The organism is Candidatus Accumulibacter sp. ACC007 (assembly GCF_907163205.1).
In the GTDB taxonomy this organism is placed as follows: domain Bacteria; phylum Pseudomonadota; class Gammaproteobacteria; order Burkholderiales; family Rhodocyclaceae; genus Accumulibacter; species Accumulibacter regalis.
On the sequence record NZ_CAJQUD010000001.1, the window covers coordinates 744,758 to 860,100 of the forward strand.

The 115,343-nt window shown below is 63.7% G+C and carries 88 protein-coding genes, 2 tRNA genes and 1 pseudogene (1 of these 91 cut by a window edge); 52 read left to right on the top strand and 39 right to left on the bottom strand.

Annotated elements, in window-relative coordinates:
• From bamB to QZ634_RS03190, 3 genes are all read left to right on the top strand, one after another.
• Window positions 1-562: the end of an outer membrane protein assembly factor BamB gene (gene bamB / locus QZ634_RS03180; protein ID WP_291985513.1), read on the top strand. It extends 578 nt beyond the left edge of the window; 562 of the gene's 1,140 nt are visible here — the last part of the coding sequence; the start codon falls outside the window, past its left edge; the stop codon is at window positions 560-562.
• Window positions 563-629: 67 nt separating this feature from the next.
• Entirely contained in the window at window positions 630-2,093 is a 1,464-nt protein-coding gene (gene der / locus QZ634_RS03185) for a ribosome biogenesis GTPase Der (protein WP_291985515.1), read from the top strand.
• Between the two features lie 311 nt (window positions 2,094-2,404).
• The gene (locus QZ634_RS03190) at window positions 2,405-2,935 is read left to right on the top strand and encodes a low molecular weight protein-tyrosine-phosphatase (protein WP_291985518.1); all 531 of its coding nucleotides are present in this window, start codon (window positions 2,405-2,407) and stop codon (window positions 2,933-2,935) included.
• A 59-nt stretch (window positions 2,936-2,994) separates the two neighbouring features.
• On the opposite strand, the gene QZ634_RS03195 is transcribed toward QZ634_RS03190, so the two are convergent.
• Complete coding sequence (locus QZ634_RS03195; protein ID WP_291985520.1) at window positions 2,995-3,816, bottom strand: formylglycine-generating enzyme family protein; 822 nt, start codon at window positions 3,814-3,816, stop codon at window positions 2,995-2,997.
• 476 nt (window positions 3,817-4,292) lie between these two features.
• Between QZ634_RS03195 and QZ634_RS03200 the strand changes: the two genes are divergently transcribed.
• The 6 genes from QZ634_RS03200 to QZ634_RS03225 all read left to right on the top strand — a co-directional run bounded on the left by QZ634_RS03200 (window position 4,293) and on the right by QZ634_RS03225 (window position 12,443).
• Entirely contained in the window at window positions 4,293-4,991 is a 699-nt protein-coding gene (locus QZ634_RS03200) for a response regulator transcription factor (protein WP_291985522.1), read from the top strand.
• Window positions 4,988-6,637 (top strand): FecR domain-containing protein, encoded by a 1,650-nt coding sequence (locus QZ634_RS03205; RefSeq protein WP_291985523.1) that lies wholly within the window; start codon window positions 4,988-4,990, stop codon window positions 6,635-6,637. Before QZ634_RS03200 ends, QZ634_RS03205 begins: the two co-directional genes overlap by 4 nt.
• Window positions 6,638-6,673: 36 nt before the next feature.
• On the top strand, window positions 6,674-8,644 hold the full coding sequence (locus tag QZ634_RS03210) for a CHASE2 and HATPase_c domain-containing protein (protein ID WP_291985525.1): 1,971 nt from the start codon (window positions 6,674-6,676) through the stop codon (window positions 8,642-8,644).
• 283 nt (window positions 8,645-8,927) lie between these two features.
• Window positions 8,928-9,776 (top strand): DMT family transporter, encoded by an 849-nt coding sequence (locus tag QZ634_RS03215; RefSeq protein WP_291987983.1) that lies wholly within the window; start codon window positions 8,928-8,930, stop codon window positions 9,774-9,776.
• A 191-nt stretch (window positions 9,777-9,967) separates the two neighbouring features.
• On the top strand, window positions 9,968-11,389 hold the full coding sequence (locus QZ634_RS03220; RefSeq protein WP_291985527.1) for a glutamate-cysteine ligase family protein: 1,422 nt from the start codon (window positions 9,968-9,970) through the stop codon (window positions 11,387-11,389).
• Window positions 11,390-11,399: 10 nt separating this feature from the next.
• Window positions 11,400-12,443: a M14 family metallopeptidase gene (locus tag QZ634_RS03225; protein ID WP_291985529.1), complete on the top strand. Its 1,044-nt coding sequence runs from the start codon at window positions 11,400-11,402 to the stop codon at window positions 12,441-12,443.
• A 138-nt stretch (window positions 12,444-12,581) separates the two neighbouring features.
• On the opposite strand, the gene QZ634_RS03230 is transcribed toward QZ634_RS03225, so the two are convergent.
• Window positions 12,582-13,040, bottom strand: coding sequence for a hemerythrin family protein (locus QZ634_RS03230; RefSeq protein WP_291985531.1), 459 nt, complete (start codon window positions 13,038-13,040; stop codon window positions 12,582-12,584).
• Window positions 13,041-13,279: 239 nt separating this feature from the next.
• Here QZ634_RS03230 and rpsF point away from each other — a divergent pair, with 239 nt between their 5' ends.
• From rpsF to dnaB, 5 genes are all read left to right on the top strand, one after another.
• Window positions 13,280-13,666: a 30S ribosomal protein S6 gene (gene rpsF, locus QZ634_RS03235; protein WP_291985533.1), complete on the top strand. Its 387-nt coding sequence runs from the start codon at window positions 13,280-13,282 to the stop codon at window positions 13,664-13,666.
• Between the two features lie 14 nt (window positions 13,667-13,680).
• Window positions 13,681-14,010, top strand: a complete 330-nt coding sequence (priB, locus tag QZ634_RS03240) for a primosomal replication protein N (RefSeq protein WP_291863977.1) — start codon at window positions 13,681-13,683, stop codon at window positions 14,008-14,010.
• Window positions 13,982-14,257, top strand: coding sequence for a 30S ribosomal protein S18 (gene rpsR, locus QZ634_RS03245; RefSeq protein ID WP_043568754.1), 276 nt, complete (start codon window positions 13,982-13,984; stop codon window positions 14,255-14,257). The genes priB and rpsR overlap by 29 nt, the downstream gene beginning before the upstream one ends.
• Before the next feature lie 14 nt (window positions 14,258-14,271).
• Window positions 14,272-14,730 (top strand): 50S ribosomal protein L9, encoded by a 459-nt coding sequence (rplI, locus tag QZ634_RS03250; protein ID WP_043568755.1) that lies wholly within the window; start codon window positions 14,272-14,274, stop codon window positions 14,728-14,730.
• A gap of 140 nt (window positions 14,731-14,870) precedes the next feature.
• A complete protein-coding gene (gene dnaB, locus QZ634_RS03255) occupies window positions 14,871-16,331 on the top strand; it encodes a replicative DNA helicase (protein WP_291985535.1) in 1,461 nt (486 codons plus the stop codon).
• A gap of 24 nt (window positions 16,332-16,355) precedes the next feature.
• Here dnaB and QZ634_RS03260 read toward each other — a convergent pair whose 3' ends face one another.
• From QZ634_RS03260 to QZ634_RS03270, 3 genes are all read right to left on the bottom strand, one after another.
• The gene (locus tag QZ634_RS03260) at window positions 16,356-17,576 is read right to left on the bottom strand and encodes a transglutaminase-like domain-containing protein (RefSeq protein ID WP_291985537.1); all 1,221 of its coding nucleotides are present in this window, start codon (window positions 17,574-17,576) and stop codon (window positions 16,356-16,358) included.
• 108 nt (window positions 17,577-17,684) lie between these two features.
• A complete protein-coding gene (locus tag QZ634_RS03265; RefSeq protein WP_043568953.1) occupies window positions 17,685-19,112 on the bottom strand; it encodes a PhoH family protein in 1,428 nt (475 codons plus the stop codon).
• Between the two features lie 43 nt (window positions 19,113-19,155).
• A complete protein-coding gene (locus tag QZ634_RS03270; RefSeq protein WP_291985540.1) occupies window positions 19,156-19,611 on the bottom strand; it encodes a peroxiredoxin in 456 nt (151 codons plus the stop codon).
• Between the two features lie 160 nt (window positions 19,612-19,771).
• Here QZ634_RS03270 and lexA point away from each other — a divergent pair, with 160 nt between their 5' ends.
• The 9 genes from lexA (at window position 19,772) to QZ634_RS03315 (ending at window position 31,033) form a co-directional block, all read left to right on the top strand.
• A complete protein-coding gene (gene lexA, locus QZ634_RS03275; protein WP_043568762.1) occupies window positions 19,772-20,383 on the top strand; it encodes a transcriptional repressor LexA in 612 nt (203 codons plus the stop codon).
• 36 nt (window positions 20,384-20,419) lie between these two features.
• Entirely contained in the window at window positions 20,420-21,127 is a 708-nt protein-coding gene (gene imuA, locus QZ634_RS03280; RefSeq protein ID WP_291985542.1) for a translesion DNA synthesis-associated protein ImuA, read from the top strand.
• On the top strand, window positions 21,030-22,544 hold the full coding sequence (locus tag QZ634_RS03285; RefSeq protein WP_291985544.1) for a DNA polymerase Y family protein: 1,515 nt from the start codon (window positions 21,030-21,032) through the stop codon (window positions 22,542-22,544). The genes imuA and QZ634_RS03285 overlap by 98 nt, the downstream gene beginning before the upstream one ends.
• A gap of 88 nt (window positions 22,545-22,632) precedes the next feature.
• Complete coding sequence (locus tag QZ634_RS03290; protein ID WP_291985546.1) at window positions 22,633-23,034, top strand: hemerythrin family protein; 402 nt, start codon at window positions 22,633-22,635, stop codon at window positions 23,032-23,034.
• A 363-nt stretch (window positions 23,035-23,397) separates the two neighbouring features.
• Complete coding sequence (pgi, locus tag QZ634_RS03295) at window positions 23,398-25,086, top strand: glucose-6-phosphate isomerase (protein ID WP_366145352.1); 1,689 nt, start codon at window positions 23,398-23,400, stop codon at window positions 25,084-25,086.
• A 1-nt stretch (window position 25,087) separates the two neighbouring features.
• Entirely contained in the window at window positions 25,088-26,731 is a 1,644-nt protein-coding gene (locus QZ634_RS03300; RefSeq protein WP_291985548.1) for an alpha-D-glucose phosphate-specific phosphoglucomutase, read from the top strand.
• Window positions 26,732-26,799: 68 nt separating this feature from the next.
• Window positions 26,800-28,074: a glucose-1-phosphate adenylyltransferase gene (gene glgC / locus QZ634_RS03305; protein WP_291985550.1), complete on the top strand. Its 1,275-nt coding sequence runs from the start codon at window positions 26,800-26,802 to the stop codon at window positions 28,072-28,074.
• Between the two features lie 20 nt (window positions 28,075-28,094).
• Entirely contained in the window at window positions 28,095-29,537 is a 1,443-nt protein-coding gene (gene glgA, locus QZ634_RS03310) for a glycogen synthase GlgA (RefSeq protein ID WP_291985552.1), read from the top strand.
• 251 nt (window positions 29,538-29,788) lie between these two features.
• A complete protein-coding gene (locus QZ634_RS03315; RefSeq protein ID WP_291985554.1) occupies window positions 29,789-31,033 on the top strand; it encodes a DUF1015 family protein in 1,245 nt (414 codons plus the stop codon).
• Window positions 31,034-31,187: 154 nt separating this feature from the next.
• On the opposite strand, the gene selD is transcribed toward QZ634_RS03315, so the two are convergent.
• From selD to hemN, 5 genes are all read right to left on the bottom strand, one after another.
• Complete coding sequence (selD, locus tag QZ634_RS03320; protein WP_291985555.1) at window positions 31,188-32,306, bottom strand: selenide, water dikinase SelD; 1,119 nt, start codon at window positions 32,304-32,306, stop codon at window positions 31,188-31,190.
• Between the two features lie 79 nt (window positions 32,307-32,385).
• Entirely contained in the window at window positions 32,386-32,646 is a 261-nt protein-coding gene (locus tag QZ634_RS03325; protein WP_291985557.1) for a heavy-metal-associated domain-containing protein, read from the bottom strand.
• A gap of 24 nt (window positions 32,647-32,670) precedes the next feature.
• Window positions 32,671-35,106 carry a heavy metal translocating P-type ATPase gene (locus tag QZ634_RS03330; RefSeq protein WP_291985560.1) on the bottom strand — a complete coding sequence of 812 codons (2,436 nt, stop codon included), beginning with the start codon at window positions 35,104-35,106 and terminating at the stop codon, window positions 32,671-32,673.
• 45 nt (window positions 35,107-35,151) lie between these two features.
• Entirely contained in the window at window positions 35,152-35,838 is a 687-nt protein-coding gene (locus tag QZ634_RS03335) for a sulfite exporter TauE/SafE family protein (RefSeq protein WP_291985562.1), read from the bottom strand.
• Window positions 35,839-35,930: 92 nt separating this feature from the next.
• Complete coding sequence (gene hemN / locus QZ634_RS03340) at window positions 35,931-37,328, bottom strand: oxygen-independent coproporphyrinogen III oxidase (protein ID WP_291985564.1); 1,398 nt, start codon at window positions 37,326-37,328, stop codon at window positions 35,931-35,933.
• A 96-nt stretch (window positions 37,329-37,424) separates the two neighbouring features.
• Here hemN and fnr point away from each other — a divergent pair, with 96 nt between their 5' ends.
• Window positions 37,425-38,168, top strand: a complete 744-nt coding sequence (fnr, locus tag QZ634_RS03345; protein ID WP_291985566.1) for a fumarate/nitrate reduction transcriptional regulator Fnr — start codon at window positions 37,425-37,427, stop codon at window positions 38,166-38,168.
• A 35-nt stretch (window positions 38,169-38,203) separates the two neighbouring features.
• Here the strand turns inward: fnr and QZ634_RS03350 are convergent, their stop codons facing one another.
• The 4 genes from QZ634_RS03350 to QZ634_RS03365 are packed head-to-tail and all read right to left on the bottom strand — an operon-like array spanning window position 38,204 to window position 40,609.
• Window positions 38,204-38,596: a SirB2 family protein gene (locus QZ634_RS03350; protein ID WP_291985568.1), complete on the bottom strand. Its 393-nt coding sequence runs from the start codon at window positions 38,594-38,596 to the stop codon at window positions 38,204-38,206.
• A complete protein-coding gene (locus tag QZ634_RS03355) occupies window positions 38,593-39,915 on the bottom strand; it encodes a hypothetical protein (RefSeq protein ID WP_291985570.1) in 1,323 nt (440 codons plus the stop codon). Before QZ634_RS03355 ends, QZ634_RS03350 begins: the two co-directional genes overlap by 4 nt.
• On the bottom strand, window positions 39,915-40,151 hold the full coding sequence (locus QZ634_RS03360) for a DUF2249 domain-containing protein (RefSeq protein WP_291985572.1): 237 nt from the start codon (window positions 40,149-40,151) through the stop codon (window positions 39,915-39,917). The genes QZ634_RS03355 and QZ634_RS03360 overlap by 1 nt, the downstream gene beginning before the upstream one ends.
• Window positions 40,148-40,609, bottom strand: coding sequence for a hemerythrin domain-containing protein (locus tag QZ634_RS03365; protein ID WP_291985574.1), 462 nt, complete (start codon window positions 40,607-40,609; stop codon window positions 40,148-40,150). Before QZ634_RS03365 ends, QZ634_RS03360 begins: the two co-directional genes overlap by 4 nt.
• A 382-nt stretch (window positions 40,610-40,991) precedes the next feature.
• Here QZ634_RS03365 and QZ634_RS03370 point away from each other — a divergent pair, with 382 nt between their 5' ends.
• The 4 genes from QZ634_RS03370 (at window position 40,992) to QZ634_RS03385 (ending at window position 43,176) form a co-directional block, all read left to right on the top strand.
• A complete protein-coding gene (locus QZ634_RS03370; protein ID WP_043568795.1) occupies window positions 40,992-41,435 on the top strand; it encodes a universal stress protein in 444 nt (147 codons plus the stop codon).
• A 150-nt stretch (window positions 41,436-41,585) separates the two neighbouring features.
• Window positions 41,586-42,254, top strand: coding sequence for a TIGR02281 family clan AA aspartic protease (locus QZ634_RS03375; RefSeq protein ID WP_291985576.1), 669 nt, complete (start codon window positions 41,586-41,588; stop codon window positions 42,252-42,254).
• Window positions 42,255-42,263: 9 nt separating this feature from the next.
• Window positions 42,264-42,548 (top strand): hypothetical protein, encoded by a 285-nt coding sequence (locus QZ634_RS03380; RefSeq protein WP_291985578.1) that lies wholly within the window; start codon window positions 42,264-42,266, stop codon window positions 42,546-42,548.
• Window positions 42,535-43,176: a CoA pyrophosphatase gene (locus tag QZ634_RS03385; protein WP_291985580.1), complete on the top strand. Its 642-nt coding sequence runs from the start codon at window positions 42,535-42,537 to the stop codon at window positions 43,174-43,176. The genes QZ634_RS03380 and QZ634_RS03385 overlap by 14 nt, the downstream gene beginning before the upstream one ends.
• Here QZ634_RS03385 and QZ634_RS03390 read toward each other — a convergent pair.
• Window positions 43,173-43,637, bottom strand: a complete 465-nt coding sequence (locus tag QZ634_RS03390; RefSeq protein WP_291985582.1) for a hypothetical protein — start codon at window positions 43,635-43,637, stop codon at window positions 43,173-43,175. The genes QZ634_RS03385 and QZ634_RS03390 overlap by 4 nt on opposite strands.
• An 826-nt stretch (window positions 43,638-44,463) precedes the next feature.
• Between QZ634_RS03390 and QZ634_RS03395 the strand changes: the two genes are divergently transcribed.
• Window positions 44,464-45,717, top strand: a complete 1,254-nt coding sequence (locus QZ634_RS03395; RefSeq protein WP_291987985.1) for an ISL3 family transposase — start codon at window positions 44,464-44,466, stop codon at window positions 45,715-45,717.
• Between the two features lie 393 nt (window positions 45,718-46,110).
• A complete protein-coding gene (locus tag QZ634_RS03400) occupies window positions 46,111-47,292 on the top strand; it encodes an acetyl-CoA C-acyltransferase family protein (RefSeq protein ID WP_291985584.1) in 1,182 nt (393 codons plus the stop codon).
• A gap of 92 nt (window positions 47,293-47,384) precedes the next feature.
• On the opposite strand, the gene bioD is transcribed toward QZ634_RS03400, so the two are convergent.
• The 10 genes from bioD to queA form a co-directional block, all read right to left on the bottom strand.
• Window positions 47,385-48,071, bottom strand: a complete 687-nt coding sequence (bioD, locus tag QZ634_RS03405; protein WP_291985587.1) for a dethiobiotin synthase — start codon at window positions 48,069-48,071, stop codon at window positions 47,385-47,387.
• An 8-nt stretch (window positions 48,072-48,079) separates the two neighbouring features.
• On the bottom strand, window positions 48,080-48,850 hold the full coding sequence (gene bioC, locus QZ634_RS03410; protein WP_291985589.1) for a malonyl-ACP O-methyltransferase BioC: 771 nt from the start codon (window positions 48,848-48,850) through the stop codon (window positions 48,080-48,082).
• Window positions 48,831-49,613, bottom strand: coding sequence for an alpha/beta fold hydrolase (locus QZ634_RS03415; protein ID WP_291985590.1), 783 nt, complete (start codon window positions 49,611-49,613; stop codon window positions 48,831-48,833). Before QZ634_RS03415 ends, bioC begins: the two co-directional genes overlap by 20 nt.
• Window positions 49,610-50,764 carry an 8-amino-7-oxononanoate synthase gene (gene bioF, locus QZ634_RS03420; protein WP_291985592.1) on the bottom strand — a complete coding sequence of 385 codons (1,155 nt, stop codon included), beginning with the start codon at window positions 50,762-50,764 and terminating at the stop codon, window positions 49,610-49,612. Before bioF ends, QZ634_RS03415 begins: the two co-directional genes overlap by 4 nt.
• Window positions 50,761-52,089: an adenosylmethionine--8-amino-7-oxononanoate transaminase gene (locus QZ634_RS03425; RefSeq protein WP_291985594.1), complete on the bottom strand. Its 1,329-nt coding sequence runs from the start codon at window positions 52,087-52,089 to the stop codon at window positions 50,761-50,763. The genes bioF and QZ634_RS03425 overlap by 4 nt, the downstream gene beginning before the upstream one ends.
• 60 nt (window positions 52,090-52,149) lie before the next feature.
• Window positions 52,150-53,325: a DUF2863 family protein gene (locus tag QZ634_RS03430; protein ID WP_291985596.1), complete on the bottom strand. Its 1,176-nt coding sequence runs from the start codon at window positions 53,323-53,325 to the stop codon at window positions 52,150-52,152.
• Between the two features lie 184 nt (window positions 53,326-53,509).
• The gene (locus QZ634_RS03435; protein WP_291985598.1) at window positions 53,510-53,983 is read right to left on the bottom strand and encodes a carbohydrate-binding protein; all 474 of its coding nucleotides are present in this window, start codon (window positions 53,981-53,983) and stop codon (window positions 53,510-53,512) included.
• Window positions 53,984-54,048: 65 nt separating this feature from the next.
• A complete protein-coding gene (locus QZ634_RS03440) occupies window positions 54,049-54,426 on the bottom strand; it encodes a DUF2934 domain-containing protein (RefSeq protein WP_291985600.1) in 378 nt (125 codons plus the stop codon).
• Between the two features lie 184 nt (window positions 54,427-54,610).
• Window positions 54,611-58,813 (bottom strand): DEAD/DEAH box helicase, encoded by a 4,203-nt coding sequence (locus QZ634_RS03445; protein ID WP_291985602.1) that lies wholly within the window; start codon window positions 58,811-58,813, stop codon window positions 54,611-54,613.
• Between the two features lie 46 nt (window positions 58,814-58,859).
• Entirely contained in the window at window positions 58,860-59,921 is a 1,062-nt protein-coding gene (gene queA, locus QZ634_RS03450; RefSeq protein ID WP_291985604.1) for a tRNA preQ1(34) S-adenosylmethionine ribosyltransferase-isomerase QueA, read from the bottom strand.
• 148 nt (window positions 59,922-60,069) lie between these two features.
• Between queA and QZ634_RS03455 the strand changes: the two genes are divergently transcribed.
• Window positions 60,070-60,156, top strand: a tRNA-Leu gene (locus QZ634_RS03455).
• A 154-nt stretch (window positions 60,157-60,310) separates the two neighbouring features.
• Window positions 60,311-61,213, top strand: a complete 903-nt coding sequence (locus QZ634_RS03460; protein WP_291985606.1) for a 1,4-dihydroxy-2-naphthoate polyprenyltransferase — start codon at window positions 60,311-60,313, stop codon at window positions 61,211-61,213.
• A gap of 13 nt (window positions 61,214-61,226) precedes the next feature.
• Here the strand turns inward: QZ634_RS03460 and cobA are convergent, their stop codons facing one another.
• A complete protein-coding gene (cobA, locus tag QZ634_RS03465) occupies window positions 61,227-62,009 on the bottom strand; it encodes a uroporphyrinogen-III C-methyltransferase (protein ID WP_366145353.1) in 783 nt (260 codons plus the stop codon).
• A 207-nt stretch (window positions 62,010-62,216) separates the two neighbouring features.
• Here cobA and QZ634_RS03470 point away from each other — a divergent pair, with 207 nt between their 5' ends.
• Both QZ634_RS03470 and QZ634_RS03475 read left to right on the top strand, forming a co-directional pair.
• Entirely contained in the window at window positions 62,217-63,887 is a 1,671-nt protein-coding gene (locus QZ634_RS03470; protein WP_291985608.1) for a nitrite reductase, read from the top strand.
• Window positions 63,888-63,993: 106 nt separating this feature from the next.
• A complete protein-coding gene (locus QZ634_RS03475) occupies window positions 63,994-64,326 on the top strand; it encodes a c-type cytochrome (RefSeq protein ID WP_291985610.1) in 333 nt (110 codons plus the stop codon).
• A gap of 28 nt (window positions 64,327-64,354) precedes the next feature.
• On the opposite strand, the gene QZ634_RS03480 is transcribed toward QZ634_RS03475, so the two are convergent.
• Both QZ634_RS03480 and QZ634_RS03485 read right to left on the bottom strand, forming a co-directional pair.
• Window positions 64,355-65,176 (bottom strand): pyruvate, water dikinase regulatory protein, encoded by an 822-nt coding sequence (locus QZ634_RS03480; protein ID WP_291985612.1) that lies wholly within the window; start codon window positions 65,174-65,176, stop codon window positions 64,355-64,357.
• Between the two features lie 37 nt (window positions 65,177-65,213).
• Window positions 65,214-65,966: an SDR family NAD(P)-dependent oxidoreductase gene (locus QZ634_RS03485; protein ID WP_291902496.1), complete on the bottom strand. Its 753-nt coding sequence runs from the start codon at window positions 65,964-65,966 to the stop codon at window positions 65,214-65,216.
• A 259-nt stretch (window positions 65,967-66,225) separates the two neighbouring features.
• Here QZ634_RS03485 and QZ634_RS03490 point away from each other — a divergent pair, with 259 nt between their 5' ends.
• The 6 genes from QZ634_RS03490 (at window position 66,226) to QZ634_RS03515 (ending at window position 86,100) form a co-directional block, all read left to right on the top strand.
• On the top strand, window positions 66,226-66,561 hold the full coding sequence (locus tag QZ634_RS03490; RefSeq protein WP_291987987.1) for a cytochrome c: 336 nt from the start codon (window positions 66,226-66,228) through the stop codon (window positions 66,559-66,561).
• 690 nt (window positions 66,562-67,251) lie between these two features.
• Window positions 67,252-79,698, top strand: a complete 12,447-nt coding sequence (locus QZ634_RS03495) for an Ig-like domain-containing protein (RefSeq protein ID WP_291985614.1) — start codon at window positions 67,252-67,254, stop codon at window positions 79,696-79,698.
• A gap of 26 nt (window positions 79,699-79,724) precedes the next feature.
• Complete coding sequence (locus QZ634_RS03500) at window positions 79,725-81,632, top strand: TolC family protein (protein WP_291985616.1); 1,908 nt, start codon at window positions 79,725-79,727, stop codon at window positions 81,630-81,632.
• A gap of 4 nt (window positions 81,633-81,636) precedes the next feature.
• A complete protein-coding gene (locus tag QZ634_RS03505) occupies window positions 81,637-82,473 on the top strand; it encodes an efflux RND transporter periplasmic adaptor subunit (protein ID WP_291985618.1) in 837 nt (278 codons plus the stop codon).
• Window positions 82,470-83,882, top strand: a complete 1,413-nt coding sequence (locus QZ634_RS03510; protein ID WP_291985620.1) for an HlyD family efflux transporter periplasmic adaptor subunit — start codon at window positions 82,470-82,472, stop codon at window positions 83,880-83,882. Before QZ634_RS03505 ends, QZ634_RS03510 begins: the two co-directional genes overlap by 4 nt.
• Before the next feature lie 37 nt (window positions 83,883-83,919).
• Complete coding sequence (locus QZ634_RS03515; protein ID WP_291985621.1) at window positions 83,920-86,100, top strand: HlyD family efflux transporter periplasmic adaptor subunit; 2,181 nt, start codon at window positions 83,920-83,922, stop codon at window positions 86,098-86,100.
• A 114-nt stretch (window positions 86,101-86,214) separates the two neighbouring features.
• On the opposite strand, the gene QZ634_RS03520 is transcribed toward QZ634_RS03515, so the two are convergent.
• From QZ634_RS03520 to QZ634_RS03540, 5 genes are all read right to left on the bottom strand, one after another.
• A complete protein-coding gene (locus QZ634_RS03520) occupies window positions 86,215-87,015 on the bottom strand; it encodes a sulfite exporter TauE/SafE family protein (RefSeq protein WP_291985623.1) in 801 nt (266 codons plus the stop codon).
• Between the two features lie 69 nt (window positions 87,016-87,084).
• Window positions 87,085-88,824, bottom strand: coding sequence for a PAS domain-containing protein (locus QZ634_RS03525; RefSeq protein ID WP_291985625.1), 1,740 nt, complete (start codon window positions 88,822-88,824; stop codon window positions 87,085-87,087).
• 193 nt (window positions 88,825-89,017) lie between these two features.
• Window positions 89,018-89,257, bottom strand: coding sequence for an oxidoreductase-like domain-containing protein (locus QZ634_RS03530; protein ID WP_291985627.1), 240 nt, complete (start codon window positions 89,255-89,257; stop codon window positions 89,018-89,020).
• Between the two features lie 281 nt (window positions 89,258-89,538).
• Entirely contained in the window at window positions 89,539-90,477 is a 939-nt protein-coding gene (locus QZ634_RS03535) for a carbon-nitrogen hydrolase family protein (protein WP_291985630.1), read from the bottom strand.
• 43 nt (window positions 90,478-90,520) lie between these two features.
• Window positions 90,521-90,955 (bottom strand): GFA family protein, encoded by a 435-nt coding sequence (locus QZ634_RS03540; protein ID WP_291985631.1) that lies wholly within the window; start codon window positions 90,953-90,955, stop codon window positions 90,521-90,523.
• Window positions 90,956-91,137: 182 nt separating this feature from the next.
• Here QZ634_RS03540 and QZ634_RS03545 point away from each other — a divergent pair, with 182 nt between their 5' ends.
• The 4 genes from QZ634_RS03545 (at window position 91,138) to msrA (ending at window position 95,840) form a co-directional block, all read left to right on the top strand.
• Window positions 91,138-94,317 carry a BTAD domain-containing putative transcriptional regulator gene (locus QZ634_RS03545; protein WP_291987989.1) on the top strand — a complete coding sequence of 1,060 codons (3,180 nt, stop codon included), beginning with the start codon at window positions 91,138-91,140 and terminating at the stop codon, window positions 94,315-94,317.
• Window positions 94,318-94,331: 14 nt separating this feature from the next.
• On the top strand, window positions 94,332-94,583 hold the full coding sequence (locus tag QZ634_RS03550) for a DUF4242 domain-containing protein (RefSeq protein WP_291985633.1): 252 nt from the start codon (window positions 94,332-94,334) through the stop codon (window positions 94,581-94,583).
• A gap of 304 nt (window positions 94,584-94,887) precedes the next feature.
• Window positions 94,888-95,334, top strand: coding sequence for a peptide-methionine (R)-S-oxide reductase MsrB (msrB, locus tag QZ634_RS03555; RefSeq protein ID WP_291985635.1), 447 nt, complete (start codon window positions 94,888-94,890; stop codon window positions 95,332-95,334).
• Window positions 95,334-95,840, top strand: a complete 507-nt coding sequence (msrA, locus tag QZ634_RS03560) for a peptide-methionine (S)-S-oxide reductase MsrA (protein ID WP_291985637.1) — start codon at window positions 95,334-95,336, stop codon at window positions 95,838-95,840. Before msrB ends, msrA begins: the two co-directional genes overlap by 1 nt.
• Before the next feature lie 272 nt (window positions 95,841-96,112).
• On the opposite strand, the gene QZ634_RS03565 is transcribed toward msrA, so the two are convergent.
• The 3 genes from QZ634_RS03565 to QZ634_RS03575 all read right to left on the bottom strand — a co-directional run bounded on the left by QZ634_RS03565 (window position 96,113) and on the right by QZ634_RS03575 (window position 99,034).
• Window positions 96,113-97,159, bottom strand: coding sequence for an NADP-dependent oxidoreductase (locus QZ634_RS03565; protein ID WP_291985639.1), 1,047 nt, complete (start codon window positions 97,157-97,159; stop codon window positions 96,113-96,115).
• Window positions 97,160-98,317 carry an iron-containing alcohol dehydrogenase gene (locus QZ634_RS03570; RefSeq protein ID WP_291985641.1) on the bottom strand — a complete coding sequence of 386 codons (1,158 nt, stop codon included), beginning with the start codon at window positions 98,315-98,317 and terminating at the stop codon, window positions 97,160-97,162.
• A 123-nt stretch (window positions 98,318-98,440) separates the two neighbouring features.
• On the bottom strand, window positions 98,441-99,034 hold the full coding sequence (locus QZ634_RS03575; protein WP_291985643.1) for a TetR/AcrR family transcriptional regulator: 594 nt from the start codon (window positions 99,032-99,034) through the stop codon (window positions 98,441-98,443).
• A gap of 245 nt (window positions 99,035-99,279) precedes the next feature.
• Between QZ634_RS03575 and QZ634_RS03580 the strand changes: the two are divergent.
• Together QZ634_RS03580 and QZ634_RS03585 are read left to right on the top strand one after the other, a co-directional pair.
• Window positions 99,280-100,614: pseudogene (locus tag QZ634_RS03580) on the top strand (IS4 family transposase); the annotation flags it as partial.
• A gap of 401 nt (window positions 100,615-101,015) precedes the next feature.
• Window positions 101,016-102,119 (top strand): alkene reductase, encoded by a 1,104-nt coding sequence (locus QZ634_RS03585; RefSeq protein WP_291985645.1) that lies wholly within the window; start codon window positions 101,016-101,018, stop codon window positions 102,117-102,119.
• A gap of 129 nt (window positions 102,120-102,248) precedes the next feature.
• On the opposite strand, the gene QZ634_RS03590 is transcribed toward QZ634_RS03585, so the two are convergent.
• On the bottom strand, window positions 102,249-103,502 hold the full coding sequence (locus QZ634_RS03590; RefSeq protein ID WP_291985647.1) for an ISL3 family transposase: 1,254 nt from the start codon (window positions 103,500-103,502) through the stop codon (window positions 102,249-102,251).
• Window positions 103,503-103,697: 195 nt separating this feature from the next.
• On the opposite strand from QZ634_RS03590, the gene QZ634_RS03595 reads away from it, so the two are divergent.
• On the top strand, window positions 103,698-103,913 hold the full coding sequence (locus QZ634_RS03595) for a hexameric tyrosine-coordinated heme protein (RefSeq protein WP_291987991.1): 216 nt from the start codon (window positions 103,698-103,700) through the stop codon (window positions 103,911-103,913).
• A gap of 148 nt (window positions 103,914-104,061) precedes the next feature.
• Complete coding sequence (locus tag QZ634_RS03600) at window positions 104,062-104,424, top strand: hypothetical protein (RefSeq protein WP_291985649.1); 363 nt, start codon at window positions 104,062-104,064, stop codon at window positions 104,422-104,424.
• Window positions 104,425-104,936: 512 nt separating this feature from the next.
• Here the strand turns inward: QZ634_RS03600 and uvrB are convergent.
• Complete coding sequence (uvrB, locus tag QZ634_RS03605; protein WP_291985651.1) at window positions 104,937-107,015, bottom strand: excinuclease ABC subunit UvrB; 2,079 nt, start codon at window positions 107,013-107,015, stop codon at window positions 104,937-104,939.
• A gap of 184 nt (window positions 107,016-107,199) precedes the next feature.
• Between uvrB and QZ634_RS03610 the strand changes: the two genes are divergently transcribed.
• Window positions 107,200-108,402, top strand: coding sequence for an amino acid aminotransferase (locus tag QZ634_RS03610; RefSeq protein WP_291985653.1), 1,203 nt, complete (start codon window positions 107,200-107,202; stop codon window positions 108,400-108,402).
• 917 nt (window positions 108,403-109,319) lie between these two features.
• Here the strand turns inward: QZ634_RS03610 and QZ634_RS03615 are convergent.
• Window positions 109,320-111,257, bottom strand: coding sequence for a hypothetical protein (locus QZ634_RS03615; protein WP_291985655.1), 1,938 nt, complete (start codon window positions 111,255-111,257; stop codon window positions 109,320-109,322).
• A 311-nt stretch (window positions 111,258-111,568) separates the two neighbouring features.
• Between QZ634_RS03615 and QZ634_RS03620 the strand changes: the two genes are divergently transcribed.
• The 3 genes from QZ634_RS03620 to mauJ all read left to right on the top strand — a co-directional run bounded on the left by QZ634_RS03620 (window position 111,569) and on the right by mauJ (window position 115,257).
• A tRNA-Asn gene (locus QZ634_RS03620) sits at window positions 111,569-111,644 on the top strand.
• 423 nt (window positions 111,645-112,067) lie between these two features.
• Window positions 112,068-113,456 carry a hypothetical protein gene (locus QZ634_RS03625; protein WP_291985657.1) on the top strand — a complete coding sequence of 463 codons (1,389 nt, stop codon included), beginning with the start codon at window positions 112,068-112,070 and terminating at the stop codon, window positions 113,454-113,456.
• 556 nt (window positions 113,457-114,012) lie between these two features.
• Complete coding sequence (gene mauJ / locus QZ634_RS03630; protein ID WP_291985660.1) at window positions 114,013-115,257, top strand: methylamine utilization protein MauJ; 1,245 nt, start codon at window positions 114,013-114,015, stop codon at window positions 115,255-115,257.
• Window positions 115,258-115,343 lie beyond the last annotated feature (86 nt).

Consider the following 115,343-nt stretch of genomic DNA (forward strand, 5'->3'; position numbering starts at 1 on the left):
CTTCGTTGGTTTCCCCGGCGGCAAACTCATTGCCGTCAATGCCGACAACGGCGCACCCTTGTGGGAGGGGACGGTAGCCTTGCCCAAGGGTGCTACCGAGCTTGACCGCATTGCCGATGTCAGCAGCCTGCCGGTCATCGATGGAAGAATGATCTGCGCGGTCGCTTTTCAGGGCCGCATCTCCTGTTTCGACCTCGGTTCCGGGAATCTGATCTGGGCGCGCGATATTTCGAGCTCGGCGGGTTTGTCGATCGATAGCCGCTACGTTTACGTTGCCGATGACCAGGGCGCCGTGCACGCTCTCGATAAGGCGACCGGGTCGAGCATCTGGAAGCAGGATCAGCTCTTCCTGCGCCAGTTGACGGCGCCGCTGGCCATTGGCGCTCTGGTCGCCGTTGCTGACGTGCAGGGAGTGGTGCACCTGCTGAGTCGTGACGACGGTTCTTTCGCTGCCCGTCTGAACACCGACGGCAGCCCGGTACGGGCACCCCTGCAGAAACTCGGTAACGAGCTGCTCTTGCAGACCCGCGCCGGCGGCGTCTACGCGATTGACGCCCAGTGATCGAGAACCTGCCAGCACAGTGCATCCTGCCTCGTGTTGCACCGCTTGACGACCAGTGCCGACGTCGATGAAGCCGAGCATCGTTCTCGTCGGGCGTCCGAATGTCGGTAAGTCCACGCTCTTCAACCGGCTGACCAGGACGCGTGACGCGCTGGTTGCCGACATTCCGGGTCTGACCAGGGATCGCCACTACGGTCACGGAAGACTGGGTAGCAAACCGTATCTGGTAATCGATACCGGCGGCTTCGAACCGCTTGCCAAGGACGGCATCATGCTGCAGATGGCGCGCCAGACCGAGCAGGCGATCGACGAGGCCGATGTGGTGATGCTGGTCGTCGACGGTCGCACCGGCGTCACGCCACTGGACAAGGAAATCTCCAGGCGGCTGCGCCAGTCTGGGCGTCCTGTTTTCGTGGCGGTCAATAAGTCCGAAGGAATGCAGCACGGTCTGGTGATCGCCGACTTCCATGAACTGGGCCTTGGCGAGCCGGTTGCCATCTCGGCGACGCATGGCGAAGGTGTACGGGCGCTGGTTGACCTGGCGCTGCTACCTTTTCCCGAGCCAGCGGACGACGTGGCCGATAGTGATACGGTGCGGGTGGCCATCGTTGGCCGGCCAAACGTTGGCAAGAGCACGATGATCAACGCCTTGCTCGGCGAAGACCGGGTCATTGCTTTCGACCAGCCGGGAACCACGCGCGATGCCATTCACGTCGATTTCGAGCGTGCCGGCAAAAAGTATACGCTGATCGACACTGCCGGGCTGCGGCGACGCGGCAATGTTTTCGAGACCATCGAGAAATTCTCGGTGATCAAGACGCTGCAGGCCATTGAAGACGCACAGGTCGTCATTCTGGTTCTCGACGCGCGCCAGGAGATCGGTGACCAGGATGCGCACATTGCCGGTTTCATCCGCGAAGCGGGTCGCGCGCTGGTGGTTGCCGTGAACAAGTGGGATGGCTTGGACTCCTACGTTCGCGACCAGATCAAGGGGGCTCTGGAAAGCCAGCTGGCGTTCATTGATTTCGCTCGCTTCCACTACGTTTCCGCGCTGCAGGGGCAAGGTCTAGAACCCCTTTTCCGCTCGGTCGATGCGGCCTACAAGGCGGCCATGGCAGACCTGCCGACGCCGCAACTGACCCGTGCGCTGATCGACGCGGTGGCCAGACAGGCGCCGCCACGCAACGGGCTGTTCCGGCCGAAGCTCCGCTACGCGCATCAGGGTGGCCGCAATCCGCCGCTGATCGTTATCCATGGCAATGCCCTGGACAAGCTTCCGGAATCGTATCGTCGCTATCTCGAACACCTCTTTCGAGAGGTCTTCAAGTTGCAGGGGACGCCGTTGCGCATCCAGTTCAATGTCTCCAGCAATCCCTTTGCCGAGAAGAAGGGGACTGACGAGGGTCGTAGGCACGTCAAGGCCAAGCTTGTTGCCAAGCCAAGAGTTGCCGCGAGAAATTCGGCCCGGCCCGGGGCAACACTCAAGGTGGGCGTCGCTCCGAAGCCGAAGAGGCGACCCGTGGGGCGCTGAGTGCCGCGCGCCGCGCGCCGCGGGAAAGCCGATGGCCGTCGGCGAAGTGGCGTCTGCCCGTAGCCGCGCCTTGGCGACTTTTTGTCGCCGAACCCGTACAATCACTGCAGTCTGGTTGCGCTGGCCGCCTTTTCGACCGATGATGAAGGCCGGGCGCGTCTCGCGTGCAAGCGGGCCGCAGGCGAATCAAAAAACGACTCTTGGCACTCCGCTGCTGTGGCGAGGCGGGGAGAATCGGTGTGACACGCCTTTTCGGCGCCCGCTCTGGGCTCGAACTTGGCCGTGAAACGAACGTATCTGGAAGATGCAAGGTGATCAAGGTTCTATTTGTTTGCATGGGGAATATCTGCCGTTCGCCAACGGCCGAGGGCGTTGTTCGCCAGCTGCTGCGCCGCAAGGAACTGGACGGCCGGGTCGAGGTGGATTCGGCCGGAACGCACGGCTATCACGTTGGTGAGGCGCCGGATCAGCGCACACAACGTGCCGCTGCGAGTCGCAACTATGACCTTTCCGACATGCGGGCGCGCAAGGTGGCGGCCCAGGATCTCGACTACTTTGATCTGATTCTGGCGATGGACCACAACAACCTTTCCGTTCTGCAACGCATTTGCCCGCCCGAAAAGCACGATCGCCTCGGGCTGTTCATGAGTTATTCCAAGAACTTCGACGACGACGAAGTGCCGGATCCCTACTACGGCCTGGGCCACGGCTTCGATCTGGTTCTCGATATGGTCGAAGATGCTGCCGATGGGCTGATCGAGAGCATCGAGCAGCGTTTGCTTGACGAGGTCGGCGCGAGCAGCGAACACCCCAGGCGGAACCACCACGACAGTACCAACTGACGGGTTGTGTTCGGCGTGCTGATGGGGCGTGTGGGATCGCGGCGCTGTCCGTCCTCTGTTCACGGCTGCGACAGAGCGATCCGGAAACCGCTGCTGCGCGGTCGGTAGGCGGGTTCGATGCGGCTACGATTGGCCGAACGCGCATAGCGGCCGGGGTCGCTCCAGGTGCCTCCACGCAAAACCCGCTGCTTGCCGTACGGCGGGCCGACTGGGTCCGCCTGGCGCTCGCCGGGGTATTCGGCGTACCAGTCGGCACACCACTCCCAGACGTTGCCGTGCATCTCGTACAGGCCCCAGGGGTTTGCCGGCAGAGAGGCGGCGGGGACCGTTTTTTCCCGATAGGGCCCCTGCTGGCCGCCGGCGTACGGATAGCCGCCGTGGTAGTTGGCCTGCGCAGGTGTGATTTGCTGTCCGCAGGCGAATGGCGTCGCCGTGCCGGCACGGCAGGCGTATTCCCATTCGGCCTCGGTTGGCAGGCGGGCGTGCACGCCTGGCAATCTCCGGTTCAGCTCGGCGATGAAACCTTGCGCGTCGTGCCAGCTGATGTTCTCGACCGGATTGTCGGCGTGCTCCTGAAAGTGGCTCGGGTTGACCGGCCACACCGCCAGCCAGAAGGCTTGCGTGCAGGCGGTGTCGGCGAGCCAGAAGCCGCGGCTCAGGCCTACTTCATGAAGCGTTTCGGAGTGCCCACGCTCGGCCTCGTCGGCCGGCGAACCCATCAGGAACTGTCCTGCTTCGATCCAGCGAAAAACCTGCCGCGCCTGGCCGACGCTCAAGACCAGCGAGCGTCCGAACTGGTCTTCGCCAAAGTTGGTCTTCAAAGGTGCCGGGCGCGGGTCGGCGAGCAGGATTTCGGCGTTTTCGGGGCGGGCAGCGGACATCAGGAACTTTCACAGGGGGTGACTACGCGAGCGGGCCGCAGGCGTGTGCACTGCGCGGTCAGGGTGCTTGATCGGAGGGGGTCAATATACCGCGAAGAACGCCGTTTCAGGTGTCATTTTCGTCATGCTGGGCGCTTGCTCGGGGGGTGCCCACTTGTGCTACCTGATGGGCAGGCGGTGGTGAACAGCTCTGGTTCGTCCTGGAGTTTATCCTTGATCGCTGAGCAAGCGCGCCGCTGATGCACCGCACCGAAGATTCGGCACCGCGACCGAGCGACCGGAAATTGCACATGGCTGATGCGCAAGGTAAGATCACTCGGAAAGGAGGGGAGGCTGGTATGCAGAATCCGATTCGCAAGGGAGAGAGGGCGATCAGCTACTTGCGAGTGGCGGCGCTTCCGTGTTGGCGGATGATTTTTGCCTGTACGTGGTATGACCGTGAAGCGATTCGTCGTGCTCTGGCCTGACTTCCTGCCATGAGAATAGCTTACCTCGAAGACGAGCCAGACGTGGCGGCGACCGTCAGCACGTGGCTGCGCGAGGCTGGCCACGAAGTCGAGTGCTTCAGCAGCGGCGTGGCATGCGCGCGAGCAGTCGAGAGTAGTCGCTTCGACGTCTGCTTGCTGGACTGGATGGTGCCCGACCTGTCCGGGCTGGAAGTGCTTGCTCGTCTGCAGATCAAGCTACGTCATGCGACGCCGCCGGTGGTCTTCAGCACCGGCCGTGACAGCGAAGAGGACGTGGTCGGCGTGCTCACCGCGGGCGCTGACGACTACATCGTCAAGCCGCTTTCGCGGCCCCTGCTGCTCGCTCGCTTGCAGGCCGTGACGCGGCGCCAGCAAGGTGTCGCCGGCGCCTCGCTGCAACAGGACTTCGGCCGCCTTACGGTCGATCATGGTAGGCGGCAGCTGGCCCTTGACGGTCGCTTGATCGTGCTCACCGAGCGTGAAACCGATCTTGCCCTGTATCTGTTCCAGAATGTTGGTCGCGCCCTGAGCCGCGAGCGCCTGATTCAGGTGGTCTGGTCGCTGACGTCGGACGTCGACACGCGAACGGTCGATGTTCACATCAGCAATCTGCGTCGAAAACTGGAACTCACGCCGGAATCGGGTTGGCGGCTGGTATCCATCTACGGCCATGGTTACCGTCTGGAAAGAGAAAGGAATTCCTCGTGAAGTCAGCGCTGTGGCGAAAGCTGCTGCTGGTCGTATTGTTTGCCGTCTCGTTCGCGGGTGGCGCCATGGCAGCCGATCCAGGCGAGGAGATGGCGGTCTGGCGATATACGGTGAGGCCGGGTGACACCCTGATCGGCATTGCCGAGCGCTACCTGATCAAGCCCTGGCAGTGGTCACTGATACAGGCGGACAACAAGGTCGATGACCCGTACCGAATGCTGCCTGGGACGGTGTTACGTATTCCGGCGGCGATGTTGCGTCGGGCTCCTGCCGAGGTGATGATAGCCACTGCCAGCGGCGAGGCGCGGTGGCGTGCGGCCAGTGGCGAATGGCAGCGCGCCGTCAGCGGCCAGCGGCTGGCATCGGGCAGTACGCTGGAAACCCTTGACGAGGCCAGCGTGCTGCTCCGTCTGGCCGATGGCAGCACGCTGCTGCTGGCGCCGAATTCGCAGATCGTGCTCGACTCGCTGAGTGTGTTTGCCGGCGGCCTGATGGTCGATTCACGCCTGCGTTTGCAGCGTGGGCGGACCGAGGTTACGGCCAACCCCGAGGAGCGTGCCAATCGGCACCTGCAGATCAAGACCCCGTCGGCGCAGGCGGTGGTCCGCGGCACCCACTTTCGCGTTGGCGTCGACAGCGATGTGACGCGCGAGGAAACCTTGCGCGGGCGGGTGGGTGTCAGCGCGGCCGGGAGGAGCGTCAGCGTGCGCCGCGGTCTGGGGACGATCGCCCGCGCCGGCGAGCCACCCAGCAAGCCTGTACCGTTGCTGGTGGCGCCAGATGTCGCCGGCTTGCCGGCGCGTTTCGAGCAGTTGCCGTTGCGCTTTCCCGTCCCGCGACTGGCGGGCGCGGCCGCATGGCATGGTGAGATCGCGCCGGACCTGTCATTCGATCGCCTGCTGCTCAGCAAGACGGCGGCTGGCGCGGCGCTGACCTTCTCCGATCTGCCCAACGGTGATTATGTCCTGCGCTTGCGCGCTGCCGACAGCAACGGCTTGCAGGGCTTCGATGCCGTGCATCGCTTCGTGGTCTTCGCGCGGCCGTTCTCACCGGGGTTGAACAGCCCGGGCGACGCGGCCACAATACGCGCGGCACGACCGACGTTCGCGTGGAGCAAGGTTGTTGACGTCGCCCGCTATCGCCTCCAGGTCGCCAGCGAGCCGAGCTTTGCAGAGCCGCTGCACGATGCGAGCAGTGAACAGAACTCCTGGCAGGTGCCCGAGGATCTGCCCGCCGGGCGACTCTACTGGCGCGCGGCCAGTATAAATACCTCGGATCAGCAGGGGCCATGGCGTCCCGCTGCCGGCTTCACCTACAAGCCGGCTCCAGGCGAGGTCGATCTCGGCCGCTCATCGATCGAGATGGCCGCCGAGACGATCCACCTCAACCTCCCGCAAGCGCCCGACGGGCTGTACTACGAGGCGATCCTCTCGGCAGCTCCCGACCTGCTTCCGGTGCTCGCGCAGGCGCAAGCCAGTGATGGCTCCTTGAGCCTGCCGCGTCCCGATGGCGGTTCCTATTACCTCGGTGTTCGCCTGGTGGATAGGAGCGACAACACGCCGGGTCCGGCCAACGTGCAGGAGCTGGACGTCCCGTACAGCCGCCTGTGGCTGCTGCTCTTGCTGTTGCCGCTGGCTGCTCTTTGACATTCGTGGATTCGTCAGTCGGCAATCACCGTTCCGATGTCCGCCCAGGTCCGCTTTCCCGGCTGGCCCGGTAGAGAGGCGCTGCGCGTCGCGCTGCTGCTGGCAGCGATCTCGCTGGCCATCACCGCTAGCGGCCTGCTGGTCAGGGTCGATCATCTGCTTTTCGATATTGGCCAGCGGATCAATTGGCGCCAGGCGGCCACCGACGTGCTGATAATCGCCGTTGATCAGGACAGCCTCGATCGGCTTGGCCGCTGGCCGTGGCCGCGCGAGCGGCACGCTCGCCTGCTGGATATCGTCTGCGCTGGCAGGCCGGCGGCGGTCGGCGTCGATATCGCGTTCAGCGAGCACAGCGGCGATCCGTCGGCTGACGCCTTGCTCGCCGACGCCGTTGCGCGTTGCGGCAAGGTGGTGCTGCCGCTGGTCATCGAATCGACGCGTAGCGGCGGACAGTTGCTCGAGTCGCCGCCGATCGCGCCGCTGCTTGCGGCGGCAGCGGGGATTGGGCGCATCGGTGTTCACCTCGACGAGGATGGAATCGGCCGTTCGGTGTACCTGCGCGAAGGGCTTGGCGCCGCCGTATGGCCGCTGTGGGCGGAGGAAGTGCTGCGCGTCAGTGGGCAGCTGCCGCCTGCAGTGCTCGCTGACGTAGCGGCTAGCGTGGGCCATCCGGACGAGCGCTATCAGTTACTACGCGAGAACGCGCGTCGCTTCGAATTCGTCGGCCCGCCGGGCAGCGTGCAACGCCTGTCGTACGCCCGCGTTCTGGACGGACTGATCGCGCCGCAGGTCTTTGCCGGCAAGATCGTTCTGATCGGCGCCACGGCAGTGGGTCTGGGAGACTTTCTTCCGACGCCCGTTTCGGCGCTAGGTGAACCCATGCCCGGGGTCGAGGTGCAGGCGAACGTGCTGCTCTCGCTTCGCGATGGACGTCTGATCAGCGAGTTGGCGACGCTGCCGACGCTGCTCTTGGCGGCGCTGCTGGCCTGCGTTCCGCTGCTCTGGTTACCGCGTCTGATGGCGCTGTCGGGCTTGCTGGTCAGCAGCTTGTGGGTGCTCACTCTGGGTGCCGCCTGTGCCTTGCTGCCGGTGCTTTGGCAAGTGTGGTTTGCGCCCGCCGGTGCGTTGTTCGCTGGCCTGTTCGCCTTTCCTCTGTGGAGTTGGCGGCGGCTCGAGGCGGCACGCGCCCACCTCGACCAGGAACTCCGCCAGCTGCGCGCCCTTCTGCCGGAGAGCCCGACGACGGCCGCCTTGCCGGGCGAGATTCGGCGCCTCGGCTTCGAGCAGCGTATCGCCTGGGTGCAGGCCGCGCAGCGGACGATGGCCGCACTGGAAGCCGGGCGCAAGGAGGCCCTGGGATTCATTTCACACGACCTGCGCGCACCGTTGGCCGGTGCTGTCGCTCGGCTTGAAAGTGAGGCGCCGGGCGACCCGCAACACCTGCTGCCGCCGCTCAGGCGAGCGCTGGGTATGGCGCAGGCTTTTCTGTCGTTGGCACGTGCGGAGGCGCTCGATCCTGATCGCCTGAAAGAGCTCGATCTCTGTGCGCTGCTCCAGCAGGCGGCCGACGAGATATTCGCGCTGGCCAGCCAGGGGAAGCGGCGAATCGTTCGCCAACTGCCGGAGCAGCCGTTGTGGATCAAGGGCGACTTCGAGTTGCTCGAACGCTGTGCAATCAATTTGTTGGACAATGCGCTACGCCATGCGCCGGCGGCGACGGTCATCAGCATCGGGCTCGATCGGCCGCGCGACGATGAAGTCAGATTCTGGGTCGAGAACGATGGCCCGCCCTTGCTGGCCGACGAAAAGGACAAACTGTTCCAACGCTTCAGCCGTGGCGGGCATGAGGCAGCGAGTGCGTCGGGCAGCGGCCTGGGGCTCTATTTCGTGCGTACGGTCGCCGAACGGCATGGCGGAGCCGTCGGAGTCGAGTGCGCAGCCGGCAGGATCCGCTTCTGGGTCAGCCTGCCCGGAGGCGAAGTGCCGGTGTCCGGCGATTGGTCGTAGGGCGGCGCTTACCAACAGACGGTTGGCGTCGTCCGGCTGCTGTGGGGGAGCCGAGGGTGTCGCGATGGGGCCACGAACCCCCTTGGGGGCACGCTCTACTGGCCACTTGCGGAGTTTCTTCCTTGCCTGTGGCGTAGGCGCTTTGTTAAGCTGCGACCATGAGAATCATTCCACTTTCCGACGGCCGCCCCGGTGGCCAGCCGCTTTTCCCCCTGGCGAGTCTGCTTCTGGTTGCAAGCGCTTTGTTGACCGTTGCTGATCAATGACCGGCGAAGCGAAAGGAATGTGGTTGGGCCTGCTCGGAGTCGCTGCGTTCAGCCTGACATTGCCGGCCACACGCGTCGCGGTCGCTTCGCTCAGTCCACTTTTCGTTGGCATGGGAAGGGTCGTTGTTGCAGCGCTGCCGGCGGCGATTTACCTCTTGCTCAGCCGCCGCGGCTGGCCAAGCCGTAAGCAGTTCAAGTCGCTTGTTGTGGTCGCCCTGGGAGTCGCTTTCGGTTTCCCGGTGCTCAGCGCTCTGGCGATGCGCGAGGTCGATGCTTCACATGCGGGAATCATGCTCGGGGTGCTGCCGCTGGCGACCGCCGCCGCGGGGGCGGCCTTCTCCGGTGAGCGTCCATCGGCGGGTTTCTGGGCGATGGCGCTGCTTGGCAGTCTGCTGGTTGTCGCCTTCTCGTTGAAAGAAGGTGGCGGGAGCGTCAATTGGGCGGACATGGCCTTGCTCGCGGCAGTCGCCAGCGCCGCCATCGGTTACGCCGAAGGCACGCGGCTGACCCGATCTCTGGGCGGTGTGCAGGTCATCTCGTGGGCGGTGGTCATAGCCGCGCCGGTGTTGCTGATTCCGGCGGGCGTGTTCGCGCCCGTGAGCGTTGCCGTGCCGCTGGAAGCGTGGCTGGCTTTCCTCTACGTCAGCCTGGTCAGCCAGTTTCTCGGTTTCATTCCCTGGTATCGAGGCCTCGCTCTGGGCGGCATTGCGCGAGTGGGTCAGACGCAACTCCTGCAACCTTTCTTCACGCTCGCCGCGGCGGCGCTCTTCCTGAGTGAGTCGGTGGATGCGATGGCGCTGGTGATTGCCGTGTTGGTCTGTCTGACGGTGGCCGTCGGTCGCAATATGCGGGTGGCGACACCATAATGGGTGGCCTGGCTGCCGAGCTGATGCAGTCGCCGGCGTCGTCGGTGGCATGGTGGCTGCAGATGCTCCGAGAGCATCGCTGCCGTCTGGTGCTGTGACCACAACTTGATCTACCGCAAGCAATCATAAGGGCCGGCGCATAAACTCCGCTGTCAATTGGAGGCTTGGGTAGCACACATTGAGGGGGGGCGATGGGCAAGGAAATCGGCAGCGACGGCTTCACGGACGACGACTTTGTGCGCTTCGGCCAGCACCTTGAGCAGGAGACAGCGCATGCCCACGATGCCTACCTAAGCGGCGGCTTTGCCAACGCGGGCCTGGTCGCCGGTTTCGAACTCGAGGCCTGGCTGATCGATGACCATTTCTTTCCGGTGCCGCGCAACGTCTCTTTTCTGCAGCGCATGGCCAACCCGCTGGTGGTGCCCGAGCTTTCCCTGTTCAACGTCGAGATCAACGGAACGCCGCAGGCATTGCGGGCGACGGCGCTGTCACAGCTGGAAAGGGAACTGACCGCGACTTGGCAGCAATGCCAACGCGTGGCCGCTGACGACGGCATGGCACTGATTGCCATCGGTACCTTGCCGACACTGCGCGAGCGCGATCTGTCGCTGACCAGCATGTCACCTTCGAAGCGTTATGCGGCACTCAACGAGCAGGTCCTGCGGCTGCGCGGTGGACGGCCGCTGACGCTCGATATCGCCGGTATCGATACGCTCACCGCGACCCACGCCGACGTGATGCTTGAGGCAGCGACGACATCCTTTCAGGTGCACCTGCAGACGCCGGTCAGCGAGGCGGCGCGTACCTACAACGCGTCGCAGGTTCTCGCCGCACCGCTGGTTGCGCTGGCCGCCAATTCGCCATTTCTGTTCGGGCGTGCTCTCTGGCACGAGACGCGAATACCCCTGTTCGAGCAGGCTGTCGATTGCTGCCAGCCTGGCCATCCCGAGCATAGGCGGGTGACTTTCGGTTCGGGTTATCTCGGCGACGACCCAACGGCGTGCTTTGCCGAGAATCTGTCATCGTATCCGGTACTTTTGCCGTATGAAGAAACCGGACCCGTGAATTCGTATGCGCATTTGCGCCTGCACAACGGGACCATCTGGCGCTGGAATCGGCTGTTGATCGGCTTCGAGAAAGACGCCGCGCCGCACTTGCGGGTCGAACAACGCGTCATGCCTGCCGGGCCAAGTGTGATCGACATGATCGCCAACGCTGCCTTGTACTATGGTGCGGTACGCTGCCTGGCCAGGCAGGCAGAGGCTCCTGAAACACAGTTGCCGTTCGCCGTTGCGCGCGACAATTTCTACCGTGCCGCGCGTTACGGTCTCGAAGCGCAGGTGGTCTGGCTCGACGGCCGCCGGGAAAATGTTGCCGAACTTCTCTTGCGCGAACTGCTTCCGCTGGCTCGTGAGGGACTGGCCGAGCTCGACCTCGCCGCCGCCGACATCACTCGCTACCTGGACGTGATTGGTGCCCGCCTGCGTAGTCGCCAGAACGGCGCCGCCTGGCAACTGGCCCACTACGCGAAGTACCAGGATTTCTTCCGGCTTACCGCCGATTATCTTGAGCATCAACGCCGTCTCGTGCCGGTGCACGAGTGGCCGATATGAGTCCTACTTCATGCTGACTGTACTTGAATCCTTGCCCGACGGCTTTCTTCATACACCTGCCCGTGAACTTCATCGTCTGCTCGCTGGTCCGACATTGATACATCTTCCCGGACGACGTGAGGCGCCGCTACTCGTTTCCGTGCTGCTGCACGGCAACGAAGATAGCGGCGTCGTCGCGCTGCAGAGCGTCTTGCGTGCACACGCTGGCCGGCTCTTGCCACGCGCGCTGTCGATCCTGGTCGGCAATGTCGCCGCGGCGCGAGAAGGCCTGCGTCGGCTCGATCATCAACCGGATTACAACCGTGTCTGGCCTGGTACGGAGCTGCACGCTGCCGCCCCGGAGCACGCGGCGATGAGCGAGGTGCATCGCATCATGCGCGAGCGCGGCGTCTTCGCCAGCGTCGATATTCACAACAACACCGGTCTCAATCCGCTCTACTGCGTGGTGAATAGCCTCGATCAGGCGGTTCTGCATCTGGCCTTGCTGTTTTCGCGTACGGTGGTCTGGTTCCGGGGCCTGGCCGGCTCGCAGACGACGGCGTTCTCGCCGCTTTGTCCGTCACTGACGTTGGAATGTGGCAAGCCCGGCAAAGCGGCGAACGAGGCGCATGCTGCGAGCTTCATCGATGGCTGCCTGCATCTGGCGCAGTTTCCGTCGCACGACGTGCACGAGCACGACATCGATCTTTACCACACGGTAGCGACGGTGAGGGTGCCTTCAGCCGTTTCCTTCGGTTTTGGCGATGCGCTGGCCGATGTCGATTTCGATCCGCGGCTCGATCACATGAACTTCCGGCAACTTGAACCTGGTACGGCCTTCGGGCGTACACGCGTGGCTTTTCCCCTCGATGTTCGCGACGAGGGACGGCGTGACGTGAGCGAGGAGTATTTTGCCTGCAGCGACGGCACAATCAGCCTGCTGCGAACATCGACACCGGCCATGCTGACGCTCGACGCCCGTGTGGTGCGGCAGGACTGCCTTTGTTATCTGATGGAGCGGATCCCTTTTCCACACTCGGCAAGTGCTGCCCGCCAGTGGTGCGCGAACGTCTAGTGCGGGCGTGGAGAGGGTGTCCTTTCCGTGTAGGGTGGCCGTCATCAAGACTCGACCAGCTGCCATCGGCGCGAAGTGATGGCGCTTGATGGCGATTCAGGGGAGCCGCCGCCGAGCGGCAGCAGCTGAGCAACGCTGTCAGGCCCGGGCGGAGAAAAGGTGATTGCTGACCGGCTGCCGGCTGCGCGGAAGCCTGAAGTGGAGGGATTCCTGCAGAGTGGCGACGAAGCGCTTGTCGTCTTCCCTGATATGACGTTCAAACCAGTATTCGGCATAACGCAGGAAGGCATGAGCGTCATGTTCGCCCTTGATGACATCGCCCAGTGCCTTGCGTAGCAGATCAAGAGTGTCGCGGTGGATCTTGGCATGGGCAGTGAAATCGACTCCGGCGTCTTCAGCAATCCGCTCTTCGGTGGCGAAATGCAAGGTGAAGGAGTCAAGTAAGGCCTGGAACTCGGCGATATCTACGTAAGTGTTTCCAAAACAGCCCGCCTTGAGCGACTCGATACGGGTAAACACCTCTTCGTGCTGGGCGTCGATCTCGGGGAAATCGACCAACAGAGCTTCGGGCAGGAACGGGGAAAGAGCAATCTCCATTACATGTCTCCTCTGGTAACGTTCAAAGGCTTCTAGTTATCGTGGAAGTATAGGAATTGGTCGTGCAGAATTCCAGGGAAACTTGCGTTAAGTCAGACGAATATCCTTTCGACCGCGGCCCGTAGCGAGCGTACAGCGAAACCAGTTTGCCGAGAACGCCGTCAAGCCGTTACAATGCTCGGTTTTCCACCTTGCTCCACCGCTTGCATGGCGGGGGGCTTCAACCACAAGGAGTGTTCATGCGTCATTACGAAATCGTCCTGATCATCCATCCGGATCAGAGTGAACAGGTGCCGGCGATGATCGAGCGGTACAAGGCTGTGATCGCAGCGCGTTCCGGGCAGATTCACCGCCTCGAAGACTGGGGACGCCGCCAGCTCGCCTACCCGATCCAGAAGCTGCACAAGGCACATTATCTGCTGCTGAACATCGAGTGCGATGACGCCACGCTGACCGAGCTAGAGCACGGTTTCAAGTTCACCGACGCCGTTCTTCGTCATCTGACGATCAAGACCAAGAGTGCGGTCAGCGCGCCGTCGCCGATGATGAAGGACGAGAAATCCAAGTCGCTGCTGGAAGTCCGTGAACCAGCACCGCTTGAAGCTGTCGCCGAGCCGGACGCCTGATTGTCGAGGCTCTGCTGAACCGCGTCGAGCTTGCTGGAGTCCTGATCGAGCGCAAGGCGCTACGTTTTACGCCGGCCGGTGTGCCGGTAGTGGAATGTCTGATCGGGCATCAATCAGAACAGGTCGAAGCGGGTAGCCCGCGGCGTGTCGAATGCGAGATCGCGGCAATTGCCGTGGGTGCGACGGCACAGTGGCTGCAAGCGGCAACACCTGGCGCAGCCCTCCATCTGACGGGCTTTCTTGCCGCCAGGAGCCGCAACAGCAAGCAGCCGAGACTGCATGTAACTATGATCGAATTTGTCGAAGGAAAGCAAAATGGGAAGATTCTTCAAGAAGAAGGATGACAAGAATGTCAAGAAGCGTGGTGGTGGCCTGTTCAAGCGGCGCAAGTTCTGCCGCTTCACCGCTGAGAAGATGGAAGAGATCGATTACAAGGACGTTGATCTGTTCAAGGAGTACATCGCCGAGAACGGCAAGATCATGCCGGCGCGTCTGACCGGTACCAAGGCCGGTTACCAGCGGATGCTGTCGGTGGCCATCAAGCGTGCCCGCTTCCTGGCCCTGCTGCCGTACACCGACAATCACCAGTAAGCGAGGACAAGGAAATGCAAGTAATTCTGATGGAAAAGGTTGGCAACCTTGGTGGCCTCGGTGATCTCGTCAAAGTCAAGGACGGCTATGCGCGCAACTTCCTGATTCCAAATGGTAAAGCGAAACGTGCGACGCCAATGGCTCTGAAGGAGTTCGAAACCAGGCGCGCCGAGCTCGAGCTCGCCGCAGCCGAGAAACTGGCAGCTGCACAGGCGTATGCCGAGAAGTTCGAGGGTGTGGTCGTGCGCATCGAGCGCAAGGCCGGTGTCGACGGCCGACTGTTCGGCTCGGTAAGCAACTTCGATGTTGCCGATGGTCTGCGTGCGCTCGGTTTCGAGGTCGAAAAGTCCGACGTGCGCATGACTGCCGGCCCGCTGAAGATGATCGGCGAGACCGAGCTGGAGGTTTCACTGCATAGCGACGTTCTGGCAAAGATTACGGTTTCCGTCGTCGCCGAGCAGTTCAAGATCTAGCTCTGATCCGGCGCCGTTGGCTGGCGCCAGGGAAGAAGCCTTGCCCTGGGGCAAGGCTTTTTTGCGTTCTGGCATCGGGAAACACTCATCAGCGAGGTAAACTCGCTGCCTTGCTCGTCCCGTTTTCTCATTGATCGCTCATGGCCAAGTCCTTCACCGCAGATTCATCTCCCTCGGCAGGCGTCGAACGCTCGAGCAGTCGCGGTGTGCGGCGAGACAGCGGCCCGCGTAGCCCGCAGATTGATCCGGCACTGTCGGCGCTGCGCGTGCCACCGCACTCGATAGAGGCCGAGCAATCGGTTCTTGGTGGCCTGTTGCTCGACAATGCCGCCTTCGACAAGATCGCCGATCTGATGAGCGAAGGCGACTTTTATCGCGACGAGCACAAGCGCATCTACCGCCAGATCAGCAAGCTGCTGGAGCGTGGCAAGCCGGCTGATGCGGTTACTGTGGCCGAGAGCCTTGACCTGGCGGGCGAGGGCAACGATACCGGAGGCCTGGCCTACCTTGGTGAACTCGCCGCCAATACGCCGTCGGCAGCGAATATCCGGCGTTATGCGGAAATCGTTCGTGAGCGGGCGATCCTGCGGCAACTGGTCACGGCTGGTGACGAGATAGCCGGCAGCGCGCTCAACCCGCTCGGTCGCGATCCGAAGACCTTGCTCGATGAGGCCGAGATGAAGGTCTTCGCCATCGCCGAAGGCGGCTTTCGTCACCAGAGTGGCTTCCAGCACATCAACCCGCTGCTGACGCAGGTGGTCGAGCGCATCCAGGAACTGCACGACCGCGACAATCCGTCGGACATCACCGGTGTTCCCACTGGCTATCATGATCTCGACAGCAAGACCTCGGGCCTGCAGGGCGGTGATTTGCTGATCGTCGCCGGGCGGCCGTCGATGGGCAAGACTTCGTTTGCGCTCAACATCGCCGAACATGTGGCGATCGAAGTCGGTCTGCCGGTGGCCATTTTCTCGATGGAGATGGGCGGTACTCAACTCGCCATGCGCATGCTCTCTTCAGTCGGTAGGCTGGACGCGCATCGTGTGCGCACCGGTCGTCTCAACGACGACGAGTGGTCACGCCTGTCGTTTGCCCTGGGCAAGATGCACGAAGCGCCGATCTATATCGACGAGACGCCGGCGCTGAACCCGATTGACCTGCGCGCACGCGCACGCCGTCTTCGCCGCCAGTGCGGTCCGCTTGGGTTGATCGTCATCGACTATCTGCAGCTGATGTCGGCGACCGGCCACGGCGAGAACCGGGCGACCGAAATCTCCGAGATTTCCCGCTCTCTGAAAAGCCTGGCGAAGGAGCTGAACGTTCCCTTAATGGCCCTCTCACAGCTCAACCGCTCGCTCGAGCAACGCCCGAACAAGCGCCCGGTGATGTCCGACCTGCGTGAATCAGGCGCCATCGAACAGGACGCAGACGTGATCATGTTCATCTATCGCGATGAGGTCTATAACCAGGATACGGCCGAGAAGGGTGTTGCCGAGATCATCATCGGCAAGCAGCGTAATGGTCCAATCGGTACCGTGCGCCTCACATTTCTGGGCGAATACACGCGCTTCGAGAATTTCGCCACACCGGGTTCGTATTGACCGCAGTCCTATAGGCCTGTTTTTTCAGCCATCGACGCGGCTGGCGTGGACGGTGTAGCTGAAGCGTTTGGTATCCAGGCTGTTGAAGCGTTCGGCAGCCATTTCCGCCTCCGGGAAGACGAGAAAAGGGAGCGCCTTGCCGTTGCCGCCGCGCAGCTTGACATCCTGAGCGCTGTTGAGAGCGACCCAGTTCATCTCCCAGAAACCAAACAGCAGCTTGCTCAGGACGACCAGTTTAGGATCACTGCCGCTCAGGTGCTCGTCGTAGATCGCCTTGCGTACGTCGGCCGGATTGACCGGAATCCAGCCGTAGCCTGGCGTATAGAACTCGGCACGGCATTGCTGTTCCGTGCTCAGGTTGCCAGTGGCGCCGAGACCGGCGAACAAGCGCGAGCTATCGATGCGCTGCCCGAAAATCGGCCGCGCCGGAATGCCGATCGATCGACACAGGGCGACAAACAGCAGCGCGATATCGGCACTTTTTCCGCTCAACTGGCCGCTGTCGAGCATGGCCTCGACATCGCCCCTGCCGATACCGGGCAGCGACGGGTCGTAGGAGGTGTTTTCCAGCACCCAGTCGTAAATCGCCTTGCCCCGTGCGACCGGATCCTTGATTCGACCGACAGCACGTTCGGCGGTACGGCGTACGAGTCCGTCGGTCGGGAGAAGATTGCTGGAGTGCAGGTTCTGGCGCAGCACTTCGCTGCGTTCAGCGGCGTTGCCGCGTCGGGTAATGTCGAAATGTCGGTCGCGTTTGGCGACCTGGCTGGTGATTTGCAACTGCGGCGCCGCGACCCCCTCGTTCCAGTCGGCGTAGAACACCACCATCGTCTCCGCCGGGTCGCGGTAGATGCCGGCATTGGTGAAATTTCCTTGCCAGCTGTGGCCCAGCGAACGCTGCCAGGGCGTGTCCTTGTACAGTGCCAGCGGTAGCCACATGCGCAGCTTGCCGCTGGCGTTGCTGAGCGCGATGGTCGAAGTGATGTCGTAGGTTCGCCACGGCGTTGTCGGCTCATCGGGCAGACTGGTTGCGTCGCGTTGCTCTGCTTCTGCCTGTGGAGGGCTGGCCGCGGTGGGCGTTTCCGGATGCTGGACGGCGGGTTTTGCGCCTTGCCTGTTGCTCTTCTTCGTGGTGCTGCTGCGCGTGGGTTTGGCGGCTGTTTTCTTCTTGTTGGCCGCCAACACCGACGAAGGGGCCAGTAAGGAAAGAAGTGCCGAAGCAGCAAGGAAATGGCGTCGTTTCAATCGACTCTCCGGTGAGCACTGGATCCTGGTCGCACGGAGCAGTTGGCACGGATCGGTGGCTGCAAACGACTGGGCCGTGTCTAAGACACGGCCCAGTCATAGGAGGAATTATAGCACTTCGGCAGCGTAGTCCGCGAGGCGGGAGCGTTCACCGCGTTGCAGGGTGATATGACCGGCATGCGCCCATCCCTTGAAGCGGTCGACGACATAGGCGAGACCGGAACTGCCTTCGGTAAGATAGGGCGTATCAATCTGGGCGATGTTGCCGAGGCAGACCACCTTCGTCGCTGGTCCGGCACGGGTAATCAGCGTCTTCATCTGCTTCGGAGTCAAGTTCTGCGCTTCATCAATGATCAGGAACTTGTTGAGGAAGGTCCGGCCGCGCATGAAATTGAGTGACTTGATCTTGATCCGGTTGCGAATCAGGTCGTGGGTGGCCGCACGCCCCCAATCGCCGGTTTCCTCATCACTCTTGTTGAGGACCTCGAGGTTGTCTTCGAGGGCGCCCATCCACGGTCCCATCTTTTCTTCTTCGGTGCCTGGCAAAAAGCCGATGTCCTCGCCGACCGGCACGGTGACCCGGGTCATGATGATTTCCTTGTAGCGCCTCGTTTCGAGTACCTGGGTGAGTCCCGCGGCCAAGGTGAGCAGTGTCTTTCCGGTACCCGCCTGGCCGAGCAGGGTGACAAAATCGATTTCCGGATTCATCAGCAGATTGAGCGCAAAGTTTTGTTCGCGGTTGCGCGCGGTAATCCCCCAGACGCTGTTCCTGGCGTGCGTGTAGTCGGTCAGGGTCTGAATTTCGGCGCTCGTTCCCGAGGCGTTGCGGACGATCGCATGCAGCGGGCTCTCTCCCTCCTGGATGAGGAACTGGTTCGCCAGAAATTGCGTGCACAGCGGGCCCTTGAAGCGGTATAGCGTATGACCGTCCTGCTGCCAGGACTCCATCCCCTGACCATGCTCGTCCCAGAACTCCGCGCTCAGTTCGCGCATCCCGGTGTACAGGATGTCCGTGTCTTCCAGAACCTTGTCGTTGAAGTAATCCTGCGCCTGCAGCCCGAGCGTGCGAGCCTTGATGCGCATGTTGATGTCTTTGGAGACGAGGATCACCGAACGTTCTGGATGCTGGCGTTGCAGGTGGATGACGACCGCCAGGATCTGGTTGTCGGCCTTGGCCGTCGGGAGTCCTGCCGGGAGTTCGCTGGCGATAGCCTCGGTCTGCAGAAAGAGTCTGCCGCTGGCCAGTCGGCGAGAAGCTTCGTGGAGCTTGATGCCCTGCTCGATGGCATCGTCCATGCTACTGACGATTTCATCGAGCGTTCGTGTCACCTGGCGAGCATTGCGGGCGATTTCCGACATTCCCTTCTTGTGGTTGTCCAGTTCTTCCAGGGTCATGATCGGCAGGAAGACATCATGCTCTTCAAAACGGTAGACGCTGGTCGGATCGTGCATCAGGACGTTGGTGTCGAGGACGAAGAGTTTGCTCGGTTTGGCAGCAACGTCGCTGGTGGTGCTGACGGCAGCTTGGCGGCTCATGCGCATGTTTTCCGGATGAAGGATTGTCGGTCAGGGTTGGTGATCAGAGCTGAACGACGAAATCCAGCACCTGTTGAACATGGCCGGGTATTTTCAGAGCGCGCCATTCACGCCGCAACACCCCCTGGCCATCGATGACAAAGGTACTGCGCTCGATCCCGCGGACCTGTTTTCCGTACATCGATTTCATCTTGATCACCGAGAAACGAGCGCACAGTGATTCGTCGGCATCGGAGAGCAGGGCGAAGGGCAAGTCCTGCCTGGCCCGGAAGTTCTCGTGCGAGCGGATGCTGTCACGTGAGACACCGACCACGATGGCGCCCGCCTCGACAAACTGCGGGTGGAGATCGCGGAACTGCTGCGCCTCGGTGGTGCATCCCGGCGTGCTGTCTTTGGGGTAGAAGTAGAGTACGACAGTGCTGCCCCGGCAGGCTGACAGCGTGAAGGTCTGGTCGCCTGTGGCCGGCAGGCTGAAGTCGGCGACGGGCTGGTCGAGCATGGCTTTCCTTCAGGGGAATGGTTCGGGGAACGGGGACTGGATTGTTGTAAGAAAGCAGCGCATCGGTCAAGCCGGTTGATGCCGCAATAGCGTTCGTACTGCTTGCTTCTTTGCTGGAAACTGTATAAAAATACAGTCCTGACAACAGGAGCCTACGACCATGACCAGAGTTGCCTCGCTTACCCCGCGACAACAGGAAATCCTTGACTTCATCCGTAACACGCTGGAAATCCTTGGCGCACCACCGACCCGGGCCGAAATCGCCAGTGCTTTCGGATTTGCCTCGCACAATGCCGCCGAGGAACACCTCAAGGCGCTCGCCAAGAAGGGCATCATCGTTCTCGAACCCGGTTCGGCGCGCGGCATCCGCCTGGTCGAACAACTCGGTTTGCCGCTGATCGGTAGTGTTGCCGCCGGCAGCCCGATTCTGGCGGTGGAAAATGTGCAGCGCCGCTATACGGTCGATGCCAGCCTGTTTCGTCCACGTGCCGATTTCCTGCTGCGTGTGCGTGGCCTGTCGATGATCAACGCCGGCATTCTGGATGGTGACCTGCTCGCCGTACACCGCAGCAGCGAAGCACGCAACGGCCAGATCGTCGTTGCGCGGCTTGACGATGAGGTGACAGTCAAGCGTTTTCGCCAGCGGGGAGGGGCGGTCGAACTGATCGCCGAAAACCCCGATTTCGAACCGATCATCGTCGATTCGGAAGCGCAAACATTGGCTATCGAAGGCATTGCTGTCGGGGTGATCCGCGGCAGTGAGACGATGTGAGTGCGAGTTGGCCTTGCCCAACCTTTTATGCCTGCCATGCCTTCATCTCTGACGCTTTCGCAAGTTCTTGATCGCCCTGATATCTGGCGTGGCGATACGCTGGCCAGAACGCCATTAACCGGCGTGCCGACGGGTTTCACCGAACTTGACCGTGAGTTGCCTGGCGGTGGCTGGCCGCGCGGCGGCTTGACCGAAATCTTGCCGGCGCATCGAGGGATTGGTGAACTGAGTCTGCTACTGCCAGCTCTGGCGCGCCTATCGAGCGACGAACTTGCCTGGCTCGTCTGTGTTGCCTCGCCGCATCCGCTGCATGCACCAGCGTTGCGGGAATCCGGTCTTGACCTGTCGCGCCTGCTGGTCGCCAGCGCTCCCGGCCGTGATGCTGCCTGGGTCTGCGAGCGCTCACTCGCTGCCGATGGCGTTGGCGCCGTTGTCACCTGGCTGCCTGACGTACAGACGAGCACGTTGCGTCGGCTGCAGCTCGCTGCCGAGAGCAGTCGCACGCTGCTGTTCGTTTTTCGTCCGGCAGCCTGTGCCAGTCAATCCTCGCCGGCGCCGCTGCGCCTGGCGCTCGAAGCTGCGGGTGAGCAACTGATCGTTCGTCTTCTCAAGCGCCGTGGCGGCACGCAGTCAGCATCATTGCCCATTGCCATTCAACGTCCACTACGTCGGAATCATGCTCTGGCTTGCCCTGTACCTGCCACGCCTGCCGCTCGAAGTCTTTCCCAGCCTGCCATCGCCTAAAGCCATCGTCAGCCGTGAACGTGTCGTCGTCGCCGACCGGGCGGCGAGTTCGGCTGGCGTGATGCCTGGACTGCGTCTGGCCGAGGCGTGGGCTTTCTTGCCCACTCTGGCCGTGCAGCAGCGTGATTGCGAGCGTGAGCAGCTAGCCTTGACCCGGCTCGCCTACTGGGCAGGCGGTTTCACCTCGGAGATCTGCTGCCTGCCACCCCAGACGCTGCTGCTGGAAGTGGCCGCTTCCCTGCGTCTTTTCGGCGGCGCCACGGCGCTCTTCGAACGTATTGTAAGCGGCTGCGCCGAGCAGGGCTTTGCTCCGCAGGCGGCGCTTGCTCCCACGCCGCTCGCTGCGCAGTGGCTGGCGCTTGCCGGCGACAATGAGCCCTGTCTCGACAGCGCTGAACTGCCGTTGCGCCTCGGCAGACTGCCGCTGGCGGCTCTCGACTTCTCGCCGCAGAAGCAGGCTCGCCTCGGCAGCTTTGGTGCGCGCCTGCTCGCTGACGTGCTTTGTCTGCCCCGCGCAGGTCTGGCACGTCGACTCGGCCCCGCTTTTGTCACAGATCTGGCGCGTGCGCTCGGCGATTTTCCGGACCCGCGGCCGCGCTTTGTTTTTCCGGAGCGCTTTGTCGAGCGGCTGGAACTGCCGATGCGGACTGATAATGCGATCGCTCTCGGCTTTGCCGGGCGTCGCCTGGTCGCCAGCTTGTGTGGCTGGCTTGCTGCTCGCGCTGAGGGAATCAGTGAATGCCGCTTCGAGTTTGCGCACGAACGTTCCACGGAGCAGCGATCGGCCACTGTTCTGGCCCTCGCTTTCAGCACTGCCACGCGCGACCCCGAACGGATCTCCCGGGTGCTCATCGAGCGCCTGCAGCGGCTCGAACTGCCCGCCGCTGTCGACGCGATCCGCTTGCGAGCCGAGGCGCCGGAGGCGCTGCCAGGACGTGCGAGCAGCTTGTTCGGTGAGCACGGTGAAGGCGCTGGTGGTGATTCGGTGGCCGCGCTGGTCGAGCGCCTGCAGGCGCGTCTTGGCAGCGGGAGCGTGCATGTGCTTGCGGTTGTGGCCGAGCACCGCCCGGAGAACGCCTCGCGACGAGTCACCTCCGCCCTGCTGGCCGGAGAGAGAATAGCGACGAAGTTGTTTGCTGACTCGAGGGTGTCGCTGAAAGAGTCTGCTCCACGTCCTCTATGGCTTCTGGCCAGACCGCAGGCCTTGCGCGAAACGGCCGGTCGGCCACAGTGTGGAGGCTCCTTACGTCTGCTTGCCGGGCCAGAGCGCATCGAAAGTGGCTGGTGGGATGCTGCCGAGCCCGATGCGCTTGGTGATGTGCGTCGCGACTACTTCGTCGCCATTTCAATACGTCAGGAATGGTTATGGATTTTTCGTTGCCGGGCAGGGTGGTTTCTGCATGGTGTGTTTGCCTGACGGTGTCCGATTTAACTGGTGCTTTTCGATCCCCCTTTTTATACTGTGATTATTGTCGCAATCGACCGTTTCACCGCGGAGTTCGATCATGGAGTACACCCTCACTGGCTTGTTGCCGACGGCACTTCTGATCGATCTGCCCGAAATCGATGTTCAGCACGAAGAGATTTTTCGCCGTATCGAGATGCTCAAGACCTCATCGTTTGGCAACGGACTCGCATCACTCGACGAGTTTCACAGCCTGCTCGACTATCTGGAGTGGCATTTCGCCAGCGAAGAGCGTGTCGCGCGCCAGCTCGGTGTCGACTTCGCCGATCATGCCAAAGTCCACGATGACAACCTGCGCACGCTGCGCAAGGCGCTCGCCGCCGTGCATGACGGTTCGCGCGATGTTCATTCCTTCCTGCGCTATACCGAATACTGGTTCGAGCGTCATATCACCGACGAAGACAAGCCCTTCGCTGCTCGGCTACGGGAGCGCGCCACCTGACGTCTTCCGCTGCTTGCAGTTCGTCGTTGCCAGCCTTCCGCTTCCTCTCCCGCGCGCCGCTGCGGCGCCTTTTTCTGCGCGCAGCGCTTGCCCGACCAGTGCATCGACAAGCGCCTCGAAAGAGTGATTTTCGGCCACGCGGCGGCGACCGGAAGGGGGCTCGCGAGATTGCCCGGAAATGGCCTCGTGAATGGTCTTGAAAGCCTTTTTACAAGCGCTCGGCGCGGATTCTTTTTTGCGTTCTTTCGAGCATTCTGGCAAGCTGATAAGCGGAACAGCATATCTTGTCATATTTCATCGCAAGCCCCTTTAATCGGCCATTTGTAGCTGGCCTGATCACTCATTGATGAGCTCGTACCGACCATGAACATTACCTCCTCAGCCGCCTGGAAAGCCATTGAAGCGCACCGGAAATCGTTCTCTCCAGAGCATCTCAGACAACTCTTTGCCAGTGATCCGGATCGCGTCGCTGCCCTCTCGCTGAGCTTCGATGGGATCCTTTTCGATTTCTCGAAGCAGCGCCTGGATTCGACGACGCTGGCTCTACTGGTTGAGCTGACCAAAGAAGTCGGCCTTGCCGAGTCGACGGCTAGAATGTTCAGCGGCGAGAAGATCAATGTCAGTGAAGATCGCTCGGTGCTGCACGTCGCCTTGCGGCGATCCGGCGCACCGTTTCCCAGTGCCGACTTCGACGTCATGGCCGAGGTCTTGCCAACGCGCCAGCGCATGGCCGCCTTCGCCGATCGTATTCGCGCTGGCGAGGCGCTTGGTTTTACCGGCATGCCGATTCGCACGGTCGTCAATATCGGTATCGGCGGCTCGGACCTCGGGCCGAAAATGCTCGCTTACGCGCTACGTTCGATCTCGCATCCGGCGCTTGCCGTGCATTATGTCTCCAATCTCGATAGCGCCCAGCTGGCGCCGCTCCTGCAAACCCTTGATCCGCGCACGACGCTTTTCCTGGTGGCCAGCAAGACCTTCACCACGCAGGAAACGATGCTCAACGCGCAAACCGCGCGCAACTGGCTGGTGGCCAACCTTGGCGACGCTGCCGCCGTTGCCCGTCATTTTGCCGCGCTGACGGCCAAACCCGAGCGTGCGGTCGACTTCGGGATTGACGAAGGCTCGGTCTTTCCTCTCTGGGATTGGGTCGGTGGTCGTTTTTCGCTGTGGTCGGCGGTTGGCCTGGCGTTGATGATCGCCATCGGGCCGCAGGCCTATGCCGAACTGCTGGCCGGCGCCGAGCGCATGGACGAGCATTTCCGCAGCATGCCCTTCGAACGCAACCTGCCCGTAGTGATGGCCCTGATCGGGATCTGGAACACCAACTTCCTGGGGGCGACGACCAACGCCGTATTGCCCTACAACGAGTCCCTGCGCTACTTCCCCTCTTTCCTGCAGCAACTCGAGATGGAAAGCAACGGCAAGTCTGTCGGGATCGATGGCCAGCCGCTCGCCCATGCGTCGAATCCCATCGTCTGGGGTGAGCTCGGCAACAACGGCCAGCACGCGTTTTTCCAGCTTCTCCATCAGGGTGGGCGATTGGTGCCCTGCGATTTCATCGCCGCCGTACGTTCGGATTACCCCTTGCCCGGGCATCAGGAGGCGCTGCTCGCCAACTGCTTCGCACAGAGCGCGGCGCTGGCATTCGGCAAGACCGAGGACGAGGCACGCAGCGAGCTGAGCGGCAGCATGTCGGCCGCGAAGCTTGCGGAACTCCTGCCGCACAAGGTCTTTGCCGGCAATCAGCCGTCGTCCACGCTGCTGCTGTCGCGGCTTGACCCGCAAACGCTCGGTGCCCTGGTTGCACTTTACGAACACAAGGTCTTCGTGCAGGGCGCCATCTGGGGGCTCAATTCCTTCGACCAGTGGGGCGTCGAGCTTGGCAAGGCGGTGGCCAACAGCATTCTGCCTGCGGTGAGCGACGCACAGCTGGCGAAAAAAACTCGACGCATCAACGCAAGGGCTGCTGGCCTTCACCCGGCAGCATATTGCCTGAACCGATTTTGCTCCGGTATCCGGCCGGGGCGCTCAATTTGCCATGAGGCATGACATGACTACGAAGGTGATCAGTGTTTCCAGTGCGCCGTTCTCCGGCCAGAAGCCGGGGACGTCCGGGCTGCGGAAGAAGGTGACGGTATTTCAGCAGGAGCGGTATCTCGAGAACTTCGTGCAGGCCATTTTCGACACGCTGAGCGGCCAGCAAGGAAAAACACTGGTCGTCGGCGGCGACGGCCGCTATTACAACGATGTGGCCATTCAAACCATTCTGCGCATGGCGGCTGCGGCCGGCTTTGGCCGTGCTCTGGTCGGTTGTGACGGCATTCTGTCGACGCCGGCCGCCAGTGCGGTGATCCGCAAATGGCAGGCCTTTGGTGGCCTTATCCTGTCCGCCAGCCACAATCCGGGTGGTCCCGATGGCGACTTCGGCATCAAGTACAACCTCGGCAATGGCGGACCGGCGAACGAAGCTTTTACCGACGCGGTTTATCAGCGCACGCAGGAGATCAGTGCCTATCGCACGATCGAGGCGGCCGATATCGACCTCGGGCGGTTGGGTGAGTTTCAAGTGGGTGAGATGGTCGTCAGCATCATCGATCCGGTCGCCGATTATGCCGAACTGCTGGAGTCCCTGTTTGACTTCGAGCGCATCGCCGCTCTCCTCGCACGTGCGGACTTTCGCATGCGTTTCGACGCCATGCACGCGGTCACCGGCCCCTACGCGAAGGCCATTCTGGAAGGCCGTCTCGGGGCGCCAGCGGGCACCGTGGTGAACGGCACGCCCCTGCCGGATTTTGGCGGCGGGCACCCCGATCCGAACCCCGTCTATGCAGCCGAGCTGGTCGCCGCTCTGGCCGACAGCCGCTCGGGTCTGTCGTTCGGAGCGGCCTCCGACGGTGACGGTGATCGCAACATGGTCGTCGGTCGTGGTTTCGTCGTCAGTCCGAGTGACAGCCTGGCCGTCATCGCCGCGAACCACGCGCTGGTACCTGGTTACGCGGCCGGCCTGGCCGGTGTCGCGCGCTCGATGCCGACGAGTTGTGCGGTGGACCGCGTCGCCAAGGCGCTGGGTATTCCCTGTTACGAGACGCCGACCGGCTGGAAATACTTCGGTTCTCTGCTCGATGCTGGCAAGGCCACCATCTGCGGCGAAGAGAGCGCGGGCACCGGCTCGAGCCACGTGCGCGAGAAGGATGGTCTGTGGGCGGTCCTCTACTGGCTCAACATTCTGGCCGTGCGCGATACGCCCGCCGACGTCATCGTGCGCGAGCACTGGCAGCGTTTCGGCCGCAACGTGTACTCGCGTCACGATTACGAGGGCATCGAGACAGCCGCGGCCGATCGCCTGATCGACGGCTTGCGCGCGCGGCTACCGCAACTCGCAGGCTCGCTGTGCAATGGGCTGCGCATCGAGGCTGCCGATGATTTTGCCTATATCGACCCGGTGGATGGCTCGCGCTCTGAACGTCAGGGCATCCGCATAATGCTCGACGATGGTTCGCGGGTGGTTTTCAGGCTTTCCGGCACGGGCACGGAAGGGGCGACACTGCGCGTCTATCTCGAGCGTTTCGTCGCCGATCCCAGCCGCCACGAGGTGCCGACGCAGGAGGCGCTCGCACCGCTGGTGCAACTCGCCGAGACGGTGGCGCAGATTGCCGGGATTACCGGGCGAAAAAAGCCGGATGTGATCAGCTAGGAAGTCGGGACACCTGGCGACGCGTGATGGCGCTGCCAGATGCCATGAATCAAGCTAGAAAAGGGGATATGAGAATGGTTGACCGGAAGACATTCCAATTGTCACGCAAGGCGATCGCCTTGGTGCTTGCTGGCGGGCGCGGCAGCAGGCTACACGAACTGACTGACCGGCGCGCCAAACCGGCGGTCCATTTTGGTGGCAAGTTCCGGATTATCGACTTCGCTCTGTCGAACTGTGTCAACTCGCAGCTGCGACGCGTCGGTGTGGTGACCCAGTACAAGTCGCACAGCCTCCTGCGTCATTTGCAGCGCGGCTGGAGTTTCCTGCACGGCGAAGTCAATGAGTTCGTTGACCTGCTTCCGGCACAGCAGCGAATAGACGAGGAATCCTGGTATCGGGGTACCGCCGATGCCGTCTATCAGAACATCGATATCCTCGAGACCTACACGCCGTCCCCGGAGTACGTCGTGATCCTGGCCGGCGACCACGTCTACAAGATGAACTACGGAATAATGCTGGTCGACCACGTCGAGAGCGGTGCCGAATGCACCGTCGCCTGTATCGAGGTGCCACGCAAGGAAGCCAGCGGGTTTGGTATCGTCGCCGTCGACGATAGTGGCATGATTACCGACTTCATCGAGAAGCCTGCCGATCCCCCGGCGATGCCGGGCAATCCGGAGATGTCCTTGTGCAGCATGGGAGTCTACGTTTTTAATGCCAAGTATCTGTACGCCGAACTGGCACGAGACATCGCCGACGAGACCTCCAACCATGACTTCGGCAAGGACATCATTCCACGTGCCGTCGCCAACCGCTGCGCGGTGGCGCACTCGTTCTCCCGCAGTTGCGTCGTGGCGCCCGATGAACCGGTCAGGGAACACTATTGGCGCGACGCCGGGACAATCGATGCCTACTGGGATTCGAACATCGATCTGACCGGCACCGTGCCGGCACTGAATCTCTACGACAGTAACTGGCCGGTGTGGACCTATCAACAGCAACTGCCACCTGCCAAGTTCGTGCACAACCATCTCGACCGGCGTGGGACAGCCATCGAATCCACCGTCTCCGGTGGCTGTATCGTTTCCGGAGAAGTCAACCGTTCGCTGCTCTTCTCCAGTTGCCGCATCCATTCCTACGCCCGGGTGAACCTGTCGGTAATGCTTCCCAACACCTCCGTCGGGTCGCGGGCTCGCCTGAGCCGTTGCGTTGTAGACAGTGACTGTCACATCCCGCCGAACATGGTCGTTGGTGAAGACCCGGACGACGATGCGCGCCGTTTCAGGTATACCGAGAACGGCATTACGCTGATCACCAAGAAGATGCTGGAGCGCCTCACCTGAGGCGGCAGGTTCGCTAGTCCGTGCGCATCCTGCACGTTGCCGCGGAGATCTACCCGCTGGTCAAGACCGGCGGGCTCGCCGATGTCGTGGCCGCCCTGCCGGCCGCGCTGGCCGCCCGTGGACTTGACGTCCGCATCCTGTTGCCGGGAATGCCCGCCATTCTCAACGGTGTGACCGATCTCAAGCGGGTTATCCGCATCGGTCCGGCGTTTGGCGCTGCAGTCATCACCCTGCGGCTCGGTCGCCTGCCAGACAGCGGCTTGCTGGCCTACGTCATTGATGCGCCCTTTCTTTACCGGCGCGACGGTAATCCCTACCTTGGCCCGGATGGTTGTGACTGGCGCGACAACCATCGACGCTTCGCTCTCCTTGGTTGGGTCGCTGCCCACCTCGCTGCCGGAGAACTTGATCGGCTCTGGCAGCCCGAGGTGGTGCACGCGCACGATTGGCACGCTGGACTGGCGCTCGCCTACATCGCGCAGAATCCGGCGCTGTCCACGGCCACCGTGTTCACCATCCACAATCTCTCCTTCCGCGGCCTTTTCCCTCTCGACTACCATCACGACCTCGGTTTGCAGATCTCTGGCGCAAATCAGAGCGGCATCGAGTTTCACGGGCAGTTGTCGTTCATGAAGGCGGCGCTGGTGCATGCGAAACGCGTCAACGCCGTCAGCCCGACCTATGCTCGGGAAATATGCTCGCAGGAATTCGGCTGGGGGCTGGATGGCGTGCTGCGTGGCCGGGGTGGCGATCTGTCCGGCATACTCAACGGTGTCGACTATTCGGTCTGGAACGCCAGCACCAATCCTGCCCTGTCAAGGAACTACAGTGCCGAGCACCTGCGCGGCAAGCTGGTCGGCAAGCTCAGATTGCAGAAGGATCTCGGTTTTACTCCCTGTGCCAAGGCGCCGCTGTTCGCCATTGTCAGTCGATTAACCTCGCAAAAAGGCATGGATCTGGTCCTTGGTGCCCTGCCGACCCTGTTGGCCGAGGGGGCGCAGCTGGTGGTCATTGGCAGTGGCGAGGCGGATATCGAAGCCGCCTTCAGAACCGCTGCCACGGCTCATCCCGCTGCGGTGTCGGTACATCTTGGCTACGATGAGGCCTTGTCGCATCGGATCATGGCCGGCGCCGACATCCTGCTCGTCCCCTCGCGTTTCGAGCCCTGTGGTCTGACGCAGCTCTATGCCTTGCGCTACGGCACCCTGCCACTGGTGCGGCGAGTCGGTGGCCTGGCCGATACGGTGGTCGATACGACGCCGGAGACCCTCAAGGCGGGTACAGCCAACGGCTTCTCGTTTGACGATGCCAGCAGCCGGAAGCTCGCCGGACGTGTCAGCAAGGCATGCGCGCTGTACCGCGACGCCGCGACGTGGCGTCACCTGCAGCAGCACGGTATGGCGCAGGATTTTTCCTGGGATGACTCGGCAATGCGCTACGAGGCGCTGTACAGAAGTATCTGAAGGCCTCGCCAGGGTCTTTCTCGTCGGCTGGCTGAAGGCCGATCGCCGTACGCCGCGCTCGTTGTGGTCAGCAGTGCCGGTGCTGCTGTCGGTGAAACCGAGGGCGCACTATAATCGCGACAGCAGTAGCCAACCGTCTTGCTTCGCGCCGACTGCTCCGTACGCTGGCCTGCAAACCAGGGATACAGGAGCCGCAACGATGAGAATTCGTTAGCCTAGCTTCCAGAACAAAACTCCCACAGGAGAGTTCATTGTCTTTTGATCATTGCCTCATTCGGCCGTTTGCCGGCCTCCGTCCGCGCCGCCAGGATGCCGCGGCCGTTGCCGCGCCACCCTATGATGTCCTTTCCAGTGAAGAGGCGCGCGAGGCAGCAAGCGGCAAGCCCTTGTCCTTCCTGCATGTGTCCAAGGCCGAGATCGACCTGCCGCCGGAGGTCGATCACTTCGCACCCGAGGTGTATGCGAAGTCGGCCGAAAATTTTCAGCGTCTGATCGACGACGGGGTGCTCCGCCGCGATGAGCGCGCGTGCTACTACGCGTACCGACTGGTGATGGGCGAACATGCGCAGACCGGACTGGTGGCCGCCGCTTCGATCGTCGCCTACGACAGCAACCGTATCCGCAAGCATGAGTTCACTCGCCCGGACAAGGAAGACGATCGCGTCCGGCAAATTGAAGCGCTGAATGCGCAAACCGGTCCAGTGCTGCTGGTCAATGCGCACAACGAGACCGTTGATCGCCTGCTCAGCCAGGCCGCCGAGGGCGAGCCAGTCGCCGACGTGACGGGCGACAACGGCATCAGGCACACCCTGTGGATGATCGACGATGGCGAGACCATCGCGCACCTCGGTGCGCTCCTCGAAGCCATGCCCGCACTGTACATTGCCGATGGTCATCATCGCTCGGCGGCGGCCTCACGAGTGGCTGCGGCTCGGCGTGGCAAGGCGGCTGCAACCGATAGCGCCGAGTATTTCCTGGCGGTGATCTTTCCCGCTTCACAGATGCGCATCATGGACTACAACAGGGTCGCGCGCGACCTCAATGGTCTGAGTGAGGAAGCTTTCCTGGCGGCCGTTGCTCAGCGCTATCGCGTCATGCCGTCGGACAGCCCCGTGAAGCCGGAACGCAGCGGCGTCTGCGGCATGTATCTCGGTCGTCGCTGGTACCGCCTGGAATTGCTGCCCGGTCTGCTGCCGTCGTCCGATCCGGTGCGGCGAGTCGATGTTTCGGTACTGGCCGAGCAGATCCTCGCTCCGCTGCTGGGGATCACCGACCTGCGCCGAGATACGCGCATCGACTTCGTTGGCGGCATGCGCGGCCTGGGCGAACTCGAACGACGCGTGGACAGTGGCGAGATGGCCGTCGCTTTTGCGCTCTATCCGACCCAGATGGCCGATCTGATGGCGGTCGCCGACGCGGGCGAGGTGATGCCGCCCAAGTCGACGTGGTTCGAACCGAAACTCGCCGACGGACTGGTGTCGCACGTCCTCGATTGACGCACGCGGCCAGCTGAGCTGAAGAAGGGGCGGGCAGGGCGGTCAATCAGCCGGCCACTGCGCGTCGGTGTCAGAACGCTGCCAGGAAGCGGCTGGTTCGTTTCACGCTTGGCACCGTCACTCACCTGGTGCAGATCACCTCGCGGCGCCGGCGTCAGCCCGACCCGGCCTTGCCCCTGACGACCGAAACCCGTGCTTTCCCGGTACTCAGCTCACCGATAACCGTTGCGTGATCAAAGCCTTCCTGCAGGAAAATCGACAGGACTTCCGTGACCACTTCCGGCGCACAGGCGATCAGCAAGCCGCCGCTGGTCTGCGGATCGGTGAGCAGTGCCTGCTCGACTTCGGTCAGATGCTTCGTCGGCCGGACCACGTGCTCGCCATAGCTGACCCAGTTGCGCTCTGAAGCGCCGGTGATACAAGCTTTTTCCGCATAGTCGAGAGCGTTGGCCAAAATCGGCAATGCGGCGTAGTCGATCACCGCCGAGACACGGGATGCCTTGCAGATTTCAACCAGGTGGCCGAGCAGACCGAAGCCTGTCACATCGGTCATTGCATGCACGCCGGCCAGGCACCCGAGAGCCCGTCCCGGCGTGTTGAGTTGCGTCGTCGAAGCGATCATCGACGCGTAGTTGCTGGCCGAAAGGACGCCTTTCTTCAGCGCTGCGCTGTAGAAGCCAACGCCCAGTCCCTTGCCGAGAATCAATTTGTCGCCGGGCCGTGCCCCAGAGTTGCGCTTCAGGTTGTCGGGATGCACCAGACCGATCGCCACGAGTCCGTATATCGGCTCGAGCGAGTCGATAGTGTGTCCACCGGCAATCGGAATACCCGCCTTGGTACATATTGACTCACCACCCTCAAGGACGCGCTTGATCGTCTCAAGCGGGAGCTTGTTGACCGGCATGCCGACGATTGCCAGTGCCAACAGCGGAACGCCGCCCATGGCGTAGACATCGGAAAGAGCGTTGGTCGCCGCGATGCAGCCAAAATCGAAAGGATCATCAACGATGGGCATGAAGAAATCAGTGGTCGCCACCAGCGCCTGATCGGCGTTGAGCTGGTAGACGGCAGCGTCATCGCTGGTCTCGATGCCGACCAGCAACTGCTTGGGGACGATAGCCGGAGTGGTCTTGGCGAGAATCTGTTCGAGCACGTGCGGAGCGATCTTGCATCCGCATCCACCACCGTGCGCAAACTGCGTCAGTTTGACGGGCTCTGTGTCGACTACTTCCGGAGCGGCAGCATCGTCCGTCCTGGATTTGTTTTTGGCCATGATATTCCGGTGGTTAGGGTGGCTTGGGGCGTCAAGGTGGCGATGCGGCCGCCGAGGTCGCTACCGGCAAGGCAGGAACTCAGCTGTTTGCAAAGCCCGCCTCATCGATTGCCGCGGCGAAGTCGGCGACGCTTGCCACCTTCGGGTCGTAGGTGATTCTGGCCTGGCTCGCCTCCAGCGACACCTCGACCTGATCGACTCCGGGCAAGCTCTTGAGGACCGTGCTGACGCTTTTCACACACGCCTGGCAGCGCATTCCGACAACGCCAATGCTGATCGTTTCCATCGCGGTTTCCCAGTCGTACTTGCCGGTGCGCTTGCTCGCCGCAGCCAGCCCCATTGCTGTCCTCGGCCGCGCCGGCTATCAGCTGCCGCCCGCACGCCAGCGCTTGAGAAGCAGTGAGTTGGAGACCACCGAGACCGAACTCATCGCCATTGCCGCGCCAGCGACGACCGGATTGAGCATGCCAAGTGCGGCCAGCGGTATGCCGAGCACGTTGTAGATGAACGCCGAAAAGAGATTCTGCCTGATTTTGCGCAGCGTCGCACGCGAAAGAAGGACCGCGTCGGCAATTCCGTCGAGGTCGCCATGGACCAGCGTTACGTCGGCGGCATCGATGGCGGCGTCCGATCCGGCGCCAATGGCGAAGCTGACATCGGCCGCCGCCAGCGCAGGCGCGTCGTTGATCCCGTCGCCGACCATGGCCACGACCGCGCCGCTGGTCTTCAGGGCATTGACTACAGCGGCTTTGTCGCCGGGGAGTACGCCGGCCCGGAAGTCGTCGATTCCCGCTTCCCGGGCGATTGCCGCAGCTGTCGCAGCGTGATCGCCGGTGAGCATTACCACCCGGATACCCATTCTCTTGAGCCGGGTCACGGCGGCGCGTGAGGTCGCGCGCAGGGGGTCAGCGATCGCCAGCAGCGCCAGAGCGACGTCCGTCTGGCCCTTGCTGCCTTCGCCAGCGCTGCTTTCCTGGCCATCTTCGACCAGCACCACGACCGTCTTGCCCGTGCGTTGCAGGTTGTCGATCAGTTCTCGAGGCAGGCTCATGGCGAGGAACTCGCTGGGCGCGGCGAGACGTAGCAGGCGTTCGCCTACCCGGCCCTCGACCCCACGACCGGGGAGGGCTCGAAACTGTGCTACGGGCGGCAGCGGCAGCTGGCTGGCCCGGGCATGGCGCAGGATCGCCTTGGCCAAGGGATGCTCGGAACCCTGTTCGAGGGCCGCCGCGAGAGACAGGGCTTCGTCTGCCGACGCGGCCAGCGGCACGAGATCGGTCAGTACCGGCTCGCCGCGCGTCAGCGTGCCGGTCTTGTCGACCGCCAGCACGCTGACCTTCTCTGCACGTTCCAGCGCTTCGGCATTCTTGACCAGGATACCCGCCGAGGCACCCTGTCCGGTGGCGACCATGATCGCCGTCGGTGTCGCCAGCCCGAGGGCGCAAGGACAGGCAATCACCAGTACCGCCACGGCGTTGACCAGCGCGGCGCTGAAGTCGCCGCCAAACAGCCACCAGGCGAGCAGGGTGCATAGGGCGATGGCACAGACCACGGGTACGAAAACCGCCGAGATGCGGTCGGCAAGGCGCTGCACGGGCGCTTTGGAGCCCTGCGCTTCGGCGACCATGCGGATGATTCCGGCGAGCAGGGTGTGCTCGCCGACGCCGCTGGCCCGACAGCGCAGCATTCCCTCGCCGTTGGCCGTGGCGGCGAAGACGCGCGCTCCCGGCTGCTTGGCCACCGGCATGCTCTCGCCGGTGAGCATCGCTTCGTTGACCGTCGACTCACCGTCGATCACGTCGCCATCGACGGGCAGGTTTTCGCCGGGACGAACAACAAAGATATCGCCGGGGGTGAGCAGCGCGGCGTCGATTTCGATCAGCTTGCCGTCGCGCTCGACGCGCGCGGTTTTCGGCTGCAGGCGAACGAGGGTTTCGATGGCGTCGGTGGTCCTCGCCTTGGCGCGTGCCTCGAGCAATTTTCCAAGCAGTACCAGGGTGATCACCGCCGCCGAGGCCTCGAAGTATACGTGCAGATGGGCAGCGCCCGATACGGTGACGAACAGGCTGAAACCATAGGCCATGCTGGTTCCCAGAGCGACCAGCACGTCCATGTTCGCGCCACCACCGCGCAAGGCCGTCCAGGCGCCAGTGTAGAAGCGCCCGCCGATCCAGAACTGTACCGGCGTCGCCAGTCCAAGTTGCAGCCAACGCGGAAGGAGGTCATGGTGAGTTTGCGCGCCGCCATCGAACATGCTCACCATTTGCGCGGCCAGGGGCAGGGTCAGCACGGCCGCAATCCAGAAGCGGCGCAATTCTGCCTTCCCGGCGGCGATTTTGTTGGCCTTCTCCTCGCTGCGCGAGCGATCGTCGACCAGATGCCCGACGAAGCCGGCACGCTCGACGGTGGCGAGCAGTAACGCTGGATCGACGATGCCCGGAACATGGTGGACGGTGGCCCGTTCGGTGGCCAGGTTGACCACCGCGTCAACACCCAAAAGCCGGTTGAGGAGCTTTTCAAGGCGCGTCGAGCAGGCGGCGCAGGTCATTCCATCTATCGCCAGTTCGGTGGTTCGTCGCGGCACGCTGAAACCGGCTTTCTCGATCGCCGCGACCACCTCTTGCGGCGAGCTGGCGCCAGACGAAAGGTCGACCTGGGCGCGTTCGCTGGCCAGGTTAACGGTGGCCATGACGCCGGGCAGGCGATTCAGGACTTTCTCGATGCGCGTCGCGCAGGCGGCACAGGTCATGCCCGTGACCGGCAGATCGAGGCGTTGCGGGTCGTTCTTTCCTTCTCTCATGTCGAGCACCGGGGCCGAGCGTCGCAGGTTTGCATCAAGATCCCCTCAAGTAGCGAATGGCGAATGGCCGATCAGGAGGCGCGCCAGCCCGATCAGGCCCCAGACGCCAAAGCCAAGAATCAGCGTTCCCGATGCCAGGCGTAGCGTGCGATTGCGCGCATAGGCCTGCAGGCGTGCGGCCAGCAGGCCGGCAAGCAGCAGGTTGGGCAAGGTGCCGGCACCGAAAGCCAGCATCAGCCCGGCGCCGTGCATCGCCGAGCCACTGGTCAAGGCCGTTGCCAGTGCGCTATACACCAGGCCGCAGGGCAACCAGCCCCAGAGCAGCCCGAGTGGAAAAGCCTGCCTGATGCTGCGTACGGGCAGGAAATGCCGGGTCAGGGGTTGCAGATGTCGCCACAGTTTCTGGCCGAAGCGCTCGGTGAACGCCAGTGCCCTGGTCAGGCCCATCAGATACAGCCCGAGCGCGATGAGCATCAGGTTGGCGAGCAGGAAAAGGGAGCTGCGTAGCGGTAGCTGCCCGGACAAGGCCAGACTCGCTTCACCGAGTGCACCGACGATAGCGCCGGCAGCAGCATAACTGACGATCCGTCCGGCATTGTAAGCGAGGTGCAGCGAGGCGCGTGCGGGCCCCCCCATCGACAGCGCACCGACGATGCCGCCGCACATGACGACGCAGTGCGTCCCACCGAGCAGACCGATCAACAACAAAGCAAGATACGTCGATTCTGGCATCTGGGGCTAGCGCGCGCGCCGACGGGCTGAGGGAGGTCGGATTCTACTCCTTCCTCGGCTTTGGTCAGCGGCGAGTCAGCTGGAGGCGGTCTTCAGATGACCTTCGAGTAGCGCGTGCGCTGTCGATCAGCGCGCAGATAACGGTCGAAAACCATCGAAATCGCGCGTACCAGCATGCGGCCCTTCGGCAGAACGGTAATCCAGCGGTCATCGATATGCACCAGTCCGGCATCGACCATCTCGCGCAGATCGTCGAGCTCGGTGGCGAAGTGCTTCCTGAATTCGATCAGATGCGCGATCTCGATCGACTCGATCGACAGCTCGAAGTGACACATCAGCGACTGGATGATGGAGCGCCGCAGCAGGTCGTCGGCGTTCAATTCGATACCGCGGTAGACGGGCAGGGTGCCGCTGTCGAGCAGGTCATAGTACTCGTCGAGCGTCTTCACGTTCTGACTGTAGGTCGGTCCGACCTTGCCGATCGACGAGATCCCGAAGGCCAGCAGGTCACAGTCCGAATGCGTCGAGTAGCCCTGGAAGTTGCGATGCAGGCGGCCCTGCCGCTGGGCGGTCGCCAACTCATCGTCGGGCTTGGCGAAATGATCCATGCCGATATACACGTAGCCGGCTTCGGTCATTTTTCGGATGGCCAGGGAGAGAATCTGCAGGCGGGCGTCGGCGCTTGGCATGTCCGCGTCGAGGATGCGCCGTTGCGGCTTGAACAGGCTCGGCAGGTGCGCATAGTTGTAGATCGACACGCGATCGGGGCTGGCGGCAATGACCCGGTCGAGCGTACGGCTGAAGCCGATCACTGTCTGTTTCGGCAGGCCGTAGATCAGGTCGACGCTGATCGACTTGAAGCCGCTGCTACGCGCCGCGTCCATGACGGCCAGGGTTTCTTCCTCGCTCTGAATGCGATTCACGGCCTTCTGGACCGCCGGGTCGAAATCCTGGACACCGACACTCATGCGGTTGAAGCCCAGTTCGCCAAGCAGTTCGACGGTTGCGCCATCGACCTTGCGCGGGTCGACTTCAATCGAGTACTCGCCGTCTTCAATCAGCTTGAAGTGATGGCGTGTCGCTGCCATCAGTTGGCGCATTTCATCGTGCGAGAGGAAGGTCGGCGTACCGCCACCCCAATGCAGTTGCGCCACTTCCTGATCGCCACCTTCAAGATAGCTGCTCTGCAGTGCCAGTTCGCGCGCCAGATACTTCAGATATTTGGCTGAGCGGCCATGGTCCTTGGTGATGATCTTGTTGCACGCGCAGTAATAGCAGATGGTGTTGCAGAACGGAATGTGGAAGTACAATGACAATTGCCGGCTGACGGCGCCAATGTTGCGCTTGCCGAGCCACAGTTGGTACGCATCCGGGCCAAAGGCCTCGACAAAGCGATCCGCCGTAGGGTATGACGTATAGCGCGGGCCGTTGATGTCGAAGCGGCGGATGATCTGCGGATCAAAAACGAGGTTCTCGGCGACAGAGTTCATGTTTCCACTACATTGTTGATTAGGTGCATTATCGGTTTGCCCTGAAGTGATCGGGTTGACGTGGATCAAACGCCGGGTTTAGTGAAAAGGACGCAGATGTCGACGAACGATGCGACCGCGAGACTTGCCTTTGAGGTCGTAAAGACGGCCTGTTCGAACTGCAATCTGCGCGAGCTCTGCCTCCCTATCGGCCTTGACGCCGACGAACTGAGAAAGCTCGACGAACTGGTGTCGACGCGCAGACGCCTCAAGCGGGGCGATCACCTGTACCGTGCCGGGCAGAGCTTCGAGTCTATCTACGCGATCCGCAGCGGCTTTTTCAAGACCGATGTGCTGATCGAAGACGGTCGTGATCAGGTCACCGGCTTCCAAATGACCGGCGAGTTGCTCGGTCTGGATGGGATCAGCAGCGAAGTCCATACCTGCAACGCCATCGCTCTCGAGGATAGCGAGGTCTGCGCCATTCCGTTCTTGCATCTCGAAGGGCTGTCGCGGCAAATTCATACCCTGCAGCACCACTTTCACCAGGTGATGAGCCGCGAGATCGTTCGTGATCACGGGGTAATGATGTTGCTCGGCACGATGCGCGCCGAGGAACGCCTGGCGGCCTTCCTGCTCAACCTCTCGCAGCGCTTCAAGGCGCGCGGCTACTCGCCGGCCGAATTCAACCTGCGCATGTCGCGTGACGAAATCGGCAGCTATCTGGGCCTCAAACTGGAAACCGTCAGCCGCGCCTTTTCGCGCTTTCAGGACGAAGGGCTGCTCTCCGTTCACCAGAGAAAAATCCGCATTCTCAACACCGCCGGCCTGAAGAAACTGATGTCCCACCAGCGCGTTTGATGCGGCGCGAATAATGGCCTGCGTTGGCTCCCGTTTCAAGCGATTCCAGCCAAGGGGCCGAGTGCGCTGCGGCTGACAGCCACCGCAACGATGTAGGCAAAAGCCAGCAGTGCGGCGACGAAGAAGAGCGCACGCTGGCCCTGGCTGCGTCCACGCTTCAGAGCCATCGTCCCACAGCCAATGTAGATCAGCAGGCCGACCAGTTTCGCGGTCAGCCAGGGGGCAGCGAAGGGGTACTGAGCGCTGATCACGGCCATGGCGATGGCGCTGGTCAGCAGGATGGTATCGACGATGTGCGGCAGAACTCGGACCAGTGGTTGCTTCAGCCGCGGCGACCTCTCGAGCATCCAGATCCCACGCGCGAAGAAGCCGATGCCACTCAGCACGACGCAGCCGATGTGCAGGTATTTAAGCGTCAGATAAGTCATTGCTGGGCCTGTGCGACGGCAGCCGGCGTGCGCGTCAGGGTTTCGATTTCCAGCCGATGGCGACGGTAGAAGGCGACGGCGGCGAGCAGGTTGCTGAGCAACCAGGCATTAGCAAGCAACAGTGTCAGTCCCGCCGGATAGGTGAACCACTGCGGCCAGAGTACGGCGGCCAGCAGCAGCGCAAGGGCGGCAAAGTGCGCGTGCATCTGCCGGTGGACCTGTGGCGCGGCGATGACCTTGTTCATGTTCGGAGGAATCGCCCGGCCGCGTCCGAGATTCTGCAGGTGCGACCAGACCAGAAAGGGAACGATCTTGTAGAGCATGCCGATCATGACCGACATGAAGCCCCCGAATAGTGCCAGGACGCCGCACAGGAGAGGCCACTCGGGGCGCTCGGCCAGGGTCGGCCAGCTGCTGGCTGCAAGCCACAGCGAGCAGGCGGCCAGGGTGCTCAGCATTGCCACGCGCCAATACTGTTGCGTGGCGTCGAAACGGGCACGCTTGCTGCGGCTCTGCAGGTGCAGCGTCAGTGCCGCGAAAACGGCCACTGCGAGGACCGTGATGGCCGCGAGCAAGAGCGACGGCCATCGCCGGTCCGTCGTATCGGCGACACTCCAAACGACCAGCAGAGCGAGTAGCGACCACGAAAAGCGGCGCGCGAACCACTCAGGGTAGCCTGGTGTCATCTGGAACATCGGTACCACCACGAAGGCGACGGCAGCCAGCAGGATAACGCTCCAGCCGACCAAGCCCCAGCCGAGATGGATCGTCGTCAGCTGCATCACTGGCAAGGCCAGCGATCCATTGAGTGCCAGCGCCAGCAGCACGCCGAGACAGACCGTTGCAGTCAACCCGAGTAACGATAACTTCAGGCCCCGAATGGTGGGGTTGGTCGCAGGCACACCCCACAAGGCGTGCCCAGCGGCGGCAATGAACAGCGCAACACCGCTGCCAATAAAAAGCGCGGCCAGCCAGAATGCCAGCGGCTGGTAGCTCAGAAAGCCTGTCGCCAGAAGCAGCGCGCCCGGAGCGATCGCTGCGTGCACCAGGGTGGCGACCAGCCGCGGGTGCGAAATGTTCGCTCCGGCGACCACCGGAAGAATCTGGACCATCGCGCCGAGCATCACCTGCAGCATGAAGCCAACGGTGATTAGGTGCGTCAGCGCCAGGGCTGCGCCTGTCCAGCGCGAGGCGAACAGCTCGGGACCACTCCACAGCACGAGCAGGGCGGCGAGGATGGCAAACAGGGGAGCCGTCAGAAAAAAGCGCAGCGGGGCGGCAAGCGGGGGTGCCTGGTCGAACGACAGCAGCGCCTGCATTACGACTTTTGATGCTGGATCAGGACTTCCACCGTACCGTCAGCCTGGCGCTCGCTCTTCCAGGTGAAACCGTTGAGTTCGAGAGCCCTGTACAGCGGGTAAGGCTCACGGGGCAGGAGTACCAGGAGTTTTTCCGATGCGGCGAGCGTGTCGAGTGCTTCCATGGTGCGTACCATCGGTTCCGGTGGTTCCAGGTCGCGGGCGTCGAGAACGATTGGGGCTTTCGTCCGTGTCATGCTGGCGTCTTCGCGTCGGCAGCGAGTTGCTTCTGCAGCTTCGGCAGCAGGGCCTCGAGCTGGTCGGCCAACTGCTGGTCACACATCGGATAGAGGATGTTTTCTTCCTTGACGTTGTGTTGCTGAATCATGATCAGCAGCGTCTCGGCGTTGCCGCTGTAGTCGTCGACCGCGCGCTCAGCCAGTGCTGCTTCGGCGGCGGCAAGCAGCTGGCGCATCTGCACGTGCTCGCCGCGCATGACCTGCGTTGGCCCCTGGTACATGCCGGTACGCTTTTCGAAGAGCGGGAAGAGAATCGCTTCCTCGGCCTCGAAATGCTTCAGCATGGCTTTTCGGAAGCGGGAGAATTCGCCTTCCGCCAGAGCCCATTGGTCGTTTGCCACAGCGTTGTCGACCGTCGCCAGAAAGTCATCGCAGGAGCGATGGTCCCTGGTCATCAATTCGCTGATTTCGCGCATGAGGTGCCTCGTAAGGTTAGTCGTGCCATTGTCGGCGGCAGCCGTAGCGCCAGCGTTGATCGACATCAAACAATACTTTTGAGCATGTCGTGCGTTGAGACACGACCTGATTTGCTTCGACGGGCAGGCAACGACAGGCATCCGCCCAGAGCAGCAGATTTCCCGGCCGGCGCTTAGGCGGTTATCTGGGCAAAAAGTTCTCCGTGTTCCCGACTTTTTGCAAACTGCCCCAGCGAAAGATTGCTTTCCAGCCAGGGGACCGACCGTGTCCTGGCTTCGATGGGGACGGGGAGTCGATCCATAGTTTGACTTCCGTCAGGATTGGTGTGACCGTTGCGGCCTATAGTCGATTGTCAATCGACGTCACTGTGGAGGAAGCGCCATGTTCAAACACATTCTTGTTCCTGCTGATGGATCCGACCTTTCAAAGGAAACGGCCCGGCGCGCGGTTTCGTTTGCCAAGGAGGCTGGAGCGCGCATTACGGCTTTTTTTGCCAAACCGGAGTATCCGGTCAGTTACTACGGTGAAGGGGCTCTGATCGATCCGACGACCCCGGAGAAATTTGCCGAACTTGCCGAGCAGCAAGCCGAACAGGTTCTCGACTTCGTCGCTGGCCTGTGCAAGGACGCTGCTGTCCCGGTCGAAAAGCTCTCGCTGACCAGTGACATCCCCTACCAGGCGATCATCGACGCAGCCACGCAGTCAGGCTGCGACCTGATCTTCATGGCGTCGCACGGCCGCCGCGGAATCAGCGCTCTGTTGCTTGGCAGCGAGACGCACAAGGTGCTCACGCACTCTACCATTCCCGTCCTCGTCTATCGCTGATCAGCGCGCTAACCGAGAAGGCGCGCAAGCGCGCGCCGCAGCACTTGACTGGCCCGCCGCGACGAGCGCCGTCGGAGTGTGGCAAAATGCCTTGGGCGCTTGCGCGTTCGCTGGCCAAATGTGGCTAGCGACGGAAGGAGTTGAACGAGCATGCGGTGCTTCAGGAAAGTAGTTGGCTGGCGCCGCCGGGGGCCGATTTTCGCCTGCTGCCTCGCCGTTGGCTGGAGCGCAGTCGAGGCGGTTGATGTCGGGCTGGCCGGCGTATTTCCGGGCAAGGCGCTACTGACCATCGACGGTGGCGCGCCGCGAACCGTGGCCGTCGGCGCAGAGACCAGCGAAGGTGTTCGCGTACTGGCTGTCGACCGTGAGTCGGCGACCATCGAGAGCGACGGAAAGAAGCGTACCCTGCGCGTTGGGCAGAACGTCGTGTCCAGCTCTTCGCAACAGGGCGGTGGCCGGGTGGTATTGACTGCCGACGGCAATGGCCATTTCCTGACCACCGGAAACATCAACGGATCGACCGTTCGTTTTCTGGTCGATACCGGCGCGACAATGATCTCGCTCGGTGCCAGCGATGCGCGACGCATCGGCATTGACGCCAGCAAGGGCCAGCCAGCGGTGGTGAACACCGCCAACGGACAGGCACGCGTCTCTCGTGTCCAGCTGGATAGCGTACGTGTCGGCGAGATTGTCCTGCACGGTATCGATGCACTGGTGCACCCACAGGACATGCCGGTTGTGTTGCTCGGCATGACTTTCTTGAACCGTATGGAAATGCAGCGTGACGGTCAGACGATGACCCTCAGAAGGCGCTACTAGGAGGAGTCGATGATGCGAGTGCGCAGCGAAGAAGCAAGCATGTTGAGCCGTGAGCTCGATATCCTGATGAGCGAGCGGCAGACGCTGCTGGAGGTCGTTGGTGCCGCCGCCGCGCTGATCGCATCGCTCGACAGCCGCACGCTGCCGCCGACTGCGGTCAGATCGGCGGATCTCGTGGCGACGACGATCAATGCCTTGTCGGACGAGACCTTGCGCGACGCACTTGCCGCCGTGCGCGCAGAGATCGAGGACGACGGCGGTGAGCGGGAAGGCGAACGTGTTGTCAGCCACTGAGGCCTTGGCAGGCTCAGCGACCGAGGTCAGCGGTAGCGCCGTCGACCTCGATCATTTGCGGCAGGTCTTGGCTGCGGAGCCGGCGCGCACTCCCTGTGTTCTCGAAGACGGTGTTGGCGACGAGGAACTGCTGCCGGCTGCCGTACTTTTTCCGATTGTTCGCCGTAATGGCCAGCTGACCGTATTGCTTACCCAGCGCACGGCGCACTTGCGGGACCATCCCGGGCAGGTGAGCTTTCCGGGAGGCCGTTGCGAAGCGAGCGACGTATCGCCGGCTGCTACGGCGCTGCGCGAGACCAGCGAGGAAATCGGCCTGGCGCCGGCGCACGTGGAAATCGTTGGCTATCTGCCCGAGTATCGTACCTCGACCGGCTTCCGGGTCACTCCGGTGGTGGCCATGGTGACGCCACCTTTCGATTTGCAGCTCGACGCCTTCGAGGTGGCGGAAGCATTCGAGGTGCCCTTGTCATTCCTGATGAATCCCGCCAATCACCAACAGCATTCGCTTCACTACCGGGGCAAGCTGCGTCACTACTACGCGATGCCCTACGGCGACTACTTCATCTGGGGTGCCACGGCAGGGATCATCATGTCGCTCTACCGGGCACTCGAGATAGCCTCCCGCTAATCGAGAACCAGCTCGACTTTCTCGAGAAACTGCTCCACCTTCTTCCGGTCAGGGACCGTGCTGAGCGCCAGGTGGAGTTGACCAAAGTGCCGCCGCAGTTCGTCCACGGTTTCCGCTTTCTCGATTACGCTCACCAGAGCGAGCGCTTCGGAACCGAGTAACTCGTACAGTGTGCGAATGACGTAGCTCTTGGCGAGGCTGATGTCCTCGTCGGGCAGTAGCGCTGGAGTTGTGGCTGCTGTGGACCCCGACAACTGCTGCACGAAGCCACCGCTGAGCAACTGTGCGAGCTGCCGCTTGCCGTCCGCCGATGATGTGCAGAGGGCGAGCAACTGCTCTCCCGTGCGGTGCCCGTCGATCATGATCAGCATGGCACGCACTCGTGACGGCAAGCGATGAGCGCGGGTGGAGACCTCATCCTGTCCCTTCTCTGTCTTGCTGAATACGGAAGATAGTTCCATCCTGAAAAGCCTTGTGGAAGCCCTGGAGCCATATTGCGAGAAGAGGCGCGCTTCTGCAAGTCCCCAAAAAATTAGGGTAAGTTCCTCATTTGACGACGGCGTCGCCGCGAACTGAGCAGATGCGGCAGCCAGTCTCACGCCGCTTTGTCGATCGACCCCTGTGCGCCTCACCGGGTGGGTCGCAAGCCGCCAAGCCGCCGAAACGGGCTTTTTGCATTGCTGATCGCGGTTGGTGGCCTGCTGCTCCGCGGCGTCATCGCGGCTGCCCTTGCCCACCTCAACCCGCTGCCCGCCTTGAGCTCAAATGTTCCCGTACTCTGTGTAACGGCGGGGTTTGTACGGTTCGCCAACCATTATACGGACATTCGACAGGCGGTTTGGCATGAGTGAGCTGGGGCCGGCGTGCAAACTGCCTGCCGGATGGAGCGAGACGGCCGTTGCTCGCGCTGTGGACGCGGCGAGCGCCCGGCTTGCCGTCGACGAGGCGTTGCGCGCCGCACATCGGCCGTTTCATGAAGCGCTTTTCTGGTTTCTGGTGCGGCCTGGCCTCTGCCGCGTGCTTCATCTAGCGGGCGGGGCTTTCTTTTCCGCTTCCCCCGGGAAGCGCAGCGATGGAGAAATCGGGCTCTATGTCGTTTCGTGTGGAACCGGCGATGGGTTTCGCGTTTTGAGGGAGCGGTGATGTCAAGGGCGGACGCAGTCCGGGCGCAGCCGAACCCTTTACATCGCTGCTCGCTCGCTTACGCTTGCTCCGGGCCGAGGAAGGCAGTCTGCCGCCCTCGGCATGGAGGACAATGGCGGCCTTTCCTCTCGCGGCTGCTTCCTCATGATTGAAACGCTGTTCACCCAGGCTCTGGGTCTCGTTGCTCCTTGGCAGGTCGATGAAGTCATCTTCAAGCCAGAGAACGGGCGGATCGATTTCCAGGTCGGATTTGGCGCCGCCATTCACGCTTGCCCAGCTTGCGGTGCAGCGGCGCAGCCGCTGCACGACCGCTTGGCGCGCTCTTGGCGCCATCTGGATTTCTTCCAATACGAGGCCCACCTGCATGCCGAGGTGCCGCGAGTGGCCTGTGCCGATTGCGGCAAGGTGACGCAGATCGCCGTACCCTGGGCGCGTGAAGGCAGTGGCTTCACCCTGCTGTTCGAGGCCTTGACGCTGATGCTGGCGCCGACCATGTCGGTCCTGGCGGCCGGCCGACTGCTGCGTGTCCGCAGTCGCCGACTGTGGCGCGTGATCAATCATCATGTGGGCCGGGCGCGCGCCCGGGAAAGTCATGCCAGGGTTCGCGCGATCGGCGTCGATGAGACCGCGAGCAAGCGCGGTCAGACGTACCTCTCTGTTTTTTATGACCTCGACGCACAGCGTCTGCTGTTTGCGACGCCGGGCCGGGACAAGGCCACGCTCGGGAAGTTCGCCAGCGACCTCAGGGCGCATGGTGGCCAGCCCACCGCGATCACCCATGTCAGCATGGACATGAGCGGCTCGTTTCAGGCCGGCGCCGCCGAGCACTTTCCAGCAGCCGAGGTCTGCTTTGATCGCTTTCACGTCGTTGCTTTGAGCAGCACGGCGCTGGACGAGGTGCGACGCGCCGAGGTCAAGACCGCGCCCGAACTCAAAGGCACCCGCTGGGGCCTGCACAAGAAACCCGCCGACTGGACCGTCAAGCAAACCGACACCATGTACTGGTTGCAGCGCTCGAACCTCAAGACCGCACGGGCCTGGCGGATCAAGCAGGCGCTGCGCTCCATCTACGCCACCGCCACGACACCTGACGAGGCCAACCCCCTGCTCAAGCGCTGGCTCAGTTGGGCCAGCCGCTGCCGACTGGAACCCTTCAAGCGCCTCGGCCGGACCATCAGCAAGCATCTTCCTGGCGTCCTCAACGGTTTTCACCCCGGCAAGCACAATGGCCGGGTCGAAGCGATGAATCGAGCGCTCCAGGAGGCCAGAGCTCGCGCACGTGGCTATCGCCGCGTCGAAAACTTCATCGCCATGGCCTACCTCATCGCTGGAAAGCTCACTCATTTGCCCGCCTCGCCCTTCGCCCCATTCTTGCCCGTTCCACACGAAACGACCTAAACCCAGAAATCGGCGACTTCAGAAGCTGTACACGGCGAAGCTTTGCTATTATTGACTGGCTCTCCTTGTCGGCCACTGCTGCCGCGTTCGCCCTTTGCGGCCACTTCGACCTTGCGCTGCACTGTTGGCGAATGCTGATCGGGCAGAAACCCGGTGACCGGTGCAGGCTCTTGCCGGCCAGCGGCTCGGGAGCGCGGGGGGCGCCTTGGCCTGCCGTTCTGCGCATACGGCGATGCGACCGGCCAGGCGGACGCCGGTATCGGTGACGAAGCAGACGTTGATTTCATGGAGAGTGTCGTCGGTTTGATTTGGCGTGCACTGCTACTGTGGTTGTTGTTGTTTGGGCTTGCCAATCTGGTAGGCGGTTGATCGATTATTTACAGGAGTTTCTTCATGAGCAGAGAAGTCGTTGTACTAAGCGCAGCCCGTTCGGCCATTGGCACTTTTGGCGGTTCCCTGGCCAACATGGAGCCACATGAACTGGCCGGCACGGTAATGAAAGAGTCGATCGCCCGCTCGGGTGTTGATCCGCAGCAGATCAACTACGTCGCGGTCGGAAACGTCATTCCGACCGATTCGCGCTTCGCCTATGTCGCTCGTGTGGCGGCGATTCAGGCCGGACTCCCCATGGATTCGGTGGCCATGGCCGTCAACCGTCTGTGCGCCTCGGGCCTGCAGGGCATCGTGAGTAGTGCGCAGAACATCCTGCTCGGTGACTCCGATTATGGCGTGGGCGGTGGTGTCGAGGTCATGTCGCGCGGTTCCTATATGCTGCCGGCGATGCGCTCGGGCGCACGTATGGGTGATGCCAAGGCCATTGACATGATGGTGGCGACACTCAACGATCCCTTCGGTGTCGGTCACATGGGCGTGACTGCCGAGAATCTCGCCAAGAAATGGGATATCAGCCGCGAAGAGCAGGATGCGCTTGCCGTCGAGTCGCATCGCCGTGCCGCGGCCGCCGTCGCCGAGGGCCGCTTCAAGTCGCAGATCGTGCCGATCGTGATGAAGACCCGCAAGGGAGATGTGATCTTCGATACCGATGAGCACATCAAGGCGACGACGACGATGGAGACGCTGGGCAAGATGAAGCCCGCTTTCATCAAGGACGGAACGGTGACTGCCGGTAACGCATCGGGTATCAACGACGGCGCCGCGTTCATGGTGCTGGCTGCTGCCGATGTCGCCGCTGCTGCCGGCCAGAAGCCGATCGCGCGTCTGGTTGCCTACGCCGTCGCCGGCGTGCCAAACGAGATCATGGGTGAAGGCCCGATCCCGGCGAGCAAGCTGGTCCTCAAGAAGGCCGGTCTGACCCTCGACCAGATGGATGTCGTCGAGTCCAACGAAGCCTTTGCGGCGCAGGCCATCGCGGTCAACAAGGGGCTTGGCCTCGACCCGGTCAAGACCAACCCGAATGGCGGCGCCATCGCTCTCGGCCACCCGGTCGGCTGCTCGGGGGCGTTCATCGCCACCAAGGCGATCTACGAGTTGCAGCGCACCGGCGGCAAGTACGCGCTGGTCACCATGTGTATCGGTGGCGGCCAGGGTATCGCGGTAGTTTTCGAACGCCTCTGATTGCCGTTGCTGTTAAGCGGCACACGCCAGTAAAAAAGCCCGACCGTGAAGCGGTCGGGCTTTTTTTGCGCGGTGCTGGCGCTTCGCACAACTCATCCGGCTTGATCTGGAAGCCGCAGTCCGAGGGCAGCGTTCTCAGGTGTCGTGCCGTGTTCGACGACACCGAGCAGAGGGGCCGTCAGTCGCTCCTGCAGGGCCGCAAGGTTTTCGCTGCAGCGCAACATGGCCGGGTCGATACGGTTTGCGACCCAGCCGGCCAGCGGCAGGCCGCGTGCCAGGATGGCTTGTTGGGTCAGCAGCGCGTGGTTGATGCAGCCAAGGCGCATGCCGACGACCATAATCACCGGCAGCTTGAGCGCGGCTGCCATGTCGGCGGCGTCGTGCGCGCGACCCAGCGGGACGCAGAAGCCGCCGACACCCTCGACCAGAACCGCGTCGGCGAGCGTCTGCAGCTGGGCGAAAGCGGCGACGATCTGCGCCAGCTCGATGTGGCGACCTTCCTCCTCGGCAGCGATGTGCGGCGCGATTGCCGCCTTGAATCCGTAAGGATTGACCAATTCCCGTGGCGGCTGCAGCGACGATGCGGCGAGCAGGCGCTCGACGTCGTCGTTTCGGCCGCTGTCGTCGAAACCGGCGGCGATCGGCTTCATCGCCACCGCGCTCAGCCCGGCACGGCGAAGCGTATGCAACAGTGCGCAGGCAACGAAGGTCTTGCCGATTTCGGTATCGGTCCCGGTGACGAACCAGGCGGGCTTGTGTGGCGTGTGATCGGATTGCATGTGCTGTCTCATTTTCTGGCGTAGGCAAGAATGACGTCGTAACGCGCCGGCAGGCCGGCCGGCGTGCGGTGTTGCTCGTAGGCGTCCTGCACCCGCTGCCAGGCGCTACGGCCGAGCAGGCCGCTGCGTGCGCCTTCACCGACCGAGCTGGCGCCGATCTCCTTGATCGCGCGCAGCAGTGTCTTCAGGTTTGGGTAGTGCATGTTGATCGTCTGGCGTTGCACTCGGACTTCGGAAAAGCCGGCCACGGTCAGCGCTGAGCGGATTGCCGCTGGCTCGCTGAAGGGGAGCGTGTGTCGGTAGCGGTCGATACCGACGAAAGCCTCGCTCAGTTCGGAAAAGGTCTCCGGTCCGAGCGTGCTCAGCGCCAGTTGTCCGCCTGGGCGCAGAACACGCCGTGCTTCGGCAAACACCTTGCCGCTGTCGCACCATTGCACGGTCAGGTTGGACCACCAGGTCGAGAAGCTCTCGTCGCTGCAGGGTAGCGCTTCGATGTCTGCGGCAAGACAGGTATCGGCCTCGTTTCGGGCGATGGCGAGCATCGTCGTCGCGAAGTCTACGGCGGTGATGTGCGCGCCGGGCCAGCGCGTGCGCAGCAGGCGGCAACCATAACCCGTTCCGCAGCCGGCATCGAGGATCGCGCCTGGTTCGGGAAGCGGCGCGAAATCGGTCAGCAGGCGCTCACAGACCTGACGCTGCAGGACTGCCGCGTCGTCGTACGAGCCTGCGGCACGTTCGAAGGACTCGCGAACGCGCGGCTTAGGCGGTAACAGGGACATGACAGAAGTCGTCCAGCAGTCGCGCAAAGCGCTCCGGGTTGGCCAGGAAGGGGACGTGTCCGACGCCGTCAAAAACGTCCAGCTGCGCGTTGGCGAGTTGTCCGGAAGCGCAAACTGCAGCGGCCAGCGGGTTCAGCGAATCGTTTTCGCCGTGGATCAGCAGGCAGCGCGTGGCAATGGTCGGCAGCAGCGGCCGTAGATCGACCTCGCGCAGCCACTCCAGGCCGCAGCGCAGCGCGTCACTGTCGGGAACGGGTGCCTTGCGCAGACCGGCGAGGAGCGTACGGGTGATTTCCCGCGCCCTGGCGTCACCTTGGCTGAGGAGAGCGGCGAAACGCTGCAGGGTCTGCTCCGGTTGAGCCTGTACGCTGGCCGAAAAGCTGCCGAGCAGTGCTGGCGTCTGTGCTCCCTGCCAGTCCGCGCGCTGCATGAAACACGGCGTGCTGCCGACCAGGATCAGCCCGGACACCCGTTCTGGCGCCAGCAGCGCGGCGCGCATCGCCAGCAGGCCGCCAAGCGACCAGCCACACAGGGTAATCCGCTCCGGCAGCGCGTCGAGCAGCGTCTGCGCCGTCGCCAAGAAGTCAGGGAAGGTCTTGCGCGCGTCGCCATCGGCGGGGCTCCGGGCGTAGCCGGGCAGGTCGACAACGTGCACCCGGCAGTTTCGTGACAGGCGGTCGAGCACGGCTTGCCAAACCCAGCTGCCCAGCCCCCAGCCGTGGATCAGGGCCAGATCCGGGCCGCTGCCCATGATCGAGGTCATGCCAGTTCCCGCAGTGCGTCGACCAGTAGCCCAACCTGTTCGTCACTGTGGCTTGCCGTCAGCGATAGGCGCAGGCGTGCAGTCCCCGCGGCCACCGTCGGCGGCCGGATCGCCGGAACCCACAGGCCGCGCTCGTAGAGCGCGCCGGCGACGCGCAGCGTCTCGTGGTTGTCGCCGATGAGCACCGGCTGGATCGCCGTCGGCGAAGGCAACAGGCGCCAGCGTGTGCTGGCCAGTCCGTCGCGTAATTGAGCGATCAGTTGCCACAGGCGACTGCGCCGGGCGTCGCCGCTGGCGATCAGCTCCAGGCTGGCGAGCAGCGCGCAAGCGATGGCCGGGCTGCCGGCAGTCGTGAAGATGTAGGTGCGGGCGCGCTGTTCCAGCCAGTCGATGACCGTCGTGTCACCGGCGACAAAAGCCCCGGCAGCGCCGGCCGCCTTGCCGAAGGTACCCATGTAGAGCAGGCGCCGGGCGGCTGGAAGCTGAAAATGCGCGATGCTGCCACGGCCCTGGGCACCGAGGACGCCGAATCCATGGGCATCGTCGATCACCAGCCAGGCATCGAAGCGTTCGGCCAGCTCAAGCAATCCCGGCAAGGGTGCCAGGTCGCCGTCCATGCTGAATACCGCGTCGCTGAGGATCAGCTTGCGACGTGCCGGGCTGGCGGCGAGCAGGCGCTCGAGTGCGGCCAGGTCGCCGTGCGCGTAGCGCTGGCTGTCGGCGCGCGAGAGCTGCACGGCGTCGATCAGCGAAGCGTGGTTGAGGCGGTCGGCGAAAACCGCGTCCTTGCGCCCGACCAGGGCCGGGACGATCCCCAGATTGGCCATGTAGCCGGTCGAGAAGAGCAGTGCTCGGGCAAAACCCGTGAAATCGGCGAGCTTCTGCTCAAGCGCGGCGTGCGGCGTCAGGTGGCCGCTGACCAGATGCGAGGCGCCGCTGCCGACGCCCCAGGTTCTGGCACCGGCGCTGGCGGCCTCGATCAACGCCGGGTCATTGGCCAGTCCGAGGTAATCGTTGCTGCAGAAGCTGATCAGCGGGCGACCATCGACACGGGCCTGCGGACCGCAGGGAAAGGCCAGGGTGCGGCGCTCGCGTTTGAGGCCGGCCGCCCGCAGGGCATCGACTTCGCTTTGCAGTTCTTCCCAGATCATGAGCGCAGTGCGGCGTCCAGTGCGGCGATGGCGCGCGCGACGAGGAACTCGCATTCCTCGTGGCTGATCACGTACGGCGGCATGAAATAGACGGTATTGCCGATCGGGCGCAGAAGGATTTCCCTGGCCAGCGCCTGCCGGTAGAAGTGCTCTGAAAACTGCGCATCGTCGCTGAGCACGTCGAAAGCGGCGATCATGCCGCGCTGGCGAAGATGACGCACACGCGGGTGATCGGCCAGTGGCTCGAGGCAGCTGGCGAGGTGCGCGCTGAGGACCCGGTTGCTTTCGATGACCCGATCTTCGGCAAAGATGTCGAGCGTCGCCAGGGCCGCCCGGCAGGCCAGTGCGTTGCCGGTATAGGAGTGTGAGTGAAGAAAGCCGCGGCTGACGCTGTCGTCGTAAAACGCCGCATAGACGGTGTCCGTGGTGAGCACCATCGACAGCGGCAGGTAGCCGCCGGAGATACCCTTCGAAAGGCACAAAAAGTCCGGCCGGATGCCCGCCTGCTCATGGGCAAAGAAAGTGCCACTACGGCCGCAGCCGACAGCAATCTCGTCACAGATCAGGTGCACCTGGTAGCGGTCGCACAGGGCGCGGGCCAGGCGCAGGTATTCCGGGTCGTACATCGCCATGCCGCTGGCACACTGAATGAGCGGCTCGACGATCAGCGCGGCGATGCGCTGGTGGTGCTCGTCGAGATGCTTCTCGAGCGCTGCGGCGGCGCGCCGGGCGACGTCAACGGCGTTTTCTCCGTCTTCCGCCAGGCGTGCGTCGGGCGTCGGCACGGTGCTCGCCGGGCGAATCAGCGGCGCGTAGGCGTCCTTGAAGATGGCCACGTCGGTCACCGCCAGCGCGCCGACGGTCTCGCCGTGATAACTGCCACGCAGGCAAAGGAATTCATGTTTGTTGGCGTGTCCGCGGTTTCGCCACGAGTGAAACGACATCTTGAGCGCGATTTCAGTCGCCGAGGCGCCGTCAGACGCGTAGAAACAATGGCCGAGCTCGCCGCCGGTCAGCGCTGAGAGGCGCTCCGAAAGCTCGATGACCGGCCGGTGCGTGCAGCCGGCAAGGATCACGTGTTCGAGTTGCTCGAGCTGTTCACGCAGCGCGGCGTTGATGCGCGGATTGCAGTGACCAAACAGATTGACCCACCACGAGCTGATCCCGTCCAGGTAGCGCCGACCATCGAAGTCGTGCAGCCAGACGCCCTTGCCGCGGGCGATGGGAATCATCGGCAGGGCGCCGCCAGCCGCGTGCTGCTTCATCTGGGTGCACGGGTGCCAGACGGCGGCGAGGCTGCGTTGCAGCAGGTCGCCATTGCTCATGTGTTTTGGCGGTGGGCGGCGATGGGCAGCGGCGCCGGGTGACGAGTCAGCGGCTGCACGTCAGTGCAGGGTCTGCGAGGGCGCGTCGTCCTGCTCGGGCATCTCGGCATGTACCGTCTCGCCTTCGATGTTGGGATAGAGAGGGGCGCCACAGTCATCGCAGAACTCATAGGGGAACTGCTGGTCGAGGAGGGTGACTTCCTTGAGGCCGGTCTTGCGCAGGACACCTTCGATTTCTCCGGCGACATCGGTCGTTTCGTCCTCAATGCCCAGGAGAGGCCAGACAACGCCGTGGTAGATGACGTCCTCGTCGCGCGGCCCAAAGCCGATCCGGTATTCTTCCAGCCGCTTGTCGTGGAAGCCGCCAACGATGGCCCGCAGGTTGTCGGCGGTGTCGCCGAGCGTCGCCTGCAGGAAGGCCACCGAGGCGTTCAGAGAGTAAGGGCGCGAGGCGCTGTCGGCGGCGCGACAGGCGGCATGGTAGGCGTCGGCGAGCAGCGGCTGATAGGCACAACCGGTAAGCAGCGGTTCGAAGCAGGGCGTACCCTGGCGCACCCACTCCTTGAGGGCAGCCTCACGGGTGCTCTTGTCTTCGTCGTTCCAGCGGAAAAGCGGCATGCCTCGCGGCACGGCCAGCGCGCCGACCAGGTAGCGGGTGTCGGAGAGAAAACGGTTCGTTTCGGGCATGCTCGACGCGTCTACGCCGAGATCACAGCCGGCAAGCGCGGCCGCACCGAGCTTCTGCAGGAGTTGCCAGGTGTCGACAAAACTGTGCGGTAGCTGGTCCGGGCTGTACAGGTAATCAGCGAGCGCGACGCGGGCGCCGGCGGCAAACACGTGCGCCCCGAGCTGGACTTTCAAGGTCTGCAGCAGGCTCTGCGGGATCGCTGTCGCGGGGATCGAGAAGCGCGACCAGCCGAGTACCGGAACGGCGATCAGCAGGACGTCGAAATCCTGGCCGCGATCGAGCATGGTGCACGATTCGGCCTGTGACTCGACGATGTCGGCAAGATCGTCGTGGGCCATCGCGTGCGTGTCGAAGAGGCGGTCCAGCGAGGCGTTCAAGTCCTCCTCGGCGCCATCATGCAGCAGGCGGTCGACGAGCTCGGCCAGGCGTTTCTGCCAGAACAGATCTTCGATCTTGCTCCCGGACTCGGCAAGGCCGATGGCCAGGCGGCCCAGTTCGGTAGCGTCGGCAGAAATACGCTTGCGGGAGGAGAAGCGGTTGCGTTTCATCGTCGGGAGCCTGCGGCAGAGTCAATCCGACATTGTAGCAAGCTGGCGAGCCCGGCGTCCGCGCGCGTGCATCCTGATGACTATTCGTGCATCCACGCGCCGGGCCGCGCGACGTGCTGGCCGACGGTTCCCGGTCGCTGTGCAGAAAAGCCGACGCAGCAAGGAAACAGGTGTCGCGAGCGCCTCAGGCGACGCGCAACTGGGCCAGCGAAGCGAATGCAGCCCCGTTGCCGATATCCGGCGTAATGATCAGCTCGAGGACCTTGACCGCGGCGAGGTCGACACGATGGTCTTCGCTCTGGCTAGTGGCGCCATCCGGGCTGAAGTTCCACTGCTGCCTGACGATTTCCCGGAACGACTGCCCGCCATCGGCCGACCAGCGCAGGACGTACTCCTGGGTGCGCTGCACCGACGTTTCGACGAACGACAGGTAGATCCTGCGCAGCGCTTGCGGTTCGGCAAAGAGCAGACGGATGGTCTGTTTGCCGGGAACTGCGGCACGCCAGCCGCTGCCCTCGCCAAGTGCCAGGGCAGACTCGATGGGATGGGCGGCGTCTTCCGAGCTGATTTCCACCTCGGCCAGATCTTCGAGATCGAGCCACTCGCCAGTCGGCACCGTGCCGGTCGGTTGACTATCGGAGATTACTCGCTTGCGCATTCGTTCAATCCCTCATCAGTGACCGGCGCTCCGCGACGCGGAACCGGCAGGCCAGACCTGGCCAGCTACCCGGCTACGCTGGCCCTGGCTTCCGCGAGTCGTCCGGCAACCTCACGCTCGGCTTGAATCCAGTACTCGGTGGAAGATCCTTGAAAACCGTCATTTTCGGCGATGAAGTACGCTGCCGACTGGATCATGCAGTAGTGTTCTTCAGCGCTTGGCGTGTGTGCGGCGGCGGGCGCAGTGTTGACCTCGGCGACCGTTGTTGGCGCCGCTTTTCTCGCTGGAGCCTTTTTCACGGCGGCCACGGGGGTGGCGGCCTTTTCTGTTGCCGAAGCTGTCTTGGCTGCTGCTGCCTTGGGCGCTGCGGCAGCTTTGCTGGTCGCCGCCTTCCTAGGGGCGGGTTTCTTCGTGGTCGTGCCGCTCGTCGTCTCTTCAGCCATGATCTATCCCTTTTTTCTGTCGCTGTCAGTATGTGGTTGGTGCAGGGTGCTGCGGGCACCCGAGCGGCTTCGCCGCCCCGCGCGTACCCCGGCAGGATAGAAAAATCGGGGCTTCCGGTCAAGGCCAATAACTATCTTCTGCGAGTGGTCACCGCATGCGCCGCGAACCCGTATGCGCCGCGAATCAGCGTGCGCCGCGAATCAGCGCGACCAGATCGTCTGTCGACGGCAGCGCGCTGGCTTCGCCGTCGTCCAGAATGCTCTCGGCCAGCGCGCGTTTCTCGTGGTGCAACTCGACGATGCGCTCCTCGACGCTGCCCTTGGTGACCAGGCGATAGACGGTCACCGGGCGCAGTTGCCCGATACGATGCGCGCGACCCATGGCCTGGTCTTCGGTGGCCGGGTTCCACCATGGGTCGGTGATGACCACGTAATCGGCCGCGGTCAGGTTGAGCCCGAAGCCGCCGGCCTTCAGGCTGATCAGGAAGAGATCGCCCTGGCCGGCCTGGAAAGCTGCGACGCGCCGCGTTCGCTCGGCGGCGGGGGTCGAGCCATCAAGGTACTGGCAAGCAATTCCGGACGCATCCAGTTGTTCGCGTAATATCGCAAGAAAGTCGACGAACTGACTGAAAACAAGCGCTTTATGCCCATTTGAAACCAGTTCGGAGGCGAGTTCTGCGAAAGCCTGCACCTTGGCGCCGACGATGCCGAGTTCGGGGCTGCAAAGGCGTGGGTCGCAGGCGGCGCGACGCAGACGCGTCAGCTGGGCGAGGATGTTGAAGCGTGCTTGCGCCTGCGGCGCACTGTCGAGACTAGCGTCGATCTCGTTGGCCGCTTCGCGGCGCAGCGCTTCGTAGTGGGCGGCTTCGGCAGCTTCCGGGGTCACCGTCAGAATCAGCTCGGTGCGCGCCGGCAGCTCCTGCAGGACTTCGGACTTGGTGCGGCGCAGGACGAAGGGACCCACCAGACGCTTGAGGACGTGCTGTGCCTCGCGGTCGCGGTTACGTTCGATCGGGCCGGCGAAGCGCTCGTCGAAGCGGCGGTGACTGCCGAGCAGGCCGGGATTGACGAAGCGCATGATCGACCACAGATCGGACAGGCGGTTTTCGACCGGGGTGCCGGTCAGCGCCAGGCGAAAATCGGCGTCGAGGGCGAACACCGCCTGCGAGCGCTTGGCGGCGGCGTTCTTGATCGCCTGCGCTTCGTCGGCGATCAGCGTATGCCATTGACGCCCGGCAAAGCGTTCCTGGGCGAGTTGCAGCAGCGTGTAGGAGACGATCAGCAGGTCTTGTGGACCGGCCTTGGCAACCAGTTCCTCGCGTTCGCTTTCGCCCGCCTCGCTGTAGACCCGGACGTTGATGCTGGGGGCGAAACGCAGTGCTTCTGCCAGCCAGTTGCCGCATACGGAGGTCGGCGCGATGACCAGTGCGGCGCCGCCAGCTGCGCGATCGAGCAGCACAGCGAGCGCCTGCAGGGTTTTCCCGAGACCCATGTCGTCGGCCAGGCAGCCGCCGACGCCGGCGGTTGCCAGACGGATTGCCCACTGATAGCCGTCTTCCTGATACGGGCGCAGGCTGGCCTGCAGCAGGCTCGGGAGTTTCGGAGTCAGGGCCTGCGCCTGGCGCAGGCGGTCGATCGCCTGGCGAAAGTCCGTGCTGGCGTCGACTTCGCTGCCGTCGAGAATCTCGTCGAGCCAGGCGGCGGCGATCGTCGGCACCTTGCCACCTTCCTTGTCGGTTTCCAGGACCGCGGACAGATCGTTCAGCTTCTGTTTCAGCGAGCGCGTCAGGGCGGCGTACACGCCGTCTCCCATGGGCACGAAACGGCTCTTGGCGCGGGCTGCGGTGAGCAGCGTTGCCAGCTGCACGACCAGGCCTTCGTCGAGTGTCGCCTGCCCGGAGACGCGGAACCAGTCACGCTCACGGGCGATTTTCACGCCCAGCTGATGGCTATCGAGGGTGAGCACGCGAACGCTCTTGCCTTTTGGCCAGTCCACCGCGGCGATTGCCGGCAGGGTCGGCAGTGCTTCGACCACCGCCAGCGCCTCTTCGGGGTCGGTGATCAGCCACTCGCTGCCGCCGTCGCCGCCGTCGAGAAAGGGCAAGGCATCGAGTACCGCTTCCAGATGCTGGCGCTCGCTCTTCAGGTCACGCTCGGTGCCGACCGTTTCGCTGCCGCACACAGCCATCAGGCGCAGCCTGCCGGCAGCGGCTGGCAGACGTGGCCCGTCCGCACCGAGCGGAGCGACCACCAGGCGCAGCGAGAGGTCGTCGCCGAGCGGCGAGAGTTCGGCGCGCAGGCGAGAGTCGCTGCGCACCTGCCGCGTTGCCTGCGCCGGGTCGGCATGGACGTGAAAATGCGTGGCCAGGGCCTGCAGGGTCTTGGCCACTTCGGCCTGCGCGCTCGGCGCGTCGGCAGGAATCGAAAAACGACCCGAGACGAGCTGCGCGGCCTGCTGCTGGGCCGGCGAAAAACGGACCAGTCGCAGGCGCTGTGGCCCATCTGCGACGAGCGTGACGAGCCGCAGCGCCTCCGCTTCACGACGCTCGTCGGCGTCTGGCACCGAGAAGGAATTGGCCGCGACCGGCGCCCGCAGCGGCGGTTCGACGCGCATCACGAAGCGCCCGTCCACGCGCAGGAGTTCGAGTTCCGGTGCTGCTTCGCTCAAGTCGACGAACTGCTCCGCTGCGCCCGGCAGGACGATGCACGGGTGACCGGGAAGGGCAGCGATGGCCGCTGCCAGATCGATGCGATAGCGATTGCGGTAGCCGTGCTCGAGGCGAACGGCGCGAGCGACTTTCAGATCGGCGCTGGCCAGCTGCGGGTTGCCGGCGATTCTCGCCAGGCTCAGTGGTCGCGGCCGTCCCCAGCCGCGTTGGCCGCGCTTCTGTTCGAGCGGCGTGACGGCGAGCAGGTCACCCTGGCTGCCGATCTCGAGTTCCCACAGCAGGCGCGTCGCTTCGCCGTTGCCGCTGGCCGCTGGATTGCCGCCCAGGGACTGCAGCGCGAGCAGGATTTCCTGCCACTGCTGAGCTCCGCTGGCGATAAAGAAACGCTCAGGCGGATCGCGTCCTTCGAGCACGGCCTGGCTGCCGTCGAGGATGTGGGTCAGTGTTTTTAGTCGGCAACTGTCAAAGTCCTGGCGCAGGAGGTCGATCGATGCCCGCCACTGCTCCGCCACAGTTTGCGGATTCTTTTCGGCGATCGTTTCGCGCCCCAGCCAGGCGGCGAGCAGCACCGCCCACAGGGAGTCGAGCACCCAGCGTGCCTCGGCGTCGCGCGTGGGCCTGAAAGCGGCTCGTTCGAGCGGCGCCTTGCCGAGGCGAACGTCGATCGCATGTACCCAGCGTCCCCAGCCGGCGTAAGGGCTGGGCGCCCGCTTGCCGGACTCCGCGACGCAGAACTTGCGCGCCAGTTCGAGGTGCCTGGGCGTCGCCTGCGCCAGAAGTGACAGCGGATAGAACCACGCCACGCTGTCCGGCAGCAGGTGTTTGCCAGCGCCGCCGAGCTCGCTCTTGCACTGCTTGAGCGCCGCCTCGAATGCCGCCTGCCCGGCACTCCACTGCCCGTCGATGACCAGCCGGGCGGCACGAATCCCGGCGCTCAGTCCGTCGTCGAGTCCGTCGAGCGCGGCTTCCAGCAAGGCGATGTCCGCGCGTTGCATGGCCAGGTCGCCGAGGACCAGGCGCAGATCGGTGGACAAGGCCTCGCGATCGTCGGCCAAGGCCTCTACCGCCCAGTCGGCGACCGGCAGGTAGGCCTGCGCAGAGAAGATGCAGACACTGGCGATCGCCTGATAGGCGAGCCGCGAGCGCCAGATCGGCTCGATGCGCTGGAAACTCACTCCGTCAAAGGGCCAGAGGATGGCTTCACTGAGAATCACGTTCCAGTCCAGCGACCGGGCCAGGACGCTTCGCAGGTGCGACAGCTCTTCGCTGGCAGCGCCCGAGAGGAATTTGGCGCGAACGTAGGCGATGGTCGTCGGGATGCTGCCCGTAGGCCAGTAGTACGCCGATCGGGTGGGGTCAAAGCGGTCGACGTCGGCGATCAGGCGCGGCAGCGAGTCGCCCTGGCTGCTTTCCAGCAACTGCCGATAAAGCGCGGTGCGCAGCGCATCGACGAGGTGAAACGTGGCTGCCCGCGAGGGATCGTCGACCAGCAGGCCGTTTTCCCGCAGTTTCTGCGTCGCCGCCTTGACGTCGGCGGCGGTCAAGGCCTTTCCCGAGCTGCTTTGCAGGCCACTCAGCGAAAGCACCCGGTGCAGGTCGGTGTTGCTGCGAAAAGTCCACAGCAGCGCGCTGGCCAGGGCGACCTTGTGCAGGTCGGGCGTCAGTCCGTGGCGGTCGAGCTTTTCGAGAGCCGGGGCGTTCAGGGCAGTTCTGTTCATCGGCTGGCGGCGGCGGAAATGGTGGCTGGTGGTCTGTGGGAGAAGGTCAGGCGCTGCCGCGGGTGAGCAGCATCGCGTCGCCGTAGCTGAAGAAACGGTAGCGCTCGGCTATCGCGTGCCGATACGCACAGCGTATGGCGTCGAGGCCGGCGAACGCCGAAACCAGCATCAGCAGCGTCGACCTCGGCAGGTGAAAATTGGTGATCAATCGGTCAACGACACGGAACTCGTAGCCGGGGGTGATGAAAATATCGGTCTCGGCGGGGCCGGCGCGCAGTTCCCCGCGCTGCGCGCCGGCTTCAAGTGCGCGCAGGCTGGTCGTTCCGACGGCGACGATCTTGCCGCCGCGGGCGCGGGTGCGTGCAATGGCAGCGATGGTGGCCTGGGGAATCGCGAAGCGCTCGGCGTGCATGCGGTGTTCGGCGACGTGATGCACGCGCACCGGCTGGAAGGTGCCGGCGCCCACGTGCAGAGTCAACCACGCCACTTCGATGCCACAGCGTGCGATTTGGGCGAGCAGCGCAGCGTCGAAATGCAGGCCGGCTGTCGGCGCGGCGACGGCGCCAGGGTGGCGCGCGAAGACGGTCTGATAGCGAGCCTCGTCGTCGACCCCGGCGGGGTGCGTGATGTAGGGCGGCAGCGGCAACCGGCCGTGTTCTTCAATCAGCGTCCACAGGTCGCCTTCGTCTGCCACGCGCTCTGTGCTGTCATCGGCCAGTTGCAGCGCGAAGAACTCACCTTGTTCGCCGCTACGGCCTTCGACAATCAGGCAGATGGCCTCTTCGAGAACGATCCGGCTACCGGCCTTCGGCGACTTGCTGGCGCGAATCTGCGCCACCGCGTGACGGGAATCGACGATGCGCTCGATCAGCACCTCGATCTGGCCGCCGCTTTCCTTGCGGCCCAGGAGGCGGGCCCGGATCACGCGCGTATCGTTGAACACCAGCAGATCGCCGGCAGCCAGCAAGCCCGGGAGGGCGCTGAAGCGCTGATCGGCGAGCGCGTTGCCATTGACCTGCAGTAGCCGGCTGGCGGTGCGTTCGCCCGTCGGGTGCTGGGCGATCAAATCGCCCGGCAGATCGAAGTCAAAGTCATCAAGGGTGAGCATAGCGGGCTAAGGTGGCTGGCCAAAGGTTAGCGGTCGAGGGGTGGCGGGGCAAGTGCGCCATTGTCGAGCTGCCCCTCCTGTAGCTTGTCGACGGCCGGAGAATCAGCGATAATTCGCAGCTCTTCTGGCCCGCGAACTTCGGGCCGAGGCCGAGATGGCGGAATCGGTAGACGCAGCGGACTCAAAATCCGCCGATGGTGACATCGTGGGGGTTCGATTCCCCCTCTCGGCACCAATCAGTTGCACCCAGTTGCACTCCCTGGCCGGCAAAGCTGCGCATCATAGCACGCCGCCCCGGCGCTGCCCGCGACCGGCATTCAGCCGCTGCCCGGAGGGCGCGCAAAAGCCCCCGGCCTCAGGATCCCACGACCTCCGGATGACTCCCCGCAATGGCTGAACCTGTCGCGCCGCCATCGCCTCTTGGCGCCTGGTGGCTTGCCATCCGACCCAAGACACTGACCGTTTCGGTCGCTCCGCTGATCGTTGGCCATGCTGTCGCCTGGGCGCAGACCGGTTTCCTGCTCTGGCAGCCGGCGCTGGTTGCCCTGCTCGCCGCGCTGCTCATCCAGATCGGCACCAATCTGCACAACGACGTTGGCGATTTCGAGCGCGGCACCGACACGCCCGATCGCCTGGGACCGCCGCGGGTCACGGCAATGGGCTGGCTGCCGGCCGCCGCCGTACGCCGCGCGGCGTGGCTTGCGTTCGCCCTGGCGTTCAACTTCGGAATCTTTCTCGTCTACCACGGCGGCTGGCCGATCGTCGTCATCGGCTTGGCGTCGCTACTCGCCGCCTGGGCTTACACCGGCGGCCCATGGCCACTTGCCTATACGCCGCTGGGCGAATTGTTCGTCGTGCTCTTCTTCGGTCTGGCCGCGGTTGGCGGCAGCTACTACCTGCAGACCCTGTCGATAAGCCCGGCCGCGCTGCTGGCCGGGGTGATGCTCGGGTTGTTCGCTGCGGCGGTGATCACGGTCAACAACTACCGCGATCTGGAGACCGACGCACGGGCCGGCAAGCGGACTCTGGCGGTGGTGGTCGGCAGGCGAGCCACGCAAGGGGTCTATGCCCTGGAACTGCTGCTGCCACTGCTCCTCTTGCCGTTGCTGGCGATGCTGGCCGGTCGCGGGCTGTGGCTGGCCCTGCCGCTGCTGGTACTGCTGCCAGCGTTGCGTCTGCTGCAGCGCTTCCGGCGTGAGGCCGCGGGTCCGCTCTTCAACGAGTTGCTGGCCAGCACCGCCAGGTTGCAGTTCATTTACGCGCTTCTCCTGGCGCTGGCGATGGTCGTCTGAGCGGGCGGCGCTTTCAGATCGGGCTGCCTGACGGCGGCCTGAACCAGCTCAGCTTCTCCTGCAGGCGAACGACGGTGCCAACGATGATCAGTGCCGGCGAAGCGATGCCGGCAGCGTCTACTCGTTCCGGCAGGGTTGCCAGGTCGGCGGTCAACACCCGTTGCCGGCGCGTCGTGCCATGTTGCACGACCGCCGCCGGATGGCTGCCCGGCAGGCCGTGGGCGATCATCTGGCGGCAGATCTCGGCGATGCCGCCGACACCCATGTAGAAGACGACGGTCAGCTTCGGACGGGCCAAGGCCGGCCAGTCGAGATTGATCGTGCCGTCCTTGAGATGACCCGTCGCGAAGGCCACCGCCTGCGCATGATCGCGATGCGTCAGCGGGATGCCGGCGTAGGCGGCGCAGCCGGCGGCGGCGGTCACTCCCGGTACGACCTCGAAAGGAATACCCGACTCGACGAGGGTCTCGATCTCTTCACCGCCGCGCCCGAAAATGAAGGGGTCGCCGCCCTTCAGGCGAACGACTTTCCTGCCGGCACGCGCCAGACGAACCAGCAGTTGATTGAGTTGCTCCTGCGGCACGGTGTGATGGGAGCTTTTCTTGCCGACGTAGATTTTCTCGGCGTCTGCACGAGCCAGTTCGAGGACACCTTCGGCAATCAGATGATCGTAGACGATGGCGTCCGCTTCGCCGACCAGACGCGCTGCACGCAGGGTGAGAAGGTCGAGGTCACCGGGCCCGCTGCCGACGATATAGACGGTTCCGACAGGCGGGGAGGAGGGCGTTTGAATCATTCCTTTTTTCCGGTTTTTGGCTGAGGTGCAAGCATAAACGCCCGTTGCGCTATTTTTCAACTCGGAGGCGACGATATGCTTTCTCGCGCCGATCATATTTGATGGAGGTCAAGGAAGGGACCCGTGCCGGCGTGTCATCCTGCGCCGAGTCTGACACGGATGTGACCCGGGCGACAGTCGAGAAACTTCAAGAGGAGAGAAAAGAGCATGCAGAAGGTAATTCGTAACGTATTGATGCTGGCAGCACTGCCGTTGGCCATGAATGTGGCCTTCGCGGCGAAGGCCGAAAAGGCCGCTGCGCCAGCGCCGGCCGCCGATTCGGCGACACTGTCCGCCGAGGCCAAGGCGGCTTCCGGCAAGACCTATTTCGAACGTTGCGCCGGTTGCCATGGCATGCTGCGCAAGGGCGCGACCGGCAAGAATCTCGAGCCGCAGAACACCACCAAGCTCGGTTCCTCGCGCCTTGAAAAGATCATGGCCTACGGGACGGAGGGCGGCATGCCCAACTTCGACGACATCCTGTCGAAGAAGGAACTCGCCGACATGGCCAAATATGTCCAGATGCCGGCCGACGTGCCGCCGGAATGGGGCATGAAGGACATGAAGGAGAGCTGGAAGCTGGTCGTGCCGGTCGCCGAGCGTCCGACCAAGCAGATGAACAAGGTCAACCTCAAGAACGTCTTCGCAGTCACCCTGCGTGACTCCGGCGAAGTGGCCCTGATCGACGGTGACACCAAGGACATCTGGGGTATCGTGAAGACCGGCTACGCGGTTCACATTTCGCGTATTTCGGCTTCCGGGCGCTATGTTCACGTCATTGGTCGCGACGGTCGCTACGACCTGATCGACATGTGGTACGAGACGCCAAAAATCGTTGCCACGATGAAGGCCGGCTACGAAGCGCGTTCGGTCGACACCTCGAAGTACAAGGGTTACGAGGACAAGTACGCTGTCGTCGGTGCCTACTGGCCGCCCCAGTACGCGATTCTCGATGGCGAAACGCTCGAGCCTCTGAAGCTGATCTCGACGCGCGGCGTCACCGTCGATGGTGAGTACCATCCGGAACCGCGGGTTGCTTCGATCGTTTCCTCGCACGACAAACCGGAGTGGGTGATCAACATCAAGGAAACCGGCATGATCAAGCTGGTTGACTACTCGGACATCGCCAACCTCAAGGAAGTCACCATCAACTCGGCCAAGTTCCTGCACGACGGCGGCTTTGACTCGACCAAGCGCTACTTCCTCGTTGCGGCCAACGCGTCCAACAAGGTCGCCGTGGTCGACACCAAGGACGGCAAACTGGCGGCGCTGGTAGACACTGCCAAGATCCCGCACCCGGGTCGCGGCGCTAACTTCAAGCATCCGAAGTACGGTCCGGTCTGGGCAACGTCGCACCTTGGCGCCGACGTGATCACCCTGATCGGGACGGATCCCAAGGGCCACCCGGAGCAGGCGTGGAAAGTCGTTCAGGAGCTCAAGAACCACGGTGCCAACTCGCTGTTCGTGAAGACGCACCCGAATTCCAAGAACCTGTGGGCCGACGCACCTCTGAACCCCGATCCCGAGCTGGCCGGTTCGGTCACCGTCTATAACATCGACGAACTGGGTGATCCTGCCGCCAAGTCGCAGGTGATCAACCTGGCCGCCGCTGCCGATCTTGGCAAGACCAAGGGTCTGCAGCGCGTGGTGCATGGCGAGTACAACGAAAAAGGCGACGAAATCTGGTTCTCCGTCTGGACCGGCAACAAGACCGAGCCGTCGGCGATCGTCGTCGTCGATGACAAGACGCGTACGGTCAAGAAAGTGATCAAGGACAAGCGTCTGGTCACGCCGACCGGCAAGTTCAACGTCTATAACACGCAGCACGACGTCTACTGATCGCTGTCAAGCGTCTGATCCGAAGCGGGGGGCTTGTGCCCCCCGTTTTTTTTGCCGCGATTGCCGGCATAATCCCCTGCACCTCAACTGCCGCAAGGAATCAACCATGAAAGTGAAAATTCTCTTCCTGTCGGCTGCCATGTGCTCGCAGCTGGCCTTGGCGGCGCCACCGCCAGTCGACCCGGCCATGCTCGAGCTTGCCGACCAGAGCCGTTGCCTGGGCTGTCACGACGTGGATGTGACGGTGCGCGGTCCTGCCTGGCGCGATGTCGCGAAACGCTATCGCGGCAAACCGGAAGTCGAGGAAGTGCTGGTGGAAAAGGTCTACACGGGGGGCGGTGGCGTCTGGGGTAACGACTACATGTCGTCCAACAAGCGCGCCGGGAAGGACAACATCCGCATCCTGGTCAAGTGGATTCTGACCCTGCCCGATTCCTGATGGCGGGCGCACCGCCGCGCAGCGTTCCCTATGAGCCGGCGCCGTTGGCGCGTGCCCGAAGGAGATCGATGATCATTGCCGACACCTGCTCGATCGAGCGATGGGTGACGTCGATCACCGGCCAGTTGCGCGCGACGAACAGGCGACGCGCGTCCTGGACCTCCTTGCGCAGGGCGCTGAAGTCGTTGTACTGGCTGTCTTCGTTGTCCCATGCCCGCAAGCGCGCGGAGCGGACGCGCGCCAGCCGTGTCGGGTCCACAGTCAGCCCGACGATCAGTGGTCCCTTTGCCTTCAGCAGCCCCATCGGCGGCTGCGAGAACGGCACCAGTGGTACGTTGGCGGCCTTGATGCCGCGTGAGGCCAGGTACATGCAGGTTGGCGTCTTGGTCGCCCGCGAGACGCCGACGACGATCACGTCGGCGCTGTCGAGATCGTCGCTGGCAATGCCGTCGTCGTGGGCCAGGGTATATTTCATGGCCTCGACGCGGCGATAGTAGTCCTCGTCGAAAGCGTCGGACGAACTGCTGTGAACTTGAACGGCGGTGCTGGAATACTCGGCAAGACGGGCGATCAGTGGTTCGAGGGCAAACTGGCAGGGGACGAGCAGGTGGCTGCAACCGTCTTCGAGCGCCTGCCGGACGTCGGTGTGGCTGATGCTGTGCAGGACGTAGCCCGGCCTTTGCGCGACCTCGCCCAGAATCTCGGGCACCTGGCCGAGGTGGCGGACCATCTTCCACAGTCGGCGCTCGACCTCCAGCCCCTCGAGCTGGACGATGGCGTTACGCGCCAGCAACTCGACGAGTTCGCCGGAAGCATGCGAGACCAGGTGCAGTACGAGAGTCTTGCTCACAGCCATCCTTTGCTGACAGTCGCGGCGTGGCCGATTCTCAGCGGTGGTGCCCGCCGTCGAGGCGCAGCACGGTGCCGTTGATCATCACGTTCTTGAGTACGTGCAGGACCAACATGGCGAACTCGGCCGGATCGCCGAAACGATGCGGAAACGGGATCTGGTGGGCCAGCCGCGAATCGAGGTTCTTTTCCATGGCGAACAGCGTCGGCGTTCCGAACAGCCCGGGCGCGATGCCGACGACGCGAATGCCCAGCGGGCCGAGCTCGCGCGCCGCCGGCAGGATCATGCTGACGACGCCGCCCTTGGACGCCGAATACGCCGCTTCGCCGCTCTGTCCGTCGTAGGCGGCGACCGAAGCGGTGGACAGGATGACGCCGCGCTCGCCGTTGGAGCGCGGCTGCAGGCGCGCCATGTCGGCGGCGGCTAGGCGCATCATGTTGAAGGTCGAGATCAGGTTGACTTCGACGAGTTGGCGGAAGTCTTCCAGCGGCATCGGGCCGTCGGGGCCAATCGTCGGTTCCGAGTGGCCGCGGCCGACGCAGTGCACCAGCACGCGCGCCGCGCCGTGTGCATCGCGCGCCGTTGCCAGCGCGTTCTCCGCCGAGAGTGAATTGGCGACGTCGCAGGGGATCGCCAGGCCGCCGATCTCGTCGGCAACCTTCTGCACGCCGACCGCGTCGATATCGATCACCGTCACCTTGGCTCCCGCCTCGGCGAGATAACGCGCCGTTTCCGCACCCAAACCCGATGCTGCCCCGGTGACCACCGCCGGGCACGCCCAAAGATCCATTGCCTGTCTCCCGCTGTTGCCATTTACCGCCGCCATCAGCCGTCGGCGCAAGCGCGCATTATGGGCCGTGGGGGGCGGGTGCGCAAACTGCGATTGCTGTGCCGGAGCGCTGGCCAGCGGTTGTTGTCCTGCGCCCCGCTTGCACCGCTGCCTACCGCAATCTTCGGATAAAATGCCCGCTCCCCGCCTGTTCATCGTTATCGCGAAAAGGGTGAACCGCGCTGCCATCGACCCGAACCCTATCGACTCCCACCGCACGATGCCAATCCTTCCTCTTCTCGCCCTTGTCCTTGCTTCGGCCCCCGCGTTCGCCGAGACGGCTTCCCCGCCAGCGGCGCCAACGCCCGAACGCCAGAAGCAGCTCGTGCACCTGGTTCGTCAGGACTGCGGTTCCTGCCACGGCATGACCCTGCAAGGGGGCCTGGGGCCGGCCCTGACGCCCGCGGCGTTGCGCGAGCGGCCGGCTGACTCGCTGGTAGCGACGATTTACGGTGGCCGGCCGGGGACTCCAATGCCGCCGTGGCACCGCTTTCTCAGCGAAGCCGAGGCGGCGTGGATCGTGCAGCAATTGCTGCTCGGGTTTCCCGAGGAGTAGCGGCCGGGAAGCTCGCCAGCGTAGTGCTGCGTTCTCGATCAGACTTTCAGCGACCCCGGCAGCAGCGTGAAACCCTCGTGGGGGCGGGATTTCACCCGCTCCACACCGGTCCCCGCGTCGCCAAATCCGGACAGGTGTTCCCCAGCCACCGTCATTGCGAGGAGGCGTAGCCGACGCGGCAATCCAGTTCCACTCTCTGACTGCTGGTGCGCCTCAACGGCCAGGCGAGAAAACCTCGGGATTGCCGCGTCGGCTGCGCCTCCTCGCAATGACGTGCATGCCGTGGCGCCGCGTTTGCGACGACACTATCAGCAAGCTGGATAGCCGCTTGAGACCATGCCGTCGCCGTAATTCCTGGCTCCCATGCGGCGTGCCACTCGACACTGGCTGCGTGCCGGATCACGCGCTGCGCTGCCCTGTTCGGCCGGCCACGACAGCTCCTGCGCGGCGTTTGCCGGCGGCAGCGGGAGCAGGGCGGCGCTGACGCCAGTTGTCGCCAGCGCTCGATTTTTCCTCGAAATGGCGCCAAGTGCCTTAAAATGCTGGTTTTTGTGTGGTTGACGGGTTGATCGTCGCGGTACGGGTAGCACAATATCCCTGCCACGAAGACCCGAATGGCATGCGGGCTGTGCGGCCGTCAGGTGAATGCATCAGACGGTGGCAAGTCCTGCACGCCCGTAGAGGATCGCCATGACCAGAAATCGCCCCTCGCTTCCGCCCTGGTCGCCGCGCCGTCTGACGATGGCCCTCGAACCTCGTCACCTGTTCGACGGCGCGGCGCCGGTGGAAGTCGCCGCTGCCGTGCAGGACGACGGCGCTGCGGCCGTTCGCGATGCGCCGGCGCCGGCACCCGTCGAAGCGCCGCCACGCGAACTGATCGTCGTCGACAGCCGGCTGGCGCACAGCGTCGATGTTGAAAAGTTGCTCGCCGGCCCGGCGAAAGTGGTGGTACTCGACCCACACTCCGATGGTCTGGCGCAAATCGCCGCCGCGCTCGACGGTGAGCAGAACCTTGCTGCGATCCACATTCTCAGTCACGGCAGCCGCGAGGGCCTGCTCCTTGGGCTTGGTCTGGTCAATCAGAGCGAGTTGCAGCGGCAAGGCGCGCTGCTCGCGAGTATTGGTTCGGCGCTGAGCGCAGACGGCGACATCCTGCTCTATGGCTGCGATGTCGCCGCCGACAATCGCGCGTTCATCGACACCCTGGCCGGCTTGACGCACGCGGATGTTGCGGCGTCGGCCGACGCCACCGGCAGCGCCGCCCTGGGCGGCAACTGGGTTCTCGAAATGACCGCCGGTCCGATCGAGGCCCGCGCGCTTGCCCTGGTCGATTTCGAACACCTGCTGGCACCTCCGAGCATCGTCGATGGCGGTGGCGCGCGAACGACCGGCGAAGACACGCCGCTGGCCGTCACCGGCATCAGCATCGCCGACGCCGATGCCGGCGACATGCAGACCGTGACCCTGGTGGTGAGCGGCGGAACGATCACCCTGCACGCTGGAAGTGGGGCAAGCATTGCCGGCGACGGTAGCGCCAACCTTGTTTTTTCCGGCACGCTGACGCAGGTCAACACGGCCCTGGACGGCATGAGTTTTGCGCCGACTGCCGATTACTTTGGCGCCGCGAGCATCGCTGTGTATACCGACGACAGCGGCGACGGGAGCGGCAGCGTCGGGCCAACGACCGTCACGCTGACCGTGACGCCGGTCGACGACCTGCCGGCGGGCAGGGCAGACGCGATCGCCGTGACCGAAGACGCCACCGCCGCCGTCATGGGCAACGTGCTGGCCAACGACATCAACGTCGACGCCCCGATCGATACGCTCGGTGTCATCGCGCTGCGCACCGGCACGGTCGCTGCCGGCAGCGGCACCGCCGGCAGCGTCGGCAATCCGCTGCTCGGAAGCTATGGCAGCCTGACCGTGGGCGCCGATGGCGCCTACAGCTACAGCCTGAACAACACGCTGGCGACGGTGCAGGCGTTGGCCGCCGGCGACACCCTGACCGAGAACTTCACCTATACCCTCAGCGACGGCCACAGTACGGCGCAGGCCGACATCACGGTGACCGTGAGCGGCAACAACGACGCGCCCCGGATCGTCGGCACGCCAGCCATCCTGGTCGCCAGTTCGATTCCCGAGAACGCGACCAACGGCGAGAACCCCGGTACGCTGGTCAGTGCGCTGCTCAGCAACGTCGACGGTCATCGGGTGGTCAGCGACGTCGATGCCGGGACGGTTCTCGGTATCGCCATCTACGACAGCAACGTCAGCAATGGAATGACCGGCGTCTGGGAGTATTCACTCGATGGCGGTGGCAGCTGGACGTCGGCGGCACCGTTTTCGCCCACCGCCGCCTTGCTCCTGCCGGCGGCGGCAAGGCTGCGTTTCGTCGCCGACAGCAACGCCGACGACGGCAAGGAATCGGGAGTGGCCCGGATTTCCTATTACGCCTGGGACCGCAGCGACGGGGCAAGCGCCGGCGCCACGGCCAGCGTCGGTGCCAGCGAGCGTGGCGGTGCCCAGCCGTTCAGCACGGCCGGACTGGCCGCCGACTTCATCGTCACCGCGCGCAACGACGTTCCCACGCTGGTGCCGGTGGCGCTGGAGCTGAACGAAGGCAGCACGAGGACGATCACCATCACCGAGTTGCCGGTCGTCGACCAGGACAACGGTGTCGATCAGCTCACCTACCGTGTCGGGCTGCCGCTGGCCGGCAAGGGACAGTTGCTCAGGAACGGCATTGCGCTCAGTGTCGGCAGCATCTTTACCCAGAAGGACGTGCAGGACGGCAGGATCAGCTACCGGCATACCGGCAGCGAGTTATTTGCCGACGATAGCGACAGCGTCACCCTGACCCTGCGTGACGGCGCCGGCGGCGAGATTCCGGTCGCCCTGCCGATCATCATTCGCGACGTCAACGCGCAGATCGCCATCACCGGGACGACGCAAACGGTTGCCGAGCGGGTGGGCAGCGAGGCGAGCGACTTCACGGTGCTCAACCTCGGCTTGAGTGACGCCGATGGCGTGCCGAACGACATGACGCTGACCATCACCAGCCTGCCCGCGGCGGCGGTTGGTCGCCTGCAGTACTGGAACGGCAGCACTTATGTCGATGTCTTCGCCGGGCTGGAACTGACCGGTACGCAACTGGCCAACCGGCTGCACTTCATCTCCAGCGGTGCCGAACCGGCAGCCGTCAGCGGCAGTGATTTCGCGGGGCCGTACCAGCCGACCGCCAGTTTCACGGTCGTGGCCAGCGACAACAAGGCGCCGACCCCGAGCAGTGCAGCGGCCACTGTCACCCTGACCGTCGTCGCCCGCAATGACCCACCCACCCCGGTGACGCAGCTGCTTACCGCGCTGCAGGGGGGGCCGGCGGTGGCCATCACGCCCCAGTTCCTGACCAGCAGCGATCCGGACAGCGCCGCCGCCAACCGCGTATATACCGTGAACAGTTTCCCGCGCGCCGGCCTTCTGGAGCTGAACGGGGAGGTCATCGGCGTCGGCTCGACGTTCACCGAAGACGACCTGAGCTCGGGCCGGCTCACCTACACGCATGACGGGCGTGCCACCGATGGCCTGCCGTCGATCGCCGACGACAGCTTCGACTTTTCGGTCAACGACCGCGATGGGGGTGTCAGTACCGGTACGCTGGAAATCGACGTCAGCCCGACGGCGCCCACCGGTCCTGGTACCGGGGGTACGCTGCGCGGAATCACCGCCGAAGGTCTGTTCACCAGCATCGACAACGTCACCCTGGCCGGGTCGGACAGCTACACGCTGTCCGCCGTGCCGACATACGGCACGCTCTACCTCGATGGCGCCGCCCTTGCTGCGGGCAGCGGCAGCTTCAGCCAGGCGCAGCTCGACGATGGCAGGGTGGTCTATGTCAATAACGGAGCCGAACCGGCAGGCTACGGTACGCCCTACCGCGACGCTTTCACGGTCACCCGCAGCGGTGGCGCGGTCGCCGGCAGTTCGACCATCGCCCTGATCGTCACGCCGGTCAACGACGCACCGACGATTGCCCAGGGTAGCTCGAACGGTGGCAGCGTCATGGAAGCGAGTGCGGTTGGCGGCCTCGACGATCGCAACCTGACCGGGGTAACGAACGCCGTCAAGCTGACCAGCACCAATCTGCAGCACGTCGATCCGGACACCGATTCGGCTGCCCTGTCGTATGTCCTGGAGAGCGCTCCGCTCGGTGGCGACCTGCGCCACTGGAGTGGCGCGGCCTGGGTGGTGATTGCTCAGGGTGGCACTTTTGCGGCGTCCGAAGTGGCGGCGGGCAACATCGCCTATTTTCACAGCGCCGACTCCGAACTGCGCAGCGACTCGATCGTCGTCCACCTGCGCGACGGCGGTGTCGTGCAGGTGGGCGACGTCGCGTACTCGCCGATCCGCGAGCAGGGCTTCGTCACCGTCAGCGACGGCACGAATTCGCTCGCCATCAACAAGGGCGAGGTCGCCCGCAGCCCGAGTCGCACGGTGAGCTTCACGATCACCAACGTGAACGACGCGCCGCTTGCCTACGCTCGCAACTTCGTCGTTGACGAGGGCTACGACACCAATCTCGACGGCCACGACGACAACCTTGGGCGGATCCAGGTTCTCAACGCCAACATCCTGGCGGCCAGCGACAGCGACGACGACCTGGCCACTGCGACGTACACCATCGTCAGCCTGCCGCAGCGTGGCGCGCTCGAAATCGATCGTGGCGCGGGCTTCGTGCCGGTCATCGCCGGTGAGCAGTTCGACTACGCGCTGCTCACCGGCGGCAAGCTGCGCTACGTTCAGGACGGTTCGGACACCGTCCTCACCGACAGTTTCACCTGGCAACTGAACGACCCGGCCGGTCTCTTCAGCAATGTCGCCACGGTGAGCATCGACATCCTGCCAAAGAACGATCCGCCGGTGGTTTTCAACAACACCGGCGCGACAGTCCCCGAGGGTGGGGTGAGCCACATCACCTATTCGATGCTCGGTTCCGAGTTCCTCGTCGACACCGACACCGACAACACCAGTCGGCAGGCGCAGTTCCGCCTGACTGCGGCGGTTCAGAACGGCACGCTCTATCTCGACAAGCGCGGCGTCATCACCGCCCTGGGCGTTGGCGCCGCGTTCACCCTCGAGGACATTCAGAACGGCTATCTCAAGTATCGCCACAACGGCTCCGAGACGCCGTTGACCGATCATTTCGACTTCACGATTTCGGACGGCAGCGGCGACAACGAGCCAAGCGCCCGATTCAACATCACCATCCTGCCGGTCAACGACGCGCCGCAGCTTTCCGCGCTCAATCCGCTGACCTACTTCGAGGACGACGGCGCGACGCTGATCGACCCGGCGGTGAACTTCAACGACGTCGACCTGGCCAACGGCGCCAGCTACAACGCCGGCACGACGCTGACCATTGCCTATACCCTGGGCAGCGGCACCATTGGCGATCAGCTTTCGCTGCGCAACCAGGGTGCCGGCGCCAACCAGGTCGGCTTCAACGCCGGCAGCGGCGAAGTCAGCTACGCCGGCACCGTGATTGCGACGGTCAACCCTGCCGACAGCGCGACCAACGGCGCCAACGGCGCTCAGCTGGTGATCACCTTCAACGCCAGCGCCAACGTCGCGGCGGTCAAGGCGGTGCTGGAAAACCTGACTTTCCAGAACACCGACCTCGCCAACGCCTCGCAGCTTACCGCGCAGGCGACGCGTTCGCTGCGCTACACCTTCGTCGATGGCGGTGGCGCGGCCAGTCGTCAGGACGATGCCGGCACCACCCTGCAGGGCGTCGATACGGTCGTTGTCGATACCTCGATCATCGTCAAGCAGCGCAACGACGCGCCGGTAATGAACCCCGGCGACACCGTCCTGGCGCCGATCAGCGAAGACGAGACCAGCAACGGGCGCAGCCTCCGGGTGTCAACGCTGCTTGGCGGCAGCAGCGACGTCGACAACGGATTCCTGCAGGGCATCGCCATCAGCGGCCTGTCTTCCGGTAACGGTAGCTGGCAGGTTTCGCTCGACTCGAGCAACGGCAGCGACGGCGCGTGGACCGCCATCGGCAGCGTCTCGCCGAACAGCTCGCTGCTCCTCGACCCGAACGCCTGGGTGCGCTTCATTCCCGATGGCCGCAATGCGACCACGGCGAGTTTCACCTACCGCGCATGGGACCAGACCACCGGCAGCGTCGGTGGCCGCGCCAACAGCAGCCTGACCGGCGGCACCACCGCTTTCTCGATAGAAGACAACCTCGTCTCGCTGACCGTCACCGCCGTCAACGACGCGCCCGTGCTGGCCGACACCACACTGACCATGAGCGAGCGCGAGGACGCCGGTCCGCCGCTCGGCGAGGTTGGCACGCCGGTCTCCAACCTGCTCGGCGGGATCAGCGATTTCGACAACGGCGACCCGAAAGGCCTGGCGATCATCGGCGCCAATGCGTCCGCAGGCAGCTGGCACTTCAGCATCGACGGCGGAGCCAACTGGCTGCCGCTGGGCGACCCTTCGCCGACCAGCGCCGTCTTGCTCGCCCCCGACGCGCGCCTCTACTTCCAGCCGAACACGGACTACAACGGCCTGCAGGCGTCCGCCCTCAGCGTGCGCGCCTGGGACCAGAGCAGCGGCAGCAACGGCGCAAGCGGCGTCGACACGACTGCGGGAAGCGCCACGACGCGGGCTTTTTCGACGGCCACCGACAGCGTTGCGCTGACCGTGACGGCGCTCAACGATGCGCCGACGATCGCCAACGGCACGCCCTTCATCAACGCCGTCGGCGCCGCCAACGAGAACACCCCGATCGCCCTGGGGTCGATCTTCACCCTTGGCGATTCCGACCTGGCGCGTGCGGAAGGCAGCAACCTCGGGCAGATCACCCTCGCCGTGCCGCACGGCGCCTTCGTCCTCAACACCACGGGGGTGACGCTGACCGCCGGCAGCCAGGCGACCGACCGCGGCGCCGGCGACTGGGGCGGCGGCAGCAGCACGCTGACCTTTACCGGCACCCTGGCCCAGCTGCAGGCCGCCCTGAATACGGTCCAGTACGTGCCTGGAGACGACCCCGACGATTCCGAGACGATCAGCGTCAGCTTCGACGACCTGAACAACGCCGGGGCGGGTGCCGCCGGCGGGGGTTCCGACGTGCATAGCGTCAGCGCCAGCGTGCGCATCGACGGCATCACCGCGGTGAACGACGCGCCGACGATCAGCGCGCCGGCGACGGTAACGGCGAGCGAAGACGTCGCCTTCAGCTTCGCCAACAGCGTCAGCATCGCCGACCCCGACGCCCGCAACGCGGACGTCGAGGTGGTCCTGAGCATCCCGACGGGGAGCCTCACGCTGACTCCGGGCGCCACCGTGAGCACTGGGGTCGGTACCGGTACGGTGACCCTGCGCGGCACGGTGAGCCAGATCAACAGCGCACTGGCGACCCTCAGCTACACTTCCGCGCCCGACGCGAACAACCTCAACGTCAGCGACGTTGTGCCCCGCACCCTGACAATCACGGTCAGCGACCTCGGCAACAGCCCCGGCAACCCGGCCACGGCGGCCACGGCCAGCGCCAGCACGCTGATCAACCTGACGCCGGTCAATGACACGCCGACCCTGGACGTCGACCCGGCGGCCGGCGTCCAGGCCACCCGGGCGGTGACCACGACGGTCAACGAGAACGCCACCACGGTGATCGACGGCATCGTTCTCGCCGATCCCAGGGACAGCAACGATGGCGGCTACGGCAGCAACACCTTTGTCGTCATCACCGCCCTGCACGGCACCCTCGCGGTGGACGGATCGCCAGCAGGCGTGACGGCGTTCACCTCCGGTAGCCCGGGTGGACGCAGCATCACCCTTACCGGGAGCATCACCGCGATCAACGCCGCCATTGCCGCCGGCGATCTCAAATACACGCCGGACAGCAACTTCTCCGGCAACGACACGCTGAGCCTGCTGTTCGACGACGCCGGCAACAGTGGCGTCACCGGCAGCGATCCGACGACAGCTGCGGCGACCATCCCGCTGCTGGTCAGCGGCGTCAACGACGCACCGCTCTTTTCGGGCCTGGGTGGCTCGGTCGGCTTCACCGAAGACGGCACGCCGGTCGTCCTCGACCTGCTCGGCGACGGGCTCGCCAGCCTCACCGATCCCGAACTTGCCGGCTACGACAACTGGGGCGGCGCGGTGCTGACGCTGCAGCGCACCGGCGAGACGGGAAATCCGGGTGCCGCCAGCGACGATGTCTTCGGGCTGACCGGCAGCGGCAACGTCGGTGTCAACTTCAACGGCAACGAGGTGCGCATCGGCGCCGGCGTCGTCGGCAGCTTCACCCAGATCAACGGTGTGCTGAGCATCGCCTTTGGCGAAGCGACGACCACCGCGCAGGTCAATACGGTGTTGCAGGCCTTGACCTACGGCAACGGCAACGACAACCCGCCGACCCAGGTGACCATCGGCTACACGATCGACGACGGCAACACCGACAGCGGCACCCACCCGCAGGGAACGGGTGGCCCGCGCACCGGCAGCGCGTCGATCAGCGTCGGCATCACCGCCAACAACGACGCGCCGGTACTGACCGCCGCGGGCTCTCCCTTGACAGCGAGCTTCTTCGAAGACGACGGGGTTTTCGTCTCGGCGCTTCCGCCGGCGACGATCAGCGATCCGGAGCTGTCGGCCTTCGGCGGCGGCAACGGCGACTGGGGCGGCGCGATCCTCTCGGTCAATCGCGCCGGTGGCGCCAATGGCGACGACCTTTTCGGCGTCAGCGGCGGCGTCAATCTTGTCGGCGACAGGTTGCGCATCGGTACCCTCGAGGTGGGCAGCTTCACCAACGCCGGCGGCGTCTTTGCGGTCACCTTCGACCCCGGCACGACCAGCGTGCAGGTCCAGGTGGTGGCCGACGGGCTGACCTACAGCAACAGCCGCCAGAGCCTCGGCAATTCCCAGGACGAAATCATCGAACTGGTGTGGACGGTCAATGACGGCAACGCTGCGCTCGCCGGCGCGCAAGGCGAGGGCGGCCCCAAGCAGGGCTCGCTGCTCAGCAACGGCAACGGCAGCAGCATCACGCTGCGCGGGCGCAACGACGCGCCCGTGCTCGACCCGGCGACCGTGCGCGCGATCAGCGTTGCGGAAGACGATCCGCTACCGCTCGGCGGGACGGTCGGCACCGTCGTGGCGGACCTCGCCGCTGGCGTCAGCGACGTCGATATGAACCCGCTGCGCGGTGTCGCCATCACCGCGACCGACAACACGCTGGGCACCTGGCTGTACACCGTCGACGGGGGCGCGTCTTGGATCCCGATCGGCGCCGTTGGCGATGACCAGGCCCTGCTCCTGCGCGACAGCGACCGCGTCTACTTCCAGCCCAACCCCGACGGCAACGGCACGGTGGCCGCGGGCCTGACGCTGCGCGCCTGGGATCGGACCGCCGGCAACCCCGGCGACAAGGTGAACACCAGCGGTAGCAACAACGGCGGCAGCACGCCGTTTTCGACGGCCAGCGACAGCGTCGCCCTGACCGTTGGCGCGCAGAACGACGCGCCGACACGCCTGCTCGCCAATGTCGCCCTGCCGGCTTCGCTGGAAGACGCCACCAGCCCGAGCCAGGCGACGATCGCCAATCTGTTCAACGCCGCGTTCAGCGACGCGAAGGACAATCAGGGGGCTTTCACCGGCGGCTCGCTGGCCAACGGCCTGGCGGGCATCGTCATCACCGGCAACGCGGCTGCCAGCAGTGAAGGGAAGTGGCAATACCTGGCCGATGGCAACCCCGCGTGGACCGACATCCCGACGACGCTGACCGCCGCCGGCGGTCTCTTCCTGCCCGCCACGTACACGCTGCGCTTCCAGCCCGCCGCCGACTGGAACGGTAGCCCGGGCAGCCTGACCGTGCGCCTGGTCGACGACTCGGCGGGCGTCTTTCCGGCTGCCGGAAGCAGCGTCAATGTGGCCAACGACACGGCGCTTTCGGGCGGGACCACGCGCTACAGCGATAGCGCCAACGCGGTTTCGCTGGGCACCAGCATCGCCTCGGTCAATGATGCGCCGGCAGGCGCCGACAGGACGATTACCGCGATCGAGGACACCGCGTACTCGTTTCAGGCCGCCGACTTCACGTTCATCGACGCCCACGACAGCCCGCCCGACAGCTTTGCCGCAGTGCTGATCTCCACGCTTCCCGGCAGCGGCATTCTGCGCCTGTCCGGCACGCCGGTCACCGAAGGGCAATCGATCGCCGCCGCCGACATCGCCAATCTGACGTGGACGCCGCCGCTGGATGCCAATGGCCCCGCCGTGGCGAGCTTCACCTTCCGGGTCGTCGATGACGGCGGCAGGGTGAACGGCGGCATGGACACCGATCCCACTGCCAACACGATCACCTTTGCGGTCAGCGCCGTGGCGGACATCACCGACGACTCGGTCAGCACCCATAGCGCAGTGGCGCTGCGCTTCAATCCGCTCAGCGGCACCAACGGCGCCACCGCCGACAATTTCGAGAACCCGGCGGCGGCCATCACGGCCATTGGCAGCCCCGCTCACGGTAACGCCGTGCTCAATGGCGACGGGACCATCACCTATACCGCGACGCCGGGCTACGTCGGGGCGGACAGCTTCACCTATACGGTCAGCAGCGGTGGCGTCACCGAGACGGCGACGATCAGCGTCACGGTGACCAACGCCGTGCCGGTCGCCAATCCCGAGACGGCCAGTACGCTGGAAGACACGCCCGTCAGTGGCAACGTCCTGGCCAACGATACCGACAGCGACGCGGGCGACACGCTGACGGTGACCCGCTTCGTCGTTGACGGCGTCACCGTCGGCGTGCCGGCGGGCGCCATCGGGGGCAGCACTCTGATCGCCGGTGTCGGCAGCGTCACCGTGCGCGCCGACGGCAGCTATACCTTCACGCCGCTGGACAACTGGCACGGTAGCGTTCCGACGCTCACCTACACGCTGACCGATACGGCGGGTGCGACGGCGAGCAGCACGCTGGCGATCAACGTCGGCGACGTGAACGACCCACCGCTGGCCAACGACGACGCCTACGACACCACGGATACCGCCGGTCCGCCGGGCGGCACGCCGATCAACGGCAATGTGCTGGTCAATGACACCGACCCGGACGCCGGAACGACCTTGCAAGTGGTGGCCGTCAATGGCGGTGCGGGGTCGGTCGGCGGTGACACCAGCGGCAGCTTCGGTACCCTGACGCTGGCTGCCGATGGTCGCTTTTCCTACGCCATCGAGCGCAGCGATGCCAGCGTTCAGGCGTTGCTCCGCGGCCAATCGCTGACCGACACCTTCAGCTACACGATCAGCGATGGCGACGGCGGCACCAGTACGGCAACGCTCACCTTCACCATCCACGGCACCAACGACGCGCCGAGCGCCGGCAACGACAGCAACACCCTCGGCGAAGAACAGAGCGTCGCCAGTGGCAACGTGATCAGCGGGGCGAGGACCAGTGGCAGCGGGGTGAGCAGTATCGACCTCGCCGCACGCGATATCGATCCCGACGGCGACCCGCTGACGGTGGTCGGGATCATGCGTCCTGGCGGCAGCGCGGGAAGCATCGACCTGCCCCTGGCGGGCAGTTTTGGCGCCATCACCATTGCTGCCGACGGGAGCTACAGCTATGCCCTGGATAACGCCAACGTCGCCGTCCAGCGACTGCACGAGGGCGAGACGCTCAGCGAAAGCTTCGTCTACACGACCAGCGACGGTCGTGGCGCGCTGGTCGATGCGACGATCACCATCACCATCACCGGCAGCAACGACCAGCCGCTCGCCGTCGCCGACGTCAACCGCATCGACGAAGACGCGACGCTTACGGCCACCGGTAACGTGCTCGACAATGACAGCGACGTCGACAGCAACACCACGCTGAGCGTTGTCGCCGTCGCCGGTAGCGTTCCCGGGACGGTGAATGGCCGGACCAGCGGCAGCTACGGTACGCTCGCCCTGAATGGCGACGGCAGCTACAGCTACCGTATCGACAACGGCAACAGCGCCGTCCAGGCCCTTGGCGTCGGACAAACGCTGACCGACACCTTCAGCTATACCGTTTCCGACGGCGAGGGAGGTACGGCCACCACGACGCTGACCATTACCATCGACGGCCGGAACGAGGCGCCGGTGGCCGTTGCCGACACTGCGAGCACGGCCGCGGATACTGCCCTGAGCGGCAACGTTCTGGCCAACGACAGCGATCCGGATGGCAGCCACAGCCTCCTTGCGGTCACCCAGTTCGCGGTCAATGGCCTGGTCGTCGCCGTGCCGCCCGGCGCCGTCGGCGGCAGCCTGCTGATCGCCGGCGTGGGCACCCTTACCCTGAGGGCCGACGGGGATTACCGCTTTACGCCGCTGGCCGACTGGAGCGGTAGGGTGCCGACGGTGACCTACACCATTCGCGACGGCGCCGGTGCCACGGCCAGCAGCACCCTCGACATCACGGTCACGCCGGTCGCCGACTTCAGGGTTCCGCCGTACGTCCTGCAGGATAACGACGTGGCGCCGTGGCTGGAAGTCGACCGTGTCGACCGGATTTTCCGGCGCATCGAACAGTCCTTCGCTCCTGCCCACTATGTTCTGCAGCAGGTAAATCGGGCCCAGGCCTCGCTGGCCGAGGGGGTTGCCGCGCTGCTCGGCGTGTACGATGCACGCGAGACAGGCGACCTGCGCTCCTTGCTGCGCGACTTCGATCAGACGCTGATCCCGGGCCAGTTCGTCCTCAAGCAGGGGGTCGCGTTCTCACGGCAGTTGCTTGCCGAGTTGGCGCAGCGCGCGCGGGTGAACAGTCGCCTGGCCATCGGTGGCGAGAGCCTGTACGACGATTTCTCCATTTTTTCTCCGCTCAGGATCGCGGCGAATGCGGGCGGCGTCCAGGCGGACGCGGCAACGACAGCCATGCCAGCGCCTGCCGTCGAGGCGCCGGGGGGCGCGGAGGTGAGCGAGGGGATGGACGGGATGGACGGGATGGACGAAAGGGCCCGGGATGGCGGCAGCAATGCCATCGCCGTAGACGCTCTGCTCCCGCCCGTGCCGGCGGCGACCAGGCCGACGCCAGGCGCCGCAGCCCGATCGTTCAGCGAACAACTGCGACAGAGCCAGAGCGAGCGTCGTCGCCTGCCGCTCGCCTAGCCAACCGATTCTTCGAAAGACCCGTGATGAAATATCCGTTGTTGAGTGTCCTGAGTGCTTCCCTGCTGGCCGGCTGCGCGAGCATCGCCCCCGAGCCTTTCAGCAGCGAGGAAATCAAAGCCCGCGTGGCGCGCGATCAGCAGGAGATGTACAAGGAGCAGGCGCCGATCGTGCAGGCGATCAGTTTTTACGATGCGGTGGCGCGAGCGCTGACCTACAACCTGGACTACCGTCTGAAGTTGATGGAAAGCGCTCTGGCGCAAGGCATTTCGGACAGCAGTGCTTTCGAGCTGCTGCCCCGTTTGACTGCCTCGGCCGGCTACAACGCGCGTAACAACGACTCCGGCGGGACCAGCGTGAGCATCATTACCGGCGAGGAAACGCTCAGCCCATCGACTTCGCAGCAGCGGCGCCACCAGCTGCGCAGCGCCGAGTTGAGCTGGAACATTCTCGACTTTGGCCTGAGCTATTACCGCGCCAAGCAGGCGGGTGACGAGTACAACATCGCCGAGGAGCGCAGCCGCAAGGTGCGCCAGAACATCGTCCAGGACATGCGCAACTCGTATTGGCGCGCACTGGGCGCGCAACGTCTGCTGCTCCAGGTCGACGCCTTGAGCAAGCGCATAGAGCGCGCCCTCGAACAGTCGCGCCAGGCGGAAGCGAGTGGTGTCCTGCCGCCGGCACAGGCGCTTGCCTACCAACGGGCGCTGCTCGATGCGCTGACCCTGATCACCCTCAAGCGGCAGGAACTGGAATTCGCCCGGCACGAACTGGCGGCGCTGATGAACATCGCGCCGGGCACCCCGTTCCAGCTCGCCGACGCTCCGGAAGAGAGCCTGCCGCCGGTGCCGCAGGGGGTTGACGAACTTGAAAAGCGGGCCCTCGAGAACCGCCCGGAGTTGCGCGAAGAGGATTACCGGGCGCGCATCGACGGTTTTGAAGCGCGCCGCCAACTGATCGCTCTCCTGCCGGGTATCGAGTTCGTCGCCGGTGGCTTGTACGACAGCAACAAGTACCTGTACAACAACAACTGGTACGACGGCAGCGTGCGCATTTCGTGGAACGTGCTCAAGCTGGCCGCCTATCCGACCGTCAAACGCACGCAGGAAGCGCGCGAGAAGACGGCCGAAGCGCGCCGCCTGGCCTTGTCGATGGCGGTGATCACCCAGGTGCGGGTGGCGCTGGAGCGCTACAAGCTTGCCCTGCTCGACTACCGGCAGACCGACGAATCGGCGCGCGTCGATGAGCGCCTGGCGCAGATCAGCCAGGCCGGGGTCAGCTCGCGGGTGGAAAGCGAACTGGAAGCGGTGCGCACCGAGGCGCGCTCGCTGGTCACCCAGTTCCAGCGCTACGCCGCCTACGCCAACGCGCAGACGGCGCTCGGCCGGATCCTGAACTCCGTCGGCGAGAACGTTCTCCCCGACGAACTCGAAAGCCGCGATCTGGCCACTGTCGCCAAACAACTGCAGCACAAGCTTGTCGCCGGCGAACGCGAGGTCTTCTCCTTCGTCAGCGCCGACGTGGCCAAGCCGCAGAGCTTGCGCGTCGAAGTCGCCGGCCTGCCGGCAAATCTGGCCACGCCGGCGATCGTCGAGGCGGTCAGTGAGCGTCTGCGCCAGAGCCGCTTGCTGATCGGCAGGGAAGCCGGCGGCAGCGCCGTCTTTCGCATGGCCTTGAAGCGCGGCCCGGTCAGGAACGGCGTCGAACGCAGCGCATGGGAGATGAGCCTGCACGATGCGTCGGGCAAGCTCGTCGCCACGCACAGCTACAGCACCGTGCTCACACCGGATCTGCCGCAGCGCTCGGTGCAGGCGTTCGCCGAAGCCGCCGCCCTGTCGCAGGTGAGTTTCCTGCGCGAGCAACTGACTGCGCCGGCGACCACGGCCGCAAGGCCGGCTGTCACCGCCCCGCCGCCAGCGGCGCTGGCACGCTAGATCGATGGCTCTGACTCCGGGCAAGCAGACAATGCAACGCAGCACGCTCCTGGTTGCCGCATTGCTGGCCTGCAATCCGTCCTGGTCGGCCGCGCCAGCGGGCAAGGCCGAGCCGGCCGTCGCTGCCGCCAGCAAGGCGACGCCGCCGCTGGAGGCAGCCAGTCGACCGGCAAACGCCGAAACACCGGTGCGGGCGCTGCTCGTCGCGGATCAGGAAACGACGCTGGCTGCCGGCATGAGCGGCCGGCTGACCGAGCTCGAGCCAAGACCCGGCGGAGCGGTCAGGAAGGGCCAGCTAGTGGCCAGTTTCGAGTGCAGCGAGCCGCGCGCGCGGCACGACATGGCTCTGGCCGAAGTGCACAGTGCCCGTCTGGCCCACGACGGCAAGATCCGCCTGCAGGGACTGCAATCCGCCTCCGAGCTCGAAGTCGAGCTGGCCGCTGCCGCAGTGACCAAGGCGCAGGCGCAATTGGCGGTCGCCAAGGCGCAGCTCGGGCAGTGCCGCGTCGTCGCGCCGTTCGCCGGCTGGGTCGTCAAGTGGCACGCCAAGCCCTTCGAGGGGGTGAACGTCGGCGCGCCGCTGATCGAGCTGGTCAGCAACCGTGCGCCGCGGCTCAGGCTCAATGTACCTTCGCTGTGGCTGTCGTGGTTGAAGGCAGGAACGCGCTTCGCAGTCGATATCGAAGAAACGGGCAAGCGTTATGAGGTACAGCTCACGCAGATCAACGGTCGTGTCGATCCGGTCAGCCAGACCATCGCCGTCGAGGCGGAACTGCTCAGGAACGACCCCGATCTGTTGCCCGGAATGAGCGGCACGGCGGTCTTCGCCAAACCGAAATGAGCGGCTCCGAGGCCGCTGCCGCGAGCGCCGCAGCGGCGGCTGGAGAGGCCAGTGCCGGGGCCGGCCCGGCAACCCCGCTAGAGGTCTATTTCGGCCTGGCGAGCAGTGCTCGCGCCGCCGCCAGCCTGGCCGAACTGCAATTCCTGATCTGCAACGACAGCCGTGCGCTGCTGCCCTTCCGGCAGGCGATGCTGCTGCGCCGCGACGCGCGCGGCCGCTGGCGACTGGTCTGTCATTCGGGGTTGAGCGTGGTCGACGAAACCAGCCCGTACCAGCTGTGGCTCGAAGCTGTCGTCGCCTGGCGGGATGGGCAGGCCGGGGACGATGGCCGCCAGGCGGGGGTGATCGAAGCGGCCGAGCTGCCCGAAACGCTGCGCGCCGACTGGCACGAGTGGCTGCCGGAAGGCTTGCTCGCCTTGCCGCTGGCCGGGCCGCAGGGGGGGGTGGTGGCGTGGTGGTTGTTGGCCCGTGACCAGCCCTGGCAGTGGCCGGCGCTCGCTGCCGACCCGGCGCTGTGGCTGGTCGAGCTGCAGTCGGTCTATGGGCACGCGCTGTGGGCCTGGCTGCGACCGCGCCGACCGTGGCTGGCGCTCAAGCTGTCGCGGCGCAAGCTGCTGATCGGCGTCGGTCTGTTGCTCCTGCTCGGCGCCTTGCCGGTACGCCTGTCGGTTCTCGCGCTGGCAGAAATCACGCCGATCGATCCGCAGATCGTCGCCGCACCGATGGACGGCGTCGTCAAGCGCATCCCGGTTGCTCCGGGGGCGCGGGTGAGCAGCGACGAGGTGCTGGTCGAGTTCGACGACACGCTGCTGGTCAACCGCCGGCAGGTGCTCGAAGAAGCGACACGAACCAGCCGTGCCGACCTGCTGCAGGCCGAGCAACAGGCTTTCGACGACCAGCACGAGAGTCGCATGGCGCTCGGCGTCCTGCGCGGCAAGCTCGGCGAAAAGCAGGCCGAGCTCGAGAGCATTGCCCGCCAGAGCGAACGCCTGCAGATTCGCGCGCCCGTCGACGGTGTGTTCATTTATGGCGACCAGCTCGACTGGGCCGGCAAACCCCTGCAGACCGGCGAGCGCATCGGCCTGCTCGCCGATCCCGAGGCGATGAACGTCACTGTCTGGGTGCCGGTCGCCGACGCCATCAACCTGCAGGCGGGTGCCGAAGTGCGCGTCTATCTGCACGTCGCGCCGCTGCACTCGCTCGCCGCCACGCTCAGTGAAACCAGCTTCGCTGCCCATCCCGGGCCCGACGGGGTGGTCAGCTACCGCATCAAGGCGCGACTCGACGACCACGAAGGCGCCAGGATCGGCCTCAAGGGGACCGCCAAGATCTACGGCGAGCGGATGCCGGTGATCTACCTGCTGCTGCGCCGGCCGCTGGCCACCCTGCGCACCTGGTGCGGGTGTTGATCGGGTGGCCGGTCGCGGAGCCGCGGTGGATGCGCTGATGACCTCGCGCACGCTACGGAATTCGCCCGACGCGCCTGCACCGCCCGCGCGAGTAGCGCCGCTGCGCGAGGAACTGCGCCTGCTTCCGGCCAGCGCGCAGCCCGACGGATCGCCGGCGTGGAACGTCCTCGATCCGGTTCGCAACCGCTTCTTCCGCATCGGCTGGCTCGAGTTCGAGCTCCTCTTGCGCTGGTCGCTGGGCGATGCCGCGGCCATTGCCGCCGCCGTCGCTGCCGAAACCACCCTGCCGGCGAGCAGCGAAGACGTCGACGCGCTGGCGCGCTTCCTGCAGCACAACGAATTGCTGCAGCCGCAATCGGGAGCTTGCGGCACGTCCGGTGCTTGCGGCGCGGTCGGCGCTATCGCGCCGGAGCTGACCCGGCGCAGCACGGCCCGGCGCGGCGCCTGGCTCAAGCGTGTGCTGCACAACTACCTGTTCTTTCGCCTGCCACTGATCCATCCGCGGCAGTTCCTGGTCAGGGCCGAAGCCATGACGCGCTGGCTGTTCAGCCCGGCCTTCCTCGTCCTGACTGCGCTTGCCGGTATCGTTGGCGGCCTGCTCGCCGCGCGCCAATGGGATAGCGTTCTCGTTCGCCTCGGCGAGGCGTTCAGCGTGCACGGTTTCCTCGCTTTCCTCCTCGCCCTGCTGTTCGCCAAGTCGTTGCACGAACTGGCACACGCCATCACCGCGACCCGCTACGGCGTACGCGTCGCGCACATGGGCGTGGCCATGGTCGTCCTGGCGCCGATGCTGTACACCGATACCGGCGAAAGCTGGAAGGTCACCAACCACCACGCCCGCCTGCGAATTGCCGCCGCCGGCATGGCCGCCGAAGTGATTCTCGCGGTATGGGCGACGCTGGCCTGGGCGATCCTGCCGGACAGTCAGCTACGTGCGGCAATGTTCTTTCTCGCCACCACCAGCTGGGTGCTGACACTGCTCATCAACGTCAGCCCGTTCATGCGCTTCGACGGCTATTTCATTCTCGCCGACGCTCTCGATCTGCCGAATTTGCACGAGCGCAGTTCGGCGCTGGCCAGGCAGCGGCTGCGCCGCCTGCTCTTTGCCAGCGCCTCGCCCGACCCGGAACACTTCCCGGCCGCGAAGGCACGCCTGTTGAGCGCGTTCGCCGTGCTCGCCTGGGTCTATCGGCTGCTCATCTTCTTCGGCATCGCCCTGGCGGTTTACCATTTCTTCTTCAAGGCGCTCGGGATCTTCCTTTTTGCCGTCGAGATTGCCTGGTTCATCGTTCTGCCGATCTGGCGCGAGCTGCGCGAATGGCCCGCCTTGCGCAAGCAGATGTCCTCGCTGCGCATAGGCTTCTATGCGCTGCTCGCCCTGTTCTTGCTCGGCCTGCTCTTCTGGCCGTGGCAGAGTGCGGTGCATGCGCCGGGGTGGGTCTTTCCGGACGCCCAGCGCGTCATCTACAGCCCGCAGCCGGCGCGGCTGGTGGCGGTGCATGTTCGCGACGGCGAGACGGTCAGCCGCGGACAGTTGCTGTTCGAACTCGAAGCGCCGGAGCTCGACGACGAAGCGCTGCGCGCGACCATCATGGCCGGGGCCTATGCCCGCCAGGCGGCCAGCCTGCCGGTGCTCAACCAGCGCGGCGAGGCGCAGTCGGCCAAGGCGATGCAGCAGGCGCGCGAGCTGCGCCAACAGGCGACGGCGCAAGCGCAGGCCGCCGAGCGCCTGCTGCTGACCGCCCCCTTCAGCGGCAGCGTGCGCGATCTCGCCGAGGGCCTGCACCCGGGCACCTGGGTGAACAGCCACTTGCCTCTCGGCCGGGTCGTCGACGCCAGCGCCTGGCGAGGCGAGCTGCTGGTAGACGAACAGGCGCTGGCGCGTATCGCGCCTGGCCAGCCGGCGCAGCTCTATCAGACCGACCTGGCCAGCGCCCCGTTGACCGGGAAGGTGGCGGCGATCGATCCGCTACGCGTGACCCGGCTGCCGCACCCGATGCTCGACGCGAACAGTGGCGGACCGATCGTCACCCATCGCGACGGCGAGCGCGACGTCGCGGTCAGCGCGCTCTATCGGGTCAGTATTGCCCTCGACCCGGGCGCCCGGCCGGTGGGCGGCGCGCTTCGCCACGGGCGCATCGAGGCCGAGCCGCAGAGCCTGTGGCAGCAATGGCTGCGCCCGCTGTTCGCGGTGCTGGTTCGTGAGAGTGGTTTCTGATTGCCAAGCCGGAAAGGCTGGCCGGAAGGGCATTGTGTGCGTTTCGCCAGCGACGACAGGGTTTCAAGCGCCTGTCCGGGTCGCTGAAAGTCTCATCAGGAACGCAGCCTCACCCTAATTTGCCTGCGCCTTGTAGAAGTAGGCGAGGGTCAGCAAGCTGCCGAGCACGACGATGAAGCGACGTAACCAGAGTCCGGGAACTCGCCGCGCGACGCGGCCGCCCGCGTAGCCACCAAGCGTTCCGGTCACCAGCATGACGGTGGTGTGGGGCCAGGAGACGGCGTCGGCGACGACGAAGGTGACCACGGCTACCGAGTAGATGACCGCCGACAGCCAGTTCTTCAGCGCATTGATCTCGTGCACGTCGTCGAAGCCCTGGATGGCCAGCGCGGCGAGCATCAGGATACCCATGCCAGCGCCAAAGAAGCCGCCGTATATCGACACCAGCAGTTGAAAGGCGAAGCCTGCGGCACCAACCTGCCGGCTGGCGGAGGCGTCATCGGGCCTGTTCGCGCCCTGGCGCAGGCGGGCTACAAAGGCCGACAACTGCGTGCTGAAGGCGAACAGGACCGTAGCGACGAGCAGCAGCCAGGGAATCAGGCTGGCGAAGGCGGCGTTCGATGTGGCGAGAAGCAGGAGGCCACCGGCGATGCCGCCGAGGAAGGCCACCAGCGTCAGCAGTGGCAGCGACTTGCGAAAGCGCTTCAGTTCCGCGCGAAAGGCCCAGGCGGCGGCCAGACTGCCGGGCCACAGGGCAACCGAGTTGCTGGCGTTGGCCATCACCGGCGGAACGCCGGCAGCGAGCAGCGCCGGAAACGACAGGAAGGTGCCGCCACCGGCAACCGAGTTCATCGCCCCCGCACCGAAAGCAGCGCTGGCGAGCAAGGCGTAGGTGGCAATCAGGCTGGCGTCCATGGTGGCGGGGGCAGAGGGCGAAGAGCGCGAGTCTAACGCCAAAGCGCGGCGATGTTCGCCGCCGCGGATTCAGGAATCGCTCTTGGTGGCTGATCTGTCGCGCGGCAAGGTGACGCGAAAGACGCTTCCCTTGTCCGGTTTGCTGCGCGCCTCTAGCCGCCCGCCATGCCGCCGGACAATGTTGTTGGCCAGCGATAGGCCGAGGCCGGTTCCCTTGCCAGCCGGCTTGGTGGTGAAGAAAGGCTCGAAGATCCTCTCCAGGTGTTCTGGATCGATGCCCCTGCCCGTATCCCCGACTTCAACCCATACCTCATGCTCGTCGAAGTCGGTGCGCAGGATGATGACGCCTCGCTCGTCAATCGACTGCACGGCGTTGATGAGAAGGTTGAGGAAGACCTGGTTGAGCTGCGGGGCAAGGCATTCTATTTCCGGGATGCCGGCGTAGTCCTTCTTGATTTTGGCCTTGTACTTGATTTCGTTCCAGACGATGCTGAGCGTACTCTCCAGGCCGCTCTCGAGGTTCGCCAGCCGCCACTCGGCAGTGTCCACGCGCGAGAAATCCTTGAGGGTGTCGACGATCTTTCTCGCCCGCTGCACCCCGTCGAGCGATTCGCCGATCAGGTTCAGGATATCGTGCTGTAGAAATTCAAGATTGGCCGCCGATTTCGCCTGCACGACGCTGGCCAGGGAATCGGGATCGTTGGCCAGCACTGGTTCAACCTTCTCATAGGCGGCGACCACGCTCAACAGATCCGCCACGTTCTCCTTGAGAGCGACCAGATTGGAGTTGATGAAAGCAAAGGGATTGTCGATTTCATGCGCCACGCCGGCGGCCAGGCGACCGACGGAAGCCATCTTCACCGAGCGCAGCATCTGGTTCTGCGCCTCGATGAGCATGGTATTGAGGGCGGTCAACTCGGCGACATGGACCCGGTTATCGGCTTCAATACGGCGGTATTCAGTGATGTCCTCGTACACCCCGAGCACGCCAAAGGTCTCATCGTCGTCGTTGATCAGCGGGACCTTGGACGTCCGCAGCCAGACGGTCTCGCCACTCGCGGTGGTCTGCTGCTCCTCGAAGAACAGCCGTGGGACCCGCGACGCCATGACCGCATGGTCGTCGGCGCGGTAAAGATCGGCCTGCGCCGCCCAGGCCATCTGATAGTCGTCCTTGCCGATCATGTCGTCACGACTGGCCATCCCGGCGTCCCTGGCAAACGCCGTGTTGCAACCGAGAAAGCGCAAGTCGGTGTCCTTCCAGAAGACGCGGGCGGGGACGGTATCGATTATTTTCAGGAGCAGCTCGCGCGACTCGGCGGTCGCGGTTGCCGCCAGTTCTCGCTCGGTCACATCCTCGCCGGAACTCAGCGTGCCGACGATCTGCCCGGTGGCGTCGGTGAGCATTCCGGTGTGCCAGGCCATCTGGCGCTGGCGCCCGTCGCCGTCGAGGACGGGATACTCGGTCAGTCGTTCGCGGGCCTGAACATCGCCAGCGACGAGTTGCAGATACAGGGGGACGAGGGAGCTGCCGGCGGGCTGCGGCAGGCAACGCTCAAACCAGGACTTCCCGAGCAGCGCGCGCTCCGGCTGGCCGAGCAGGGTGCATCCGGCACGATTGATCATCGCGATGCAACCGCGAGTATCGAGGGCGACCACCATGCCAGGCACGGAGTCGAGGTAGCGTTGCAGGAGTCGATTGGCCAGAGTCAGCTCACGGACTTTTTCCTTGAGCAACGCCTCGGCCTGCTTGCGAGCAGCGCGCTCACGCTCGATCTGGCCCTGCAGCTGGGCGATCTCGTCTGTTTTCATGCCGTCTTGCTCCGAAAATGCAGGCGGCCAAGGCTTGAGCGGACTGGCTGGGTGACCATCAGCTTCCCATGTCTTGGCGGCACCTCGCGGGGTGGGCATGGCGACGCCAGCCTCCGCGAAACGACCTTTTACCACCGGGAAGCCTTCTATTCTATCCTTCCGGGAGCGAACCGACCGCGGCGATGCGATTCAATCAGCGCAAGAGCGTCCTCGCTTGATCGCGCCAGTACGCCAGCGCCTGGTAATACCCCTGCCACACGCAACCGTTGCACCCCCGGCCACAGCACGTGTCCGGCACCGGGGGCGGAGGGCGCAGGCAAAGCTGCCGCTTGCCGAGCAGGTCTTCTATTTCACGAACGATGGCCCGGGCGTCGGCCAGGTCGTTCATGGGTCGGAAAAAAGCGTCGGAAACGTCGTTGGTGGCGGTGATCATGGCGTCAGCTTGCTGTCCGCTGCGGATGGCTCGGGATGGCTGGATCGTGCATCTTGCGCACGGCCGGAACGGATCAAGAATGCCACAGTCCCTTGCGCTGGCCATGACGACGGTCAACAGCGGTGCATCCGACGCGCCCGGGCGGCGCGCCAGCGCTGCCGCGTTTCTTCGCTGTCGCCCGATTCATCGGGCTCCTGCAAAGGCTCGCCGCTTGCCTCCTCGTAGTCGAGCTGCGCACAGCGGGCGCGTGGCAGCGGTGGGCGATCGCTCGGCGGCCGACTTCAGTCGGAGAAAGTCGCCGGCGGCATGGCGGCCCGGTTGACGTTCAACTGGAAGATGTCCGGGCGGGCGTAGTGGCCCGCGACGTCGAAAGAGCGGCGTGCACGCGCGGCTCGCGCGGGGTCGATCTCGGCGTAGAGCACTTCCTGCTTGCGGTGCAGCGGACCAGCGATGGGACCGCCGAAAGGCTCGAAGACGACCGCGTCGCCGTCGCAGAGCCATTCGTCGGCGCTGAACAGGGTGTCGCGTTGCGGGAAATCCCCGGGGATGTCGCTGGCGTGCAGCGCGGTGGCCAGGCTGATCACCCAGCAGCCGCCTTCACGGGCAATGTGCCGCATGCTGGCCAGCCAGCCTTCGCCACAGTCCCAGGTCGGCGCGACGAGTATTTCCAGGTTCTGCGCATAAAGATCGAAGCGCGCCAGAGGCATGTAGTTTTCCCAGCAGATCAGGCAGCCAATGCGCCCGACTGGCGTGTCGACGACGCGCAGCCCGCTCGCGTCGCCCATCCCCCAGACCATGCGTTCTGGGTTTGTCGGCATCAGCTTGCGATGGCGGTTCAACAACTTGCCGTCGGCGCCGATGACGACCACGGTGTTGAACAGGGTACTGCCGCTGTAGCGCTGCTCGATCTCGTTCATTCCGCAAATCACCGTTATGCGGTGCTTGCTCGCAGCGTCGGCAAGCGGTGCCAGAGCGCCGCCGTCGATGTCGACCGCGTTACGGCGCAGCCGGTCGTGGATCTCGCCAGCCAGGCCCATGTCGGCGCCCGGCTTGAGTCGCCAGGCCCAGCTCGGATAGCCGGGCAGAAAAGCCTCCGGAAAGACAGCCAGCTCGGCGCCTGCTTGTGCCACCTCGTTGATGCTGGCGACTGCGCGGGCGATCGTCGCCGGCAGGTCGAGCAGCACGGGGGGGTTCTGGATCACGGCAATCTTGTGGGTCATGGGTTTACCTCGTCAGATTCGGGTGGTGAGTGGGCTTGTCGGCTTATTCCGTCAGGCAGATCCCCGAGCCACCCATCTCGCTCGGGACATCCTTCATCTTCGGCAGGCCATCGTGGATGCTCAGCACCGATTCCTGATAGTGGACGTGCACCCCGGCGTGAAACGGAAGCGCGGGAATGGTCGCCGCGTAGACGTCTGTGAGTTTCATGCCCGGATGTTCGGTGAACAGGTGTCCGCCGCACTTCCTGCACCATTTGCGATCGCTGTTCGGCGTCTTGTTGTAGGTGCCGATGTGTTCTGCGCCGCTGATCAACTGCACCGCCTCGGGCTTCCATAGCGTGAAGGCGTTCACCGGGCCTGCCGACCAGTGGCGACACGACTGGCAGTGACAATAGCCCATCGCCAGCGGATCGCCGGTCACGGCGAATTGCACTGCGCCGCAAAAACAGCTTCCGGAATGGGTCTTTTCAGTGCTCATGGTTTTTTTCTCCTTGACAGGTTTGGCTATCTGCTTCCCGTGGGTTGGGCGCCTGAGCGTCTGTTATCCTGAACCCACGCCAGCACTCTGGCAGCACATCGTTGTAGCCAGCGTTTGAATGCCCGCAATCTTGCAAAGAAAGGCGAACAGTTTCGCCAGCCAGGAGGATTTTCTTGCCCACCGTGGCTCAGGGCTTTCCGTCTCAAGACCTGCAGATTCATCTGCTCGGCGAGTTGCAGGTCTGCCGGCTCAGGCAGCCGCTGCTCCTGCCGGCGTCGCGGAAGACGCGCGCGCTGCTCGCCTATCTGGCGGTGACCGCCAGGCGGCATTTGCGCAGCGAGCTGTGTGCTCTGTTCTTCGAAGACGCTGCCGATCCGCGTGCCGGGCTGCGCTGGAGCCTGACGCAGATCAGACGCGTGCTCGGCGAGCGAGATCGCGAAGTCATCGGCGCGGACCGTGAATCGGTCGAGTTGCGTGTGCAGTTGGTGAGCACCGATCTTGCCCGCCTCGACAGCCTGATGGAGCGGCCAGGTGGCGGTAGCGCAGGCGTACCTGCCAAGGCGCTGCGCGAAGCCAGCGCGCTCTTTCGCGGCGAATTCCTCGAAGGTCTCGACTTGCCCTCCTGCTATGCCTATCACGAGTGGTGCATGAGCGAACGCGAGGCAGCGAGCAGGCGGCATGAGCAGATCCTGTTGGACCTCGTCGAACGTCACGGCGACGACCCCGAACAAGCGCTGCTGCATGCGCGCGCACTGGCGGCGCACAACCCGCTCAACGAACGCGGACACATCCAGCTGATGGAAGCGCTGGGCCGACTCGGGCGTCGGCGCGACGCGCTTGAGCAATACGAGCAGTGCTGCCGAATCTTCGAGCGGGAACTCGGCCTCGGCCCACCGCCTGCTCTCGAAGTAGCGCGTGCGCAGCTGAACAGGGTGCCCGATAAGGGTGGCCCGGAGAGCGCGCCCAGCGTCTCGCTGGGGAACGGCAGTGCAGGTGCCGGCAACGCGCGCCCGCCTCTCGTTGGCCGGGTGGACGAAGTGGCGCAGTTGGCGAGAAGCATCGAACTGGCGACGATCGCGCGCCAAGCCGACGTGGTGCTCATGCGTGGCGTTCCCGGGATCGGCAAGTCCCGGCTGCTCGACGAGGTCGAGAGCCGGATTGCCAGGGCCGGCGGCTGCTCCCTGCGCGGCCGCGCGTTCGAGGCCGAGATGCTGCGCCCCTTCGGTTTCTGGATCGATGCGCTCCGCGCCCTGCGCGACAGCGATCTTCCCGCAGCGATGCAGGCAGCACTGCGGCCGCTGACGCGAGCCGGCGCGGGTCAGGTGATGGCTGGTGATCGCGACAGCCTGTTCGATACCGTCCTGGTGGCGCTGCGGCACCTCGCGAAGTCCGGACCGGTGGGCGTCCTGGTCGACGACCTGCACTGGATCGAGGCGTCCTCTGCCGCTCTTCTGCACTACAGCATGCGCCAACTGGCGGGAACGCCGGTGTTGTTCGTGTTCACCGGACGCACAGGCGAACTGGAAGACAACGCCTCGGCGCAGACGCTGATCGCCGCGCTGGCACAATCCGGGCGACTGCAGCGGATCGCGCTCGGGCCCTTGAGCGACGACGAGGCGCGTGCGTTGGTCGGCGGCGTGGCGCCGGTTATCGGAGTCATCAATACGGAGCGCCTTGTCGCCCAGGCGCAAGGCAATCCGCTCATCCTGCTCGAACTCGCCCGCTGGCAGGGGAAAGCCGGCGAGACCGGCGCGGCGGCAAAGGCCGGAGAGGCCAAGGAGGCGGGAGAGGCCGGACTTTTCACCGCCCTGCTCGAGCATATTCGCGAGACCCGTAGCGCGCGGCTCTCGCCCGCGGCGGCTGAACTGCTGGACTGGGCTTCGGCGTTCGGACCCGTCTTCTCGCTGGAGGTGTTGATCGCCGCGTACGGGGTCGGGCCCGGCGTGGCCGGGCAGCAGCTGGCTGAACTCGAGCGGCACGAGCTGATCCGCGCGGTGGGCGACGCTGGCTACGCTTTCAGTCACGATCTCGTTCAGCAAGCGGTCTACAGCCGCGTCTCACAGCCGCGGCGCCGGCTGATGCACACCAGCATCGCCCGCGCGCTGAGCCTGGAAATCGACGCCCGCCCGCAGACTTGCAGCGAGCTTGCCTACCATGCCGGCCGGGGAGGCCAGCATGAACTGGCTGCGCGGGCGTCCACTCTCGCCGGTGAGCACGCGCTGCGCGTCTTTGCCAACCGCGAAGCGGCAGAGGTCGCCCGTCGTGGCCGCCTGCACGCGGCTCGTATCGCCGACCAGGCGGTGCGTGCGCACTTCGCGATGGCCCTTCTGCGCGTCCAGGTTCTGGCGACTTCGGGCCCGCAGCTCGCCCGGCTCAGGCCGTCGGTCGGCGTGCTCGGCGAAGCCATTGCTGCGGCGCGCGCCTACCGCCTGCACGCCGAAGTCGCGCAGGGCTACTACCTGCTGTCGGTCGTGTATCAGGAAGCCGGCAGCTTCGACGCGGCGCAGCAGGCGACGCTGCAGGCCGCGCAGGCCAGCGACCGGTCGGATGCCCTTGGCCGCGCACGCCAACTGGCGAACAGCGCGCGCTGCCTGGTCGAACTCGGGCGCGACGTAGCGCACGCGCGGGAGCTGGTCGCCGAGGCGCGGACACTTGCCGATGGCAGCGGCCTGCACGAGATCGAAGTACGCTGGTGCACGGGATTGCTACACCACTGGGATGGCGATCTCGATGCTGCGGTGCGCGAAATCGACGTGGCCATCGAACTGGCCAGCGAAGCCGAGGACAGGTGGCGCCAGTGCAAGTGCCTGGCCGGTGTGGCGATGATCGAACTTGAACGCCGGCGGCCGCAACAGGCCCTCGCTCGCGCCGCCGACTTGCGCCTCGCGGCGAGCCAGCTTGGCGAGGTTGCCGACGAGCCTCTGGCGCAGGCGATCGAAGCACTCGCCGCGCAAATGTCGGGTGAGGAGGCTGCGCCCGTCGACGCAGCGATCGCGCAATTGCGCGCGGCCGACGACAAGTCGCGGCTGGCCGGCGTGCTCAATCTTGCCGCGGCGATCGAGGTCGAGCGCCAGCGCTACGCGACGGCCGGAACGCTGGCGGCGGATGCGCTGGCGATGGCCGAGTCCATCGGCGAAAGCAACGAGTCCGCCCTGGCGCGTGCGACGCTGCTGGCAGTGGCTGTCGCGCTGGGTGACCGGCAACGCGTCCTGGCCGAGTTGGAAGAATTGCGCCCGGTGCTCGCCGCGCCGCGCGTGTTCAGCGCCAGGGCGGCAAGCGCCGCTCTGGCCGCCTCGCTTGCCGCCGACCCGGGCAACGCGGCGGCTTTTCGGCGCGCGCAGCGAGTGCGTCTTGTCAAATAATTGGAGGTCTTGCCGTGCAGCTTTTCATCGTCGAACGATCATTTTCGCCACCGATCTCGGATCAGGATCTTAGCGCAGTCGCCGAACGAATGGCCCCCTGCCTCGATCTGCACGAGGTGCGCTGGGTGCGCAGCTACATGTCCGATGATCGTCAGCGGATGGTCTGCGAATACGAAGCCCGCGACGCCGAAAGCGTCCGAAAAGTCCAGCATGAAGCGCAAGCCCGCTTCGACCGGGTCTGGGCCGGGCAGCTGCTCGTGCCATGAGCGGCAGGCACCGCGCTGCCTTGCTGGCCAGCGCCGGCGCCGGCGCCCATCGACGAGCCGCGAGACGGCCGCGCCGAACTCTGCTCGGCGCAGCTGTCCAACCCCACTCGGTGATGCCGTTCGCGCTTGGCGAAGCGTCTGGCGAATGGGCTGCGAGACCAGGGGCTCTGCTGGCTCCAGCGCTGCGGCGCTGCCCGGAAAGTCGCTTTCCAGGGAACCCGTTGCCGCCGCGCCCGAGAACGGGAAGCGTGGGCGAGCAGGCCGGGACGGGCCGGGCCGAGAGAAATCTATCGAGGAGAAGCGAATGACGTCTTACAGGAAAACCGATGCCGCGATTGCCGCCCTGACTCCGGAACAGTTTCACGTAACTCAGGAAAGCGGCACCGAAAAACCGGGAACGGGCGAGTATCTGCATAACAGCGCGCCCGGCATCTATGTCGATGTGGTGTCCGGCGAACCACTGTTCGCCTCGTCGGAGATGTTTGAATCGGGTTGTGGCTGGCCGAGCTTTTCCCGACCCATCGCGCCCGAGCATATCAACGAGTTGATTGATGCCGGCCACGGCATGCTGCGCACCGAAGTCCGGTCAGTGCATGGCGACAGCCATCTGGGGCACGTGTTTCCCGACGGACCGCGGGATCGTGGCGGTCTGCGTTACTGCATAAACTCGGCTTCGCTGCGCTTCATCCATCGCCACGACATGGAAGCGGCCGGCTATGGCGAGTACCTTGATCAAGTGGAGGACAGGTAATGGGAAAGGAACGCGCTGTTCTGGCGGGTGGCTGCTTCTGGGGCATGCAGGACCTGATTCGTAAACTGCCGGGCGTCGAGGCGACCCGTGTCGGTTACACCGGCGGCGACGTCCCCAACGCCACCTACCGCAACCACGGCACACATGCCGAGGGCATCGAAATTCTCTTTGCTCCGGAGAGGACCTCGTATCGCCGCATTCTGGAATTCTTTTTCCAGATACACGATCCGACGACCCGCAACCGGCAAGGTAACGACCGCGGTGCGTCGTATCGCTCGGCCATTTACTACGTTGACGACGCGCAGAAGCAAGTCGCGCTCGACACCATCGCCGACGTCGATGCCTCGGGCCTGTGGCCGGGCAAGGTCGTCACGGAAGTCGAAGCCGTCGGCGATTTCTGGGCGGCCGAACCCGAGCATCAGGATTATCTCGAGCGCTTGCCAAACGGCTACACCTGCCATTACCCGCGTCCCGAGTGGGTACTGCCACGGCGCGCCGGTGACTGATCTCCTTGTTTCCTGGCTGAGCAGGCTGCGCTTGCTCAGCCAGCGCTGGCCGCCTGCGCCACTTCCTGCCGCAGTTCGGTTTGCCGCCCCGGATCGCCGAACGGCGGGTTGACCCGTTCCGGGTGGAAGGCGGGGCGCATGTCGGAGTCAGAGCGGGCTGGGCGAAGGGTTCGGGTGCTGGTCATCCTTTGCCCCTCTTCCCCAGCCTTTTCCCGCCACGCGCGAGGGGCCATTGATGCTCGGCGTACGCCGAAGGCGCGGCAAGGTCCTGCTCACGCGGGCGCGACGCGGACCAGTAGTTTGCCGAAGTTGCGGCCTTCGAGAAGGCCGATGAAAGCCTGGGGCGCGTTCTCCAGACCGTCGACGATGTCTTCGCGGAACTTGACTTTTTCCGCCGTCAGCCAGCCGAACATGGCGGCGAAGAATTCGCCGTAGCGATCGCCGTAGTCGTCGAAGATGATGAAGCCCTGCATCTTGATGCGCTTGACCAGCAGGGTACGGGTGAGCAGGCCAAGGCGGTTCGGGCCGGGCGGCAGCGACTGGTCGTTATAGTGGGCGATCAGGCCGCACACCGGGATGCGCGCGCGAACGTTGAGCAGTGGCAGCACGGCGTCGAATACCGCGCCACCGACGTTCTCGAAATAGACGTCGATGCCTTGCGGGCAGGCGTCGGCAAGCGCTTGCGGCAGCGTCGCGCTGTGGTGATCGAGGCAGGCGTCGAAGCCGAGCTCGTCGACGACGTAGCGGCATTTCTCGCTGCCGCCGGCGATGCCGACGACGCGGCAGCCCTTGAGTTTGGCGATCTGACCGACCACCGAGCCGACGGCGCCGCTCGCCGCGGCAACGACGACCGTCTCGCCGGCTTGCGGCCGGCCGATGTCGAGCAGGCCCATGTAGGCGGTGAAGCCCGGCATGCCGAGAACGCCGAGCGCCAGCGAGGGCTGTGGCATCGCCGGATCGAGCTTGATCAGCCCCTGGCCGTCGGAGAGCGCGTAGTCCTGCCAGCCGGAGTAGGCAAGGACCAGGTCGCCGGCACGGTAGTCGGCATGCTGCGACGCTTCGACGCGGGCGACGGTACCGCCCGGCATGGGTTCGCCGATGCCGACCGGCGCGGCGTACGACGGCGCGTCGCTCATCCGGCCACGCATATAGGGGTCGAGCGACAGGTAGAGTGTGCGCAGCAGCAACTGGCCTTTCGCGGGTTGCGGTATGGCCGCTTCCTCGAGACGGAAGTTGTCGTCACGCGGCGCGCCGACGGGGCGCGAGTTGAGTACGATGCGCCGATTGCGGGCGTCGTTCTGCTTGAGTTTCTTTTTCATTTACAGGGCTCCTTCAAGAACTTTCCGGCTGACCGGAAGGTCGATGTTCTGGTGCTCGCCGATGGCGGTCATTCCGTGTGCTTCGAGCTGGGCGAGCAGGGGATCGATCGCCGCACGCGCCAGGCCGTAGTCGGCGAGGCGGGTGTTGACGCCGAGCGACTCGAAAAACTGCGCTGTACGGTTGATCGCTTCGTCGATGCGTTGTTCCTCGTCGCCACTCGTGATCTGCCAGACGCGAGCGGCGTATTGCAGCAACTTGGCGCGTTTGTCCGCGCGCTGCACATTGAGCAATGACGGCAGGACGATGGCCAGTGTACGCGCGTGGTCGATACCGTGGGCGACGGTCAACTCGTGACCGATCATGTGGGTCGCCCAATCCTGCGGCACGCCGGAACCGATCAGACCGTTTAGCGCCAGCGTGGCGACCCACATCAGGTTGGCGCGCACGTCCGCATCGTCGGGTGTGGCCAGCGCCTGCGGCCCGATCTCGATCAGCGTCTGCAGCAGTCCTTCGGCAAAACGGTCCTGGGCCATGCCGCCAACCGGGTAGGTCAGGTATTGCTCGATGATATGGACGTAGGCGTCGACGACACCGTTGGCAATCTGTTGCGGCGGCAGGGTGTAAGTCCTGGTCGGATCGAGAATCGAAAACTGCGGGAAGACATGCGGACTCATGAAAGCCAGCTTGGCTTGCGTTGCGCGACGCGTGATCACCGAGCCGCTGTTCATTTCCGAACCGGTGGCCGGCAAGGTCAGGACGGTCCCGAAGGGCAGGGCGCTGGCGACCTGCTGGCCATGACTGAGCAGGATTTCCCAGGGATCGGCGGGGAAGTTCACCGCGGCGGCGACGAACTTGCTGCCGTCAATCACCGAGCCGCCACCGACGGCAAGCAGAAAATCGAGTTTCTCGCGCCGCACCTGCTCGACCGCGTGCATCAGGGTTTCGTAGGTCGGATTCGGCTCGATGCCGCCAAACTCCTGCACCAGCCGCTCACCGAGCGCTGTCCTGACTTCAGCGAGGGTGCCGTTCTTCTCGGCGCTGGCTCCCCCGTAGAGAATCAGCACGCGCGCGTCGCCGGGAACGAGGTCGGCGAGGCGGGGAATCGTTGCGCTGCCAAAAACAATCTTTGTCGGGTTGTGAAACTCGAAGTTCTGCATTGATTTCTCCATCATTAGACCGGTCGTCTATGTTTTGGCCAGGGGATCAGGGGAAGCACGAATAGCGGGTGGGGCGTGCTGCGCCGGGTGAGGTTGAAGTGCCTGAGTGGCCCGATTCGCGGCTCAGGACGCCACTGACAACAGTTGCCGAGTGGCCACCATGGCCGCTTCCAGCGCGCTGCGGTTACGGCGAATCTTGGTCAACACGGTCGCCCCCAGCCACAGGTTGTAGAGCACCAGCGCGCAATCGGCGGCATTCAGGTCGGCGGACAGCGACGCATCGGCCTGTGCGTCACGAATGCACGCCGCGATCATGTCGACAATCCGGCTGGTTCCGCGCTCGAGTGCACTGCGCATTGCTTCCGAGAGGTCGGAAACCTCGCCGCCGAGTTTCACCGCCAGGCACTTGCCATCAGGGCCGTCGTTGGCCTGGGTGTCGAGCCATAGCTGCCAGTAGCTCATCAGGCGCTCGCCGGCAGTTCCGCCGCCACGCTGCAAGAGCTCTGCCAGGCGCTCCTGATAGCTACAGAAGTAGCTGTCGAGCAGCGCCTCGCCGAACGCCTCCTTGGACTTGAAGTAGTGGTAGAACGAGCCCTTGGGGACGTCCGCCGCCGACAGGAGCTCGTTCAGCCCAGCCGCCGCAAAGCCCTTGCCGAGAATGATCGGCTTGGCGGTATCGAGGATGTGCTGCCGCACGTCGGTGTGTTCAGGAAGCATGGGGCGCATCATACGCGCCATTAGACCGGTCGTCTAGTCAGAAGCGGGAAAACGGTGATAAGAAACCCAGTGGTGCTGCAAGCACGATAGCTTTCAGTGATTGAGCGCAAGGGGCTGGACGCATCTCGTTATACACAACTCACTCAGCATAACTTGGCCGCCCGATGTGCCCCTGGCATATAGTTGACGGATTTTGTCTGGTATACCCCTTGCTTTCCCTTTCCCTTTTTCATAGGGATCGGGCGATGGCAAACTGGGCGGGAGACGAATTTGGCGGGGCTGAACTGGGGGACGGACGTCTGAGGCTGAGGCTGATCAAACTGGCGACACGCTTTGCAGAGCAGCCGACGGCGAGCATACCGGGCGCCTGTGGGGATTGGGCGGAGACGGTGGCGGCGTACCGTTTCTTCGATCAGGCCCGCGCTGGCAAGCGCGGGTTGAACTGGCAATCGATCCTGCAACCGCACATGGATTGCAGCCAAGGGCGCATGGCACAACACCCGGTGGTGTTGTGCCTTCAGGACACCACCGAACTGGACTTCAACGGTCAGGAGATCGAAGGACTCGGGCCGCTCTCGTACGAAGCCCAGCGCGGCATGTATCTGCACCCGACCTATGCGGTGACCCCGGAACGCGAACCGCTCGGGGTGATCGACGCCTGGATGTGGGCGAGAGAAGCGAAAGCGGCCGACGGAAGCCGGCCGGGTATCAGCGAGAGCACGCGCTGGATTGAAGGCTACGAGCGGGTCGCCGAAACCGCGGCGGGGATGCCACAAACGCGATTGGTCTATGTGGCCGACCGCGAAGCGGACATCGTCGGCCTGATGCAGCGCGCCCAGGCGTTGGGGACGCCGGCCGACTGGCTGATTCGCGCCAAACACAACCGCTGTTTGCCGCAAGGCGGCAAACTGTGGGCGGCAACTCTTGCCGAATCGCCGCTCGGCGAGATCGAATTCACTCTGGCATCGCGGCACGGGCAGCCGAAACGGATCGTGCGCCAGCAGTTGCGAAGCCATGCGGTCGACCTCCCGGCTCCTGACACGGACGGCCGCCACGTCAGCGTGACCTGCCTGATCGCCACGGAAATCGGGGCGCCCGCCGGCTGCAAGCCGGTCGAATGGCGCTTGCTGACCAATCGTAAAGTCGCCGGTCTTGAGGCGGCCGTCGAGTTGATCGACTGGTATCGCTGCCGCTGGGAGATCGAAACCCTGTTCCATGTGCTCAAGAACGGCTGCCGGGTCGAGGCCCTGCAACTGGGTAGCCAGAGCAAGCTGGAACTGGCGCTGGCCGTCTATCTGGTCGTTTCCTGGCGCCTTGCCCGCCTGATCCGCCTGGGGCGCATCCACCCGCAGTGGTCTGCCGATCTGTTCTTCTCCGAAACGGAATGGGCCGGCGCCTTTATCCTCAACAAGAAGAAGCCACCGAAGAAGGTGCCGAGCATTCGCGAGGTCATCCGCCTGATCGCACAGCTCGGCGGATTCCTCGCCCGCAAGGGCGACGGCGAACCCGGCGTCAAATCCCTCTGGCTCGGCATCCAGCGCTTGCGTGATTTCGTCTCCGGCGTAGAGCATATGCGCGAGATCCGTCATGTCATGTGGGTTGTGTATAACGGGATGGGCTGGACGTGCTGGTCTGAACAAGCCACTTGCTGTAGCGATAGACCCAGCAATCGATCCAATCATGGCGCAGGCATTTTTTTGCTTGATTGTGGTCGGCAGCTGACGGCCGGCAAGAGACGGTGGAGAAATCTGCCAAAGCAGTCATTGAAGCGGCCTGGGTGTATGCTATCGAGCTAGCTTGGAAATTGTCGCCTTTCACGAGTTTTATCCGCCATGGAATAACTACATCGGGCGCCGAGCCTTCCGCGGTTACGCTTCCAACGTTCCGATCAGCGCCGAGTCGGTCCGTATATTTCACGACGGGGAAAGTGACCTCGGAGGAAGCGCGCAAGTCTGCGCTAGGCGAAACCAAGGAGATTGATATGCTGGAAGAAAAAAATGTATTGCATTACCCCTTTACATTGGGCGACCTCCAACTGCCCAATCGGGTACTGATGGGCCCTTTGACTCGTTCGCGCTCGAAACAGCCGGGTGACATTCCTTGGGACCTCAATGCTAGCTACTATGCACAACGCGCCGGTGCCGGTTTGATCCTTGGTGAAGCAACTCAGGTCTCGCCGCAAGGCAAAGGCTATGCTTTCACGCCGGGGATTTACTCCGACGACCAGGTTGAAGGGTGGCGCAAAGTCACTACGGCCGTGCATGACGCCGGTGGACGGATCTATGCACAACTCTGGCACGTTGGGCGAATCTCTCGTCCCGAGTTGCAGCCTGCTGGTCAGCAGCCCGTTGCCCCGTCGGCCATAAAGCCGCTGGGTGCGCAAACGTTCATTGATGAAAAGTCCGGCATGCTTGAAGTGTTAGAGCCGAGAGCGCTCTCGACTGAAGAGATCCCAAATGTTGTCGAGCAGTTCCGCCAAGGCGCAATCAATGCCCAGCGGGCTGGTTTCGATGGTGTTGAGATTCACGGTGCCAACGGTTATCTGATTGATCAGTTCATTCGCAGCAAGTCTAATCAGCGTACAGATGAATATGGCGGCTCGATCGCCAACCGTCTGCGCTTTCCGCTTATGGTTGTCGATGCGGTGGTCGACGTCTGGGGTATTGAACGCACCGGGATTCGGGTTTCGCCAATGGGAACGTTCAACGACATGCATGACGATGACCCGGCGGCGACTTACGGCGCGTTCGCCAAAGAACTAAATTCCAGAGGCATTGCCTTCATTGAAGTGGTCGAGGATTCCTTTCAGGGAAATGCATCGAATGGACGTCCGGAAGCTGTCATTAAGGCGATTCGAGAGAATTTCAAAGGCACCTATATTGCCAATGGGAATTATTCGGCCGAGGAGGCACAGCAAAGAATCGATTCCGGGTTGTGTGACCTCGTCACCTTTGGTCGATTATTTATTTCCAATCCCGATCTGCCTCAACGGTTTCGCGAAGGTGCGCCGCTCAATGATTTTGACGAAGGCACTTTTTATGGCGGGGATGAGCGTGGCTACACTGATTATCCAGCTCTTGATTAATATCTTTTATCGTGCAAAAAATCTGTCGCCATAGAGCAAAAGCAGCAGTACATTCAAGTAACATTTACAGTGTTTATGTTTTACCCAAAGGATAGTTATGACAACCACTCTTGTTCCCAATAACAGGGTTTAGGTCGTTTCCTGTGGAACGGGCAAGAACGGGGCGAAGGGCGAGGCGGGCAAATGAGTGAGCTTTCCAGCAATAAGATAGGCTATGGCGATGAAGTTCTCGACGCGGCGATAGCCGCGTGCGCGAGCTCTGGCCTCCTGAAGCGCTCGATTCATCGCTTCGACCCGGCCATTGTGCTTGCCGGGGTGAAAACCGTTGAGGACGCCAGGAAGATGCTTGGTGATCGTCCTGCCGAGGCGCTTGAAAGGTTCGAGTCGGCAGCGGCTGGCCCAGCTGAGCCAGCGCTTGAGCAGGGGTTCGGCCTCGTCAGGTGTCGTGGCGGTGGCGTAGATGGAGCGCAGCGCCTGCTTGATCCGCCAGGCCCGTGCGGTCTTGAGGTTCGAGCGCTGCAACCAGTGCATGGTGTCGGTTTGCTTGACGCTCCAGTCGGCGGGTTTCTTGTGCAGGCCCCAGCGGGTGCCTTTGAGTTCGGGCGCGCTCTTGACCTCGGCGCGTCGCACCTCGTCCAGCGCCGTGCTGCTCAGAGCGACCACGTGGAAGCGGTCGAAACAGACCTCGGCTGCGGGAAAATGCTCGGCGGCGCCGGCCTGGAACGAGCCGCTCATGTCCATGCTGACATGGGTGATCGCGGTGGGCTGGCCACCATGCTCGGTAAGGTCGCTGGCGAACTTCCCGAGCGTGGCCTTGTCCCGGCCCGGTGTGGCAAACAGCAGACGCTGTGCGTCGAGGTCATAAAAAACAGAGATATACGTCTGGCCGCGTTTACTGGCGGTCTCATCGACGCCGATCGCGCGAACCCTGGCATGACTTTCCTGGGCGCGCGCCCGGCCCACATGATGATTGATCACGCGCCACAGTCTGCGACTGCGCACGCGCAGCAGTCGGCCAGCTGCCAAGACCGACATGGTCGGCGCCAGCATCAACGTCAAGGCCTCGAACAGCAGCGTGAAGCGGCTCCCTTCACGCGCCCAGGGCACAGGAATCTGCGTGACCTTGCCGCAACCGGCACAGGCCACTCGCGGCACCTCGGCATGCAGGTGGGCTTCGTACTGAAAGAAATCCATATGGCGCCAGGAACGCGCCAAGCGGTCATGCAGCGGCTGCGCCGCCGCACCGCAAGCCGGGCAAACATGAATGGCTGCGCCAAATCGGACCTGGAAATCGATCCGTCCGGACTCTGGCTTGAAGATGACTTCAGCTACCTGCCAAGGAGCAACGAGACCCAGAGCTTGGGTAAACAGCGTTTCAATCATGAGGAACCGGTCGCGAGAGGAAAGGCCGCCATTGTCCTCCATGCCGAGGGCGGCAAACTGCCTTCCTCGGCCCGGAGCAAGCGTGAGCGAGCGGGCGGTGATGTAAAGGGTTCGGCTGCGCCCGGACTGCGTCCGCCCTTGACATCACCGCCCCCTCAAACTGTCAAAACCAGCGCCCGTTCCACAGAAAACGACATAGAGCCCAATAACACACTAATCACTGACACCCCTGAAGAGGGTCGAGCTTTGGCGGTTAAGCTGTCAAGGCTCATTATTAAAGCTACGCAACCCGACGAGGCGGCGCGTAATAGAATGCGTGACATTTATGCCAATGACCCGGCCATGCTTATTAGTATTGGCCAGGTTGTAGCTACTGAGTTTTCTACCATAGCTGCTGCGAATAACTACTGACGTAAATAGGACTACCTTAAAAACAAACAACGCTCCATCAAGTGGGATGCGCTGACGCGCATGCTGGTGATGCCTGGTTGTGCGGCATGCGCAGGACTCGCAGTGCAAGAGTGTCTCCCTATAACAAGGGATCCTTATGAGCTATTCCATGATTGTTGTGCTTACGCTCCTTGGATTTTCCCTTGTTGCGGGTTTGTTCATCTACCTGACAGTTCTTGATGCAGGAAGATGGCGCAAGAAGATTGAAACGGCTCTCTTGCCTATGGGTTTCGAGGTATGCCCCTCCAAGGAAGAAAAAACTGCGCTGGCGCAGCGCTTGCTGATAGTGAATCCCCGTCATCAGGGCAGGCGTTTGTTGATGAATCTTTACCGGCGATTATCGGCGGATGGCAGCCATAATATTTTTTTTGCGATTATCGGTTTGCCAGTGCCAGCGGAAACGCACAGGGCACGCAGTGGTTTATTATATGCCTTGTTTCGCGCGAATTGGATTTGCCACGATTTTCAATAGACGGAGTTCCAGGGGCTTCCGGTACCGCTGGCAAGCTTTTTTTCACGGTTTATCGAAAGCCTTTCCAATGCCTGGCTTGGAACGGATCAAGACGGGCGACGCAGAGTTTGACAAGCGTTTTTGCATCTATGCCGACTCCGGGAAAGTCAAGCAAGTCCTGCGAATTTGTGAACGGATAACACCAGCCTTGCGCGCCACGGGAAGTGCCTCCCTGGATGCCCAAGGGGACCGTCTGATTCTGTCCAGCATCGAAATGGGTGCAGGCCTGCCGCGCCAGACGTTTGACCCGCAAGAGTTGATGCGTCTGATTAGCGCCGCGTCGAATCTGTTTGAAACGTTAGGCCACCAAGCGCATGAATTGGGGGCGAAGCCCAACCATCATTCACCGGACCTGCGCGAAAAGCCGCGCAGTCGGGTGGATGCAGACGTTCCTGGATGTCTGCTTGGCCATGCGGCGAACGACAGCGTAGGGTCGTTATGCAGAGGTTTACATAGCGACCCCCCAGTGCTTTTCACGCTTCGATGTTGGCCTGCTCGCCGCTGACGCCGAAGACCTGTTGGCGAAGGCGGAAGATCTCGTCGCGGGCGGCGGCGGCTTTCTCGAACTCGAGGTCCTTCGCGTAGTCGAGCATCGCTTTCTCGAGTCGCTTGATTTCGCGCGCCAGTTGTTTCTCGCTCATCGCCTCGTAGTTGGCCTGCAGCTGCGCGGCCTTGCGTTCGCGGCGTGCGTCGTCAATGTCATAGACACCGTCGATGATGTCGGTGATGCGCTTGTTGACGCCTTTCGGGACGATACCGTGCGCTGCGTTGAAAGCGATCTGCTTGAGCCGCCGGCGTTCGGTCTCGGCGATGGCGCGGCTCATCGAGCCGGTGACCCGGTCGGCGTAGAGAATGGCGGTGCCGTTGATGTGCCGGGCGGCGCGGCCGATGGTCTGGATCAGCGAGCGCTCGGAGCGCAGGAAGCCTTCCTTGTCGGCGTCGAGAATGGCCACCAGCGAGACCTCCGGAATGTCGAGACCTTCGCGCAAGAGGTTGATGCCGACCAGGACGTCGAACTTGCCGAGGCGCAGGTCGCGGATGATCTCGACGCGTTCGACGGTGTCGATGTCCGAGTGCAGGTAGCGGACGCGCACCTCGTGTTCGTTCAGGTATTCGGTGAGATCCTCGGACATGCGCTTGGTCAGCGTGGTCACCAGCACGCGCTCGCCGCGACCGACGCGCAGGCCGATCTCGGAGAGCAGATCGTCGATCTGTGTCGATGCCGGACGAACGATGAGCACCGGGTCGATCAGCCCGGTCGGGCGAACGACCTGCTCGACGACCTGACCCTGATGCGTCTGTTCGTAGTCGGCCGGCGTCGCCGAAACGAAAATCGTCTGGCGCAGCAGCGCTTCGTACTCGGCGAACTTGAGCGGCCGGTTGTCGAGCGCCGAGGCCAGGCGGAAGCCGTAGTTGACCAGGTTCTCCTTGCGCGAGCGGTCGCCCTTGTACATGCCGCCGACCTGGGGGATGGCGACGTGCGACTCGTCGATGAACATCAGCGCGTCGGCGGCCAGGTAGTCGATCAGCGTCGGCGGCGGCTCGCCGGGCTGGCGCCCGGAGAGATGCCGCGAGTAGTTCTCGATGCCCTTGCAGAAGCCGAGCTGGTCGAGCATTTCGAGGTCGAAACGCGTGCGTTGCTCGATGCGCTGCGCCTCGACGAGGCGACCTTCGGCGTGGAAGAAGGCCGTACGCTCGCTGAGTTCGCGCTTGATCGCCTCGATGGCGCGCAGGACGGTCGCCCGTGGCGTCACGTAGTGCGACGACGGGAAGACGGTAAAGCGCTTCAGGCGGCCCTGTAGATGCCCGGTCAGCGGGTCGAAAAGCTGCAGGCCTTCGATCTCGTCGTCGAACAGCGAGATGCGGATCGCCTGCTCGGCGTGCTCGGCGGGAAAGACGTCGATGATGTCGCCGCGGACGCGAAAGACGCCGCGGCGGAAGTCGGTCTCGTTGCGCTCGTACTGCATGGCGACCAGGCGCTTGATCACCTCGCGCTGATCGATGCGGTCGCCGACGCGCATGGTCAGGATCATCTTGTGGTATTCGTCGCGGTCGCCGATGCCGTAGATGCAGGAGACGGTGGCGACGATCACGCAATCGCGACGTTCGAGCAGGCTCTTGGTCGCCGACAAACGCATCTGCTCGATGTGCTCGTTGATCGACGAGTCTTTCTCGATGAACAGATCGCGCGCCGGAACGTAGGCTTCCGGCTGGTAGTAGTCGTAGTAGGAGACGAAATACTCGACGGCGTTGTCCGGAAAGAACTCGCGGAACTCGGCGTACAGTTGCGCGGCCAGGGTCTTGTTCGGCGCCAGCACCAGCGCCGGGCGGCCGCTGCGGGCGATGACATTGGCCATGGTGTAGGTCTTGCCCGAGCCGGTGACGCCCAGCAGGGTCTGGAACGAGAGGCCGTCGGCGAGTCCGGCGAGCAGTTGCTCGATCGCCGCCGGCTGGTCGCCGGCAGGCAGGAAGGGCTGATGGAGGCGGAAGGGGCTGCCCGGGAAGGTGACCACCGGGTGCTGCTTTTCGGGCGATTGGATGGCGGCTGACATGCTAGAATTTTACGTTGTTTCAGGACCGCTCGGCGCCGTGCGCGGCGTTTGCCCAACCTGTCCGGAAACAATGCTTTTTTCGACGCTTCGTTTTTCCCGCGACAGTTTGTGCCACCCGGGGCCTGCCTGGCAGGCCCGACCGGAAATGGCATCGCCCAGCTACCGGCCAACTTAGGAACAAGACATGACCGCCTCGCTTTTCGCCGCCGTTGAAATGGCTCCCCGCGACCCGATTCTCGGCCTCACCGAATCCTTCAACGCCGATACCCGGTCGACCAAGGTCAACCTCGGTGTTGGCGTGTATTTCGACGACAACGGCAAGATCCCGCTGCTGGCGGCTGTCAAGGCGGCCGAGAAAACTCGCCTGGAAGCCATGCCGCCGCGCGGCTACCAGCCGATCGACGGCCTTGCCGCCTATAACCAGATCGTCCAGAAGCTGCTCTTCGGCGCCGATTCGGCATTGCTCGAAGCGGGTCAGGTCGCGACCATCGAAGCACTCGGCGGCACCGGCGCGCTGAAGGTCGGTGCCGATTACCTGCGCCGACTGCTGCCCACGGCCAAGGTTTTCATCAGCGATCCGAGCTGGGAGAACCACCGCGCGATTTTCGAGTACGCCGGTTTCGAGGTCGATTCGTATCCCTACTACGACGCAGTCAGCCGTGGCGTCGATTTCGCCGCCATGAAGAGCGGCCTGAACGCCCTGCCGGCCGGTTCGATCGTCGTCCTGCACGCCTGCTGCCACAACCCGACCGGTGCCGACCTCAGTCACGCGCAGTGGCGCGAAGTGATCGAGACGATCGGCGCCCGCGGGCTGGTGGCCTTCATCGACATGGCCTATCAGGGTTTCGCCGACGGCATCCGGGAAGATGCGCAGGCGCTGCAGATGTTTGCCGCATCGGGCCTGCAATTCCTCGTCGCCAGCTCGTTCTCCAAGTCCTTTTCGCTCTACGGCGAGCGGGTTGGTGCCCTGTCGGTGGTCACCGCCAGCCGCGACGAAACGGCACGTGTTTTGTCGCAGATCAAGCGCGTCGTGCGGGCCAACTACTCGAACCCGCCGACCCATGGCGGCGCCATTGTCGCCGCCGTTCTGGCCAGCGCCGAGCTGCGCCAGATGTGGGAAGTCGAACTTGCCGAGATGCGCCAGCGCATTCTGGCCATGCGCGTCAGCCTGGTCGACAAACTGCAGGGCAGGGGAGTGAGCACCGACTTTTCCTTCGTCACCCGGCAGCGGGGCATGTTCTCCTACACCGGGCTCGAAGTCGCACAGGTGGACCGCATGCGCGACGAGTTCGGTATCTACGCGGTCAGCACCGGGCGCATCTGCCTGGCCGCGCTGAACACCAGGAACATCGACTACGTCGCCGACGCCATCGCTGCAGTGCTCTGATGTAGTGCTGCATTCCTGACGAGGTTTTCCGCGACGGCTGAGAGCAGCGCGAAAACCTTGTGCTGGCTGAAATCCGCATGTTCGCCGCCGCGGTGGCCCTCGTGGCCACCGCCGGCGCTCATGCCCCAGCCACCGTCATTGCGAGGAGGCGCAGCCGACGCGGCAATCCAGTTCCATTCTCTGACTGCTGGTGCGCCGCATTCCCCAGGAGAAAAACAAAACCGCTGGATTGCCGCGTCGGCTGCGCCTCCTCGCAATGACGTGCCGGGTGGCGTGTTGCCGCCTTCCCGACGCGATTTTGCGCAACCCGGATCGCAGCGCGAACCCCGTGTGGTGGCTGGATTTCGCCCGCTCCATACTACTACCCTCGTCGCCAAAATCCGGGCCAGCATTCCCCGTCCACCGTCATTGCGAGGAGGCGCAGCCGACGCGGCAATCCAGTTCCATTCTCTGACGGCTGGTGCGCCGCATTCCCCAGGAGAAAAACAAACCTCTGGAATGCCGCGTCGGCTTCGCCTCCTCGCAATGACGTGCGGGTGGCGTGGCGCCGCCTTTCCGCCGCGACTTTGCGCAACCCGGATAGCAGCGCGAACCCCGTGTGGTGGCTGGATTTCGCCCGCTCCATAGCGCTACCCTCGTCGCCAAAATCCGGGCCAGCATTCCCCGGCCACCGTCATTGCGAGGAGGCGCAGCCGACGCGGCAATCCAGTTCCATTCTCTGACGGCTGGTGCGCCGCATTCCCCAGGAGAAAAACAAACCTCTGGATTGCTGCGTCGGCTTCGCCTCCTCGCAATGACGTGCGGGTAGCGTGTTGCCGCCTTCCCGGCGCGACTTTCAGCAAGCTGGAGCGCTTGCTTGAAACCCCGTCGCCGGCGCTTTCTTCGCAGCCACTGCGCGCGTCACCCCTGCTGGTGGTCTATCTGCTTTCCAGTTGCGGCGTCTTCAGCGTACCGCTGATCGCCACCGGAACGGTCGCATCGGCCCGCCCGCGCATCTGGACGTCCATCCGGCCACGCAATTGCAGGTCGCTGCTCACTTCGAGCTGACCGGTGGACTGCATCGTTCCCGCCTGGAGAACCAGGCGCGAGAAGCGATAGCGCTCGGGGGTCAGGCGGATCGCGCCGGACAGCTGCTCAAAGCGGGTGGCGCCGCCGAGCGTTGCCGGCGTTCCGGATGCACGGCGAATCGCCTCGGGAAGGTCGATCCCGCCCAGGCTTCCCCTGGATATCGTGAAGTTGCCCTCGGCATGCACCGCCTGAAGGATGGCGGGCCAGGTCCTGGCCATTGCCGAGAAGCGCAGGTCGCCGGCAAGATCGCCCTCGAACTGATCGCCGACGCCCAACGCCGCGCCGAAGCCCTGTGCCCTGATCCGTTCGAAGGCGATCTCGCCGGCCATCGCCGGTGGCCCGTCGGAACGCAGGATCACCGCGCCGCTTACCCGGCCCGAGAAGATGCGCAAGTCCATCTCCTCGATGACGAACACCGGTCCGTCCACCTTGCCCTTGAAAGCGAAGGAGTCGAAGCGATACGGCGACTTCGGCGACGGCCGCCAGGCGACTCCCTCGGCGGTAACCGCCAGCTGATCGGCGGCGGGTTTGGCCTCGACCTTCATGCTGCGGTCCGCCGATCTCAGCGCCACGGACTGCAACAGGCCATCCGCAGACAATGCCAGTTCGCCGTTCAGCTCGGCAAAGCCAAGCCCTGCAAAGCTGACCTTCGCCCTGCTGATGGTCACGCGCTGCACGCTGGCTCCGGCAGACTCCCGCGCCGCCGCTTCGAACATCCGCGAAAGGCTGGCAATAGCTTTTGCGGTCAGCTCGATGTCGCGCAACTCCATTTCCCGGAAAACGATTTTTGTTGAGAAGAGCGTGTCGAGCTCTGGCCGGAGGCGAAGTTCGGCGATGTGAATCTGCTCCCCGGCCGTGGCGTCTCCGACGCGCACGTTGGCCAGCAGCAGGCCCGGCAGCGGATAGAAAGTAACGCTCATATCCTCGACGCTGGCTTTCTGGCCAGTGCTTTCCGCGAGGGCGCTTTCCAACTCGGGAAGGTAGCGCGAATACGGAAAGAGAAGGGTAATCAGGACCAGCAGAACGCTCAACGCCACCACGCCGAGCAGGGCGACGAGCGGCCAGGTCAGGTGTATGCGGCGGCGGCGGAGTGGCTTGAGGTCGGGCCCGTCGCCCGCACTGCTGTCTTCGCTCGCGCCGCCCAGAAAGGCCTTCACCCGGGCGAGGAAAGTCGGCGCCGGCGCGACGCTGCTCGCCGGCCAGACTGCTGGCACCTCCGGCGTCGCTTCTTCCTTGGACAGGAAGACGGTGCGCGACTCGGGACCGGTCAGCGAATCGGTCGGCGGCGATGATGGTGGCGAGGTCGATGGCGATGGTTGCGAGATCGGCAAAAATGAGCGTGCGCCGTTCGAGAACCGCTCGCCGTTGTCTTCCGAGCCGGGAACCAGCCGTGTCGCGTCGTCGGTATCGGCCTGGGCGTCCGCGTCGGGCAGGGAGGGAGGAGCGGGTGGCGCCGCGGCTTTCTTGCCAAATAGGGAGAATTCGGAAGCCGGTTGGCCAGCCTTGCTGCGAATCTGTTGTGCCAGCCGGCGGCCATTTTTCCACACCGAGTCCTCGTCGACCCGCCGCTCGATGAAACCATCGGCCTCGAGCTCAACCAGCGCGCTCTGCGTCAGTTGAGCGTTGCCCGTCTTGTCGCACAACTCGGCTACCGTGGCGTTGCCGTCCACCAGAATCAGCACCATGCGGAGGTTTCGCTGGACGACTCGCGTCCGCTGCAACATCGCGTCTTCGCCGGATGTCGTCTTGGCGTAAATCAGCTCGGAGTCAGGCAGTTCAGGTTCCATGTTCTCAGTGGCGTCGTGCTGGCTAACGACTGAAGGTTTTCGACTTTACCGCACAAACGCATTGTGCACCTTGTTGCCGTGCGCGGAAAGTCGGAGATGGCTGGCGTGTCGGTTTGAAGCCTGCGGCTGGACAGTGCGCAGGCAACACGCGGCGCCTCGTGTCGACGGCCTGGCAGTGGCCAGGGCCGATGCCAGCGGCCTGCCGCAGAGTTGCCGGCGCGGCCCTGGCCCGCTTCTCGGACAAATGCCCGTTTGCCGTTCGGAAGAGTTGACGAACCGCATCCGAGTGGCTAGAATCCGCCCTCTCGTGTTCCTCGATAGCTCAGTTGGTAGAGCGTCGGACTGTTAATCCGTAGGTCCCTGGTTCGAGCCCAGGTCGGGGAGCCACAGAAAATTCCTAGTAGTACAAGCGCTTAGCCCAGCCCTCGCGGTTGGGCTTTTTGCGTTTGGGGGTGATGGCCGGGCCTATACCGAGCTGGGGGTGGGGCGGTGTGTGGCGGGGGCGGGCGGCGGACAGGGCCGGGAGTGGTGCGTCCATGTCCGTGTGTGCTGCCCGGGGTCCGTGTCGGCGCTTCGGCCGGCGGGTCTTCTGGCAGTGCCGTGGCCCATTGGCGAGCGTTGATCTACCACTGGCTTCATGCCAAGCGATTGACTTCGGGCTGTCCAGCTTTACAATCACCGTAGCGACCGCCGGTGTGGCGGTCCAGTCCAACAACGTCTATTTTCTGCCGTAAACCGCTATCGGTTGAGCCGGGCGATTTCCGGGTGGAAGGTAGATTCTCTTCGTTGGGCATTCAAAGGGCCCACCACATGCAAGATCCCAACGACTCGCCGGAAATCCCAGAGCCCGAATCTAATCTTGATGAGTACATTCTAGATCCCGAGAGGCCGCTAGTGTTGTTATTGGGTTGGGTCGATCACGAAGGGATTCTTAGCTCGCTGAAGGCAACGGGGCGCCAGTACAAAAAAAAGATCCTTGACTCACGTCCCGAGAACTGGGAAACCATCACAGAGCTGTTCAGCGAGTTCGATGTCTCGTCCGTCCTAGGCAAGTTCTCTGGTCCCGTACTATCCCTCATGGAGAACCCAGATTACGTCAAAGTTCGCGAGAGTCTCTTTGAGCGAATTGGGGAAGTTCCTAATCAGATCTTTGTCTACGACGATCTTATTCAAGGAGAGCAAGCTGATGACGTTGGTGGAAGACTGAATCCTTATCCGCCGCAGGATCAGCGCGACGCTGCACTTGAGTTTCTGCGTCGTAATAACGTCGAAATCGTTCCGTACCGAACCAGAGCCGAAGTCACCGTACTAGCTGAATCCTTTCTCGACGAACTGGATCGCAATCTTATCTTTCGCCTGTACGTCCCCAGCGGGAGATTATGGTCAGCAGAGGCAGACAAATTTCTACAACTTTTCCAAGATTACGTAGCTAAAGTTGATCGGCTCGCAGTTCGCCTCGATCAAAAGCGCACCGATTACGGCGTGATCTATGAATTTCATGGAGAACCGCCACCAGGCGAGGTGAGTCTGACCGCTGAATTTCAAGAGTTCTCTAAACTCATGGACCTCTGCGCAAGCGACACCGACGCGGCAGCGACTATTCTTAGGTCCAAGAACCTCGGTGCACGAGAAATAACACGGGTATTGGAAAAGTATTCGAAGGAAGTCCGTAGACTACAACTGGACATTAAGCATGACGCCGAGAGCAAGATAATTGCGATTCGTCATCGACTTGAATCCGAGCTTATCGAGTACAATCCGACACAGGAGGATTGGACGACTATTGCGTCAATCGTGAATGCAGTCGTCCCAACGTTTCCGATTGGTCTTCCAGCTCCCACCTGCTCTATCTCGACGCTACCGCCGCTTTCGAACAGATCTGCCACAAACATTACCTACAACTTCCGACCGCAGTTCGTGAACACCATGAACGGCGTCATAGCTGAGGAAGTTCATGGGAACCAGCACTTCGCGCCGGAGCATCATCAACTTCTGGACTTGATACGCGTCCACGGCGGGCAACAAGCCAAAAAGCTGGAGACTGCGGTATACGAAGTTGCTGATAAAGGAGTGGACCAAGTAGATCGGCTTCGAGCGAAACAACGGATCAAAGCATTTCTGTTGGCGGCCGGCAAGAAAACGGGTGATATGGCGTTCTCCTTGCTTCAGAAATACCTCGAAACGCAGATGGGCTTTTAGCACTTGGTGCGGTAGCCGCATACTGAATATGGTTGGGTCGTGCGAAGCCACGATCTGAACCGTATGTTGGACGAAACTCGCCGGTGAGTTCCACTGGCGGGCTACCCCAGACACATTGACTTGGGAAGTGCCACGGTTTGCAACTGCAGCGTGACGGCGTGGGCTTGAGGGCGAGTTTAAGCCGGTACATTGCCGCGGGCGAAGCCCGATTTAGGCGTCGGTGAACGGAATATGGGACCAGATATCATTTGATATGATTATATCTAGAGTGCACGATAGTGAGCGGAGCACTGTCAAGGTGGGCGCAGTTTTCGTACCAGTTACGGAAATTGAGCCCGGCCCATCATGTTCAGAAAGGTATCACTGACAGCCGTGCTAATGCGATGGGTTGCGAGAGCGCTGTCAGCGTCAGCCTGCCGTTCGACCGGATAGAATATGCAATCTAGGTGGGAAGCGGGACCTGGCCAGAATTGGACGTTCGGGCCTGCTTCCAAAAATGGCCAGTTTTTGCCGGAAGGACAGCCGTTTATGTCTAACCAGAATTAGCGAGACGAAGATGCAATACGCGGCAAATTTTGAGATCAAGGCTGAATTTTCTGTTATTGCAGACGATCTAGTGCTGAGAATTCAGCACCCGAGAGGGCTTTATAGAGCGCGAATCCAGAACATTAAGCGCGCAGATTATACAACGCCATTTCTTCTGTCTCTGCATCTGTACTTTGATGCCCCATCATTGGATGAAGCCAAAGACGTCTCAGATGATTTGCTGACTGCTTGCTTGAACATTATTACATTCGTAACCGGAGCAAGATTGGAGCGCCACCGCGTAAGACAGATAGTCGAGGTGGTAGCGGGAAGCGCTGAAATGATGTCGGCTTTGATTTGGGGGGGCGCCGTCGAGTACATGGATCCGCAACCCTACCTAGATGCAGAAATCGCCAGCTCTATAGAAAAACTGCTGGAGTTCGATACGCCACCGGCGATTCGCCGCGCCTTGGGATGGTACCGAATTGGGGTCAACGAAACAACACGAGACGATCAATTTATGTGCTTCTGGTTTGCGGTGGAGATTCTTGGGGAGTACCAGAAGTCGTCTGAAAAAGTCACTGACAAATGCCCAAGATGCCGGTCAGCGCTTTATTGCGAGTCGTGTAATACGCATCCAGTCCATAAGCCGTATGCGAAACAGGCTATACGGTCTGTATTGAAGGCTGCCGATGAGAGTTGCGACGATGCGACAATCGACCGTTTGGATAAAACTCGGAACAGTTTGATGCACGGCGCAACACTGAAAGAGATCGAAGACTCGCTTCCGGACCCGCATGAACAAATTGTCGACGTGTTGGGGCGTTTGGTTTGGAGGGCTTTGATCAATCAATTTCCCTCGGAAATTTTCAAGGACCGATTGCGTTTTGGTTATCCAAATACCTACGTCTCATACACGGCCCATAGCATCGCAAATGTCAAGACAGTAGTTCCAACCAACGCTGATGGCGATCTAGAGCTCAACCGTCTTGGGGTGAAGGTGGACATGGTGCCTTTTGGTCCGCCACAAAGCGCACGACCAACGATTATATCTATGAGCGAACCCCAGTATGAGTTATTAAGGCGGCTAACCGCGGAAGCCGGCGATCACCAAGAAATGTGCCGGCGAATAACCCAGCAGATCGAGGCGATCGACGGGCGAATTCATGCCATGGTGTTGTCCACTGATATGGCGGTAATCAAAGCTGCTATTGAGTGCGGAAAAACCGGCCCTTGGCAGGACCTTTTTCGCGAGATTGTAGGTAGAGCAGCATAGTCTCTTACGCCACTTGTGAGAACGGCGCGAGTATCCGGGACGGACCACGGTCTCCGCGACCCCTAGTACCAGCCAATAGCGATGCT

What these genes read in the sequence shown, in the direction of transcription:
- der (WP_291985515.1), top strand. Translation starts at nt 630, where the DNA reads ATGAAGCCGAGCATCGTTCTCGTCGGGCGTCCGAATGTCGGTAAGTCC.
- QZ634_RS03195 (WP_291985520.1), bottom strand. Translation starts at nt 3,816, where the DNA reads ATGTCCGCTGCCCGCCCCGAAAACGCCGAAATCCTGCTCGCCGACCCG.
- QZ634_RS03200 (WP_291985522.1), top strand. Translation starts at nt 4,293, where the DNA reads ATGAGAATAGCTTACCTCGAAGACGAGCCAGACGTGGCGGCGACCGTC.
- QZ634_RS03210 (WP_291985525.1), top strand. Translation starts at nt 6,674, where the DNA reads ATGTCCGCCCAGGTCCGCTTTCCCGGCTGGCCCGGTAGAGAGGCGCTG.
- QZ634_RS03215 (WP_291987983.1), top strand. Translation starts at nt 8,928, where the DNA reads ATGTGGTTGGGCCTGCTCGGAGTCGCTGCGTTCAGCCTGACATTGCCG.
- QZ634_RS03220 (WP_291985527.1), top strand. Translation starts at nt 9,968, where the DNA reads ATGGGCAAGGAAATCGGCAGCGACGGCTTCACGGACGACGACTTTGTG.
- QZ634_RS03225 (WP_291985529.1), top strand. Translation starts at nt 11,400, where the DNA reads ATGCTGACTGTACTTGAATCCTTGCCCGACGGCTTTCTTCATACACCT.
- QZ634_RS03230 (WP_291985531.1), bottom strand. Translation starts at nt 13,040, where the DNA reads ATGGAGATTGCTCTTTCCCCGTTCCTGCCCGAAGCTCTGTTGGTCGAT.
- rpsF (WP_291985533.1), top strand. Translation starts at nt 13,280, where the DNA reads ATGCGTCATTACGAAATCGTCCTGATCATCCATCCGGATCAGAGTGAA.
- rpsR (WP_043568754.1), top strand. Translation starts at nt 13,982, where the DNA reads ATGGGAAGATTCTTCAAGAAGAAGGATGACAAGAATGTCAAGAAGCGT.
- rplI (WP_043568755.1), top strand. Translation starts at nt 14,272, where the DNA reads ATGCAAGTAATTCTGATGGAAAAGGTTGGCAACCTTGGTGGCCTCGGT.
- dnaB (WP_291985535.1), top strand. Translation starts at nt 14,871, where the DNA reads ATGGCCAAGTCCTTCACCGCAGATTCATCTCCCTCGGCAGGCGTCGAA.
- QZ634_RS03265 (WP_043568953.1), bottom strand. Translation starts at nt 19,112, where the DNA reads ATGAGCCGCCAAGCTGCCGTCAGCACCACCAGCGACGTTGCTGCCAAA.
- QZ634_RS03270 (WP_291985540.1), bottom strand. Translation starts at nt 19,611, where the DNA reads ATGCTCGACCAGCCCGTCGCCGACTTCAGCCTGCCGGCCACAGGCGAC.
- lexA (WP_043568762.1), top strand. Translation starts at nt 19,772, where the DNA reads ATGACCAGAGTTGCCTCGCTTACCCCGCGACAACAGGAAATCCTTGAC.
- imuA (WP_291985542.1), top strand. Translation starts at nt 20,420, where the DNA reads ATGCCTTCATCTCTGACGCTTTCGCAAGTTCTTGATCGCCCTGATATC.
- QZ634_RS03290 (WP_291985546.1), top strand. Translation starts at nt 22,633, where the DNA reads ATGGAGTACACCCTCACTGGCTTGTTGCCGACGGCACTTCTGATCGAT.
- pgi (WP_366145352.1), top strand. Translation starts at nt 23,398, where the DNA reads ATGAACATTACCTCCTCAGCCGCCTGGAAAGCCATTGAAGCGCACCGG.
- QZ634_RS03300 (WP_291985548.1), top strand. Translation starts at nt 25,088, where the DNA reads ATGACTACGAAGGTGATCAGTGTTTCCAGTGCGCCGTTCTCCGGCCAG.
- glgC (WP_291985550.1), top strand. Translation starts at nt 26,800, where the DNA reads ATGAGAATGGTTGACCGGAAGACATTCCAATTGTCACGCAAGGCGATC.
- selD (WP_291985555.1), bottom strand. Translation starts at nt 32,306, where the DNA reads ATGGCCAAAAACAAATCCAGGACGGACGATGCTGCCGCTCCGGAAGTA.
- QZ634_RS03325 (WP_291985557.1), bottom strand. Translation starts at nt 32,646, where the DNA reads ATGGGGCTGGCTGCGGCGAGCAAGCGCACCGGCAAGTACGACTGGGAA.
- QZ634_RS03330 (WP_291985560.1), bottom strand. Translation starts at nt 35,106, where the DNA reads ATGAGAGAAGGAAAGAACGACCCGCAACGCCTCGATCTGCCGGTCACG.
- QZ634_RS03335 (WP_291985562.1), bottom strand. Translation starts at nt 35,838, where the DNA reads ATGCCAGAATCGACGTATCTTGCTTTGTTGTTGATCGGTCTGCTCGGT.
- hemN (WP_291985564.1), bottom strand. Translation starts at nt 37,328, where the DNA reads ATGAACTCTGTCGCCGAGAACCTCGTTTTTGATCCGCAGATCATCCGC.
- fnr (WP_291985566.1), top strand. Translation starts at nt 37,425, where the DNA reads ATGTCGACGAACGATGCGACCGCGAGACTTGCCTTTGAGGTCGTAAAG.
- QZ634_RS03350 (WP_291985568.1), bottom strand. Translation starts at nt 38,596, where the DNA reads ATGACTTATCTGACGCTTAAATACCTGCACATCGGCTGCGTCGTGCTG.
- QZ634_RS03355 (WP_291985570.1), bottom strand. Translation starts at nt 39,915, where the DNA reads ATGCAGGCGCTGCTGTCGTTCGACCAGGCACCCCCGCTTGCCGCCCCG.
- QZ634_RS03360 (WP_291985572.1), bottom strand. Translation starts at nt 40,151, where the DNA reads ATGACACGGACGAAAGCCCCAATCGTTCTCGACGCCCGCGACCTGGAA.
- QZ634_RS03365 (WP_291985574.1), bottom strand. Translation starts at nt 40,609, where the DNA reads ATGCGCGAAATCAGCGAATTGATGACCAGGGACCATCGCTCCTGCGAT.
- QZ634_RS03370 (WP_043568795.1), top strand. Translation starts at nt 40,992, where the DNA reads ATGTTCAAACACATTCTTGTTCCTGCTGATGGATCCGACCTTTCAAAG.
- QZ634_RS03375 (WP_291985576.1), top strand. Translation starts at nt 41,586, where the DNA reads ATGCGGTGCTTCAGGAAAGTAGTTGGCTGGCGCCGCCGGGGGCCGATT.
- QZ634_RS03380 (WP_291985578.1), top strand. Translation starts at nt 42,264, where the DNA reads ATGATGCGAGTGCGCAGCGAAGAAGCAAGCATGTTGAGCCGTGAGCTC.
- QZ634_RS03390 (WP_291985582.1), bottom strand. Translation starts at nt 43,637, where the DNA reads ATGGAACTATCTTCCGTATTCAGCAAGACAGAGAAGGGACAGGATGAG.
- QZ634_RS03395 (WP_291987985.1), top strand. Translation starts at nt 44,464, where the DNA reads ATGATTGAAACGCTGTTCACCCAGGCTCTGGGTCTCGTTGCTCCTTGG.
- QZ634_RS03400 (WP_291985584.1), top strand. Translation starts at nt 46,111, where the DNA reads ATGAGCAGAGAAGTCGTTGTACTAAGCGCAGCCCGTTCGGCCATTGGC.
- bioD (WP_291985587.1), bottom strand. Translation starts at nt 48,071, where the DNA reads ATGCAATCCGATCACACGCCACACAAGCCCGCCTGGTTCGTCACCGGG.
- bioC (WP_291985589.1), bottom strand. Translation starts at nt 48,850, where the DNA reads ATGTCCCTGTTACCGCCTAAGCCGCGCGTTCGCGAGTCCTTCGAACGT.
- QZ634_RS03415 (WP_291985590.1), bottom strand. Translation starts at nt 49,613, where the DNA reads ATGACCTCGATCATGGGCAGCGGCCCGGATCTGGCCCTGATCCACGGC.
- bioF (WP_291985592.1), bottom strand. Translation starts at nt 50,764, where the DNA reads ATGATCTGGGAAGAACTGCAAAGCGAAGTCGATGCCCTGCGGGCGGCC.
- QZ634_RS03425 (WP_291985594.1), bottom strand. Translation starts at nt 52,089, where the DNA reads ATGAGCAATGGCGACCTGCTGCAACGCAGCCTCGCCGCCGTCTGGCAC.
- QZ634_RS03430 (WP_291985596.1), bottom strand. Translation starts at nt 53,325, where the DNA reads ATGAAACGCAACCGCTTCTCCTCCCGCAAGCGTATTTCTGCCGACGCT.
- QZ634_RS03435 (WP_291985598.1), bottom strand. Translation starts at nt 53,983, where the DNA reads ATGCGCAAGCGAGTAATCTCCGATAGTCAACCGACCGGCACGGTGCCG.
- QZ634_RS03440 (WP_291985600.1), bottom strand. Translation starts at nt 54,426, where the DNA reads ATGGCTGAAGAGACGACGAGCGGCACGACCACGAAGAAACCCGCCCCT.
- QZ634_RS03445 (WP_291985602.1), bottom strand. Translation starts at nt 58,813, where the DNA reads ATGAACAGAACTGCCCTGAACGCCCCGGCTCTCGAAAAGCTCGACCGC.
- queA (WP_291985604.1), bottom strand. Translation starts at nt 59,921, where the DNA reads ATGCTCACCCTTGATGACTTTGACTTCGATCTGCCGGGCGATTTGATC.
- QZ634_RS03460 (WP_291985606.1), top strand. Translation starts at nt 60,311, where the DNA reads ATGGCTGAACCTGTCGCGCCGCCATCGCCTCTTGGCGCCTGGTGGCTT.
- cobA (WP_366145353.1), bottom strand. Translation starts at nt 62,009, where the DNA reads ATGATTCAAACGCCCTCCTCCCCGCCTGTCGGAACCGTCTATATCGTC.
- QZ634_RS03470 (WP_291985608.1), top strand. Translation starts at nt 62,217, where the DNA reads ATGCAGAAGGTAATTCGTAACGTATTGATGCTGGCAGCACTGCCGTTG.
- QZ634_RS03475 (WP_291985610.1), top strand. Translation starts at nt 63,994, where the DNA reads ATGAAAGTGAAAATTCTCTTCCTGTCGGCTGCCATGTGCTCGCAGCTG.
- QZ634_RS03485 (WP_291902496.1), bottom strand. Translation starts at nt 65,966, where the DNA reads ATGGATCTTTGGGCGTGCCCGGCGGTGGTCACCGGGGCAGCATCGGGT.
- QZ634_RS03490 (WP_291987987.1), top strand. Translation starts at nt 66,226, where the DNA reads ATGCCAATCCTTCCTCTTCTCGCCCTTGTCCTTGCTTCGGCCCCCGCG.
- QZ634_RS03495 (WP_291985614.1), top strand. Translation starts at nt 67,252, where the DNA reads ATGACCAGAAATCGCCCCTCGCTTCCGCCCTGGTCGCCGCGCCGTCTG.
- QZ634_RS03500 (WP_291985616.1), top strand. Translation starts at nt 79,725, where the DNA reads ATGAAATATCCGTTGTTGAGTGTCCTGAGTGCTTCCCTGCTGGCCGGC.
- QZ634_RS03505 (WP_291985618.1), top strand. Translation starts at nt 81,637, where the DNA reads ATGGCTCTGACTCCGGGCAAGCAGACAATGCAACGCAGCACGCTCCTG.
- QZ634_RS03510 (WP_291985620.1), top strand. Translation starts at nt 82,470, where the DNA reads ATGAGCGGCTCCGAGGCCGCTGCCGCGAGCGCCGCAGCGGCGGCTGGA.
- QZ634_RS03515 (WP_291985621.1), top strand. Translation starts at nt 83,920, where the DNA reads ATGACCTCGCGCACGCTACGGAATTCGCCCGACGCGCCTGCACCGCCC.
- QZ634_RS03520 (WP_291985623.1), bottom strand. Translation starts at nt 87,015, where the DNA reads ATGGACGCCAGCCTGATTGCCACCTACGCCTTGCTCGCCAGCGCTGCT.
- QZ634_RS03525 (WP_291985625.1), bottom strand. Translation starts at nt 88,824, where the DNA reads ATGAAAACAGACGAGATCGCCCAGCTGCAGGGCCAGATCGAGCGTGAG.
- QZ634_RS03530 (WP_291985627.1), bottom strand. Translation starts at nt 89,257, where the DNA reads ATGATCACCGCCACCAACGACGTTTCCGACGCTTTTTTCCGACCCATG.
- QZ634_RS03535 (WP_291985630.1), bottom strand. Translation starts at nt 90,477, where the DNA reads ATGACCCACAAGATTGCCGTGATCCAGAACCCCCCCGTGCTGCTCGAC.
- QZ634_RS03540 (WP_291985631.1), bottom strand. Translation starts at nt 90,955, where the DNA reads ATGAGCACTGAAAAGACCCATTCCGGAAGCTGTTTTTGCGGCGCAGTG.
- msrB (WP_291985635.1), top strand. Translation starts at nt 94,888, where the DNA reads ATGACGTCTTACAGGAAAACCGATGCCGCGATTGCCGCCCTGACTCCG.
- msrA (WP_291985637.1), top strand. Translation starts at nt 95,334, where the DNA reads ATGGGAAAGGAACGCGCTGTTCTGGCGGGTGGCTGCTTCTGGGGCATG.
- QZ634_RS03565 (WP_291985639.1), bottom strand. Translation starts at nt 97,159, where the DNA reads ATGAAAAAGAAACTCAAGCAGAACGACGCCCGCAATCGGCGCATCGTA.
- QZ634_RS03570 (WP_291985641.1), bottom strand. Translation starts at nt 98,317, where the DNA reads ATGCAGAACTTCGAGTTTCACAACCCGACAAAGATTGTTTTTGGCAGC.
- QZ634_RS03575 (WP_291985643.1), bottom strand. Translation starts at nt 99,034, where the DNA reads ATGCTTCCTGAACACACCGACGTGCGGCAGCACATCCTCGATACCGCC.
- QZ634_RS03585 (WP_291985645.1), top strand. Translation starts at nt 101,016, where the DNA reads ATGCTGGAAGAAAAAAATGTATTGCATTACCCCTTTACATTGGGCGAC.
- QZ634_RS03590 (WP_291985647.1), bottom strand. Translation starts at nt 103,502, where the DNA reads ATGATTGAAACGCTGTTTACCCAAGCTCTGGGTCTCGTTGCTCCTTGG.
- QZ634_RS03600 (WP_291985649.1), top strand. Translation starts at nt 104,062, where the DNA reads ATGATTGTTGTGCTTACGCTCCTTGGATTTTCCCTTGTTGCGGGTTTG.
- uvrB (WP_291985651.1), bottom strand. Translation starts at nt 107,015, where the DNA reads ATGTCAGCCGCCATCCAATCGCCCGAAAAGCAGCACCCGGTGGTCACC.
- QZ634_RS03610 (WP_291985653.1), top strand. Translation starts at nt 107,200, where the DNA reads ATGACCGCCTCGCTTTTCGCCGCCGTTGAAATGGCTCCCCGCGACCCG.
- QZ634_RS03615 (WP_291985655.1), bottom strand. Translation starts at nt 111,257, where the DNA reads ATGGAACCTGAACTGCCTGACTCCGAGCTGATTTACGCCAAGACGACA.
- QZ634_RS03625 (WP_291985657.1), top strand. Translation starts at nt 112,068, where the DNA reads ATGCAAGATCCCAACGACTCGCCGGAAATCCCAGAGCCCGAATCTAAT.
- mauJ (WP_291985660.1), top strand. Translation starts at nt 114,013, where the DNA reads ATGCAATACGCGGCAAATTTTGAGATCAAGGCTGAATTTTCTGTTATT.